The sequence below is a fragment of the Burkholderia sp. MR1-5-21 genome, from assembly GCF_053427715.1.
Genome location: NZ_JBSAXD010000021.1, coordinates 1 through 113,115, shown reverse-complemented (window position 1 = coordinate 113,115; position 113,115 = coordinate 1). Strand labels below are relative to the sequence as shown.

At 66.9% G+C, this 113,115-nt stretch carries 104 protein-coding genes (1 of these 104 only partly in view); 38 read left to right on the top strand and 66 right to left on the bottom strand.

Annotated elements, in window-relative coordinates; all coding sequences use genetic code 11:
* From waaA to ACV229_RS26120, 4 genes are all read right to left on the bottom strand, one after another.
* A protein-coding gene (gene waaA, locus ACV229_RS26135) for a lipid IV(A) 3-deoxy-D-manno-octulosonic acid transferase (protein ID WP_448085998.1) crosses the window boundary here: on the bottom strand, window positions 1-584 show its beginning. It extends 745 nt beyond the left edge of the window; 584 of the gene's 1,329 nt are visible here — the first part of the coding sequence; the start codon lies at window positions 582-584; its stop codon lies beyond the left edge, outside the window.
* 37 nt (window positions 585-621) lie between these two features.
* Window positions 622-1,506, bottom strand: a complete 885-nt coding sequence (locus ACV229_RS26130; protein WP_448085997.1) for a Kdo hydroxylase family protein — start codon at window positions 1,504-1,506, stop codon at window positions 622-624.
* A 21-nt stretch (window positions 1,507-1,527) separates the two neighbouring features.
* The gene (gene waaC, locus ACV229_RS26125; protein ID WP_448085996.1) at window positions 1,528-2,523 is read right to left on the bottom strand and encodes a lipopolysaccharide heptosyltransferase I; all 996 of its coding nucleotides are present in this window, start codon (window positions 2,521-2,523) and stop codon (window positions 1,528-1,530) included.
* 204 nt (window positions 2,524-2,727) lie between these two features.
* Window positions 2,728-4,122, bottom strand: coding sequence for a phosphomannomutase/phosphoglucomutase (locus tag ACV229_RS26120; protein ID WP_448085995.1), 1,395 nt, complete (start codon window positions 4,120-4,122; stop codon window positions 2,728-2,730).
* 241 nt (window positions 4,123-4,363) lie between these two features.
* Between ACV229_RS26120 and ACV229_RS26115 the strand changes: the two genes are divergently transcribed.
* From ACV229_RS26115 to ACV229_RS26095, 5 genes are read left to right on the top strand one after another with little or no spacing between them, the layout of a single operon-like run.
* On the top strand, window positions 4,364-5,620 hold the full coding sequence (locus tag ACV229_RS26115) for an oligosaccharide flippase family protein (RefSeq protein WP_448085994.1): 1,257 nt from the start codon (window positions 4,364-4,366) through the stop codon (window positions 5,618-5,620).
* Window positions 5,617-6,453: a glycosyltransferase gene (locus tag ACV229_RS26110; RefSeq protein WP_448085993.1), complete on the top strand. Its 837-nt coding sequence runs from the start codon at window positions 5,617-5,619 to the stop codon at window positions 6,451-6,453. Before ACV229_RS26115 ends, ACV229_RS26110 begins: the two co-directional genes overlap by 4 nt.
* Window positions 6,454-6,513: 60 nt before the next feature.
* Window positions 6,514-7,650, top strand: a complete 1,137-nt coding sequence (locus ACV229_RS26105) for a glycosyltransferase family 4 protein (protein WP_448085992.1) — start codon at window positions 6,514-6,516, stop codon at window positions 7,648-7,650.
* A gap of 13 nt (window positions 7,651-7,663) precedes the next feature.
* On the top strand, window positions 7,664-8,686 hold the full coding sequence (gene galE / locus ACV229_RS26100) for a UDP-glucose 4-epimerase GalE (RefSeq protein ID WP_448085991.1): 1,023 nt from the start codon (window positions 7,664-7,666) through the stop codon (window positions 8,684-8,686).
* A 41-nt stretch (window positions 8,687-8,727) separates the two neighbouring features.
* A complete protein-coding gene (locus tag ACV229_RS26095; RefSeq protein WP_448085990.1) occupies window positions 8,728-9,834 on the top strand; it encodes an MraY family glycosyltransferase in 1,107 nt (368 codons plus the stop codon).
* Window positions 9,835-9,943: 109 nt separating this feature from the next.
* On the opposite strand, the gene ACV229_RS26090 is transcribed toward ACV229_RS26095, so the two are convergent.
* Genes ACV229_RS26090 through ACV229_RS26075 form a run of 4 tightly spaced genes read right to left on the bottom strand, consistent with a single transcriptional unit; the run spans window position 9,944 to window position 14,666 of the window.
* On the bottom strand, window positions 9,944-11,824 hold the full coding sequence (locus tag ACV229_RS26090; protein WP_448085989.1) for a polysaccharide biosynthesis protein: 1,881 nt from the start codon (window positions 11,822-11,824) through the stop codon (window positions 9,944-9,946).
* Between the two features lie 12 nt (window positions 11,825-11,836).
* The gene (locus ACV229_RS26085; protein WP_448085988.1) at window positions 11,837-12,853 is read right to left on the bottom strand and encodes an MraY family glycosyltransferase; all 1,017 of its coding nucleotides are present in this window, start codon (window positions 12,851-12,853) and stop codon (window positions 11,837-11,839) included.
* Complete coding sequence (locus ACV229_RS26080) at window positions 12,844-13,824, bottom strand: UDP-glucose 4-epimerase family protein (protein ID WP_448085987.1); 981 nt, start codon at window positions 13,822-13,824, stop codon at window positions 12,844-12,846. Before ACV229_RS26080 ends, ACV229_RS26085 begins: the two co-directional genes overlap by 10 nt.
* Entirely contained in the window at window positions 13,821-14,666 is an 846-nt protein-coding gene (locus tag ACV229_RS26075) for a glycosyltransferase family 2 protein (RefSeq protein WP_448086044.1), read from the bottom strand. The genes ACV229_RS26080 and ACV229_RS26075 overlap by 4 nt, the downstream gene beginning before the upstream one ends.
* A 704-nt stretch (window positions 14,667-15,370) precedes the next feature.
* Between ACV229_RS26075 and ACV229_RS26070 the strand changes: the two genes are divergently transcribed.
* On the top strand, window positions 15,371-16,189 hold the full coding sequence (locus tag ACV229_RS26070; RefSeq protein WP_448085986.1) for a sulfotransferase family protein: 819 nt from the start codon (window positions 15,371-15,373) through the stop codon (window positions 16,187-16,189).
* Window positions 16,190-16,283: 94 nt separating this feature from the next.
* Here ACV229_RS26070 and ACV229_RS26065 read toward each other — a convergent pair whose 3' ends face one another.
* The 5 genes from ACV229_RS26065 to ACV229_RS26045 all read right to left on the bottom strand — a co-directional run bounded on the left by ACV229_RS26065 (window position 16,284) and on the right by ACV229_RS26045 (window position 24,044).
* Window positions 16,284-17,255, bottom strand: a complete 972-nt coding sequence (locus ACV229_RS26065) for a glycosyltransferase family 2 protein (RefSeq protein WP_448085985.1) — start codon at window positions 17,253-17,255, stop codon at window positions 16,284-16,286.
* Between the two features lie 47 nt (window positions 17,256-17,302).
* On the bottom strand, window positions 17,303-17,881 hold the full coding sequence (locus ACV229_RS26060) for an acyltransferase (protein WP_448085984.1): 579 nt from the start codon (window positions 17,879-17,881) through the stop codon (window positions 17,303-17,305).
* Between the two features lie 14 nt (window positions 17,882-17,895).
* Entirely contained in the window at window positions 17,896-19,056 is a 1,161-nt protein-coding gene (locus ACV229_RS26055; RefSeq protein ID WP_448085983.1) for a glycosyltransferase family 4 protein, read from the bottom strand.
* A 104-nt stretch (window positions 19,057-19,160) separates the two neighbouring features.
* A complete protein-coding gene (locus tag ACV229_RS26050) occupies window positions 19,161-22,580 on the bottom strand; it encodes a methyltransferase domain-containing protein (RefSeq protein WP_448085982.1) in 3,420 nt (1,139 codons plus the stop codon).
* A gap of 93 nt (window positions 22,581-22,673) precedes the next feature.
* On the bottom strand, window positions 22,674-24,044 hold the full coding sequence (locus ACV229_RS26045) for an ABC transporter ATP-binding protein (protein ID WP_448086043.1): 1,371 nt from the start codon (window positions 24,042-24,044) through the stop codon (window positions 22,674-22,676).
* Between the two features lie 507 nt (window positions 24,045-24,551).
* On the opposite strand from ACV229_RS26045, the gene ACV229_RS26040 reads away from it, so the two are divergent.
* The 3 genes from ACV229_RS26040 (at window position 24,552) to ACV229_RS26030 (ending at window position 28,988) form a co-directional block, all read left to right on the top strand.
* Complete coding sequence (locus ACV229_RS26040) at window positions 24,552-25,376, top strand: ABC transporter permease (protein WP_448085981.1); 825 nt, start codon at window positions 24,552-24,554, stop codon at window positions 25,374-25,376.
* Window positions 25,366-26,766, top strand: coding sequence for an ABC transporter ATP-binding protein (locus ACV229_RS26035; protein WP_448085980.1), 1,401 nt, complete (start codon window positions 25,366-25,368; stop codon window positions 26,764-26,766). The genes ACV229_RS26040 and ACV229_RS26035 overlap by 11 nt, the downstream gene beginning before the upstream one ends.
* Before the next feature lie 296 nt (window positions 26,767-27,062).
* Complete coding sequence (locus ACV229_RS26030) at window positions 27,063-28,988, top strand: glycosyltransferase family 2 protein (RefSeq protein WP_448086042.1); 1,926 nt, start codon at window positions 27,063-27,065, stop codon at window positions 28,986-28,988.
* Window positions 28,989-29,069: 81 nt separating this feature from the next.
* On the opposite strand, the gene ACV229_RS26025 is transcribed toward ACV229_RS26030, so the two are convergent.
* The 6 genes from ACV229_RS26025 to rfbB all read right to left on the bottom strand — a co-directional run bounded on the left by ACV229_RS26025 (window position 29,070) and on the right by rfbB (window position 35,103).
* Window positions 29,070-29,993, bottom strand: coding sequence for a glycosyltransferase family 2 protein (locus ACV229_RS26025; protein ID WP_448086041.1), 924 nt, complete (start codon window positions 29,991-29,993; stop codon window positions 29,070-29,072).
* A 152-nt stretch (window positions 29,994-30,145) separates the two neighbouring features.
* Entirely contained in the window at window positions 30,146-31,564 is a 1,419-nt protein-coding gene (locus ACV229_RS26020; protein ID WP_448085979.1) for a mannose-1-phosphate guanylyltransferase/mannose-6-phosphate isomerase, read from the bottom strand.
* Between the two features lie 129 nt (window positions 31,565-31,693).
* On the bottom strand, window positions 31,694-32,608 hold the full coding sequence (gene rfbD, locus ACV229_RS26015) for a dTDP-4-dehydrorhamnose reductase (protein WP_448085978.1): 915 nt from the start codon (window positions 32,606-32,608) through the stop codon (window positions 31,694-31,696).
* Window positions 32,601-33,152: a dTDP-4-dehydrorhamnose 3,5-epimerase gene (gene rfbC, locus ACV229_RS26010; protein WP_448085977.1), complete on the bottom strand. Its 552-nt coding sequence runs from the start codon at window positions 33,150-33,152 to the stop codon at window positions 32,601-32,603. The genes rfbD and rfbC overlap by 8 nt, the downstream gene beginning before the upstream one ends.
* Window positions 33,137-34,030: a glucose-1-phosphate thymidylyltransferase RfbA gene (gene rfbA, locus ACV229_RS26005; protein ID WP_448085976.1), complete on the bottom strand. Its 894-nt coding sequence runs from the start codon at window positions 34,028-34,030 to the stop codon at window positions 33,137-33,139. Before rfbA ends, rfbC begins: the two co-directional genes overlap by 16 nt.
* Before the next feature lie 11 nt (window positions 34,031-34,041).
* The gene (gene rfbB / locus ACV229_RS26000) at window positions 34,042-35,103 is read right to left on the bottom strand and encodes a dTDP-glucose 4,6-dehydratase (RefSeq protein ID WP_448085975.1); all 1,062 of its coding nucleotides are present in this window, start codon (window positions 35,101-35,103) and stop codon (window positions 34,042-34,044) included.
* A gap of 321 nt (window positions 35,104-35,424) precedes the next feature.
* Here rfbB and ACV229_RS25995 point away from each other — a divergent pair, with 321 nt between their 5' ends.
* Window positions 35,425-36,261: a symmetrical bis(5'-nucleosyl)-tetraphosphatase gene (locus tag ACV229_RS25995; RefSeq protein ID WP_448085974.1), complete on the top strand. Its 837-nt coding sequence runs from the start codon at window positions 35,425-35,427 to the stop codon at window positions 36,259-36,261.
* Window positions 36,262-36,306: 45 nt separating this feature from the next.
* On the opposite strand, the gene ACV229_RS25990 is transcribed toward ACV229_RS25995, so the two are convergent.
* The 8 genes from ACV229_RS25990 to ACV229_RS25955 form a co-directional block, all read right to left on the bottom strand.
* Window positions 36,307-37,158, bottom strand: coding sequence for a lysophospholipid acyltransferase family protein (locus tag ACV229_RS25990; RefSeq protein WP_448085973.1), 852 nt, complete (start codon window positions 37,156-37,158; stop codon window positions 36,307-36,309).
* 18 nt (window positions 37,159-37,176) lie between these two features.
* Window positions 37,177-38,454: a dihydroorotase gene (locus tag ACV229_RS25985; protein WP_448085972.1), complete on the bottom strand. Its 1,278-nt coding sequence runs from the start codon at window positions 38,452-38,454 to the stop codon at window positions 37,177-37,179.
* Between the two features lie 59 nt (window positions 38,455-38,513).
* Window positions 38,514-39,545, bottom strand: coding sequence for an aspartate carbamoyltransferase catalytic subunit (locus ACV229_RS25980; protein ID WP_448078070.1), 1,032 nt, complete (start codon window positions 39,543-39,545; stop codon window positions 38,514-38,516).
* A gap of 73 nt (window positions 39,546-39,618) precedes the next feature.
* On the bottom strand, window positions 39,619-40,134 hold the full coding sequence (pyrR, locus tag ACV229_RS25975; protein ID WP_448085971.1) for a bifunctional pyr operon transcriptional regulator/uracil phosphoribosyltransferase PyrR: 516 nt from the start codon (window positions 40,132-40,134) through the stop codon (window positions 39,619-39,621).
* Window positions 40,121-40,570, bottom strand: coding sequence for a Holliday junction resolvase RuvX (gene ruvX / locus ACV229_RS25970; protein WP_448085970.1), 450 nt, complete (start codon window positions 40,568-40,570; stop codon window positions 40,121-40,123). Before ruvX ends, pyrR begins: the two co-directional genes overlap by 14 nt.
* A complete protein-coding gene (locus tag ACV229_RS25965; protein ID WP_448085969.1) occupies window positions 40,567-41,145 on the bottom strand; it encodes a YqgE/AlgH family protein in 579 nt (192 codons plus the stop codon). Before ACV229_RS25965 ends, ruvX begins: the two co-directional genes overlap by 4 nt.
* Before the next feature lie 174 nt (window positions 41,146-41,319).
* A complete protein-coding gene (locus tag ACV229_RS25960; RefSeq protein ID WP_448085968.1) occupies window positions 41,320-42,630 on the bottom strand; it encodes a hypothetical protein in 1,311 nt (436 codons plus the stop codon).
* 104 nt (window positions 42,631-42,734) lie between these two features.
* Window positions 42,735-42,905, bottom strand: coding sequence for a rubredoxin (locus tag ACV229_RS25955; RefSeq protein ID WP_004186709.1), 171 nt, complete (start codon window positions 42,903-42,905; stop codon window positions 42,735-42,737).
* 218 nt (window positions 42,906-43,123) lie between these two features.
* Here ACV229_RS25955 and ACV229_RS25950 point away from each other — a divergent pair, with 218 nt between their 5' ends.
* Window positions 43,124-43,987 carry a hydroxymethylpyrimidine/phosphomethylpyrimidine kinase gene (locus ACV229_RS25950; RefSeq protein ID WP_448085967.1) on the top strand — a complete coding sequence of 288 codons (864 nt, stop codon included), beginning with the start codon at window positions 43,124-43,126 and terminating at the stop codon, window positions 43,985-43,987.
* A gap of 221 nt (window positions 43,988-44,208) precedes the next feature.
* Here ACV229_RS25950 and groL read toward each other — a convergent pair whose 3' ends face one another.
* Together groL and groES are read right to left on the bottom strand one after the other, a co-directional pair.
* The gene (gene groL / locus ACV229_RS25945; RefSeq protein WP_448085966.1) at window positions 44,209-45,849 is read right to left on the bottom strand and encodes a chaperonin GroEL; all 1,641 of its coding nucleotides are present in this window, start codon (window positions 45,847-45,849) and stop codon (window positions 44,209-44,211) included.
* A 47-nt stretch (window positions 45,850-45,896) separates the two neighbouring features.
* The gene (gene groES / locus ACV229_RS25940) at window positions 45,897-46,190 is read right to left on the bottom strand and encodes a co-chaperone GroES (RefSeq protein ID WP_448085965.1); all 294 of its coding nucleotides are present in this window, start codon (window positions 46,188-46,190) and stop codon (window positions 45,897-45,899) included.
* 751 nt (window positions 46,191-46,941) lie between these two features.
* On the opposite strand from groES, the gene ACV229_RS25935 reads away from it, so the two are divergent.
* From ACV229_RS25935 to ACV229_RS25910, 6 genes are all read left to right on the top strand, one after another.
* Complete coding sequence (locus tag ACV229_RS25935; protein WP_448086040.1) at window positions 46,942-48,375, top strand: carbohydrate porin; 1,434 nt, start codon at window positions 46,942-46,944, stop codon at window positions 48,373-48,375.
* Window positions 48,376-48,451: 76 nt separating this feature from the next.
* Window positions 48,452-49,585 carry a hypothetical protein gene (locus ACV229_RS25930; protein WP_448085964.1) on the top strand — a complete coding sequence of 378 codons (1,134 nt, stop codon included), beginning with the start codon at window positions 48,452-48,454 and terminating at the stop codon, window positions 49,583-49,585.
* An 11-nt stretch (window positions 49,586-49,596) separates the two neighbouring features.
* Entirely contained in the window at window positions 49,597-50,895 is a 1,299-nt protein-coding gene (gene efeB / locus ACV229_RS25925; RefSeq protein ID WP_448085963.1) for an iron uptake transporter deferrochelatase/peroxidase subunit, read from the top strand.
* 35 nt (window positions 50,896-50,930) lie between these two features.
* Window positions 50,931-51,965 (top strand): iron ABC transporter substrate-binding protein, encoded by a 1,035-nt coding sequence (locus tag ACV229_RS25920; RefSeq protein WP_448085962.1) that lies wholly within the window; start codon window positions 50,931-50,933, stop codon window positions 51,963-51,965.
* 2 nt (window positions 51,966-51,967) lie between these two features.
* Window positions 51,968-53,566 carry an ABC transporter permease gene (locus ACV229_RS25915; protein WP_448085961.1) on the top strand — a complete coding sequence of 533 codons (1,599 nt, stop codon included), beginning with the start codon at window positions 51,968-51,970 and terminating at the stop codon, window positions 53,564-53,566.
* Window positions 53,567-53,624: 58 nt separating this feature from the next.
* Window positions 53,625-54,674 carry an ABC transporter ATP-binding protein gene (locus ACV229_RS25910; protein ID WP_448085960.1) on the top strand — a complete coding sequence of 350 codons (1,050 nt, stop codon included), beginning with the start codon at window positions 53,625-53,627 and terminating at the stop codon, window positions 54,672-54,674.
* Window positions 54,675-54,685: 11 nt separating this feature from the next.
* Here the strand turns inward: ACV229_RS25910 and flhC are convergent, their stop codons facing one another.
* The 12 genes from flhC to ACV229_RS25850 form a co-directional block, all read right to left on the bottom strand.
* On the bottom strand, window positions 54,686-55,213 hold the full coding sequence (gene flhC / locus ACV229_RS25905; protein WP_448085959.1) for a flagellar transcriptional regulator FlhC: 528 nt from the start codon (window positions 55,211-55,213) through the stop codon (window positions 54,686-54,688).
* Between the two features lie 11 nt (window positions 55,214-55,224).
* A complete protein-coding gene (gene flhD, locus ACV229_RS25900) occupies window positions 55,225-55,542 on the bottom strand; it encodes a flagellar transcriptional regulator FlhD (RefSeq protein WP_448085958.1) in 318 nt (105 codons plus the stop codon).
* Between the two features lie 101 nt (window positions 55,543-55,643).
* Window positions 55,644-55,784: a hypothetical protein gene (locus tag ACV229_RS25895; protein ID WP_448085957.1), complete on the bottom strand. Its 141-nt coding sequence runs from the start codon at window positions 55,782-55,784 to the stop codon at window positions 55,644-55,646.
* 446 nt (window positions 55,785-56,230) lie between these two features.
* Complete coding sequence (locus ACV229_RS25890; RefSeq protein ID WP_448085956.1) at window positions 56,231-56,755, bottom strand: SRPBCC family protein; 525 nt, start codon at window positions 56,753-56,755, stop codon at window positions 56,231-56,233.
* A gap of 15 nt (window positions 56,756-56,770) precedes the next feature.
* On the bottom strand, window positions 56,771-57,403 hold the full coding sequence (locus tag ACV229_RS25885; protein ID WP_448085955.1) for a LolA family protein: 633 nt from the start codon (window positions 57,401-57,403) through the stop codon (window positions 56,771-56,773).
* On the bottom strand, window positions 57,400-57,810 hold the full coding sequence (locus tag ACV229_RS25880; RefSeq protein WP_448085954.1) for a quinol oxidase: 411 nt from the start codon (window positions 57,808-57,810) through the stop codon (window positions 57,400-57,402). Before ACV229_RS25880 ends, ACV229_RS25885 begins: the two co-directional genes overlap by 4 nt.
* 33 nt (window positions 57,811-57,843) lie before the next feature.
* The gene (locus tag ACV229_RS25875; protein WP_448085953.1) at window positions 57,844-58,623 is read right to left on the bottom strand and encodes an anti-sigma factor family protein; all 780 of its coding nucleotides are present in this window, start codon (window positions 58,621-58,623) and stop codon (window positions 57,844-57,846) included.
* Window positions 58,623-59,138, bottom strand: coding sequence for a sigma-70 family RNA polymerase sigma factor (locus tag ACV229_RS25870; RefSeq protein WP_448085952.1), 516 nt, complete (start codon window positions 59,136-59,138; stop codon window positions 58,623-58,625). The genes ACV229_RS25875 and ACV229_RS25870 overlap by 1 nt, the downstream gene beginning before the upstream one ends.
* Window positions 59,139-59,165: 27 nt before the next feature.
* A complete protein-coding gene (locus tag ACV229_RS25865) occupies window positions 59,166-59,525 on the bottom strand; it encodes a COG4315 family predicted lipoprotein (RefSeq protein ID WP_448085951.1) in 360 nt (119 codons plus the stop codon).
* 335 nt (window positions 59,526-59,860) lie between these two features.
* Window positions 59,861-61,651 carry a beta strand repeat-containing protein gene (locus tag ACV229_RS25860; protein ID WP_448085950.1) on the bottom strand — a complete coding sequence of 597 codons (1,791 nt, stop codon included), beginning with the start codon at window positions 61,649-61,651 and terminating at the stop codon, window positions 59,861-59,863.
* 521 nt (window positions 61,652-62,172) lie between these two features.
* The gene (locus ACV229_RS25855) at window positions 62,173-63,417 is read right to left on the bottom strand and encodes an NAD(P)/FAD-dependent oxidoreductase (protein ID WP_448085949.1); all 1,245 of its coding nucleotides are present in this window, start codon (window positions 63,415-63,417) and stop codon (window positions 62,173-62,175) included.
* Between the two features lie 66 nt (window positions 63,418-63,483).
* Window positions 63,484-64,269: an ABC transporter substrate-binding protein gene (locus tag ACV229_RS25850; protein WP_448085948.1), complete on the bottom strand. Its 786-nt coding sequence runs from the start codon at window positions 64,267-64,269 to the stop codon at window positions 63,484-63,486.
* A 375-nt stretch (window positions 64,270-64,644) separates the two neighbouring features.
* Here ACV229_RS25850 and ACV229_RS25845 point away from each other — a divergent pair, with 375 nt between their 5' ends.
* The 5 genes from ACV229_RS25845 (at window position 64,645) to ACV229_RS25825 (ending at window position 69,938) form a co-directional block, all read left to right on the top strand.
* Window positions 64,645-65,607, top strand: a complete 963-nt coding sequence (locus tag ACV229_RS25845; RefSeq protein ID WP_448085947.1) for an ornithine cyclodeaminase family protein — start codon at window positions 64,645-64,647, stop codon at window positions 65,605-65,607.
* A gap of 7 nt (window positions 65,608-65,614) precedes the next feature.
* The gene (locus ACV229_RS25840) at window positions 65,615-66,370 is read left to right on the top strand and encodes a helix-turn-helix transcriptional regulator (RefSeq protein WP_448085946.1); all 756 of its coding nucleotides are present in this window, start codon (window positions 65,615-65,617) and stop codon (window positions 66,368-66,370) included.
* A gap of 126 nt (window positions 66,371-66,496) precedes the next feature.
* Window positions 66,497-67,228, top strand: coding sequence for a DsbA family oxidoreductase (locus ACV229_RS25835; protein ID WP_448085945.1), 732 nt, complete (start codon window positions 66,497-66,499; stop codon window positions 67,226-67,228).
* A gap of 139 nt (window positions 67,229-67,367) precedes the next feature.
* A complete protein-coding gene (locus ACV229_RS25830; RefSeq protein WP_448085944.1) occupies window positions 67,368-68,810 on the top strand; it encodes a DHA2 family efflux MFS transporter permease subunit in 1,443 nt (480 codons plus the stop codon).
* Between the two features lie 339 nt (window positions 68,811-69,149).
* Complete coding sequence (locus ACV229_RS25825) at window positions 69,150-69,938, top strand: sulfite exporter TauE/SafE family protein (protein WP_448085943.1); 789 nt, start codon at window positions 69,150-69,152, stop codon at window positions 69,936-69,938.
* A 234-nt stretch (window positions 69,939-70,172) separates the two neighbouring features.
* Here the strand turns inward: ACV229_RS25825 and ACV229_RS25820 are convergent, their stop codons facing one another.
* The 3 genes from ACV229_RS25820 to ACV229_RS25810 all read right to left on the bottom strand — a co-directional run bounded on the left by ACV229_RS25820 (window position 70,173) and on the right by ACV229_RS25810 (window position 73,303).
* The gene (locus tag ACV229_RS25820) at window positions 70,173-70,616 is read right to left on the bottom strand and encodes a hypothetical protein (RefSeq protein WP_448085942.1); all 444 of its coding nucleotides are present in this window, start codon (window positions 70,614-70,616) and stop codon (window positions 70,173-70,175) included.
* Window positions 70,616-71,173, bottom strand: a complete 558-nt coding sequence (locus tag ACV229_RS25815) for a nucleotidyltransferase domain-containing protein (protein WP_448085941.1) — start codon at window positions 71,171-71,173, stop codon at window positions 70,616-70,618. Before ACV229_RS25815 ends, ACV229_RS25820 begins: the two co-directional genes overlap by 1 nt.
* 279 nt (window positions 71,174-71,452) lie before the next feature.
* A complete protein-coding gene (locus ACV229_RS25810; RefSeq protein ID WP_448085940.1) occupies window positions 71,453-73,303 on the bottom strand; it encodes a S10 family peptidase in 1,851 nt (616 codons plus the stop codon).
* A gap of 44 nt (window positions 73,304-73,347) precedes the next feature.
* On the opposite strand from ACV229_RS25810, the gene ACV229_RS25805 reads away from it, so the two are divergent.
* Window positions 73,348-73,668, top strand: a complete 321-nt coding sequence (locus ACV229_RS25805) for a hypothetical protein (protein ID WP_448085939.1) — start codon at window positions 73,348-73,350, stop codon at window positions 73,666-73,668.
* Window positions 73,669-73,921: 253 nt separating this feature from the next.
* On the opposite strand, the gene ACV229_RS25800 is transcribed toward ACV229_RS25805, so the two are convergent.
* The gene (locus tag ACV229_RS25800; protein WP_448085938.1) at window positions 73,922-76,021 is read right to left on the bottom strand and encodes a D-(-)-3-hydroxybutyrate oligomer hydrolase; all 2,100 of its coding nucleotides are present in this window, start codon (window positions 76,019-76,021) and stop codon (window positions 73,922-73,924) included.
* 112 nt (window positions 76,022-76,133) lie between these two features.
* The gene (locus ACV229_RS25795) at window positions 76,134-76,499 is read right to left on the bottom strand and encodes a BON domain-containing protein (RefSeq protein WP_448085937.1); all 366 of its coding nucleotides are present in this window, start codon (window positions 76,497-76,499) and stop codon (window positions 76,134-76,136) included.
* Window positions 76,500-76,945: 446 nt separating this feature from the next.
* On the opposite strand from ACV229_RS25795, the gene ACV229_RS25790 reads away from it, so the two are divergent.
* From ACV229_RS25790 to ACV229_RS25780, 3 genes are all read left to right on the top strand, one after another.
* A complete protein-coding gene (locus tag ACV229_RS25790; RefSeq protein WP_448085936.1) occupies window positions 76,946-78,373 on the top strand; it encodes a TAXI family TRAP transporter solute-binding subunit in 1,428 nt (475 codons plus the stop codon).
* A gap of 193 nt (window positions 78,374-78,566) precedes the next feature.
* The gene (locus ACV229_RS25785; RefSeq protein ID WP_448085935.1) at window positions 78,567-79,205 is read left to right on the top strand and encodes a 2-hydroxychromene-2-carboxylate isomerase; all 639 of its coding nucleotides are present in this window, start codon (window positions 78,567-78,569) and stop codon (window positions 79,203-79,205) included.
* Window positions 79,206-79,281: 76 nt separating this feature from the next.
* Window positions 79,282-80,232 (top strand): LysR family transcriptional regulator, encoded by a 951-nt coding sequence (locus ACV229_RS25780; protein ID WP_448085934.1) that lies wholly within the window; start codon window positions 79,282-79,284, stop codon window positions 80,230-80,232.
* Window positions 80,233-80,371: 139 nt separating this feature from the next.
* Here the strand turns inward: ACV229_RS25780 and ACV229_RS25775 are convergent, their stop codons facing one another.
* The 4 genes from ACV229_RS25775 to xdhA all read right to left on the bottom strand — a co-directional run bounded on the left by ACV229_RS25775 (window position 80,372) and on the right by xdhA (window position 85,424).
* Window positions 80,372-80,773, bottom strand: coding sequence for a nuclear transport factor 2 family protein (locus ACV229_RS25775; protein WP_448085933.1), 402 nt, complete (start codon window positions 80,771-80,773; stop codon window positions 80,372-80,374).
* Window positions 80,774-80,871: 98 nt separating this feature from the next.
* On the bottom strand, window positions 80,872-81,507 hold the full coding sequence (xdhC, locus tag ACV229_RS25770; protein ID WP_448085932.1) for a xanthine dehydrogenase accessory protein XdhC: 636 nt from the start codon (window positions 81,505-81,507) through the stop codon (window positions 80,872-80,874).
* 1 nt (window position 81,508) lies between these two features.
* The gene (gene xdhB / locus ACV229_RS25765) at window positions 81,509-83,863 is read right to left on the bottom strand and encodes a xanthine dehydrogenase molybdopterin binding subunit (RefSeq protein WP_448085931.1); all 2,355 of its coding nucleotides are present in this window, start codon (window positions 83,861-83,863) and stop codon (window positions 81,509-81,511) included.
* A 13-nt stretch (window positions 83,864-83,876) separates the two neighbouring features.
* Window positions 83,877-85,424, bottom strand: coding sequence for a xanthine dehydrogenase small subunit (gene xdhA / locus ACV229_RS25760; RefSeq protein ID WP_448085930.1), 1,548 nt, complete (start codon window positions 85,422-85,424; stop codon window positions 83,877-83,879).
* Between the two features lie 339 nt (window positions 85,425-85,763).
* Here xdhA and ACV229_RS25755 point away from each other — a divergent pair, with 339 nt between their 5' ends.
* Window positions 85,764-86,978, top strand: a complete 1,215-nt coding sequence (locus tag ACV229_RS25755) for an MFS transporter (protein WP_448085929.1) — start codon at window positions 85,764-85,766, stop codon at window positions 86,976-86,978.
* A 163-nt stretch (window positions 86,979-87,141) separates the two neighbouring features.
* On the opposite strand, the gene ACV229_RS25750 is transcribed toward ACV229_RS25755, so the two are convergent.
* A complete protein-coding gene (locus ACV229_RS25750; RefSeq protein WP_448085928.1) occupies window positions 87,142-88,032 on the bottom strand; it encodes a DMT family transporter in 891 nt (296 codons plus the stop codon).
* Between the two features lie 263 nt (window positions 88,033-88,295).
* On the opposite strand from ACV229_RS25750, the gene ACV229_RS25745 reads away from it, so the two are divergent.
* Window positions 88,296-89,171: a helix-turn-helix domain-containing protein gene (locus ACV229_RS25745; protein WP_448086039.1), complete on the top strand. Its 876-nt coding sequence runs from the start codon at window positions 88,296-88,298 to the stop codon at window positions 89,169-89,171.
* A 171-nt stretch (window positions 89,172-89,342) separates the two neighbouring features.
* On the opposite strand, the gene ACV229_RS25740 is transcribed toward ACV229_RS25745, so the two are convergent.
* Window positions 89,343-90,554: a pyridoxal-phosphate-dependent aminotransferase family protein gene (locus tag ACV229_RS25740; protein ID WP_448085927.1), complete on the bottom strand. Its 1,212-nt coding sequence runs from the start codon at window positions 90,552-90,554 to the stop codon at window positions 89,343-89,345.
* Between the two features lie 733 nt (window positions 90,555-91,287).
* On the opposite strand from ACV229_RS25740, the gene ACV229_RS25735 reads away from it, so the two are divergent.
* The 5 genes from ACV229_RS25735 to ACV229_RS25715 all read left to right on the top strand — a co-directional run bounded on the left by ACV229_RS25735 (window position 91,288) and on the right by ACV229_RS25715 (window position 96,926).
* Entirely contained in the window at window positions 91,288-92,271 is a 984-nt protein-coding gene (locus ACV229_RS25735) for a LysR family transcriptional regulator (protein ID WP_448085926.1), read from the top strand.
* Between the two features lie 30 nt (window positions 92,272-92,301).
* Window positions 92,302-93,300 (top strand): 2-hydroxyacid dehydrogenase, encoded by a 999-nt coding sequence (locus ACV229_RS25730; protein ID WP_448085925.1) that lies wholly within the window; start codon window positions 92,302-92,304, stop codon window positions 93,298-93,300.
* Between the two features lie 145 nt (window positions 93,301-93,445).
* Window positions 93,446-94,201: a 5,6-dimethylbenzimidazole synthase gene (bluB, locus tag ACV229_RS25725; protein ID WP_448085924.1), complete on the top strand. Its 756-nt coding sequence runs from the start codon at window positions 93,446-93,448 to the stop codon at window positions 94,199-94,201.
* A 229-nt stretch (window positions 94,202-94,430) separates the two neighbouring features.
* A complete protein-coding gene (locus tag ACV229_RS25720; protein ID WP_448085923.1) occupies window positions 94,431-95,600 on the top strand; it encodes an MFS transporter in 1,170 nt (389 codons plus the stop codon).
* A 165-nt stretch (window positions 95,601-95,765) separates the two neighbouring features.
* Window positions 95,766-96,926, top strand: a complete 1,161-nt coding sequence (locus tag ACV229_RS25715) for an MFS transporter (protein WP_448085922.1) — start codon at window positions 95,766-95,768, stop codon at window positions 96,924-96,926.
* A 213-nt stretch (window positions 96,927-97,139) separates the two neighbouring features.
* On the opposite strand, the gene fahA is transcribed toward ACV229_RS25715, so the two are convergent.
* The 5 genes from fahA to ACV229_RS25690 are packed head-to-tail and all read right to left on the bottom strand — an operon-like array spanning window position 97,140 to window position 103,099.
* On the bottom strand, window positions 97,140-98,447 hold the full coding sequence (gene fahA / locus ACV229_RS25710; protein WP_448085921.1) for a fumarylacetoacetase: 1,308 nt from the start codon (window positions 98,445-98,447) through the stop codon (window positions 97,140-97,142).
* On the bottom strand, window positions 98,444-99,778 hold the full coding sequence (gene hmgA, locus ACV229_RS25705) for a homogentisate 1,2-dioxygenase (protein ID WP_448085920.1): 1,335 nt from the start codon (window positions 99,776-99,778) through the stop codon (window positions 98,444-98,446). Before hmgA ends, fahA begins: the two co-directional genes overlap by 4 nt.
* A 23-nt stretch (window positions 99,779-99,801) precedes the next feature.
* A complete protein-coding gene (locus ACV229_RS25700) occupies window positions 99,802-101,157 on the bottom strand; it encodes an MFS transporter (RefSeq protein WP_448085919.1) in 1,356 nt (451 codons plus the stop codon).
* Window positions 101,154-101,384 (bottom strand): DUF2783 domain-containing protein, encoded by a 231-nt coding sequence (locus tag ACV229_RS25695; RefSeq protein WP_448085918.1) that lies wholly within the window; start codon window positions 101,382-101,384, stop codon window positions 101,154-101,156. The genes ACV229_RS25700 and ACV229_RS25695 overlap by 4 nt, the downstream gene beginning before the upstream one ends.
* Before the next feature lie 29 nt (window positions 101,385-101,413).
* Window positions 101,414-103,099: an FAD-dependent oxidoreductase gene (locus tag ACV229_RS25690; RefSeq protein WP_448085917.1), complete on the bottom strand. Its 1,686-nt coding sequence runs from the start codon at window positions 103,097-103,099 to the stop codon at window positions 101,414-101,416.
* A 392-nt stretch (window positions 103,100-103,491) separates the two neighbouring features.
* Here ACV229_RS25690 and ACV229_RS25685 point away from each other — a divergent pair, with 392 nt between their 5' ends.
* Window positions 103,492-104,295, top strand: a complete 804-nt coding sequence (locus ACV229_RS25685) for an EAL domain-containing protein (RefSeq protein ID WP_448085916.1) — start codon at window positions 103,492-103,494, stop codon at window positions 104,293-104,295.
* A 255-nt stretch (window positions 104,296-104,550) separates the two neighbouring features.
* On the opposite strand, the gene ACV229_RS25680 is transcribed toward ACV229_RS25685, so the two are convergent.
* Window positions 104,551-104,997 carry a GFA family protein gene (locus ACV229_RS25680; RefSeq protein ID WP_448085915.1) on the bottom strand — a complete coding sequence of 149 codons (447 nt, stop codon included), beginning with the start codon at window positions 104,995-104,997 and terminating at the stop codon, window positions 104,551-104,553.
* A 122-nt stretch (window positions 104,998-105,119) separates the two neighbouring features.
* A complete protein-coding gene (locus tag ACV229_RS25675) occupies window positions 105,120-105,911 on the bottom strand; it encodes an IclR family transcriptional regulator (protein ID WP_448085914.1) in 792 nt (263 codons plus the stop codon).
* A 76-nt stretch (window positions 105,912-105,987) separates the two neighbouring features.
* Between ACV229_RS25675 and ACV229_RS25670 the strand changes: the two genes are divergently transcribed.
* Entirely contained in the window at window positions 105,988-107,175 is a 1,188-nt protein-coding gene (locus ACV229_RS25670) for an acyl-CoA dehydrogenase (protein WP_448085913.1), read from the top strand.
* 194 nt (window positions 107,176-107,369) lie between these two features.
* Here the strand turns inward: ACV229_RS25670 and ACV229_RS25665 are convergent, their stop codons facing one another.
* Window positions 107,370-108,008, bottom strand: a complete 639-nt coding sequence (locus tag ACV229_RS25665; RefSeq protein WP_448085912.1) for a peroxiredoxin — start codon at window positions 108,006-108,008, stop codon at window positions 107,370-107,372.
* Window positions 108,009-108,311: 303 nt separating this feature from the next.
* Between ACV229_RS25665 and ACV229_RS25660 the strand changes: the two genes are divergently transcribed.
* The 3 genes from ACV229_RS25660 to ACV229_RS25650 all read left to right on the top strand — a co-directional run bounded on the left by ACV229_RS25660 (window position 108,312) and on the right by ACV229_RS25650 (window position 109,628).
* Window positions 108,312-108,614, top strand: a complete 303-nt coding sequence (locus tag ACV229_RS25660) for a DUF883 family protein (RefSeq protein WP_010091502.1) — start codon at window positions 108,312-108,314, stop codon at window positions 108,612-108,614.
* Window positions 108,615-108,739: 125 nt separating this feature from the next.
* Window positions 108,740-109,129 carry a phage holin family protein gene (locus ACV229_RS25655; RefSeq protein ID WP_448085911.1) on the top strand — a complete coding sequence of 130 codons (390 nt, stop codon included), beginning with the start codon at window positions 108,740-108,742 and terminating at the stop codon, window positions 109,127-109,129.
* A gap of 43 nt (window positions 109,130-109,172) precedes the next feature.
* Window positions 109,173-109,628 carry a DUF3318 domain-containing protein gene (locus tag ACV229_RS25650; protein ID WP_448085910.1) on the top strand — a complete coding sequence of 152 codons (456 nt, stop codon included), beginning with the start codon at window positions 109,173-109,175 and terminating at the stop codon, window positions 109,626-109,628.
* A 50-nt stretch (window positions 109,629-109,678) separates the two neighbouring features.
* Here the strand turns inward: ACV229_RS25650 and ACV229_RS25645 are convergent, their stop codons facing one another.
* The 6 genes from ACV229_RS25645 to nrdR all read right to left on the bottom strand — a co-directional run bounded on the left by ACV229_RS25645 (window position 109,679) and on the right by nrdR (window position 113,086).
* On the bottom strand, window positions 109,679-110,122 hold the full coding sequence (locus ACV229_RS25645; RefSeq protein WP_448085909.1) for a type IV pilin protein: 444 nt from the start codon (window positions 110,120-110,122) through the stop codon (window positions 109,679-109,681).
* Window positions 110,119-110,625, bottom strand: a complete 507-nt coding sequence (locus tag ACV229_RS25640) for a pilus assembly PilX family protein (protein ID WP_448085908.1) — start codon at window positions 110,623-110,625, stop codon at window positions 110,119-110,121. Before ACV229_RS25640 ends, ACV229_RS25645 begins: the two co-directional genes overlap by 4 nt.
* A 38-nt stretch (window positions 110,626-110,663) precedes the next feature.
* Window positions 110,664-111,497 (bottom strand): PilW family protein, encoded by an 834-nt coding sequence (locus ACV229_RS25635; protein WP_448085907.1) that lies wholly within the window; start codon window positions 111,495-111,497, stop codon window positions 110,664-110,666.
* Window positions 111,487-111,879, bottom strand: coding sequence for a type IV pilus modification PilV family protein (locus ACV229_RS25630; protein ID WP_448086038.1), 393 nt, complete (start codon window positions 111,877-111,879; stop codon window positions 111,487-111,489). Before ACV229_RS25630 ends, ACV229_RS25635 begins: the two co-directional genes overlap by 11 nt.
* Window positions 111,880-111,890: 11 nt before the next feature.
* The gene (locus ACV229_RS25625) at window positions 111,891-112,454 is read right to left on the bottom strand and encodes a GspH/FimT family pseudopilin (RefSeq protein WP_448085906.1); all 564 of its coding nucleotides are present in this window, start codon (window positions 112,452-112,454) and stop codon (window positions 111,891-111,893) included.
* 152 nt (window positions 112,455-112,606) lie between these two features.
* The gene (nrdR, locus tag ACV229_RS25620) at window positions 112,607-113,086 is read right to left on the bottom strand and encodes a transcriptional regulator NrdR (RefSeq protein WP_448085905.1); all 480 of its coding nucleotides are present in this window, start codon (window positions 113,084-113,086) and stop codon (window positions 112,607-112,609) included.
* Window positions 113,087-113,115 lie beyond the last annotated feature (29 nt).

Here is a 113,115-nt window from a genome sequence, read left to right as displayed (position 1 = left end):
GTCAGGCGCTCCGCGTCGGCAGGACTCTGCGCGAGCACGCGCGAGAAGCCGCCGAACACGTCGCGCGCGGCCGCGCCGAACCTGGCTGCGCGCCGGTACGAGCGCGCCGACATCCGCGCGTTGGTCAGCACGAGCGGCACGTCCGCGCGACGGCACTCGTCGATCAGCGTCGGCCACACTTCCGTTTCCATCACGAGGCCGAGCGTCGGCCGCCATGCGCGCAGGAAACGCCGCACCGCGCCCGGCATGTCGTACGGCAGGTAGCTGCGCAGCACGCGGTCGCCGAAGATCTGCTCGCCGGTCGCGCGGCCGCTCGGCGTCATGTGCGTGAGCAGGATGCGTGCGTCGGGGCGGGCCTTCATCAGCGCATCGATCAGCGGCTGCGCGGCGCGCGTCTCGCCGACCGACACCGCATGCACCCAGATCAGCGGCGTGCGCTCGTCCGGCGCGCGGCCCGGCCGGTAGCCGAAGCGCTCGCCGATGTGCTCGCGATAGCCGCGCTCCTTGCGCGAGCGCACGTAGAGACGCACGACGGCGATCGGCGCGATGAGCCACCACAGTGCGCGATAGATCGCCCTCAGCATGAAGCGGCCACTCCGTGTCGTTGACTGCGGCGCGCGCTCAAACCAGCGCCCTGCCCGTCAGGCGCTCGAGAATGCCGAGCGGCGCGCATTCGCGGCGGACCATCGCGTCGACCGGCAGGAAGAAGGTCTGCTCGAGCATGAACTGGCCGGACATCACCGCGTGCGACGTCTGGTCCGAGTAGCAGATCCATACGCTGCCCGGCGGGAACGGCATCGTTTCCTGCGAGCACGTCTTCTGGTAGTCGAGATCCGCCTTCATCCCGTCGTGCAGGTTCAGCATCAGGTGGTCGTACGCGCTGCGCGGCGTCTTCGTCACGTGCAGCAGGTTGAGCAGCCACGCCGAGCCCGGCAGCTGCGGGCGGATGCGCGGCAGGAAGCGCTTCGCGACGGTCTCGAACGGCTCGCCGACCCGCCAGACGCGCGGCGCACCTGCCGGATTGACGTTCGTGAACACGCGCAGGATCCGCTCGCCGTAGTTCGGGCGCGACGGGAACGCGTCGACGTGCAGGCGGCTGTCGTCCTTGCGCCACGACGTCTCGCGCGTCTCGACCTGCATCAGCCGCAGGCTCGTCGGCGCGACGCGCAGCTTGCCGCGATATTCGGGAAAGAGGCCGTCGACGAGCGTGCCGGCCTGCTGCTGGAAGCGCGCGACGAGCGCGCGCACCGCCGATTGCGTGACGCTGTCGCCGAGCACGCCGGCGAGCGCGCCGCCGTTCGGCGCGAGGCTGATGTTCTTGCGTTTCGGATCGGCGAGCGCCGGATCGAGCAGCGCTTCCTCGCCGCCTTCGATCGCGAAGCGCAGGTGCGGGAAATACAGCACCTTGCCTTCCTCGACCGCGGCCAGCAGCTGCTCGCGCGGCACCGACAGGTTGTGACCGCGCCAGTCGGCGGACGAGACTTCGATGATCTGGGATTCGCTCATGATCGCTTCGGAATGCATGCGTTACAGGAGGCCGAAGCCCGCGAGCGCCGACTTCACCTGCGCGATCGACGGGGGCTGCCCCGCCGTGCCGAGGTTGACGACGTTCGGCGACCAGTAGCCGCCCGTGCGCCAGGCCGTCGCGAAATTGTACAGTTCGACCGTCGGACGCTTCAGCGCGGCCGCAATGTGAACCAGACCTGTATCGACCCCGACGGTCGCCGCCGCGCCGTCGATCAGCCCGACGACCGCCGGCAGCGACAGCTTCGGCGGCACGATCGCCGCCGCGCCGAACTCCTTCGCGAGCCGCTCGCTCGTCACGCGCTCCGCGTCGTTGCCCCACGGCAGCACGAGCGACGCGCCGCGCCGCACGAGCGACTGGCCGAGCTCGATCCACGCGGCGTCCGGCCATTGCTTGTCGGCGCGCGACGTCGCATGGACGAACACGACATACGGCACCGGCAGGTTCAGGCCCAGCGCGGCGACCGCACGCGACGCCGCGGCCGTGTCGAGACCGAAGTCGACCGGATCGGCGGGCGTCGGCGCCGGATCGCCGAGCGCGGCCGCGACGAGCTGCCGCGACCGCTCGATCACGTGCGTGCGCGGCTCGATCGGCACGCGCTTGCGGTAGAAGAAGCGCACGGGCCATTCGTAGCCAGCGCCGTCGGTGCGGTTGCCGAGGCCGACGAGCGGTCCGCGCGCCCAGCTCGCGACCCATGCGGTCTTGATGAGCCCCTGGCAGTCGATCACGAGATCGTAGCGCTCGGCCTCGAGCCGCTTGCGGAACGCGCGGATCTCGCGCCAGGTCGCGCCGGAGAACGGTTTCTTGCGCCAGCGGCGCAGCGAGAACGGCAGCACGTCGCGCACGCCGTCGACGAGCTTCACGAGGTCGACGAAGCTCTCCTCGACGAGCCAGTCGATCTGCGCATCGGGATGGCGCCGCCGGATGTCGGCGATCACCGGCATGTTGTGCACGACGTCGCCCAGCGACGATACGCGCACGATCAGGATCTTTTGCACGCTGAAAAAACGCCGGCGCGCAGCCGGCGACAAGCATAAAGACGCGATTTTATCGCGCCCGGTGGGTCAGGGCCTGTTCGCAAGCCCGTTATTGGCGTGAACAGGCCCTCGACAGGCAAAAAAGCGGCGCACGCATGACGCGTGCGCCGCTTTTCGGGGCCGGTGCTGCATACAAGCCGGCGGCGGCCATGCCGCCGCCCGGGCTCAGAACGGCAGCTTCACGTCCGGCTTCGCCGCCGTCAGCACGCGGCGGAAGTCTTCCTGGATGCGCTTCAGGCCATCCTGCGTCTCGGCTTCGAAACGCATCACGACGACGGGCGTCGTGTTCGACGAACGCGCGAGGCCAAAGCCGTCCGGGTATTCGACGCGCAGGCCGTCGATCGTCACGACCTCGTCGGCGCCGTCGAACTTCGCGTCCTTCTGCAGCTTCTCGATCAGACGGACGTTCTCGCCCTCTTCGAGCCAGAGCTGCAGCTCCGGCGTGGACATCGCGTCCGGCAGCGCGTTCAGCAGCGCGCTCGGATCGGCCGTCTTCGCGAGGATCTCGAGCAGGCGCGCGCCCGTATAGAGGCCGTCGTCGAAGCCGTACCAGCGGTCCTTGAAGAACACGTGGCCGCTCATCTCGCCCGCGAGCGGCGCGCCCGTCTCCCGCAGCTTCGCCTTCACGAGCGAATGGCCCGTCTTCCACATCAGCGGCTGGCCGCCCTTCTCCTTCACCCACTGCGCGAGATGGCGCGTGCACTTCACGTCGTAGATGATCTGCGCGCCCGGGTTGCGCGACAGCACTTCCTCGGCGAACAGCATCAGCTGGCGATCCGGGAAGATGATCTGGCCGTCCTTCGTGACGACGCCGAGGCGGTCGCCGTCGCCATCGAACGCGAAGCCGATCTCGGCGTCGGTTTCCTTCAGCGCGCGGATCACGTCCTGCAGGTTTTCCGGGTGCGCGGGATCGGGATGGTGGTTCGGGAAGTTGCCGTCGATGTCGGTGAACAGTTCGACGAGTTCGCAGCCGAGCGCCTTGAACAGGCGCGTCGCGAGCGGCCCGGCCACGCCGTTGCCGGCGTCGACGACGATCTTCAGCGGCCGCGCGGGCTTGATGTCGCCGACGATGCGCTCGACGTACTGGTCCGCGACGTCGAACTGCTCGTACGTGCCGCTGCCCGACTCGAAGCGCGCATCGACGATGCGGCGGTACAGTGCCTGGATCTGCTCGCCGTAGATCGCCGCGCCGCGCAGCACCATCTTGAAGCCGTTGTAGTCCGGCGGGTTGTGGCTGCCCGTGACGACGATGCACGAGTCGATGCGGCGCTCGCCACCCTTCAGCGGGAGCGGCACGCTCGCCGCGAAATACCCGACCGGGGTCGGCACCACGCCGACGTCGACGACATCGACGCCGGCCGCACGCAGGCCGTCGGCAAGCGCGCCGACGAGCTCGGGCCCGGACAGGCGGCCGTCGCGCGCGACGACGACCGCGTCGCCGCCCTGCGCGCGCACTTCGCTGCCGAACGCACGGCCGATCGCACGTGCCGTGTCGGTGTCGAGCGTCTTGCCGACCACGCCGCGAATGTCATATGCCTTGAAAATGGATTGGGAAATCATCGATTCACTCTCGGTTGCATGCTTGGAAAAATTCTGACCGCCTCATCGCCGGTACCGGACACGACGCCCGGGCCCTCGGGAGCGGGTCGAGATGGCGGTTGCGATCCCGATACAACTTATAATCGCTGGTTTTGATTACGCGAATATCGCCCATTTTAATGCCTAGCCGTTCCGCCGCCACAAAGCGTGCGCCTGCCGGCGCCTTCATCGCCGTTTCGAGCGCGCGCCACCGCGTCGCGCCGTGCTGAAGCGCTTCTCCAACCCGGACGTCGCGAAAGCCGTCGCGAATCTCGTCTGGCTGGGGCTCGAACGGCTCACGCAGATCGGCGTGGCGATCGCGATCAGCGGCCTTCTGGCCCGTTATTTCGGGCCGGATGTGTTCGGCAAATGGCAGTATGCGAATACGCTGCTCCTCGTGCTGGCGCCGCTCACCTGGGTGTGCGGCGCGGAAATCCTCGTTCCGACCATCGTGCAGCGGCCGGCCGGCCAGCTCGGCGCCGTGCTCGGCAGCGCGTTCGTGCTGCGCATCGCCGTGTCGGCCGCCGCGCTCGCCGCGACCTGGATCGCGATCGCCGCCGGCGCATTCGATCCGCTCGTCGGCGCGATGCTCGCCGGCCTCGCGGTGACGATGATCTTCCGCGAACCGTTCGTCGGCGTCGTCAACGCGTGGCTGCAAAGCCTGACCTACAGCAAGCCGCAACTGATGGCCAGCATGGCCGCCGCGCTCGTCAAGGCCGTGCTCGTCTGGCTGCTGGTGCGCGCCGCCGCCGGCCCGGCGCGCTTCTCGTGGCTGTGGGCGCTCGAGGCCGCCGCGATCGGCATCGTCCTGCTGCTGTACTACCGGCATCGTAATGGCGGCACCCTCGGCTGGACATTCGACAGGCCGCTGTTCAAGCATTTCGCGACGGCCGGCACGGTGTTCTGGCTCGGCCTCATCTGCATGTACCTGTTCCTCAAGCTCGACCGCCTGATGCTCGAGCGCCACGTGTCGTTCGCCGATCTCGGCCGCTACTCGGCCGCGCAGCAGCTCAACGAGAACTGGATCACGCTCGCGCTGATGCTCGCGCAGACCATCGCGCCCGCATTCGTCTACCGCGTGCAGGACGTCGCGCAGCTGCGCCGCAACATCGTCCGGCTGATCGCGATGACGGCGGCGCTGATGACGGCCGGCGCGCTCGTGCTCGACGCGCTCGCCCCGCTCATCGTCGGCAAGGTGTTCGGGCGCGGCTACGAAGCGTCCGTCGACATCTTCCGCTGGGCCGTCTGGCTGTCCGTGCCGGCCGGCATCGAGGCGATAGGCAATCTTATCGTTCTCAAATATCAAGCAAAATTCGTGTTGTTGACGAAATGGGTGCTCGCGCTGGCGATCGCCGCGCTCGTCAACCTGGTCGCGATCCCGCGCCTCGGCCTGTACGGCGCGCTCGTCGGGCTCGCGGGCGGCTACCTGGCCGCCGCCGCCGTCAATTTTTATTACATCCGTTTCAAGCTGCGCTCATGACGTCCCCCATTTCCGCATCGCGCAATGCCGGCCCGCTCGACGACGTGGCCGTGCTGATGCCGGCGTACAACGCGCACGACGACGTCGTCCGCTCCCTCGCGTCGTTTCGCGAGGACGCGCCCGTGCACGTGCTCGTCGTCGACGACGGCAGCACGCCGCCGATCGTCGTGCCGGACCTGCCCGGCCTCATGGTCGAGGTGCTGCGCATGCCGCAGAACGGCGGGATCGAGCGCGCGCTCGAGGCCGGCATCGACGCGCTCGCCGCACGCGGCTTCCGCTACGCGGCCCGCATCGACGCGGGCGATCTCGCCGCGCCGCAGCGCCTCGCCAGGCAGCGCGTGTATCTCGACGCGCACCCGCGCGTCGCCTGCGTCGGCATGTGGACGCAGGTCGTGTCGCGTGCCGGCGAGCCGCGCTTCATGCTGACACCGCCCGCCGATCCGCGCATGCTGCGCCGCACGCGCTTCCTGCGCTCGCCGCTCGTGCATCCGTCGGTGATGCTGCGCGTCGACGCCGTGCGCGAGGTCGGCAACTATCGCGCGAAATACCCTGCGGCCGAGGATCTCGATCTTTTTTTGCGCTTAATGCAACGCTACGATTGCGCGAATTTGCCTGAGCTCGGCCTCTACTACGAACTCAACGAAGGCGGGATCAGCGCGACCAAACGGCGCCGCCAGCTGATGTCGACGCTCGCGCTGCTGCTGAGCCATTTCAATGCGCTGAACCCGTACGACTGGGCAGGCCTCGCGAAGAACCTGCTGCATTTCGTGACACCGTACCGGACGCTGCAGCGGATCAAGCAGACCCTGTTCGCGGCGCGGCCGTCCGCTTGAAGCACGTTCGGCAAATTCGACAGATTCGGTAATTTCGACGCTTTATTTTTCTTTTTTTTCATGACCGACTCCTCCCCGCTGCGCATCGTGCTCGTCTGCAACACGGCCTGGGCGATCCATACGTATCGCCACGGGCTGATCCGGATGCTCGTCGCGCGCGGCGCCGAGGTGATCGTCGCGGCGCCGCACGACCGCACGGTGCCGCTGCTCGAGCAGATGGGCTGCCGCTACGTGCCGCTCACGGTCGCGTCGAAGGGCACGAGCCCGCGCGAGGACCTCGGCACGCTCGCCGCGCTGTATCGCCATTACCGTGCGCTCAAGCCGCACCTCGTGTTCCATTACACGATCAAACCGAACATCTACGGCTCGGTTGCAGCGTGGCTCGCACGCGTGCCGTCGATCGCGGTGACGACCGGGCTCGGCTACGTGTTCATCCAGAAGAGCCGCGCGGCGAGCATCGCGAAGCGGCTCTACCGGTTCGCGTTCCGCTTCCCGCGTGAAGTCTGGTTCCTCAACCGCGACGATCTCGCGACCTTCTCCGACGAACACCTGCTCGCGCATCCCGACCGCGCGCGCCTGCTGCACGGCGAAGGCGTCGATCTCGAGCAGTTCGCGCCGGTGCCGCTGCCCGCGGGCGACGCGCCCGTCTTCATCCTGATCGGCCGGCTGCTGTGGGACAAGGGCGTGCGCGAGTACGTCGACGCCGCGCGCGCGGTGCGCGCGCGCCATCCGCACGCGCGCTTCCAGCTGCTCGGCCCGCTCGGCGTCGACAACCCGAGCGCGATCGGCCGCGCCGACGTCGACGCGTGGGTGCGCGAAGGCGTCGTCGAATACCTCGGCGAAGCGCACGACGTGCGGCCGCACATCGCCGCGGCCGACTGCGTCGTGCTGCCGTCGTACCGCGAAGGCGTGCCGCGCACGCTGATGGAGGCGTCCGCGATGGGCCGCCCGATCGTGGCAACCGACGTGCCGGGCTGCCGCGACGTCGTCGCCGACGGCGAGACCGGCCTCCTGTGCACGGTGCGCGACAGCGCGAGCCTCGCCGCGCGCATCACGCAGATGATCGAACTCGGTCCGCACGGGCGCGCGGCGATGGGCGCGCGCGGCCGGCAGAAGGTGGTCGCCGAATTCGACGAGCAGAAGGTCGTCGAACGCTACACAATCACCATACGCGCCTTGACGGGCGTCACTCTCTGAAGGAGCAGGAACCATGACCACGAAAGGAACGATTCTCGTGACGGGCGGCGCCGGCTACATCGGTTCGCACACCGCCGTCGAGCTGCTCGATCACGGCTATGACGTCGTCATCGTCGACAACCTCGTCAACAGCAAGGCCGAGTCGGTCCGGCGCATCGCGCAGATCGCCGGCAAGACGCCCGCGTTCCACGAGGTCGACGTCTGCGACGAAGCCGCGCTCGCGAAGGTGTTCGACGCGCACCCGATCACCGGGGCGATCCATTTCGCGGCGCTCAAGGCGGTCGGCGAATCGGTCGCGAAGCCGCTCGAGTACTACCAGAACAACATCGGCGGCCTGCTCGCGGTGCTCAAGGTGATGCGCGAGCGCAACGTGCGGCAGTTCGTGTTCAGCTCGTCGGCGACCGTGTACGGCGTGCCGGAACGCTCGCCGATCGACGAATCGTTCCCGCTGTCAGCGACCAACCCGTACGGCCAGTCGAAACTGATCGCCGAGCAGATCCTGCGCGATCTCGAAGTGTCGGACCCGGCGTGGCGGATCGCGACGCTGCGCTACTTCAACCCGGTCGGCGCGCATGCGAGCGGGCTGATCGGCGAGGACCCGGCAGGCATCCCGAACAACCTGATGCCGTACGTCGCGCAGGTCGCGGTCGGCAAGCTCGAGAAGCTGCGCGTGTTCGGTTCCGACTACCCGACGCCGGACGGCACCGGCGTGCGCGACTACATTCACGTCGTCGATCTCGCGCAGGGGCACATTGCCGCGCTCGACGCGCTGGTGAAGCGCGACGCGAGCTTCGTCGTGAACCTCGGCACGGGCCGGGGCTACACCGTGCTGGAAGTGGTGCGTGCATTCGAGAAGGCGTCCGGCCGCCCGGTGCCGTACGAACTCGTCGCGCGCCGCCCGGGCGATGTCGCCGAGTGCTACGCGAACCCGCAGGCCGCCGCCGACGTGATCGGCTGGCGTGCGAAATTCGGCCTCGACGAGATGTGTGCGGACCACTGGCGCTGGCAGGAAAACAACCCGCGCGGTTTTGTATAATCCGCTGTCCCTAAAGCGCCGCCTCTTTTAACAGCGATCCCATGCTCAGCTTCGCGTCCGGCTTCATCGTGTCCCTGCTCGTCACACTCTTCATCGTGCGCTATGCGCATCTGCACGAGAAGTTTTCCATCGACAGCGATCTGGCCGGCGTGCAGAAATTCCACGTGCGGCCCGTGCCGCGCGTCGGCGGCATCGGGATCCTGGCCGGCGTCGTCGCATCGGCGCTGATCCTGCTGGAACGCTACCCGACGATCGCCGGCAGCATTCTCGGCATCGTCGGCTGCGGGCTGCCGGCGTTCCTGTCCGGCCTCGTCGAGGATCTGACCAAGCGCGTGTCGCCGCGCGCGCGGCTGCTGTGCACAATGGGCGCGGCAGCGCTCGCGTTCTTGCTTATGAACATCGCGGTCACGCGCATCAGCGTGCCGCCGCTCGACTTCCTGCTCGGCTACGTCGCGATCTCGTTCTTCGTGACCGTGCTCGCGGTCGCCGCGCTCGCGAACGCGGTCAACATCATCGACGGCTTCAACGGACTCGCGTCGATGGTCAGCTTCATGATGTTCGCATCGCTCGCGTACGTCGCGTTCCAGGTCGGCGACCCCGTGATCCTGTCCGCGTGCTTCATCATGATGGGCGCGGTGATCGGCTTCTTCGTATGGAACTTCCCGGCCGGGCTGATCTTCCTCGGCGACGGCGGCGCGTACTTCATCGGCTTCATGCTCGGCGAACTCGCGATCATGCTGGTGATGCGGCACCGCGAAGTGTCCGCGTGGTACCCGGTGCTGCTGTTCATGTATCCGATCTTCGAGACCTGCTTCTCGATCTACCGGAAGAAGTTCGTCCGCGGGATGTCGCCCGGGATTCCGGACGGCGTGCACCTGCACATGCTCGTCTACAAGCGCCTGATGCGCTGGGCCGTCGGCACGAAGCACGCGCACGACCTGACGCGGCGCAATTCGCTGACGTCGCCGTATCTGTGGCTGCTGTGCCTCGTGGCCGTGATTCCCGCGACGCTGTTCTGGCGTCACACGGTGCACCTGTTCGCGTTCGTCGTGCTGTTCGCGCTGACCTACGTGTGGCTGTACATCAGCATCGTGCGTTTCAAGACGCCGCGGTGGATGGTGGTGCGCAAGCACCGGCGCGTTCCCTGAGCCGCTCGCGCCGTCCTCGGCGGTTCAACGACGCAACGAAAAAGCGCCCCGCGGGGCGCTTTTTCGTTGCCGGCCCGCACCGTCAGGTAGCGGGCCGCGGGCTTCATTCTCATTCGTTCGACGCCGCGCGCTTCGGCACGCTCTGCAGCACCGGCGCGATCGCCGTCTGGTACTCGGGCACCCAGCGACGCAAGTCGCGCCGCACCTCGTCGTCGCCGAGCACGCGATGCTGCATCAGCCACGGCAGCAGTTCGTCGAGCAGGTTGTCGGGCACTTCGCGGGCCTGCGCGATCCGCAGCTTCGGATGCGGCGTGCGCGTCGTCGTCTCGTCGTCGGCGAGCAGCTCCTCGTAGAGCTTCTCGCCCGGCCGCAAGCCCGTGAACTCGATGCGGATCTGCCCTTCGGACAAGCCGTACAGGCGGATCAGGTCGCGCGCGAGATCGACGATCTTGACCGGCTCGCCCATCTCGAGAATGAAGATCTCGCCGCCCCGTCCCATGCTCGACGCCTGCAGCACGAGTTGCGACGCCTCCGGGATCGTCATGAAGAAGCGCGTGATCTCCGGGTGCGTGACCGTCACCGGGCCGCCCTTCGCGATCTGCTGCTGGAACTTCGGAATCACGCTGCCCGCGCTGCCGAGCACGTTGCCGAAGCGCACCGTCTCGAACTGCGTGCGCTCGCTCGTCTGCTGCAGCGCCTGGCAGGCCATCTCCGCGAGACGCTTGCTCGCGCCCATCACGTTGGTCGGGTTGACGGCCTTGTCGGTCGAGATCAGCACGAAATGGCGCACGTCGTGACGGATCGCCGCGCGGGCGACCCGGTACGTGCCGAGCACGTTGTTGCGCAGCGCCTGCCATGCGTTCAGCTCTTCCATCAGCGGCACGTGCTTGTAGGCCGCCGCATGGAACACGATATGCGGCGCGTGGCGCGCCATCACCTGGTCGAGCAGCAGCGAATCCTTCGCGTCGCCGATGATCGGTACGACCTGCTGGCCCGGGAAGCGCTCACGCAACTCTTCGGTCAGCCGGTACATCGCATATTCGGACAGGTCGAACGCGACCAGCTGCGCCGGCGCGAAGCGCAGGATCTGCCGGCACAGCTCGGAGCCGATCGAGCCGCCCGCGCCCGTAACCATCACGACGCGGCCGCGCAGCAGCGCCTCGACGTGCGGCGTGTCGATCGTCACCGCGTCGCGGCCGAGCAGATCCTCGAGGTCGATGTTCCGGACCTGCGACAGGAAGCCCTGCCCCGGCATCAGCGCGGTCAGCGACGGCAGCACCATCGCCTTCACGCCGGCCCGCACGCATAGTGTCGCGACGCGGCGCTGCGTCTCGACGGACGCCGACGGAATCGCGATGATCGCGTACTCGACCTTCATCGCGTCGGTCCAGTGCTTGAGATCGTTGAACGAGCCGAGCACCTTGTAACCGTAGATCTCGCGGCCCTGCTTCGTGACGTCGTCGTCGAGCAGGCCGACGAGCCGCCATTCGCCCGACCGCGACAGCTCGCGCGCGAGGCTCGCGCCGGCCGTGCCGGCGCCGAGCACGAGCACCGGCTTGCCCTGCCCGACGAGCCCGCCGTACAGGTAGAACTCCTTCGTCGCGCGATACAGCGCGCGTGCGCCGCCCATGATCAGGAACAGCATCAGCGGCGACACCAGCAGCACCGAACGCGGAATGATCGGCGACGGCTGGAACATCACGGCGCCGATCATCACGATCACGCCGCCGCAGGCCAGCGCCTTCGAGATGCGCATCAGGTCGGGCAGGCTCGCGAACACCCACAGCCCGCGATACAGGCCGAACAGGTGGAACATGAGTCCGTAGACGGGAAGCACCCATGTCAGCGCGATCAGCGAGCCATTCAGAAAATCAGTGGGAACGCTGCCGTTGAACCGGACGAGATAGGCAAACAACCACGCGGCGACAACCGCCAGCAGGTCGAACAGGAAAGCACTCAGTGACAGCCACGATGCTTTGGATCGCAACATCGGCGGGAGACCTCAAGAATTGTTTTCGGCGGCCTGCTGAATCCGGCGCCACCGCATGTCGATCGCAAGTCCGATGCATGCGAGGACACCATACCAAGCGACAAACAGCAACCACTGCTGCAGTTCCGGACGGCCCAGTGCCCACAGAGCAGCAACTATGCCTGCGAGCATGATGAGGTACCAATAAACGGCGGTGCGTCCATGATCGATGCCGGATCGCACCATCCTCTGATAATAGTGCTCCCGGTGTGCTTGCCAGAACTTTTTGCCTTGTAACAATCGTCTCGAGAGTGTTACAGATGCGTCGGCGATAAAGGGCGCGAACACCATCGCAGGAAACCAGATTGGCCAGGCTCCGCGCCGCCAGCCCCAGTAGCCGAGCGCGCCCGCCATGAAACCGAGCGGAATCGAGCCCGCATCACCGAGAAACAGCTTCGCCGGGTGGAAATTCAGCAGCAGAAACCCGAGCGCGGCGCCCGCGATCGCCGCGCCGCCGGCGACGAGATCCGCGGACGGCTGCGCGCCGGCCAGCGCCGCAGCCGCGTAAGCGCCGAAGCCGAACAGCGCCATGCCGCCCGCGAGGCCGTCCGCGCCATCCATGAAGTTGTACAGATTGGTCAGCCAGACCATCGCGAAACCGACGCCTGCGAGGAGCCACCAAGGCGCTGCGGCAGGATAGACGACGATCAGCGCGACGACGGCCGCCAGATGCGCGGCGAACCGTACGCGGGCGGGCAGCCCGCGCCGGTCGTCGAGCTGCGACAGCGCGGCGAGCCCCGCGGCCGCGACGGCGATCAGCCACATCTGCGGCGCGAGCCACAGCATCGCGGCGACACAGACCGGCACGATGCCCCAGCCGCCGACGCGCGGCGTTGGACGCGTATGCATCGAACGGTCGTTTGGAATGTCGGTTGCGAGCCGCCACGCCAACCCGGTGGCGAGCAGCGTGCGCAGGATCGTCGTCGACGCAACGGCGGTGGCCAGCGCCACCGCGATCGCGGTAAGCCACGTCGTAATCGTCAGATGCATGTTGCCTGTTTCTGGGTATCGCGGGAACGATACCATGCGGCGGTCGCTTCGAGGCCTTGCCGGGTCGTATAGGGCGGTTGCCAATCCAGCACCCGCCTGATGCGACCGGTATCGAGCTGCAAGCTTCCTGTCAGGCGGTCGATCGCGGCGCTGCGGCCGGTCACCCGGCCGAGCGCCCGTAGCGCGCCGGCGGGCACCGGGAACAGCCGCGCCGGCTTTCCGAGCGCGTCACCGACCATCCGCAGCAGTGCGGTGACCGAAGGCGCGTCGTCGTCGGCGACATGAAAGCATTCGCCGGCGGCACGCGGATCGGTCGCGCATCGCAGCAGCGCGTCCGCGAGATTGTCGACGTAGACGAGGCTGCGGCGGGCGGTGATGGCTGCGAGCGGCAGCGGCATTCCGCGCGCGACCGCGTCCATCATTCGCAGGAAGTTGGCGCGGACGTCCGGGCCGTAGACGAGCGGCGGACGGACGACGACGACGTCGAGTCCCGCTGACTTGCCGAACTGCGCGAGCTCCTGTTCGGCACGCAGTTTCGAGCGCCCATAGGCATCCTGAGGATCGGGCGCGGCGTTTTCCGCGAGCGGCGCACCTGCATCGCCCTCGCCGACGGCCTTCACGCTGCTCGCGAAGACGATCCGGCGCGCGCCGCGCGTGCGTGCTGCGTCAGCGACACGCAGCGTGCCCACCACGTTGGTCGCATCGAACGCAGCATCCGGATCGGGCGCTTCGTCGTGCATCACATGCACGCGCGCCGCCAGATGGATCACGCAGTCGGCGTCGAGGTCGTCGGGCCACGCGTCGGCCAGGCCGTCGAAATCGGGCGCGTCGTGCACCCATTCGCGCACGCCCGGCGTGCATCCGCCCGGCCGGCGCACCAGGCCGGTGACGTCATGCCCCGCCGCGAGCGCGAGCCGGCACACCGCGCGGCCGACGAAGCCGTTCGCGCCGGTCACGACGATGCGGCTCACCACCACCTCCAGCCGAAGCGGTTGTAGAACTTGAAGGCCGATGCCGCGAACATCCGGATGTGCGCGAAACCCTTGCGCGACGCGCCGCCGCCGTGGTGAACCACGCGAACCGACGGGACGTACGCGACGCGGGCGACGTCGTGCGTGCGCAGGCTCAGGTCGTAATCCTCGAAGTACAGGAAGTAGCGCGGATCGAAGCCGCGCAGCTTTTTCAGGACGTCCGTGCGGAACAGCATGAAGCAGCCGCTGACGATCGGGGGATCGAAGACGACGGACGTGCCGGCGATCGCATCGCGCATCTCGTAATGCGCGAGTCGCTTCGCAAAGGGCTGCCTCAGCCGTACCGGCATGAAGCCGCGCACGAGCAGGTCGAGAATCGACGGATAGCGGCGGCACAGATACTGCTGCCCGCCCTTTTCATCGCCGATCCATGGAGCAAGCGCACCTGCATCGGGATGCGCATCGAAGAACTCGCGTGCAACCACGAGCGCCTGGGCATCCATATCGATATCGGGATTCAGGATCAGATGGAATCGACGCGTTGACAGGGCGATCGCGAGATTGTGTCCTCGCCCGTAGCCGACATTGCCGTGCCCCGTCAGCACCCGACATGCGATGCCTTTCGCCCCGAGTTCGCGGGTCATGGCGCTGACGTCGCCAAGTCCGCCGTTATCGACCAGAAACAGATCGACGGGATAACCGGGCGAGGCTGCGCGCAAGCGTGCGCAGGCCGCGGTCAGGCTGGTCAGCGTCTGCTCGAGCTGGGCGGCATCGGGACGGTAAACGACAATGGAAACCGACAAGCCGTCGGCATCGCGGGACGGCACGCTTATTACATTCATCCGTGGTTCGGCTACGCGCTTGCATGATGAAGCGCCGGTTGGACACACTGGCGAAGTGTGACAAAGTGTAAGTGTGGCGCACAGCCGCCGGGCCGCGCAAGCGTGCTTTCCGTTTGTTACGCAAGGCCAGCGACACAATTCTAACGTCCGCCGGGGCGACGGCAGCAAGAAAAAACCGCCCCCATTTTCCTGCGTGAGATTGATTGCGTCAGCAACACCTGCGCACCTGCCGGTTGCTCCGCACGGCGTTTCAGTACGTCGTCCCGCGCGTGCCGTCGACCTGCTTGCCGCCGCCGCCGTTGCATCGACGCCCAGCGCGATCGCAAACCAATTGACCATCGATAACGCCGGCACCGCACGTCATCGATCCAATCGTTGCGAGCGCAGCCGCCACGTCGCGATATGCACGAAGGCCTCATTCCACGCCCCGAAACCGATTCGAGCAACGCGGCATGCGACGGCGCTCGATCCGCCACCGGGTAACACGTCGTAACAGTTAGCGCACGAATGGACTCACTCGCGTCGCCGTCACTTTCCTAGACTGCTTACAATGCGTCGTTAATTCTTCATCCACCGCGTGATCCGCGTCCCGCCCGGCAACAAGCGTGCCCGGGTCGCACAGCGTCGGCGTCGGGTTGCTGCCTCGCAGCACCAAGCTAGTGACACCGATGCCGCATCATCCAACACAGTCCGTACCTACCAGCATGTTCATCCTGTTCGGCTCGCCACGATCCGGCACGACTTTGTTCAAAGAGTCCCTCAATCTTCATAGCGGCATCTTCATTCCCAATCAGACCACGTTCATCAGCCCGATCGCTCATGTCATCGGCTGCATCAGCGAATGGTCGATTGCACGTCCGCTGATTTGCAGAATCATCACGTCCACCGACGACTTTGCCGAAGTGCTTGAGCCCTACATATCCGCGGACGAAATCGAGGCGGCACTGCTCCAGGCAGAGCCGACCCTTGCCGGCGTGCTCACGGCGATCTATCGCCGCATCGCCTCCAACACGGGAAAACGAATCAGCGGCGACAAGACCCCCGACGATCTCCTGTCGATTCGAAAGCTCGAAGAAATCGGGCTCCTGAATGCCGATACCGTCCAGTTTCTTCACATCGTCCGCGACGTGCGTGGCACGGTGCTCTCCCTCAAGAACGTGCCGTGGGCGCCGCCGGGCATTGAGGAATATTTTCCCCGCTTGTGGAATTACACGAATCTCCACCTGCACAAGGCGATGCGCGGACGCTCGAATTATCTGCTCGTGCGCTACGAGGATCTCGTGTCGAAACCGCGGGATGTACTAACGCGCGCCACGACATTCCTCGGCCTGCCTTTCGAAGAGTCCATGCTGGATAGCGCGACGCGGGCTCCGGTGCTGCGCAACGATCAAAGTCATCTCAATCTGTCCCGGCCGTTCCTGCACGAGCGTGCAACCGCATGGCAGACGGAACTGTCGCGCGAAATCAACGCCCATTGCTGCGCCACCGCCGCAGAAGCGCTCAGCGAGTTCGGCTACGTTTGAGCCGACACGACTCACGTCAGCGCGTCGGCAGGGCAGCATGCGCCAACGGAAAACGCACACTGCCCTGCCGGCTGCCGTCGAGCTTCGTCGCAGGTCAACCCATCACGGTCGCGCGAAACGCGTCGGCGTTGCGTGAATCCGCTGCATATTCATAGAAAGCCGCACGAGTCGGAAATGCCGGGAGTACGGCCTGGAGAAAGCACAACATCTCCGTCATCCCCTTGTTCCGCAAGAATCGCTGGAATGCACCCAGATCGCTTCCGTCCAATCGGGCCGAAAACAGTCGCGGCCCTGACATCGCGAGCGCCTGCGCGATGACGGCGGCAATCTCGACGCGCACTTTGCTCAAGTCTTCCTTGATCGTGTTCTTTTCGTGCACGCGATACACGATGTGCTGCACATCCCGATCGATGTACACACTGCTGTGGGCAAACGCGTACATCAGGAAATCGAGGTCGTGGCAGTAGCGAAGCGGTTGGAACCCGCCTGCAGCTTGCCAGAGCGCACGGCTGAAAACCATGTTCGACGTCGTCGCGACGAAATTCTCGTTAAGCAGCGCGAGCTGCGGCAAACCGGTGTCGCCCAGGAAACCATACGCGCGCGCCAGCCAGTCGATGGCAACGCCGGTACGTTGCTCGATACCGTTGTCGTCCATGATGCCGACGCGTCCTGCGATCAGCCCCACGCCAGGCCGCTCCTGGATCAGTTCCCTGCAGCGTCCAAGCTTGTCGGCGGTAAAGACGTCATCCGAATTCAGGACCGCGACATAGTCGCCGCGTGCGAGTCCGATTGCGCGATTGATCGTATTGTGGGCCCCGGCATTTTCCTGGCGGTATGCCTTGGCATTCGGGACCTTTTCAAGCAAGCGCGCTGCGATGCCAAACCCGTTATCGGTCGAACCGTCGTCGATCAGTATGATTTCGTCAGCAGGGGACGTCTGCGACAATACACTCTGCAGCGTGCCCTCGACATACCGAGCATGGTTATACAACGGAATGACCACGGAAACAGTGACGTCAGCACGCGAAGCAGGCGCAGGGGATTTGCGGAGTTTGAAAATCGACATATTCACGACCGGACAATGACTCTACCTGTAACAACCCGAACACATTGCTATTGGATATCGGTATCGAAAAACGGAAAGTACCGTGACCGATAGCGCAAATCCCGTGTCCGCTCCTTGATGAAACGCGCCGGATTTCCGGCGACGATCGTATAGGGCGCTACGTCGCGGGTCACGACCGAACCCGCCCCGACGACGGCCCCTTCGCCGATTCGAACCCCGGGGCTGATGATTGCACGCGCACCGATCCACACGTGATCCTCGATGACGACCGGCTTGCACAGGCACACGAAATCCGGATTCTGCGGATCATGCGTCAACGTCTGAATCAACGTGTAGTGCGAAATATTCACGTTATTTCCGATCGTCAACGGAACACGGCCATCCAGATAGGTATACCGATTCACGACCGTGTTGTTACCGATCGAAATGTTGTAACCAGTCACGAAGCATCCCATTGCGATGCTCGAATCCCGGCCGATTCGCACCTGACAGAATCTCCTCAGGAACCAGTGCCTTATGCCGTAAGGCATATAGTTCATGAACAGATGATTGCCCAGATAGAAGCAGACAGCAGGCTTGAAACGCCATCTGACGAAGCGGTAGAACGACTTCAGTGTTTTCAGCATATCCGCTCCTTCCATCAACGGCTGCGCGTCCTGACCACATCCTCGATGATCGCTTCGTAGCGCGTCACGATATTGGCAAAGTCGTAGTTCGCATAGATCTTGTCGCGCCCCAGTGCCCCCCGCTCCCGCCACGTCGCCGCGTTCGATGCCATCTGATCCATCGCATCCGCGAGGATCGGTGCAATCTCGTATTGCCGCGGCGCATACGCAAGCTCGTCCAGCAACTTCGAGTTGAGATTCGGCGTATCTCCGTACTCGTTCGGAATCAGGATGCCGATGTCGTCGCCATCGATGACTTCGGCAGACGCACCGGTGTCGGTAAGGATCATCGGCTTTCGGTAGAACATTGCCTCGTTCATCGCAATGCTCCACCCCTCGATGAACGACGGCAGGATGAACGCGTCTGCGACACGATGCACGTCCTCGACATCCGGGAAGTATCCGGGCATGAGAATGTGCTGATCCAGTTCGTGCTCGGCCAGGTAATGGCGAAGCGCATCGACATGCGGCGGAAAGATCACGTTGCCGACGCACAGGATCTTGACGTCACGCCTGCGCGCCAGCAAATGACGCATCGCATCCGCCATCACGTAGTGCCCCTTGTGCAGGTTGTAGGAGGCAACGTTCGCGAACACGTAATCGGAATCGGCCAGACCAAGCTGGGCCCGCGTCAGCTTCGGCGCACGCTTCTCCCGCGCCTCGTGCTCGGACAGGATGAGACCGTTCGGCACGGTAATGACCTTGTCCTCCGATACACCAAGATTGCTTACCGCGTAACGCGTTGCGTTCCTGGAAACCGATACGTAACGATCCACATAGCGATCATTGTCTGCAAACGCACGAGACTGTGCGTCTGAAAAGAACGCATAGACGTTATGGATAAACGTGATGTTAGGAATCCCGAAACGGGCGAACAACGGATAACCCGTATCTGAAAAGTGGGACATCGAAATATCGATGCTGAGCTCCGTCAGCAATTTCTCGTACGCGGTCAACGCGTTCGTTGCAGGCAATCCGACCACACGGAGCCCGGCGTCGCGAGCGACGGTGCCGAGGTGCCCCACTTTTCCCGGGGTCACGATGGTGACGTCGAAGCGGGCGCGATCGAATGCGATCGCGGAATCGAGCACGACCTTCTCGAGTCCGCCCTTGTCGAACGAAGCCAGTTCGATCAAGACACCGAGCTTCCCGTCGGTGCGGGGACGGCGTTGCGGTGGCGCTTTGCGAAACAATGAGAACAGGGAACGCAACATGGCGAAAATCAATATGAATGAAACGGTCAGTGAATGTCGAATGCGCCGGTACGCAAAACACGATCGCCATCGTGGACGTCGATTGAATCGAGAAGCGCAGACAGTCTGTCCGCCACGGTTTCCACGGAATACTCGGCCACCGCGGCCGCGAAACCGGCGTCGGCAACGCGCTGCCACAATTGCGGGTCTTCCAGCAGCCTGACGATCGCGGCGGCAATTTCTTCCGCGCCTTCGCCTTCGAGCACCTGTTCGTCCGCAACGAGCCCCATTCCTTCGCTCGCGATCTTGCTCAATACGCAAGGCAATCCGTGCAACAGACTCGAAACGACTTTGCCCTTGATACCTGCCCCGAAACGCAGCGGCGCGACGGATACGCGAGCCACGTCCAACACGTCGCCCAGATTCTCGACGAATCCGACGATCTTCACCCCCATCGCAGGATTGTCGAGCGACCGGACATAATCGGTCACGCTGCTTCCGACAATGCGCAGCTCCGCCGTCGGCTGGCTCCGTCTGACGATCGGCCAGATATCCTCGACCAGGAATTTCACTGCATCGATGTTCGGACGATGCGCGAATCCACCGACGAACACGACGCCGGAGCGCTCAGAAAATGTGCGTGCCGAGCGCGTCGGTAGCCGCGGGATCGGGATCCGATGAACATTCGCGCGAGGCACCAGTTCGTTCAGCAGATCATGCTCGAGACGACTCACTACGATGGTCGCATCGGCCTCGCGTACCGTCTGAACTTCGGTACGGCGCAGCATCAGCGCCTCTTCCAGCGCTTCGGCGGAGCGATCGTGAATCGCGGCCCGCTCTTCACGGAGATAGTGAAGATCCACGGTGCCGAACACCAGCTTCACATCCGGCGCGCCCTGGCGCAGCGGCTCGACCAGATGACGGGCGACGATGATGCGCTGGACGATGACAACGCGCGCATCCGCGACCTCCTCCATGAACAGCCGATTGAGCGACGACAGATCGCTCGCACACTGCACTCGCACGCCCCAGCGTCGCAGTGCATCCATATAGGCGGCGGGAGGCGACTGCTCGAATGCCGCAATGAAGCTCACATCGAAGCCGAACTCGCGGAAAATTCGCATGTACCAGTAAACGTCCACCGAACCGGAGTCGTGATCGGGCTTCGGCACGAACGCGTCGACGATCACGACTTTCGGCCTTTTCGGCGCGGCGAGCACGTCGCCGAACGGCCGCTCCACGCGGAACAGCGCGTCATGGCGGTGCCGCAGCACCCAACGCTGGTAGGCGTCATCCCATTCGTCATCGCCCGCCGGTTGACTCGTGGGCTCCGTACCCGACAGCACGAAACTGGCAAACGGTTGCAGGTAAGTCTTCTCGCACCGTGAATACAGATCGAGTGCCATCGCGGCGAACCCAGTCGTCAGAACAGGCACGTCGTCCATGGAGCTCGCCATGCGCGTCCAGACATCCCGCCGAACGGCAATGAATCCGGGACTTGCGGCCTTGATCTCGGTCACGTTCCCGATCCGGGCGTCATCGCTGGCGGCACCGGCATGAGCGGGCAGAAGGCGCGCGCCGGCATCGATCACGCCACCGGCCGCGTGCACCGCTCCATTCTTCTCCAGGATGACTGCGGAGACCGCAGACGCGTCAGCAAAGCGTTCGAACGCCTCATCGATTGCCGCGAGCCAACCCGGGCGCGCCAGCAATGCGTCCGACATCACGACGACGAATTCACTCCCGGTTACGTCGCCGACCTGCGCCGCCAATTCAGACATCGACTGCGTCACGGGCCCGTTGCCGATGACGCGCACCCGGCTCTGCGCAGCGAGCTCCGCATCGACTTCACCTGCTGCGAAGATCCGATACGGAACGGAAGTCGTGTGCTGGCTCAATGCCGCTAGACATGCCCGGAAGGTGGCGCCGCCCTCGGATTGAATGACGATGATGGTCGCTCGCGGCAACGCCGCCTCGTCGAATGGCCGAAGCACCGGAAGCGACGAGCCGGCCGCGACATCCGCTTGCAACGGTTCCTGTACCGCCGGATTCGGGCTCGATGCCGGTTGCGCAGCAGCCTGCCGGTTTGCGCGAATGCGCCGGGCCGCGTAGCGAAGCGGTTTCGTCACGCGCCAGGATGACGAATGCAGGATCAGGTTCAACTGACGCCGGAGGTCCTCGTTTTCGGTCAGCAATGCAACTGTCGACGGATCGGTTCCGCGCTCGCTGCCACCGGATTCTTTGCGCGCACCCTCGGGCGCGCTTCCCGCCTGTTTCAGCTGCTCGGCCAGCACGTCGACTCGAGCAGCCAGGGCCCTTGATGTATCGTTCTGCGCATCGAGACGCGCAATCATCCTGCGCGCGGTCGCCATCGCTTCCTCATGGCGCTCACGGTCGCCCGAAAACTCCGAAACCTGTCGAGCCAATCGATCGACTTCAGCAGTCAGGCGCTCGATGTCCGCGTTCTTGGCGCCTATGACCTCGTTGAGCCGCACAGCTTCGGCCGTCAATTTGCCGAGCTCGTCGTCGCGCTTGAGCACCGCCTCCGTCAACCTTACGGTTTCCGAAGTGAGACGGCCGATTTCATCCGCGCGCCCCATCGTTTCCGTCGTCAGGCGAACGATTTCGGTTGCCTGCGCACCAATATGGGCGTTACGCGCCTGGTCGTAGCGCGTGAAGGATACGCCGCCATCCAGCAGATCGTCGTCCATTTCCGGCAACGGCCCATTGGACGCAATCGCGATAAAGTACACAGGATCCACAACACCCGGCGTCGCGCGATATTCACCGATATCCCGTTCCGACCAGTAATTGATCGGGCGCGCGCCGTCACGCCCCTCCTTCTGAAGCAGCGATCCCGCGAGCGGCTTCTGCTCGTAGAGGACGAAATTCTGAAACCCGCTCTTGAGCCATTGCACGAACTCCTCGCGATCGAGCTCGCGCACGTGGTATTCGTTGGGCGGCGCGCCCGGCGGCGAATAGATCGGCCGGTTCGGCGTCGAAATGATCATGATGCCACCAGGCTTCAGCACGCGACGCGCCTCGCTCATGAACGCTTCGTGCCCGTAAAAATGCTCGAGCGTCTCAAAAGAATTGAGAACGTCGACCGTCGCATCGCCCAGTGGTATCTGCGTCGCACTACCGCATTCGAACCGAAGATTGGACACGTCGCCATAGCGGCCCTTGGCATTCTCGACCGCTTGCGCATCGACGTCGACACCGACCACGGAGCGCGCAGCCTGGGCAAGCAGGGCCGAGCCGTAGCCTTCCCCAGACGCGATATCGAGCACGTCCTTGCCTGCACAGATCGCCGTCGAGAAAAGGTACCGATGGTAGTGCTCGTACTGAATCGGCCCCCCAACGCCCGGCAGATATCGCTCGCCCGTAAACGAGTGGTCATCTTTCGCGCTCTTGAATCGAAAAGTCCGTTCTTGCGTTGTCATTTCAGAATCCTGCTCAGCAAACATGCAAAATCTCTTGGGTAGTCGTCGTCTCCACACACGACGGCAAGCTCGCATCTCGAGATTGCATTCGAGATGGCGGATCAGGCCGGTTCCGCGCTATGCCTGCTCGGACAATCCGACGTGCACCATCGGAACGCCCATGAGCGCATGACATACGCGGGATGCATGCACCTGGAGTGGCAATGCGTCGTGAATCCAGTGGTGCTGAACATGGTCATACTGCGTCCCCTCCGCGATCGCGACGTTGACGGAGAAGGAACCAATCGGAAGTACCGGCATGATGAACGAGAATTCGGCACATAGCGCGTCGCCGGCGTCGCACGACACGGGGCGATCGGCAAATGTGGCATACGTATTCTCTCCGATCAACTCCTGCCCTCGTTCATTCTTGAGGTAGAAGCCGACGATCGGGGAAACAAGCGGTTCGTCGACAGCGATCGTCACGCGCAACGTGACCGTCTCGCCACCGACGATCCAGTCGAGCCTGCGCGCTTCATCGTCGAAGAACGCAACGTCGACGATCCGTGCGCCGCCCTCGCCAAACGCCTGCGACTGGTGATTGAAAGCCAGCACTTGAATGTCATTGCGCAGCGCAGTCGCATTGATGCGCTCCCGACGATAATCCTGCGAAGCCTCGTCAAGAACGGGCTCCACGGGCACCGCCGGCACGCCGTTCCCTGCCGGGCTGTAGCGCGCCTCCAGATAGGCCGCACAGACATCCGCCGGCTTGCCTTGCGCCACGATCCGCCCGCTGTCGATCCAGATCGCTCGCGAACAAAGCTTCCGGATCGTCGACGTGTCGTGACTGACGAACAGGATGGTCCCATGCCGCTTGAAGTCGTGCAGGAACCGAAAGCACTTCTGATTGAAAAAGGCGTCACCGACCGCAAGCGCCTCGTCGATCACGAGGATATCCGCATCGACATGCGCGATCACCGCGAACGCCAGACGCACGAACATGCCGCTCGAATAAGTCTTGACCGGCTGATCGATGAATTCGCCAATGTCGGCAAAAGCAACGATGGAGTCGTATCGCTCGTCGATCTGCTGACGAGATAGTCCGTACAACTGTGCATTCAGATAAATGTTTTCACGACCCGTATACTCGACGTCGAAGCCCGAGCCGAGTTCAAGCAGCGCAGCCACTTTGCCGCGCACGACGATATCGCCCTGGGTCGGGGCCAAAGTTCCGCATACGATCTGCAGCAACGTGCTTTTGCCTGATCCGTTTCGTCCCACGATGCCGACGGTCTCACCTGCGGCAACCGAGAAGCTCACGTCATGAAGTGCCCAGAAGACGTTGGACAGCGCTTCGCCACGCCGATGCACCGCATCCCGCATCGACACGCCTGGCGCGATCCGGGCGATGGCGCCCAGCATTCCTCTCTTGAGCCGGTCGCCGGGCCGCTCATAGGACTCAAAGCCCTTGCTGATGCCGTGAGATTCGATCGCTATATTGTCAGACATATTGATTCGTTGTTCGCAGCCCGCCCAGGCGCGATTCCAGTCCATGGAGGCAACCTGGCCGATCGGTCCATCGACGCGCGACAAGGCGCCGATGGTAAAACGACGAATGCTATCATGGCGAATCGTTTCACAATACGGGAACCCCGCCGAGCCAAGGCGTCGGCCAAGTGCACACAAGGTATTGATTTTCCGCCAGTTTCAGTACTCTGCCCAGCCGTGTCTGTTGATCTGACCTTCTGCGCCCACGCCCACGCCTACCGGGAATTCTTGCGACATTTACACTTCGACACACATCGCTACCGATTCGGGGCCGGTCGCCGGCAGGTCGCTATGCGATAATTCACCAATACGAGAATGAATGATGGCCCCGGGCCAAGCAATGCACTGGACCGCAGGTGCCGCATGAGACTCGGCGCCTGCCTGCAACCACCAAATCTCGGCTGCACGGACCTGCCCTCCTGGCGGCTCCATGCGCCGTGTCATCCCGCTGTTTCTGTCGTCTAACTTATGCAAAGTTTTAGCCTTTCGCCGCGAAATCTCGCCGCGTCGCTGGTGAGAAACCGCCACCTGATGCTCGACCTCGCGCGTCGCGACGCCGTGGGACGATACAAAGGGTCCTTTCTTGGCATCTTCTGGTCGCTGCTTACGCCACTGATGATGCTGAGCGTGTATACATTCGTTTTCAGCGAAGTGTTCAAGTCGCGCTGGAACGACACCTCGCACGCAGCATCCAAGGGTGAATTCGCCGTAGTACTGTTTGCCGGCATGATCGTGTTCAACCTGTTTTCGGAATGCATCAACAGGGCGCCAGGACAGATTCTTTCGCACTCCAATTTCGTCAAGAAGATCGTCTTCCCGCTTGAGATCCTGCCTTGCGTGACGCTCCTTTCAGCCCTGTTTCACCTCAGCGTGAGCGTAGGCATCCTGCTGGTTGCCGAGTGGATCATCGTGGGAAGCGTACCGGTCAGTGCCTTGCTGTTCCCTATCGTGCTCGCACCGCTTTGCGTATTCATCATGGGGGTAAGCTGGATCCTGGCTGCGACGGGCGTCTATCTGCGCGACATCGGGCAGACCGTCGGGATTGTGATCACTGCACTGATGTTCCTCTCCCCTGTGTTCTTCCCTGTGTCGTCGTTGCCGGAACAGTTTCGCAGCTTCGTCTATCTGAACCCGATGACCTACCCGATCGAGCAAGGTCGGGACGTTCTCATCTGGGGGCGCATGATCGACTGGAATCGCTGGTGCATCTATTCGCTGATGGCCACTGCAGTCGCATGGATCGGCTTCGCGTGGTTTCAGAAAACGCGTCGGGGTTTTGCCGATGTCATCTGATGTCGTCATCCGTGCCGCGTCACTCGGCAAGGGATTCGAGTCGTACCGCAATCCATCGGACCGCTTGAAGCGAAGCGCTTTCGGCTTGCTGGGCAGGCTTGCTCCCATTCCGGCATTGCGTGAATCGTTACGCCACCGCGCGCAAGCATGTGCCCGGACGTTCTGGGCGCTCAAGGACGTGAGCTTCGAGATCGCACGCGGCGAAACGATCGGCATCATCGGAAGAAACGGGTCGGGCAAGAGCACGCTGCTCCAGATCATCTGCGGCACGCTTGCGCCCACGAACGGCGTCGTCGAAACCAGCGGCCGCATTGCCGCGCTTCTCGAGCTTGGCTCCGGCTTCGACGCGGAATATTCCGGCCGGGAGAACATTTACATCAACGGCCAGTTGCATGGCCTGAGCCGCGAACAGATCGACGCCCGCGTCGACGAGATCATTGCGTTCGCCGATATCGGTCACTTCATCGATCAGCCGGTCAAGACCTATTCGAGCGGCATGTTCGTCCGCCTCGCGTTCGCGGTGATCGCGCACGTCGACGCCGACATCCTCGTCATCGATGAGGCGCTGGCCGTGGGCGACGCATTCTTTACGCAAAAGTGCATGCGGTTCCTGCGTCGCTTCCAGCAGACCGGAACGGTCCTGTTCGTGAGCCACGACTCTTCCGCGATCCGCAGCCTTTGCGATCGCGTGATATGGCTGGATCGCGGAGTCATGCGCGAGACAGGCAGCGCGAAGACCGTGTGCATGAACTACTTCGAGGCCTTCTACGGAGAACGCGATGACGATGGCGTGTCGCGCAAAGAGGGCGACACGAGAGCGTCCGGCCTGCCCACCGCTGGCGACGAGCAGCGCGCAGATCAGCGCGACGGCTTCCCTCGCAATGCGCTCGAGAGGCAGCCATACTTGCCGAGCATCGACCTGGATCCGCACGAGCTGCCGGCGCAACGTGACGCGGCAATCATCGAGTCCACGACCCTGACCAACACCAAAGGCTCCGCCGTCACGTGGGTAACGGGAAGCGAACGCGTATCGCTCCGGATCCGCATACGCTGGCCGGAGCACAATCTTCCGCACATTGCCTTCTTTGTCAAAGACAGGCTCGGACAGCCGCTATTTGGCGACGACAGCACGTTCGCGGTGCAGGAAGCCGAACCGACGGCCCATCACGAGCGCCGCATCATTGCCGAGTTCCGCTTTGACATGCCGATTCTCCCGCCTGGCGACTATGCATTCACCGTCGTGGTGACCGCCCCCTCGGGCGACCGCGCTCGTGTGCTCGACTGCATTCATGACGCCATCATCGTGAAGTCGGAATCGTCCCGCGTCGCATCGGGCCTCATCGGGGTTCCCATGAGCCGCATCGAGCTGTTCGTTCGCGAAACCGCTTGAAGCACGTCTGGTCGACCGAGGACTTTTCCACCCCACACTGATTGGCACCCTGTTTCACCGATATGACTCCAGGTACACATCGCGATCCGCGCGATTCAACCGAGCTTGGCGATCTCAAGCGCGACGACGACGCGGGATGCGACCCAATCGCGCAACGCATCATCGAACTGGAAACCGAACTCGCCGACCTGCGCAAGGAGATCGTACTGCGCGCAAATGTGGAGGCAGAACGGATCCGGCTCGAGGATGAATTGCGAAGCATCCGCACCTCGTTCTCGTGGCGACTCACGGCGCCGATGCGGCGCCTTGCGGCTGCGGTCCGCGTGGCCGGTATGGCTGTCGCGACGATCCGGCGTCAGGCCGTCGTGCGCGGCAGCTACCTGAGCGCACTCGGGCACTACGCGAAAATGCTCAGGCGCGAGGGCCTGCCCGGCATCATCGCCAGATCCCGGCGCCTTCGGGACGGCGGCGGATTCGCCGACGCTCCGCCGCCGGACGCGATCTATCGTGACTGGATCGAGCGATTCGATCGCCTTGGCGAAACCGAACGGGCCGCCGCACTTGACGCGCTGCAAGCATTCGAGCGTCAGCCACTGATCTCGATCGTCGTTCCGACTTACAACAGCAATCCCTCGCACCTCGAATCAATGATTCGTTCGGTGCAGGAGCAGATCTATCCGTGCTGGGAACTTTGCATTGCGGATGATGCGTCATCCGACGAGAACACACGCGATGTCCTGAAGCGCTACCAATCGCAAGACACCCGGATCAAAGTCGTATTTCGTACGGAGAACGGTCATATTTCCGAGGCGAGCAATAGTGCGCTCGCGTTGGCGACAGGCGAGTTCATCGCGCTGCTGGATCACGACGACATACTCCCTGCCCATGCGCTGCTTGTCGTCGCGCAGTATGTCAATCGGCATCCGGACGCACGCATGTTCTACAGTGACGAGGACAAGCTGAACGAGCGCGGGGAACGGACTGCACCGTACTTCAAATGCGACTGGAACCCTGCATTGTTCCGCACGCAGAACATGTTTTCGCACCTGGGTGTCATCGAAACCGCGCTTGCCCGAGAGGCCGGCGGCTTTCGCCGCGGGTTCGAAGGAAGCCAGGATTACGATCTCGCGCTTCGCTGCATCGAGATTGCCGGCCATGCCAGCGTGGTTCACATCCCCCACGTGCTTTACCATTGGCGCATCACGTCCGAAAGCACGGCCGGCACGAATCGCGCCAAGCCGTATGCGTCGAAGGCGGCACAGCGCAGCATCGAAGAGCACCTTGCGCGCTCCGGCATCGCGGCGACCGTGGAACAGCCCTTTGGCGAACTGCCGGTGTTTCGGGTGCGCTATGCGATTCCGCGGCCGGCCCCCAGGGTATCGATCATCATCCCGACTCGAGACGGTGTTGCATTGCTCCGTCAATGCGTCGAGAGTATCGTCGCCCGGACGGTCTATCCGAATTACGAAATCATCATTGTCGACAACGGCAGCATCGAGAAAGCGACGCTCGCATATTTCCAGGAGATTGCCGCTCGTCCGAATGTGCGGATTCTCCGCGACGACTCGCCGTTCAATTTCTCTGCCCTGAACAACAAGGCTGCCGCCGTCGCGACAGGCACGTTCCTGTGCCTGCTGAACAACGATACGGAAATCCTCTCGCCCGATTGGCTCGACGAGATGGTCGGCATCGCATCGCAGCCCGACGCCGGCGCGGTCGGCGCGGCGCTGTGGTATCCGGACGACACGCTTCAACATGGTGGCGTACTGCTGGGATTGGGCGGCGTCGCGGGCCATATGCACCACATGCTCAAGCGCGGGAATTTCGGTTACTTCAACCGTGCCGTCGCCGTACAGAACATGTCCGCGGTGACCGCCGCCTGCCTGGTCGTGCGCAAAAGCATCTATGACGAAGTCGGCGGCCTCGATGAATCCTTCGCAGTGGCCTTCAACGACGTCGATTTCTGTTTGCGTGTTCGTGACGCCGGCTACCGGAACGCATGGTCGCCATTCGCCGAGCTTTACCACTACGAATCGGCGACACGCGGCTCGGATATGGCTGCGGACAAATACAAGCGCTTCGTTGGCGAGGTACGCCGGATGGAGGAGCGGTGGGGATCTGCACTGAGTTGCGACCCGGCGTACAACCCGAATCTGTCGCTTGGGGTGGACGTTTTGCCGTTCACGCTTGCCGATCCGCCACGCATCGGCAAGCTCGACTAATTGGCGGACATGCGCCGTGCGCGGCACGGCGCATGCGCGAACGAGGCGGCACGCGGACTCGGCCACCTCGTCCGACACGGGCTACGGCTGTCGCTTGACGCTGCCCGAATAGGGTCCGAGCTGCCCACGCATGCCATGCCGAATCCCGCGCCAGACCATCGCGAGATGCTCTCCCCGTCGCTCCGGGAAAAAGCAATAGATCAGGATCCGAAACGGCAACTTGACGATCTCGGTCGATTTCCACTTCAGCGGCATCGACGCACGCTTCATCAGTGCGATTGCATTTCGAAACTGATAGTAGTGGCGGATCGGTCCATGCATCGGATAGCGCCGCCCCAGCACTTGAACGGGTTCCCCGCCCAGTTCGTGGCTCATCCGCAGCCAGGGGATACCCCAGACCCGGTAACCGTGCTGCTTCGCGCGGATGCACCATTCAAGGTCGACGAAGTCGATGAAGAGCGCTTCGTCCATCGCACCGACCTCGTTCCAGCAATCGAGGTTGATGCAGGAACCCGACGAGATCAGGAAATCGACATCGATCGGCACATCGCCGGTCGGCGGGATGCGACGCAGCTTTCCCCATCCGAACCTGACGAACGGCGCGACACCGCGCAAGCGGCGATCCTCGTACGCAGGCCCGACAAGCGCGACGCGTTCGCCCGACGCGCGCGCCCGCGCAATCACCTCCGGCAACTCCGTCAGCAGCAGCGGCGGCGGCTCGCTATCCTGATCGAACAGTATTGCGGTATCGCAACCCGCGTCGATCAATGCGCGGACCCCCTGATTGAGGGCCATCGCAATCCCGGCGTTCCATCCGTTCGGCAGATATTCGATCGAGTCCGCCAGGCCGATGTGATCGCGATCGAGCATCGCCGGCGTATTGTCGACAACCACGCAGCGCATCGACTCGGCGAGCCGGTTGGCGCGGGCAACGCACGCTTCGTCAGGATAAAAGAAAACGACGACTGCTCCGGTGCTGGACGACCGGGTTCGGGTGTGGCTCATAGCGTTGCCCAACCTGCAAAGCGAGCGTAGTGCAAATCGAACACGTTCCCTTTCCAACGATTGCACTGCGTGCAGACATGCATGAACCCGCAGGCATCGATACCGTACCGAACCGACACGTCAGGGTTGCCCGTCGTCAACATGCAGTCGCATCATGCTCGCCCGTAATTGTCTTCGAAGCGGACGATATCGTCCTCGCCCAGATACTCACCGCTCTGAACTTCGATCATCACGAGATCGACTACACCGGGATTCTCCAGCCGATGCTTATGGCCGGCCGGAATGTACGTCGACTCGTTGGTCGACACGAAGAATTCCTGATCCCCGTTCACGACCTTGGCCATCCCCGACACGACGATCCAATGCTCGCTGCGGTGATGATGCATCTGAAGACTGAGGCTCGCGCCAGGCTTCACGAAAATGCGCTTGATCTTGAATCGGGGGCCCTCTTCGAGCACCGTATAGGTTCCCCACGGGCGATGCACCGTTCGATGCATCTTGTACGTCTCGTGACCGATCGCCTTGAGTTCCGCATAGATCTGCTTCACATCCTGCGCGCGACTGCGCGCCGCGATCAATAACGCGTCCGGCGTATCGATCACGATCAGGTCCTCGACGCCCACCGCACCAATCAGGCGCTCGGCACTTTGCAGATAGCTGTTCTTGACGTCGACCAGCAGCGCTTCACCCTCGACACGATTGCCATGCTCATCGGGCGTCGCGAGGTCACCCAATGCCGTCCACGAACCGACGTCACTCCAGCCTATCGAACATGGCACCACCGATCCATGCCGGCATTTCTCCATCACCGCGTAATCCACGGAAATGTCGGGTACTGCGCCAAAGCTGTTCGGTTCCAGACGGATCTGTGCACCGCCGCCCGCGCTCATTGACGAAGGCGATGCGTCGATACACGCGTTGACGGTGGCCAGCACATCCGGACAATGCTCGGCCAGCTCGCGCAGCATCGTGCCGGCGGTAAAGCAGAACATTCCCGAATTCCACAGAAACCGGCCCGATGCAAGATACTGTCGCGCGTGCTCGAGATCGGGTTTTTCGACAAAGCGCACGATGTCGTTTCCGTCGGCCTCAATATATCCGTACGCGGTTTCAGGACTGTCAGGCGTCACGCCGAACGTGACCACGCGCCCGCTCCTGGCCAGTCGGGAAGCCTGCTCCACGGCGTCGCGGAATGCCGGCTGGTCATTGATCAGATGATCCGCCGCGAGCACGAGCAACACGATCTCCTCCCCGTGTACCCGAGCCGCATGCAACGTCGCCGCCGCAATCGCAGCGGCCGTGTTTCTGCCGAAGGGTTCGAGGACGAACGAAGTCGCCAGGTTGGTCGCATTGACCTCGCGATACTCGTCCTCGGTCTTGAAGAAAAGTTCGCGATTGGTCACCGTGAGTATTTCACTGACGTCCGGCAATCCCGCCGCGCGCAGGAATGCCTTTTGCAGCAGGCTTTCGCCGTCTGCAAGGCGAATAAACGGCTTGGGATGCGATTCGCGTGACACGGGCCAGAGCCTGGACCCGGCACCGCCGCAAAGAATGATCGGCAATACGCTCACATGTTCCTCATTCTGCTTTGACGATCGACACTTGCCGCTCCACTCATGGCGAGGCGGATGTCGAATCGTCCTGACTACCTGCTACCTGACACTCCCGATTGGCGGATCGGACGTCCCCATCAACAACGATCACGCCTTCTGCATACCCGCCAGGCAAAGGCCGAGCGATTCACGCCAATTCGGCGCAGTCACTCCGAACACCTCCGCCAGCTTGCTGTTGGACATTCTCGAATTCGAAGGTCGCTTGGCCGGTGTCGGATAGTCCGATGCCGGAATCGGCAAGACGGTTGGCCGGTTCGGCAGGTCGGCCAGATCGAAAATCGCGGACGCAAATCCGTGCCACGAGGTCTCGCCACCAGAAGTCAAATGGTAGATGCCGGTACGCGCTGCCCACCAATCGGTCGCATTCGCGGCGCCGCGAGCCTGGGCGACCAGGTGCGATGTCACTGCTGCAATCGTGTTGCTCCAGGTCGGCGCGCCGATCTGGTCGGCAACGACCTTCAGTTCAGGGCGCTCGGCTCCGAGACGCAACATTGTCAGCAGGAAATTCCGGCCTCGGGCGCCATATACCCAGCTCGTCCGCAAAATGACGTGCGGGCATCCCGTCGCCGCGATCGCGGCTTCACCCTCGAGCTTGGTCAGGCCGTAGACGTTTTGCGGATCGGGTGTGTCGGTTTCGCTGTACTCGCCGTCTTTCGTGCCATCAAACACGTAATCCGTCGAGTAGTGGATCAGCATCGCACCGCTACGCGCCGCTTCCTCTGCAAGCACGCGCGGCACGTCGGCATTCAGGCGCCGTGCGGCATCGACATCCGTCTCGGCCTTGTCGACAGCCGTATACGCGGCCGGGTTCACGATCAGCGCCGGTTTCACTTCGCGCACCACCTCACGCACCCGATCGAGATCAGACAGATCGAGCATCGCGCGATCGCACGGCACCACGCGCCCCAGCCCCTGCAACGTGCGCAGCAGCTCGAACCCGACCTGCCCATTCACGCCCGTCACGAGGATCGTCGGTTCAGGATTCACGCCCGCCTCACGCATAGACTTCGGCTTCGCTCAAACGCTTGCCAGCCGCATCCTTCGCAGCCAGCAGCGGCTCGAAATCAATCGGCCACTCGATGCCGATCTCCGGATCGTTCCAGACGATGCTGCGCTCGTGCTCCGGGAACCAGTAGTCGGTCGTCTTGTACAGGAACTGCGCGGCGTCCGACAGCACGACGAATCCGTGCGCGAAGCCGGGCGGCACCCACAGTTGCCGATGATTGTCGTTCGACAGGACGACGCCCACCCACGTCCCGAAGTTCGGCGAGCGCTTCCGGATGTCGACTGCAACGTCGAACACTTCGCCTTCGACGACACGGACGAGCTTGCCCTGCGCGTGCTGGACCTGGTAGTGCAGCCCGCGCAGTACGCCCTTGGACGACCGCGAGTGGTTGTCCTGCACGAATTCGATGCCCGGTTCGACCTGCTCCGCGAACTCACGCGCATTGAAGCTCTCGTAAAAGAACCCGCGTGCATCGCCGAACACCTTCGGCTCGACGATCTTGACTTCGGGCAACGCCGTTGCCGTTACTTGGATGGCCATGCAACTTGATCCGTGAGAAGGTTCTTGAGGTACTGTCCGTACGCGTTCTTCGCGAGCGGTTGCGCGAGCTTCAGCACCTGTTCGGCATCGATCCAGCGCCGGCGATACGCGATTTCCTCGGGACACGCGACCACGAGCCCCTGCCGCTTCTGCAGCGTCGCGATGAAGCTTGCCGCCTCGATCAGCGAATCATGGGTACCGGTATCGAGCCACGCATAGCCGCGCCCCATGATCTCGACATTGAGCGCGCCGTCGGCCAGATACCGTGAGTTGACGTCGGTGATTTCCAGCTCGCCACGCGGCGACGGCTTGATGTCAGCCGCGATGTCGCACACGCGGTTGTCATAGAAATAGAGGCCCGTGACCGCGTAGTTCGAACGCGGCTTCGCGGGCTTCTCCTCGATCGACAACGCGCGGAACGACTGGTCGAACTCGACGACGCCATAACGCTCGGGATCGTGCACGTGGTACGCAAACACGGTCGCGCCGGTTTCCTGCGCATGCGCACGCTCGAGTTGCTTCGCGAGATCGTGCCCGTAGAAGATGTTGTCGCCGAGGATCAGCGCGGACGGATCGTTGCCGACAAACTCGCGGCCGATGATGAACGCCTGCGCGAGCCCGTCAGGCGACGGCTGCACCGCATACTGGATGTTCATCCCCCACTGGCTGCCGTCGCCGAGCATCGCCTCGAAGCGCGGCGTATCCTGCGGCGTCGAAATGATCAGCACGTCGCGAATGCCCGCCACCATCAGCGTGGACAGCGGGTAGTAGATCATCGGCTTGTCGTACACGGGCAGCAGTTGCTTCGATACGACGTGAGTGATCGGATACAGACGCGTGCCGGAACCGCCGGCCAGAATGATACCTTTACGTGCCATCGATGGAGCCCTCAAGTGCGTTCCGCGTAGTTCGTCTCGACCCACTTGCGATATTCACCCGACGCGACTTCGTCGACCCACGCCTGATTGTCGAGAAACCAGGCGACCGTCTTCGCAAGCCCCGTCTCGAACGTCTCGGCGGGCTTCCAGCCAAGCTCGCGCTCGAGCTTGCGCGCGTCGATCGCGTAGCGGCGATCGTGGCCCGGACGGTCCGTCACGTAGGTGATCTGGTCGCGGTACGACCCCGCCGCCTTCGGCCGCGCGCTGTCCAGCAGGTCGCACAGCGTATGGACGACATCGAGGTTCTTCTTCTCGTTCCAGCCGCCGACGTTGTACGTCTCGCCCGGCACGCCGCGCGCGAGCACTTCGCGGATCGCGCTGCAGTGATCGCCAACGTATAGCCAGTCGCGCACGTTCTGGCCGTCGCCGTAGACCGGCAGCGGCTTGCCGGCGAGCGCATTCGCGATCATCAGTGGAATCAGCTTCTCGGGGAACTGGTACGGGCCGTAATTGTTCGAGCAGTTCGTCGTCAGCGTCGGCAGCCCATACGTATGATGATAGGCGCGCACCAGATGGTCGGAGCCAGCCTTCGTCGCCGAGTACGGGCTGTTCGGCGCATAAGGCGTGGTTTCGGAGAACTGCGGATCGGTCGCGGACAGCGAGCCGAACACTTCGTCGGTCGACACGTGCAGGAAGCGAAACGCCGCCTTGTCGGCGTCGTTCAGGCCGTTCCAGTGCGCGCGCGCCGCCTCGAGCAGCGTGAACGTGCCGACGACGTTGGTCTGCACGAAATCGGCCGGGCCATGGATCGAGCGGTCGACGTGGCTTTCTGCGGCGAAGTGCAGGACCGCGCGCGGCTTGTGTTCGGCGAACAGCGCATCGAGCGCCGCGCGATCGCAGATGTCGACGCGCGCGAACACATGTTTCGGATTCCCTTCCAGCGACTGCAGCGTGCGGAGGTTGCCTGCGTAGGTCAGCTTGTCGACGTTGAGCACGGCTTCGTCGGACTGGCTCAGCCAGTCGAGTACAAAATTGGCACCGATAAAACCCGCGCCGCCCGTAACCAGGATCATGAGGCTCCCTCTAGTAATGCGCGGCAAGCACCGTCAGGCGCTTGCCGCATCGAATATCCACGTGGCAATGTCGAGCCACGTCAGGCCCGGGATTTTAACCGGCCACCATGACTGTCAAAGTCATGAAATGCTAATTTTGCGGGGGAATACGGGATTATAGGAAGCCGTCATGCGCAAAAGCCATGCCGCTAACAACTTGAAACAGCAATCCGAACCCGCCAGAACGGACAAAATACCCGTCAAATCAACGACTAAGCCGGGACAAGCATTGCTACGACCCTCTGTCCGCACTCCATCAAGACTTGTAACATCTCGACTCTCATGACGCACCCCCCCATCGCCATCGGCGACATCCAAGGCTGTCATTCCGCGTTCCAGTCCCTTACCGACAGGCTTGCAACACCGCCCGACACCCCGCTCTGGATCGCCGGCGACGTCGTCAACCGCGGCCCCGCGTCGCTTGCCGCGTTGCGCGCGCTCGTCGAACTCGGCCCGCGCGCGACCGTCGTGCTCGGCAACCACGATCTCCATCTGCTCTCCGTCTCGGCCGGCATCCGCACCGAGCGTCCCGGCGACACGATCGGCGAAATCCTCGACGCGCCGGACGCCGACGCGCTGCTCGACTGGGTGCGCCACCGTCCGTTCGCGCACTTCGAGCACGGGATGCTGCTCGTCCATGCCGGCGTGCTGCCGCAATGGGACGTGACGCTCGCGCTGGAACTCGCCGACGAACTGCAGCGCGCGCTGCGCGCGCCCGACTGGCGCGACACCCTTTCGCACCTGTACGGCAACGAGCCGAACCAGTGGCATCCGAACCTGAAGAAGCGCGACCGGATGCGCGTCGCGTTCAATGCGTTCACGCGCATCCGCTTCTGCACGCCGGACGGCGCGATGGATTTCCGCACGAACGGCGGCCCCGACAACGCGCCGCGCGGCTACCTGCCGTGGTTCGACGTGCCCGGCCGCCGCACCGCGGACGTGACGGTCGTGTTCGGGCACTGGGCCGCGCTCGGCCTGATGCTGCGCGACAACGTCGTCGCGCTCGATTCGGGATGTGTGTGGGGGAACCAGTTGTCGGCCGTACGACTGACGGCCGATCCGGCCAGGCGCACGGTCACGCAGGTGCAGTGCGAAGCATGCCGCACGCCGGGAGAGTAAGAGAGCAAGCGCGCGGTTTCGCCGGCCGCACGGCCCGCGCGCGTTCTAGCCTTCGCGGCCAGGCACCGGGTGGTCGGCCGCGCCATCTGCCGGCGTGCCGACTTCCGTCGCCGGATACGCATCCTTCGCGAGTTGCGCGAGCGCGTCGGCCGGCGGCCGGCCGACGCTCGCCTGCATCGTCGCGAGCGCCCCCACGATCGCGTCGCGTGCGGCCGCCGACGTCGCGCGCCGGTCGCCGCCCGGCTGGATCGGATCGCACACGTACAGGTGCGCGACGAACGGCCCGCCGCTCAGCACCATCTCGAGCGACTTGCCGAGCGACAGTTCGCCGATGTAAGCGGGCGCGACCGACTGCCGGCCCTGCGCATCCTCGTACATCAGGCAGACCGGCTGCACCGCGCATCCGGCGGACACCGCGGCCTGGAACAGGTTCGCGTGGAACGGCAGCAGTTCCTGGCCGTCGGACGTCGTCCCTTCCGGAAACACGCACATCAGCCCGCCGTTGCGCAGGCGGTCGGCCATCTCGTGCATGATCCGCATCGCCTCGGTGCGTTTCTCGCGCTGCAGGAACACGGTGTCGAGCCGCTCGGCGAGCCAGCCGACGATCGGCCACTGGCGCACTTCCGCCTTCGACACGAACGGCGTCGGCCGCCACGCGTTGATCGTGTAGATGTCGAGCCACGACACGTGGTTGCCGACGACGAGCGCGCTCGTGTCGAGCCGCGCGCCGTCGTTATGCACGACGAGTCGCATCCCGCAGATCCGCAGCAGCTTGACCGACCAGCGCCGCGTGAGCTCCGCGCGGCGGGCCGGCGGCACACGCGGAAAGCGCAGCGCGACGACCGCCATGCCGCGCAGCAGGTGGAAGACGAGACGCAGCTTGCGAAGGGCTGTCATGGCGCGGGTCCGGCGTCGTCAGTTGCGCTCGAACGCGACCTGCCCGGCGACGAGCGTCGCCCGCACCGAGGCCGGCAGTTCGTAGCCGAGGAACGGCGAGTTGTGGCCCTGGCTCTTCAGCGCGCGCGGCTCGACGCGCCAGTGCGCACGCGGGTCGAACACGCACAGGTCGGCCGTGCCGCCTTCCGTCACGCGCCCTGCCGGCAGCTTCAGCACATCGGCGGGCGCCGACGTGATGCGCTTCATCGCCTGCGCGAGCGGCGTGCGAGTCTCGTCGGCCCACTTCACCGTCAGCGACAGCAGCAGCTCGAGCCCGGTCGCGCCGGGCGTCGCCTCGGCGAACGGCAACAGCTTCTCGTCGTCGTCGACAGGCGTATGGTCGGAACAGATCGCGTCGATCGTGCCGTCGGCGAGCGCCGCGCGGATCGCCTCGCGATCGCGTTCGCTGCGCAGCGGCGGATCGAGGCGGAACTGCGAGTCGAAGTAGCCGATATCGACGTCGATCAGGTGCAGGTGGTTCGCGCTGACGTCGCAGGTCACGGGCAGTCCTTCGGCCTTCGCCTCGCGCACGAGCGCGAGACCGGCCGCCGACGACAGCCGCGCGAGGTGCACGCGCGCGCCCGTCACGCGCATCAGCTCGAAGATCGTATGCAGCGCGATCGTCTCGGCCGCGACCGGCACGCCGGACAGCCCGAGCCGCGACGCGAGCGCGCCGCTTGCCGCGACACCGCCCCGGCCGATGAATGCGTCGAGCGGACGCAGCCACGTCGTGAAGCCGTAGGTGCTCGCGTACTGCAGCGCGCGCAGCAGCACCTGCGTGTCGCGCACCGGCACGTTCGCGTGCGTGAAGCCGACGCAGCCCGATTCGGTCAGCGCAACCATCTCGGTGATCACTTCGCCCTTGAGGCCGACCGTCAGCGCGCCGAGCGGATAGACGTTCGCCTGGCGCAGGTTGCTCGCGCGGAACCTGAGCATCTCGACGAGACCGGGTTCGTCGAGCACGGGGTCGGTATCCGGCGGACACACGAGGCTCGTCACGCCGCCGGCGACGGCCGCGGCCATCTCCGAGGCGAGCGTCGCCTTGTGCTCGTAGCCGGGCTCGCGCAGCCGCGCGCACAGGTCGACGAGACCCGGCGCGACGATCATGCCCGTGGCGTCGATCGTCTTCGCGGCGTTGAAATCGGCCGGCGCCGTGCCGATCGCAGCGATCTTGCCCGCCGCGACGAAAACGTCGGCCTGACGCTCGGTGCCGGCGACCGGGTCGATCAGCGTGCCGCCTTTGATATGAATCTTCATGCGCTGTCTGTTGAATGCGTTGATTGCGTTGAATGCGTGAACGGGGATGGCGCGCAGGCTCAGTCGTTGTTGCCCGCGACGATGCCCATCACCGCCATCCGCACCGCGATGCCGAACGTGACCTGGTTGAGGATCACCGACTGCGGGCCGTCCGCGACCTGCGAATCGATCTCGACGCCGCGGTTCATCGGGCCCGGGTGCATCACGATCGCGTCCGGCGCGGCGAGCGCGAGGCGCTCGGGCGTCAGGCCCCAGGTCTTGAAGTACTCCTGCGCGGACGGCAGCAGCGCGCCGCTCATCCGCTCGTTCTGCAGGCGCAGCATGATGATCACGTCGACGCCCTTCAGGCCTTCGTCGAGGTTGTGGTACACCTTCACGCCCATCTGCTCGAGGCCGCCCGGCAGCAGCGTGCGCGGGCCGATCGCGCGCACTTCCGGCACGCCGAGGGTCGTCAGCGCGTGGATGTCCGAACGTGCGACGCGCGAGTGCAGGATGTCGCCGACGATCGCCACGCGCAGCTTCGTGAAGTCGCGCTTGTAGTGGCGGATCGTGTACATGTCGAGCAGGCCCTGCGTCGGGTGCGCGTGACGGCCGTCACCGGCGTTGATCACGTGCACGTGCGGCGCGCAGTGCTCTGCGATCAGGTACGGCGCGCCGCTCGACGCGTGGCGCACGACGAACAGGTCCGCATGCATCGCCGACAGGTTGTTGATCGTGTCGAGCAGCGACTCGCCCTTGCTCGTCGACGACGCGTTGATGTTCAGGTTCAGCACGTCCGCCGACAGGCGCGTCGCGGCGATCTCGAACGTCGTGCGGGTGCGCGTCGAGTTCTCGAAGAACAGGTTGAAGACGGACTTGCCGCGCAACAGCGGCACCTTCTTCACTTCGCGGTCCGTCACGCTGACGAACTGCTCGGCCGTATCGAGGATATGCGTGACGATCGAGCGCGGCAGGCCCTCGATCGACAGCAGATGCTTCAGCTCGCCGTTTTTCGTGAGCTGCGGGTTGCCCTTCAGGAAACCGTAGCGGAATCGCTCGGGGCTCGCGGCCGCAGCGGGATTGCCGGTGCGGCCAGTCGTGTCGGTGGTCATGATGTGCGTGATTCCAGCTTGTGCAAACGGGCCGCGGCACGAACCGGCAGCCCGGGATCCTGATTCGGCGCGCTCAACCGCCGCGCGCCTCGACGCGCAGCGTGAACTGCGCCGCGTCGTCGCGTGCGAGCACGAGCGTTGCGTCGGCCGGCACGTCGAGCGCGCCGCCGGCGAACCGTGCGGCGACCGGCAGCTCGCGCCCGCCGCGGTCGGCCAGCACCGCCAGCTCGACCGCGGCCGGACGGCCGTAGTCGAAGAGTTCGTTGAGCGCCGCGCGGACGGTGCGCCCCGTGTACAGCACGTCGTCGACGAGCACGATGCGCGCGCCGTCGACGTCGAACGGCAGCGACGTCGGGCTCGCCTGGCTGTGCAGCCCCTTCTTCGCGTAGTCGTCGCGATGCAGCGCGACGTTCACGACGCCGAAGCCGGGCGCGCCGAGATCGCGCGCGAGCCGCTCGGCGAGCCATGCGCCGCCGCTGTGAATGCCTGCGAGCCGCGGGCCGCCCGCGTCGGCGAAGGTCGCGCCGTACGCGTCGCGGATCTGGTCGAGCAGGACGCGGTATAGCGCCTCGGCATCAATGGTGCTCATGGTCGGACAATTGATCGAGATACTGTTGAAGGATGACGCGCGCGGCTTCGGCATCGAGCATGTCGGCCAGCGCGCGGCCGCGGACGTCGCGCGCGCGCAGCTCGGCCTCGGCTTCGACCGACGAATAGCGCTCGTCGACCCAGGTCACCGGCAGGCCGAAGCGGCCGTTCAGCTGGTTGCCGAAGCGCTTCGCCTGCTGCGTCATGTCGTGCGGCGTGCCGTCCGGATGCATCGGCAGGCCGACGACGAGCGCGTCGGGCCGCCATTCGGCCAGCAGTTCGCCGACCGCCTTGAAGCGGTGTTCGCGGTTCAGGTTGGGAATCACGACGAGCGCGCGGGCCGAGCGCGTCAGCGCATTGCCGATCGCGACGCCGATGCGTTTCTCGCCGTAGTCGAACGCCAGGAGCGTCGCGTCGCGCGCGCTCGTGCCGCTCATGCGTGCCCTGCTTCGCCGGACAGCATCGACGAGCTGACGCCGAGCAGGCCGAGCGCCGCTTCGAAGCGCTCCTCGGCCGGGGTATCGAACACGATCCGCGGATCGGCGGCGACGGTCAGCCAGCCGTTGCGGGAGATTTCTTCCTCGAGCTGCCCCGCCCCCCAGCCCGCATGGCCGAGCGTCAGCAGGAAGCGCTTCGGGCCGTTGCCGGTCGCGACTGCCTCGAGCACGTCCTTCGACGTGGTCATCTCGAGCCCGCCCTCGACGGACATCGACGAGTTGTAGTTCGCGCCCTCCACCGGCTCGTGCAGCACGAAGCCGCGCTCGGTCTGCACCGGGCCGCCGAAATACACGGGGATGTGCAGCAGCGGCTCGATGTCGAGCTTCAGGTCGATGCGGTTGAACAGCGATTCGAGGTCGATGTCGGTGGGACGGTTGATGACGAGGCCGAGCGCCCCGCGCTCGCTGTGATCGCAAAGGTAGACCACCGTTCCCGAGAACGTCGGATCGGCCATGTTCGGCATGGCGATCAGGAACTGGTTGGTAAGGTTGATGCGATCGGAAGGCTTTGGCATGGTTTGAATTTTAGCAAAGACGCCGCGGCCTGATCGAGGCCGCGATCAACAAGCAACGCCGCATCGCGCTGGCATCGGCGCGGACGGATCACATGGCACTCTAACACGCGCGCGGGCGCTGTCGGCAGCGGGCTGCCGGCGCGCGCGGCACGGGCGCGCGCAGCCTGCCTGGCATCATCCGTGCCCGGTCCGGCCGAGCGCCGCGCCGAGCGCTTCGCACGCGGCGGTCAGGTCCGGCGGCGGCACGCCTGCCGCGATCTTGAGCAGTGCCGCACGCAGCATGTCGGACGCGTGACGGTGCGCGGCGAGCCCGCCTCCGGCGGGCGGCATGCCATGCGCGGCGCAGCGCCACGCGAGGCCGAGCGTATCGGCCAGCAGCGCTGCGTGGCCGAGACCGAGCGCACAGGCAGCCGCACCGACGCGGTATGCGGCTTCGGCAGCCCGCCACGCGGCACTGGCCTCGGCTGTCGCGGGATCGGCCGCCAGGTCGGCCATCGATGCGTCGGCGGTCTGCAGGAAATCCTCATACGCATGCGCGTTGACGGTCACGACACCGAGCTCGCGGGTCGGCGCGGCCGCGACCGCGTCATGCTCGGCGCGCGCGGCATCGGCTTCCCACAGCGCCTCGGACGCCGGCGTGCCGGCCACGTGCCAGTCGACCGTCAGCCCGTAGTCGTGCAGCACGTCGACGAGCGCGACGTCTTCGGCCGCCGCGCCGAACAGCGCGAAGTCGCGCCACAGCAGCGCCGCCGTCTCGCGCACGAGGTCGGGCGGCGCGACGCGCCGGCCCTGCGCATGCTCGCCGAGCAGCAGGTTGGCGCGCGCGAGGAAGCGCTTCAGCTCGGCCGCGCCGGTCGCGCGCAGCGCGCGCAGGCACGCGGTCGCGAGGCGCCAGTAATCGTACGGGGTGTCGTCGGCCAGCTCGGCCATGCAGGCGTCGAGCCCGGCGAGCGCCGCTTCGGGCGGCATCGGCCGGGCACGCAGCACGGCGAGGAGCGCCTGTTCGAAGCGCGCGCGCACCCGGACGGCGACGGCCGCGGGCAGCACGCGCAGCGACGCGGCCGGCACCGCGCGGCCGACGAGTGCCAGCGTATCGTGCGGCACCGGCGCGCGCAGGTCGGCCGCGCACTGGGCACGCAATACGCAGAAATGGTCGAACAGGATCGGCGAGCACGCGAGTTCGCGCAGGTTGTGCCGCGCGACCGCGGCGCGGAAATCGCGCAGTGCGGCCCGGCATCCGCCGGAAGACGGCTCGGTCGCGACGAGCGACGCGGCCTGCGCGAGCTGGCCCGCGAAGCGGGCGGCCGGCAGCCAGCCGGCTTCGGCGAGCACGGCCGCCGCCGCGGACAGCGGCGCGGCCGCGTCGGCGCGCCGGTCAAGCGCTTCAGCGGCCGCCGCGAGCTGCGCGTCGGCCGCTCGCACCGCCCCGCCGCGCGGGTTGGGCAGTGCATCGAGGACGGAGATTGCCGCCGTATCGGACATCATGGACACTCGCGCCGGTCATGACGAAACGGCTCGCGTGGGCCGCAGCGCGCAGGCGCGGGCGGAACGCGAGGCCGGAGCGGAATGCCCTGAATGCGTCGGTCCGGTCAGATCTGGACCATCTCGAAGTCTTCCTTGCGCGCGCCGCATTCCGGACAGGTCCAGTTGATCGGGACGTCTTCCCAGCGCGTGCCCGGGGCGATGCCCTCTTCCGGCAGCCCGGCTTCTTCGTCGTAAATCCAGCCACAAATCAGGCACATCCAGCTCTTGTATTCCATCTTAAGCCGCGTAGGGAAAGTCGGTAAATTCGGGAGCCATGATGGTACCGTGTCGGGGCCGGACTGCCTAGCAATCGCGCTCTAGTCGGGCGCCTTCGTTGCGGCGCGCTAAAAAATCCGTTCTGCGTGCCGGTTTTACGCCGCATAATGGCTGCAAAGGGCGCACTTCGCTGGTGCAGCCCGCCCCGCTTGACCGTTCCTTCTTGCCCCATTTGTCCATGTCCAGCAACGCCCCTCCGATCGTCCTTACCTTCGGCCTGTCCGATCCCACCGGCGGCTCCGGCCTCCAAGCCGATCTGATGACCCTGGCGAGCATGGGCTGTCACGGCGTGTCCGTCCTGACGGGCTACACCGTGCGCGACTCGGCCGCCTGCGACGAGGTGACGGGCCTCGATCCCGACATCGTCGCCGCCCAGGCGCGCATGCTGCTCGAGGACATGCCGGTCGCCGCGTTCAAGATCGGCGCGGCCACGCGCGCGGAAGTCGTCAGCGCGATCGCCGAGGTGGTCGCCGACTATGACGGCGTGCCGCTCGTGCTCGCGCCCGATTTCACGCTCGACGACGAGCATGTGCTTGCCGCCGACGACCTGCGCGAATCGATCGCCGACCTGCTCGCGCCGCAGACGACGCTGCTCGTCGCCGATCACGCGACGCTGATCGCGCTCGCGCAGCCGGACGGCGATGCGGAAGCGCCGAACCTCGACGCGGCGGTGTCGCATCTGCTGTCGCAGGGGTGCGAATACATCCTCGCGTCCGAAGCCGGCTCGCACCGCCTCGTCAATACGCTGTACGGCGAGGAGGGCCAGATCCGCGAAGACATGTGGGACCGCACGCCGCACCGGCTGATGGGCCTCACCGATACGCTCGGCGCGGCAATCGCGGCGTTGCTCGCGAACGGGCAGGAACCGGCCGAAGCGGTGCGCGAGGCGCAGGAATACCTGTACCAGGCCGTGCGCGACGCATTCCGGCCGGGCATGGGCGCGTACCTGCCGGACCGCTTCTTCTGGGCGCGCAGCAACGACGACGCGTCGCCGCCCGCCGCGACGCCGGACCTGCTGCCGAGGACATCGCACCGGCATTGAGCCGTCGCGTCGCACGGCGTTGACGATGACCGCGCGCGGTCCGGCCTGGATCGCGCGTGGGCAGCCCCGCCCGCTCCTTCGCGTCGCCCGGCTCGCGCCGCACCGTGACGCCTGCATCGAACGCCCGCCGCAAATAAAAAAAGACCCGCATCGCTGCGGGTCTTTTCTTTTGGCTGGAACGCGCGTCGCCGCGCGTTCCGGACACCATCGACCGAAGTCGATTACATGTCCATGCCCATGCCGCCCATGCCGCCCGGCATGCCGCCCGGCATCGGAGCGTCTTCCTTCGGCAGTTCTGCGACAGCAGCGTCCGTCGTCAGCAGCAGGCCAGCGACCGATGCGGCGTTCTGCAGTGCGGTGCGCGTGACCTTGGTCGGGTCGACGACGCCGGCTTCGACCATGTCGACGTACTCGCCCGTCGCTGCGTTGTAGCCGTAGTTGCCGTTGCCTGCAGCAACTGCCGCCACCACGACGCTCGCTTCTTCGCCGCCGTTCGTGACGATCTGGCGCAGCGGCTCTTCCATTGCGCGCAGCACGATCTTGATGCCGGCGTTCTGGTCGGCGTTCGCGCCGGTCAGGCCTGCGATCGCGGAACGAGCGCGGATCAGCGCAACGCCGCCGCCTGCCACGATGCCTTCTTCCACAGCTGCGCGCGTGGCGTGCAGTGCGTCTTCGACACGTGCCTTCTTTTCCTTCATTTCGACTTCGGTCGCAGCGCCGACCTTGATCACTGCCACGCCGCCGGCCAGCTTGGCCACGCGCTCTTGCAGCTTTTCACGGTCGTAGTCCGACGTCGCTTCTTCGATTTGCGTGCGCACTTGCTTCACGCGCGCTTCGATGTTCACGGCTTCGCCTGCGCCGTCGATGATCGTCGTGTTTTCCTTGCCCACTTCGATGCGCTTCGCCTGGCCCAGTTCTGCCAGCGTTGCCTTCTCGAGCGTCAGGCCGGTTTCTTCCGCGACGACCTGACCGCCGGTCAGGATCGCGATGTCTTCCAGCATCGCCTTGCGACGGTCGCCGAAGCCCGGCGCCTTGACCGCAACGGTCTTCAGGATGCCGCGGATGTTGTTCACGACCAGCGTCGCGAGCGCTTCGCCTTCGACGTCTTCAGCGATGATCAGCAGCGGACGGCCAGCCTTCGCGACTTGTTCGAGCACCGGCAGCAGATCGCGGATGTTCGACACCTTCTTGTCGTGCAGCAGCACGAACGGGTTGTCGAGGACGGCGACTTGCTTGTCCGGGTTGTTGATGAAGTACGGCGACAGGTAGCCGCGGTCGAATTGCATGCCTTCGACGACGTCCAGTTCGTCGGCGAGCGACTTGCCGTCTTCGACGGTGATCACGCCTTCCTTGCCGACCTTGTCCATCGCTTCAGCGATGCGATCGCCGATCGACGAGTCGCTGTTCGCCGAGATCGAGCCGACCTGCGCGATTTCCTTGTTCGTCGTGCACGGCTTGCTGATCTTCTTCAGCTCTTCGACTGCCGCTGCAACGGCCTTGTCGATGCCGCGCTTCAGGTCCATCGGGTTCATGCCCGATGCGACGTACTTCATGCCTTCGCGGACAATCGATTGCGCGAGGACGGTTGCCGTCGTCGTGCCGTCGCCTGCGTTGTCGCTGGTCTTGGAAGCCACTTCCTTGACCATTTGCGCGCCCATGTTCTGGAGCTTGTCCTTCAGCTCGATTTCCTTCGCGACCGACACACCGTCCTTGGTGACCGTCGGGCCGCCGAAGCTGCGCTCGAGCACCACGTTGCGGCCCTTCGGACCCAGCGTGACCTTCACTGCGTTGGCGAGAATGTTCACGCCTTCGACCATCTTCGAGCGGGCGGAATCGCCGAATACGACGTCTTTAGCTGCCATGTTCTAACTCCTTGAATTCTCTGAGAATGTGAACCGTAAGTGGACGCTTACTGGGCGTTGACCACGGCCATGATGTCTTCTTCGCGCATCACGAGCAGTTCCTGGCCCTCAACCTTGACGGTCTGGCCAGCGTACTTGCCGAACAGAACGCGATCGCCGACCTTCACGTCGAGGGCGATCAGTGCGCCCTTGTCGTCGCGCTTGCCCGGGCCGACTGCCAGGATTTCACCTTGATCCGGCTTTTCTGCTGCGGCTTCGGGGATCACGATGCCCGAGGCGGTCTTGGTTTCCTGATCCAGGCGCTTGACGATCACGCGATCGTGCAAAGGACGAAGGTTCATATTCACTCCTCTCTTGAATGAGATTGAAGAACGCTTAGGGAATCTGCCCGGCGGGATGCCCGGCAGAGAATTGTTAGCACTCTCGTGCAGCGAGTGCTAATTATATGGACGGGTTTTGACAAATTCAAGAAGTGGCAAAGCAGGTTTTTTCAGCGCGCCGACAGGCGTTCAAACCCGCGCTCGAATTCCAGCAATACTGTTTGAAAACATCCACTTGGGATTCGCAACCGGGCCCGCCGGCTCCCCCTTCGACCGCCCTGGCCGGCAATCATTCCCCGATAAAACACAGGGTAAGCACGAGGTCGCGGATCGGTTGGCACTCGTCCGAGGGGGTGCGCAATCATGCCGATTCCATCCGCCGATTGCCAGCCAGCGCTGACGAGGTCGCCACTCATCCGCCCCCCCACTCAACGCGCCGTCTCCGGCCGCCCCGCCCGGATGCATCGGCCCGCATCGAATCATACATTTGTATTACACCGATATTTACGTTTTCAATTCACGAAAACGCGTGTCAGGCCCTATCCGTAAGGACGGCCATTACATCCAGTAATTTGGATGCGAATCATTCTCGTTTACATTGACTTTATTATTCAACGCTCCTACGATGCGCCGCGTTGCGTTCATCTTCATGCCCTGGCCACCCGTCGCCGAGCGTTCGGAGAGCGCCGGAAAAGCAGGACTCCAGATCAAATAGCACCAGGGGAATGACATGAAGTTTGCATCGCCCGATCGGGACCGCGTTCGCTCGCGGATGCGGCCCGCCGCCCTCGCTGCCCGTGCGGCCGCTTTCGCGTGCGCGTCGCTCGTCAGCGTCGCCGCGTTTGCCGACACGCCCGTCGACGCGCAGCCGGAAGCGCCGGAAGCCGATCTCGCGATCCAGGCGAAGCCCACCAACATGTGGACGGGCATCTGGACCCGCCAGACCCTGCTCGGCGACATGGGCGGCATCCGGCCGTGGCTCGGCAAGTACGGCGCGACGCTGCTGATCACCGAGACCAGCGAATACCTCGCGAACCTGCGCGGCGGCCTGAACCGCGGCGGCACGTACGATGGCCTGACGACCGCCACGCTGTCGGTCGATACGCAGAAGGCGATCGGCCTGCCGGGCGGCACGTTCAACGTCAGCGCGCTGCAGATCCACGGCCGCAACCTGAGCCAGACCAACCTCGGCACGCTGAACACCGCGAGCGGCATCGAGGCGCAGGACACGACGCGCCTCTGGGAGCTGTGGTACCAGCAGTCGTTCCTCGACAAGCGCGTCGACGTGAAGATCGGCCAGCAGAGCCTCGACCAGGAGTTCATGGTCAGCACCTATGCGAACACGTTCGTCAATACGATGTTCGGCTGGCCCGCGCTGCCGTCGTACGACCTGCCGAATGGCGGCCCCGCCTACCCGCTCGCGGCGCTCGGCGTGCGCGTGCGCGCGCAGCTCACGCCGAAGCTCACCGCGCTCGCAGGCGTGTTCGACGGCGATCCGCTCGGCAACAACCCGAACAACCTGAGCGGCACGAACTTCAACCTGCACAACGGCGCGCTCTACATCGGCGAGCTGCAGTACGCGCTGAACCAGCCGTCCGACGGCGAGATGGACACCGGCCACTCGAACGGCCTGCCCGGCACCTACAAGATCGGCGTCTGGTATCACAACGGCCGCTTCGCCGACCAGAACGACGGGATCGACGGCCTGTCGCTCGCGGACCCTGCATCGTCCGGCATCGCGCAGCAGCGCCACGGCAACTACAGCTTCTACGCGGTGGCCGACCAGATGATCTGGCGGCCGGACCCGACCGGCGCGAAGAGCCTCGGCGTGTTCGCGCGCGTGATGGGCGCGCCCGGCGACCGCAACCTCGTGAGCTTCGCGGCCAACGCCGGCGTCGTGCTGAAGGGGCCGTTCGAAGGCCGCGACAACGACAGCGTCGGCCTCGCCGTCACCTACATCAGGATCGGCAACCACACGACCGATCTCGACCAGACCGCGCGGATGTTCGCGAACGGCCCGTACGGCGTGCGCACGCAAGAAACGACGGTCGAGGCGACCTACCAGTACCAGGTCAACCCGTGGTGGACGATCGCGGCGGATGCGCAGTACACGTTCAACGCCGGCGCCGGCCAGAACCCGAACGACGCGACGCAGCCGCTGCGCAACACGTTCGTGCTCGGCGCGCGCACGGTCATCACGTTCTGAGCATCCGCGCCCACGTAATCCGCCACGTACCCGTTTTCGCGCGCCGGCAGCCGGCGCGCTACCCAGGAGACCCCGAATGATCGAACCCGCCCCGCTTCGCCGCCTCGCGACGGGCGCGCTCGCAGCGGCCGCGCTCGTCGCCGCCGTGGCCGCGCGCGCCGAGCCGCAAGGCTTCCTCGAGACGCTGCATCGCCACACCACGCTCGTCAACACGGTTCCCGACAACGGCGACCAGAACCCGTACGCGATCGCGGTCGCGCCGGTGTCGGCCGGCACGATCCAGCAAGGCGACGTGCTCGTCGACAACTTCAACAACGCAGCGAACCTGCAGGGCACCGGCAGCACGATCGTCGACTATCGGCCGTCGACGAAACAGATGAGCCTGTTCGCGTCGATCCCGCGCGACCTGAAGGCGTGCCCGGGCGGCGTCGGCCTGTCGACCGCGATGACGATGCTGAAATCCGGCTGGGTGATCGTCGGCAGCACGCCGAGCAACGACGGCACGACGAACACCAAGGGCGCCGGCTGCCTGGTCGTGCTCGATCCGCACGGCAACATCGCGTCGACGTGGTCGAGCCCGAACATCAACGACCCGTGGGGCAACATGGCCGTCGTCGACCGCGGCGACAGCGCGACGCTGTTCGTCAGCATGGCCGGCTTCGGCGTCGGCGGCGCCGACGGCAACCCGCCCGTCTACAAGCAGGCGACCGTGCTGCGTCTCGATCTCGACGTGCCGGCGGGCAAGCCGCCCGTGATCAAGCAGGAAACGGTGATCGCGAGCGGCCTCGGCGCGCAGGCGGACAAGAGCGTGTTTCTCGTCGGCCCGACCGGGCTCGCGTTGTCGGGAGACCAGAAGAAGCTGTACGTGTCCGACGCGATCGGCAACCGGATCGTCGAGATCGAGGATCCGCTGACGCGCGACACGAGCGCGGGCGTCGGCCGACAGGTCAGCGCCGACGGCTTCCTGCACCGCCCGCTTGCGCTCGCGAGCGCGCCGAACGGCCATCTGCTCGCGACCAACGCGCTGAACGGCCAGGTGGTCGAAATCGACCCGGTCGCCGGCAAGCAGCTGTATGCGCGCTGGATCAACACCGACAAGGCGCAAACGCCGCCCGGCAGCGGCGACCTGTTCGGCATCGCGATGACACCGGAAGGCGACGGCTTCTACTTCGTCGCCGACGATGTCAACACGCTGATGCTCGCGAAGTGACGGAGCGGACCATGGCAGACGATCTCAACCAGCCGCCGCGCCCCGCGCGACGCGGCTTCCTCAAGGCAGGCGGCGCGGCGGTGGCCGCGGGCCTCGCCGCGTCGACGATGTCCGCGGCGAAGGCAGCGGATGCGCCCGCGCCCACGACGGCTGCCGCGCACGACGGCATCGAGCCGTTCCACGGCAAGCACCAGGGCGGCATCGCGACGCCGCAGCAGCGCCACGCGTATTTCGCGGCGCTCGACCTGACGACGACCAAGCGCGCGGACGTGATCGCGCTGTTGAAGACGTGGACCGACGCCGCCGCGCGGATGACGCGCGGCGAGACCGCGCAGCCGCTCGTGACATCGGGCGGCGACGACGCGGCGCCCGTCGATGGCGGCGACGCGCTCGGCCTCGGCCCCGCACGGCTGACGATCACGTTTGGCTTCGGCCCCGGCATGTTCGCGCTCGCCGGCAAGGACCGCTACGGCCTCGCGAAGCACCGCCCCGCCGCGCTCGTCGACCTGCCGCGCTTCAACGGCGACCAGCTGCTGCCGGAGAAGACGGGCGGCGACCTGTTCATCCAGGCCTGCGCGGACGACGCGCAGGTCGCGTTCCACGCGGTGCGCCAGCTCGTGCGCCTCGGCGCGACGGCCGCGCAGATGCGCTGGGGCCAGGCCGGCTTCACGTCCGGCAAGCCCGGCGAGACGCCGCGCAACCTGATGGGCTTCAAGGACGGCACGATGAACCCGCCGATGTCCGACCCGGCCGCGATGAACGAATTCGTGTGGGCCGGCAGCGAAGGCCCCGCGTGGATGAATGGCGGCACCTATACGGTCGTGCGCCGGATCCGCATCACGCTCGAGCACTGGGACAACACGGAGCTCGGCTTCCAGGAGCAGGTGGTCGGCCGCCACAAGTACAGCGGCGCGCCGCTCGGCCAGAAGAACGAGTTCGAGCCGCTCGATCTCGACGCGGTCGACAAGGATGGCAATTCCGTCATCCCCGACAACTCGCACGCGCGCCTCGCGTCGCCGCAATTGAACAACGGCGCGCAGATCCTGCGTCGCGCGTACTCGTACAACGACAGCGCGAACTTCTACATCGAGCGCTGGCCGCCGTGGCGCCAGCAGACCGAGTACGACGCGGGGCTGATGTTCGTCGCGCACCAGCGCGACCCGCGCAAGGGCTTCATTCCGATCAACGAGAAGCTCTCGAAGCTGGACATCATGAACCAGTTCACGACGCACGTCGGCAGCGCGATCTTCGCGTGCCCGCCGGGCGCGCAGCCTGGTTCGTACATCGGCGCCGCGCTGTTCGAAGCGTAAGCCGGCCTTTCAGGATCCGATTCAGAGTGACCGACATGAAACTCTCACCCGTCAGCCGCCCGATGCGGCACCTCGTCTCCGCGGCGGCCGCCGCACTCATGCTCACGGGCGCGCTGCACGTGATGCCCGCGCACGCGGCCACGCTCACGCTGTACAACGCACAGCACGAACAAGTCGTCACACGTCTCGTGAAGGACTTCGAAATGCAGAGCGGCATCAGCGTGAAGGTGCGTCAAGGCGAAGGCCCGGCGCTCGCCGCGCAGCTCGTCGCCGAAGGCGACCGCACGCCGGCCGATGTCTACTTCACCGAGAACTCGCCCGAACTCGTGCTGCTCGACCGCAAGAGCCTGCTCACGAAAGTCGACGCCGATACGCTGAAGTCCGTGCCCGCGCGCTTCAGCGCGACCAACGGCAACTGGCAGGGCGTGCTCGCGCGCGAAAACGTGCTGATCTACAACACCGGCAAGATCCAGCCGCAACAACTGCCCGCATCGCTGCTCGATCTGGCGAAGCCGGAATGGAAGGGCAAGGTCGGCATCGCGCCGAGCGACGCCGACTTCCTGCCGCTCGTGAGCGCGGTGCTCGCGCTGCACGGCGAAGCCGCGACGCTGAACTGGCTCAAGGGCCTGAAGACGAATGCGCAGATCTTCGACGACGAGGAAGGCGTGACGGCTGCGGTCAACCGCGGCGGCGTCGTCACCGGCATCGTCAACAACTACTACTGGGATCGTCTGCATGCCGAACTGGGCGACAAGTCGACGAAGAGCGCCGTGTACCACTTCGCGCACGGCGATGTCGGCGGCGTCGTCAACGTGTCGGGCGCCGCGGTGCTGAAAGCATCGAAGCATCAGGCGGAAGCGCAGAAGTTCGTCGCGTATCTCGTCAGCGAGCGCGCGCAGAAGCTGATGGCGACGAGCCACGTCAGCTTCGAGTATCCGCTGCATCCGGGGGTCGCGCCCGATCCGATCCTCAAGCCGTTCAACGAGCTGAACCCGCCGTCGCTGTCGTTCGAACAGCTCGGCGACGACAGCCAGGCCGGCAAGCTGCTGCGCCAGGCCGGCCTGCTCTGACCATGAGCGAAGCCGTGCCCGCCGACGCGCCGGCCGTACCCGATGCCACGCGTGGCGCGGGGCGCCAGCGCGCGCCGCGCGCGCTGATCGCGGCGGCACTCTGCGGGCCGCTCGCGATCCTGCTGCCCGTCGGCTTCACGCTCTATCGCGCGGCGACGTTCGGCGCGCAGGATGCGCTCGATCTGCTGTGGCGGCCGCTCGTCGGCGAGCTGCTCGTCAATACGCTGCTGATCACGCTCGCGGCGACGCTCGCGTGCGCGGTGCTCGGCACGGCCGTCGCGTGGTGCGTCGAACGCACGACGCTGCCGCTGCGGCCACTGTGGGCCGCGCTCGCCGCCGCGCCGCTCGCGGTGCCGCCGTTCGTCACCAGCTATGCGTGGGTGTCGATCAGCCTCGATCTGCAGGATTTCCTCGGCGCACTGATCGTGCTGACGTCCTCGTACTTTCCGCTCGTCTACCTGCCGGTCGCCGCCGCGCTGCGCGAGCTCGATCCCACGCTCGAGGAAAGCGCGCGCACGCTCGGCTGCTCGCCGCGGCAGATCTTCATCCGCGTCGTGCTGCCGCAGCTGCGCCCGGCGCTCTACGGCGGCATGCTGCTCGTCGCGCTCGGCGTGCTGTCCGAATTCGGCGCATTCATGCTGCTGCGCTTTCGCACGTTCACGACCGAGATCTACGCCGAATACCGCACGTCGTTCGACGGCGGCGGCGCATCGCTGCTCGGCTGCGTGCTGATCGCGCTGTGCCTCGTCTGCGTAGCCGTCGAAGCGCGCATGCGCGGGCGCGCGCGCTACGGACTCACGCACCGCTCGGCACGCCGCGCCGCGCTGCGCTACGAGCTCGGCGCATGGCGCGGCGTCTTGGTCGCGGGCTTCGTCGCGCTCACGGCCGCGACGCTCGGCGTGCCGCTCGCAATGATCGGCTACTGGCTCACGCAGCAAGGCGCCGCCGCGGTGACACCGGCCGACGTGTCGCCCGCGCTGCTGTGGCAGGCATCGCTCGCGTCCGCCGGCTACGGGCTCGCCGCCGCGATGCTGACGACACTCGTCGCGCTGCCGCTCGCGTTCCTGCTGGTTCGGTTCCCCGGCCGCGTCTCGACCGCGCTCGAACGCGTCGTGATGACCGCGCAAGGCGTGCCGAGCATCGTGATCGCGCTCGCGCTGGTCTCGCTGACGGTGCGGCTGCTCGAACCGCTGTACCAGAGCACGCCGCTGCTGATCGGCGCATACGCGATCCTGTTCCTGCCGTTCGCGCTTGTCAGCGTGCGCGCGGCGTTTGCGCACGTGCAGCAGCAGCTCGAGGAAACTGCGCGCTCCCTCGGCCTCGGCTGGCGGCAGACGCTCACGCGCGTCGTACTGCCGCTCGTCGCACCGGGTCTGGGCGCGGCTGCGACGATGGTGTTCCTGTCCGTCGTCAACGAGCTGAACGCGACGCTGCTGCTGTCGCCGACCGGCACGCGCACGCTCGCGACGCAGGTGTGGAGCGACACGTCGCAGCTCGCGTTCGCGGCCGCGGCGCCGTACGCGGCGCTGCTCGTCGCACTGTCGCTGGGCGCGTCGGCGCTGCTGTTCCTGCTGCTCGGGCGGGCCTCGGTGCGCCGCTGAACCGCGCCACCCCGCGCCACCGTCACGCCACGCTCGCCCCCTCTTCTTCGATACCTCCATGAGCGAACTTCGCATCCACGGCCTGAGCAAATCCTTCGGCGAGCACGCCGTGCTGCACGACATCGACCTGACGGTGACGCGCGGCTCGCGGCTCGCGCTGCTCGGCCCGTCCGGCAGCGGCAAGACCACGCTGCTGCGCATCCTGTGCGGGTTCGAACGCGCGGAGCGCGGGATCGTCGAGATCGACGGGCGCCGGGTTGCCGCGCCCGACCTGCACCTGCCGCCCGAACAACGACGGATCGGCTACGTGCCGCAGGAAGGCGCGCTGTTTCCGCATCTGTCGGTCGCGGACAACATCGCGTTCGGCCTGCCGCGCGCCGCGCGGCGGCAGCATCACCGCGTCGGCGAACTGCTCGAGATGGTCGGCCTGCCCGCGTCGTACGCCGGCCGTGCGCCGCAGCAGCTGTCCGGCGGGCAGCAGCAGCGTGTCGCGCTGGCGCGCGCGCTCGCGCCCGAGCCGTCGCTCGTGATCCTCGACGAGCCGTTCTCGTCGCTCGACACGTCATTGCGGCACGAGACGCGCAGCGCGGTCGCCGCAGCCCTCACCGCGGCGGGCGCGACGTCGGTGCTCGTCACGCATGACCAGCCCGAAGCGATGACGCTCGGCGACGAAGTCGCGGTGCTATGGGAAGGCCGCATCGTGCAGACCGCCGCGCCGCAGACGCTCTATCGGCAGCCGGTGACGCGCGACGTCGCGTCGTTCGTCGGTCAGGCGGTGCTGCTCGCGGGACAGGTGCGCGACGGGCGCATCGGCTGCGCGCTCGGCGAGCTGCCGCTCGTCGCGCCGCTGCCCGACGGTCCCGCGGATGCAATGCTGCGGCCCGAGCAGATTCACGTCGTCCCGGCCGCTCGGGCGCAAGCGTCGCGCGGACATGCGGCGCACATCGAATCGGCGCAGTTCGGCGGTCAGGACGCGGACGTGTTCGCGCGCCTCGTCGATGCGCCCGATACCGTCGTGCGCGCACGGGTGCCCGGGCATCGCTGCCCGGCCGTCGGCGAACGCGTCGTGCTCGCGGTCGACGGCGCGGTGATGGCGTACGCGCGCTGACGCGCAGCCGGTCAATGCATTGCCTGCTTCGCCGTCTTGCCGGCGCGCGCGGGCGGCTGGCAGATCGCGCACGCCTTGCGTCCGTGAAGTTCGTACTTGTGCCCGACGAACTTGCCGCGGCAGCGGTGGCATTCCGTGATCTGCAGGATCCCGCCGTTGAAGAAGCGCACGAGCGTCCACGCGCGCGTCAGATCGAGCTGCACGTCCATGCCCGAATGCTCGCAGTGCTCGCGATACAGCCGGTATCCCTTCGTCAGCGCGTCGAGGTGCGAGCAGCGCGCCTCGTCCTTCAGGAATGCGTAGGTGTTGTAGAACAGCGATGCGTGGATGTTCGCCTGCCACGTCATGTACCAGTCGGCCGACGACGGCAGCATGCCCTTCGGCGGCGACGCACCCTTCACTTCGCGGTACAGGCGGATCAGCCGATCGCGCGACAGCGTGAGCTCGGTTTCGAGCAGCTGCATGCGCGCGCCGAGCTCGATCAGGTCGACCGCGCGCGACACTTCCCGTGCGTATTCGATGAGACTCGTCTTCGACATCGCGGCCTCCGTCACGCGAACTGCGCGGCCGGCTGGCCCGCGAGCAGGATCGCCGCGTGCGTGTGCGACACGTCCGCATGCTTCGGCGAGCCGGCGAGCGCGGACAGCATCGCGTGATCGCCGAACCGGAACGCGCACAGCAGCTGGTCGCAGGCCGCGAGCCGCGTCGTCTGCGCGAGCGTCAGCGACGACAGCAGTTCGGCGAGCGGCGCCGACAACCCGAGCCGGAACATGCCGGCCTCGCGGTCGTCGCGCAGCAGGCGCTGCGCGAGCATCAGGTACGTCAGGTTGATGTCCCGGACCGCTTCCAGCGAGTCGTTCTGGTTCACGTCTTTTCTCCGTTCAGGCAGGGGCCGGCGCGCTTGCCGGCCTGCGGCTCGTCATCGGTGGTTTGCTTGCCGTTCGCGTAATGTCTGCGTACGCGATGCGTTCAACTTCCGCCGCGCGCGTCGGAGACGCCCGCGGCGATCAGGCTCTTCGCCAGTTCCCGCAGAAGATGCTGGGTCAATGCGCCTGCGCCGTTCCGGGCAAGGCGTTGCAGTTCGATCAGGTCTCGTGCCGCGCGGCTCATGATGGCCTCCGTTCGCGTGTGTGACGCCGGTGTGAAGTTGCTGGTTCGACAAGGGAGCATCCAGCCACTCAAGCCTCATGCGACGTTCGTTCACGGAACCGGGCACGAAGGCGTCCGCTGTGTGGGTTTCGATGCCCGCCTCGGAACGGGTTCGATCACGTCGGACGAAAAACGGAAAACGTTTGTTGTGACGAAAGTATCGGCGACGGCAGGCGGGATTCAAATCGTCGGACGCTGATCTTCACGTCATATTTTTGCGGTCCGTCGTGTAGGGATTCGCCGACAGGGTTGGTACGCATAGGGCAGCGGCTAATGCGGCGCGGCGCGAGCGGCGGGATGCCGGCATGCGGCGGTATCGGGCTGAATTGGCGACCAGGGCCACCGGGTCGACGTTGAAGGTGTCAGTGGCTTGGGCATCCATCGCCGGACGCCCAAGCCGCCCCATTTCACCCGCGCTCCGCCGGCCCGCCCAGCGTGCCGGCGACCGGCGCGAACGACCGGCCGTCCGATTCGACGCCGGCGCCGAGCAGCTGCGCAAGCCCGCGCGCGCCCTCGCGCATCACGACGTCGTGGTTCCACTTGAACAGCGGCCGCGCGAGCGGCGCGAGCCAGTTCATCCAGCGCACGTGCGTCTGGATATGCCACGCGTAACGAACGATCGTGCGTTCGCCGTCGTCGGCGAACGTCCAGCGACCGTGGCCCTCGACCGCGCCGCTCGCGCAGCCCTCGAGCGCGCGCATCGGCTCGACGCGCACGATGCGCATGTCGAAGGTCAGCCGGTACGGCAACGCGCCCTTCCACGTATACCGGTGCAGCGCGCCGACGCCGTGCACGTCGCCGCGCTCGAGCTCGACGGTCCGCTCGGCGCCCTTCCACCAGTCCGGCCACATGTCGGCCTGGTAGATCGCATTCCACACCGCGGCGAGCGGCGCGTCCACCCGCCACGTCGTCGCAAACCGGTACTCAGCCATGCGGCCTCCCGCGCGTCAGGGATCGAAGAAATGATCGGGGAATGCGACATCGATCTCGACGTCGTCCAGCGTCACGGTTTCGAGCGGCTGGTCGTCGCCGTCCGCGAAGCTGACGACCTTCAGCGGAAAGCCGTCGTCCGTATCGAGCCAGAGCTGGTAGCGATGCACGCCCGCGACGACGTGCGCGGGCGCGCCCGTCACGGTGACGCGCAGCGCGGTCCGGCCGCCGACCGTCTCCTCGCCCTGCGTCACGGTCAAGCCGCCCTCCTGCAGCGCATGGACGTTGCGCAGCAGCTCGCCGATGTCGGACTGGTCGACCCGGTGCCCGCTCGGGTCGCGCACGAGCGGATTGGTCGGCGACAGCGACAGCGCAGGCGGCATGTGCGCGCCGAACGGCCGCACCCGCACCTTGCGGCTGACCGGATCGTAGACGAGCACCGCGCCCCGATGGGGCGCGACGAAATCCATCCGGATGTAGCCGGGCTTCCGGTACGCGTAATGAATCTCGGTCGGCACGCCGTGCCGCGGCGACGAGCGGATCGTCGCGCGGTACGAGCTCGCGTGGTCGAATTGTTCCTGCGCGACGGTCACGGGATCTGCGGTCATGCTCGCTCCAATCAGCGCGGCGGCCAGCCAGGCGGCAATCACGGCGCCTCCTCGACCTCCAGCACGCCCTCCATGCCGCGCTCGCGGTGGGTCTTGAAGAACAGCAGCCGATGCGTGCAATAGTAGGCGAAGCGGCCCGGCTGCGTCGGCGTGAACCGGAAGGTCTTCGGCGCCGTGCTCAGCTCGGTGCGCACCGCGATGCCGGCCTGCGGCGCATCGATCACGAAGCTGTGCGGGACCAGGCCGTGCTCGGCCGACACGGTCAGCTCGACCGGCACGCGCGCCTTCACGATCACATGATTCGGGCGAAAGAAATAGCTGCCGCCGACGATCGCGACCCGCTGCACGCCGTCCGCATCGACCGGCACGCGCACCGGCGTGTCTTCGGCGGCGCGCGCGGTGCCGGCCACCAGTGTCAGCATCAGCAGTATCCGGGCCAGCAGCCTCATCGCATCCTCCGTTCCCGCGCGCGGCGCGGTGCGTCAGCCCTTCCACGCATCCTTCGAGCCGCCAAGCGCCTCGCAGGCCTCCATCGCGATCTCGCGCAGGCGAGGCTCGTCGCCGCGGCCGGACAGCGCATAGCCCATCCCGCGATCCGACCAGAAATACGTGCGGCGGTCATCGCCGGACATCGCGCGCGGCGTCACGCTGCGTTCGGCATACGCTGTCATGTACAGCGTCACGCGCTGACCGTCCGCGCGCTGGTACATGAACTGCGCGGCCGGCCCCGACACGCCGGGCAGCAGCCGTCCGCCGATCAGCGCATAGCCGTATTCGGCGAGCGACGGCGCGCGCACCGGCCGGCCGACGCGGGCCGACAGCCAGGCCGCGAGACGATCGGGCTCGCTCGCGTCGACCTCGACCGGATGCTGGCGATCGGACGCATACACCGCATACGCGACGTCCGCGCGCGCGGCAAACGCGGGGGCGGCGCCGAACGCGGTCCATCCCGCATGCAGCGCGACGCCGAGCACGAGCCCGGCCGCCAGCGCGCCCAGGCCGAGCGCGACGTTGCGCCGCCACGACGTGCGGCGCTGCACGAACAGCGCCGGCGCGGCGCCGGGCAGCGGAAACAGCGCCTGCAGCGCGGCACGCTGCGCACGGTAATGCGCGAGTCGTTCGGCATCCTCCGGATTCGCCTGCAGGCGTTCGAGCACCTCGCGACGCTCCGGCCCGGACAGCTCGCCGTCCAGCAGCGCGGACAGCAGCTGCGCCGCCGCGTCGGCGTCGTACTCGTTCGAGGGCTTGCGCGATTCGTCCATCATGTCTTCCTGATCACCCGTAGCGATGCGCCGCGGCCGGCAGACTGCTCGTCCGACAGCAGCGCGCGCATGTGCTCGCGCGCCCGCGCGAGCCGCGACATCACCGTGCCCACCGGCACCGCCAGCACCTGCGCGGCTTCCTGGTAGCTCAATTCCTCGAGCGCCACCAGCAGCAGCACTTCGCGCTGCTCGACGGGCAGCCGGTACAGCGCGCGCTGCACGTCGCGCAGCAGCAGCCCGCTGATCTCGCCCGCCGGGGCGGCCATCGTCTGCCACGGCGCGGTCGCGTCATCGACCGCGATCTCGCGCCGTGCGCGGAGCTGGTCGATGAAGCGATGCCGCAGCAGCGTCAGCAGCCACGCGCACAGATTGCCGTCGATGCGTGGCGGCTTGTTCAGCGCGCGCTCGAGCGTGTCCTGCACGAGGTCGTCGGCCCACGCCGGGTCGCCCGTCAGCGCACGCGCATACCGCGTGAGGCGCGGCAGCCACACCAGCAGGTCGGATTCGTAGCTCATCCGGATGTCCCGCGCGCCGCCGCGCCGTCACGGCCGCGCGACGTGCCACATGCCGCCCATTCCGTCGCCGCCCGCGTCGCCCGCCTTGTGGTCCATCTTCCAGCGGTACAGCGGGTGTCCCTTGTATGCCCATTGCGTCTTGCCGTCGTCGCGCTTCACGATGCTCCACGCGCCCGACGCTTTATCGTATGCATCGGCGAGCGCCGGCGGCCAGTTCGCCGTGCACGCGCTGTCGCACATGCTCTTGCCGAGCGCGTCGTGATCGAACGTGTACAGCGTCATGTGGTCCTCGTCGACCAGCTTCCCGCCGCTGACCTGCGGCGGCTCCGCGACCGCGGGCAGCGACGCCCCGGCCGTCAGCGCGGCGACGAGCAGCATCCGTTTCATTTCCGTTCTCCTTCGCGTGGCATCGCGGCGCGCACGGCGTCGCCGCGAAACGGGCGGGACGATGAACCGGGACGATCGACTTCATCGTGGAAATTATCCCGCTGCCCGGCCGCGCCGTGTCTCGGTAGATAAACGGACAAACCCGCCCGGTTATTCCGATGCGAGCAGGTGCGCCGCGTGCAGCGGCCGCTCGTCACCGCGCTATCAGCGCACGCGGGAATAACGGGGTCGCATGAAAAAGGCGGCATGACATCCGTGTCATGCCGCCTTCCCTGCCCGCTGGCGGACGGCGGGCCTGCTACAGCAGTGCGTCCGCCGCCCGCCGTCAGGCTGCCTTACTTCGGCAGTGCGCCCGTCAGCGTCGTGATCAGCGACGACACCGGTGCGAGCGGGTTGTTAGGCGAACCGCCACTCGAGTGCGGCGTGACCGACAGGCCCGGCGCCGAGCCGAGTGCCGTGCCGACGGCCGTACCGACCGAGTTGACGACCGTGCCCGACGCGTTCGCGCCGTTCGTCAGCAGCGAACCGGCCGCACCCGCCGTGCTGCCCGCCGCGCTCGCGCCCGAGCCCATCAGGCTGCCGCCCGCCGCTGCCGTCGAACCGGCGGCGCCCGCAAGCGCGCCGCCAGCCTGCGACAGGGCCGCCGGACCGTTCGCCAGCGCGCCCGTCAGTGCGCCGGCCGCTTGCGACAGCGGCGCGCCGGCGTTGCCCAACGCGCCGGTGACCGAACCCAGCGCACCCGTCAGTGCGCCGGCCGGGTTGCTGCCGCCGGGCAGGCCGTCCGTCAGGCCGTTCACGAGATTCGTGATCGGCGCGATCGGGCTGCTGCCGGCTGCACCCGACAGCGTGTTGACCACCTGCGTCACCGCACCCTGCACCGGCGCCAGCGGGTTCGAGCCGCCGCCGAGGTTGCCCAGTGCGCTCGTCACCGAGTTCACCGCGCCCGTCAGCGCGCCAGCCGGGTTGCCGCCGCCGAGCGCGCCGACGACCTGGTTCAGCGCGCCCTGCACCGGCGCGAGCGGGTTCGAGCCGCCGCTGAGGTTACCGAGTGCGCCCGTCACCGAATTCACCGCGTTGCCCAGTGCGCCCGTCGCCGTGCTGACCGCGTTGCTCAGCGCACCAGCCGGGTTGCCGGCGCTCAGCGTGTTGACCACCTGGTTCACCGCGCCCTGTACCGGCGCCAGCGCGTTCGAGCCGCCAAGGTTGCCGAGTGCGCCGGTAACCGAGCCCAGTGCACCCGTCAGCGCGCCGGCCGGATTGCTGCCACCGGGCAGGCCGTTCACGAGGTTCGTGATCGGCGCGATCGGGCTGCTGCCTGCGGCACCGGACAGCGTGTTGACCACCTGCGTCACCGCGCCTTGCACCGGTGCCAGCGGGTTCGAGCCGCCGAGGTTGCCGAGCGCGCCCGTCAGCGAACTCACGGCATTGCCGAGCGCGACGCCCGGATTGTCGCCAAGCGTGCCCGCGAGTCGGGTCACCGCGCCTTGCACCGGCGCGAGCGGATTCGCGCCGCCGCCGATGTTGCCGAGTGCACCCGTGATCGGGTTGACCGCGTTGCCGAGCGCGCCGGCCGGATTGCCGCTACCGAGCGTACCGACGACCTGGTTCACCGCACCCTGCACCGGTGCGAGCGGGCTCGAGCCGCTGCCGACCTGGCCCGCGATCGCGTTCACGGCGTTGACGAGCGCGTCGGCCGGATTGCCGCCGCCAAGCGTGCCGACGACCTGGTTCACTGCGCCTTGAACCGGCGCGAGCGGGTTCGCGCCGCCGCCGAGGTTGCCGAGTGCGCCCGTCACCTGGCCGACAGTGCCGGTCAGCGCACCGGCCGGATTGCCGCTGCCCAGCGTGCCTACCACCTGATTCACCGCGCCGTTCATCACGCTGGCGGGATCGCCGAGCGACGTCTGAATCGCGCCCGAGCCGGATGCAGTCACGGCAATCGAACCCAGCGGCGTTGTCCCCGTCGCGACGATGCTTGCCGACGCACCGTTCGTCGGCGGATTGACGATCACCTGCGGAATCGACAGCACATCGAGCGGTCCTGCGGCCGCGGAACCCGAAGCCAGCACCCCGAACACCGTCACAACCGACAGCGCCCCACCCGTCAATTTAAAATTTTTTCCCATCGTGACCTCATCTCCGGTTGGCACTACGTTGATAAAGCACGGGGACAGATTGCACGAAGCGTGCCACGGGGAAATTCAGGTCTATTTTCTTGATTTATTGCAACGCAATATCACCTCCATACCTGATTTCATTACAAAAAAATTCAGGCCCACGACATAAATCGTATGAGGAAAATCGGGCGTCCGGCATGGATGTAACGTAACGTTTGCGAGCCCTGAGTAACGTGTACCGGTACATGGGGAACGATGCGAGAGCGCCGTTTTTAGTCGGCCGTCGATGTCAATCCGATTGACTGGAATCGTCACATTTCATGAATATGAAAATGCATTGAAAAATCGCGCATTCATCGGTTTTCTCATTTCGCGATTGCTTTCCGGCCAATTACGCAGATCATTGCGCATCCGGATAATGCCGGGCTGATCGACAGCCCGCTGAAAAACTGTGTCGCACCGGCGCACGCCCGGGCGAACGCCGGTCTGCGGCACCGGCGCACCCAACCGTGCGCGCCGGTCAGCCCGACTCAGCCGAAGCGAGCGGCCCGGTAAGGATGCGGATCGATGTAGGTCGGCGCGCCCGTCATCATCTCGGCAAGCAGGCGTCCGGTCGCGGGGCCGAGCGTCAGCCCGTGATGGCAGTGGCCGAACGCGAACCACAGGTGCCGGTGGCGCGGTGCGGGCCCGATCACCGGACGCATGTCCGGCGTGCACGGCCGCATCCCGAGCCACGGCGCCGGGTCGAGCCGCTCGCCGATGCCGAACGCGTCGCGCGCGAGCGGTTCCGCGCGCGCGAGCTGCACGCCGGTCGGCGGCGCGCCGCGCAGCGCGATCTCGACGCCGGTCGTGAGCCGCAGGCGGCCGCCGTCCATCGGCGCAACGACGAAGCCCTCCTCGGTATCGCACACGGGCACGTTCAACGGCGCGCGCGTCGGGCGGTAATGCATGTGATAGCCGCGCTTCGCGCGCAGCGGAATCCGGTAGCCGAGCGGCGCGAACACGTGGTCGGACCAGGGCCCGAGCGCCACCACCACCGAGCGCGCCGCGATGCGTCCGTGCGCGGTATCCACGCTCCAGCCGTCGCGTTCCTGCTCGAGCGTCATCGCGTCGCCGATCGCGAACGTACCGCCCTCGCGCTCGAAGAGACGCGCATAGGCTTTGGTCAGGCCGCCCGGATTCGACACGCTCTTCGGATCCTGCCAGTGGAACCCGCCGCAAAACGCCTCGCCGAGGCCGGGCTCGCGCTCGCGCAGCGCACGCGCATCGAGCACGGTCATGCGCAGCCCGTGCTCGCCCGCGATGCGCTGCTGCGCGCGGGCTTCCGCGTCGAACAGCGCGGGCGAGCGAAACGCCTCGATCCACCCGCCGTCATGCACGAGCGGCTGCGCATCGGTGCGCGCGAGCAGCGCGTCGTGCTCGTCGACGCTTGCCGCGATCAGCGGCAGCAGGTCGCGCGCGGCGGCCGCGAGCCGCTGCGGCGACGATTCCCGCCAGAAACGCGCGAGCCAGCCCGCGTACGCGGGCATCGCCTTGTAGTCCCAATAGAGATCGACCGAGCGGTTGCGCGCATAGCGCAGCAGCGTGCCGAGCTTGCGCGGGAACGCATACGGCACGACCGACGAGCGCTCGATGAGCCCCGCGTTGCCGTGGCTCGTTTCCTCGCCCGGCCCGCGCCGGTCGACGAGCGCGACGCGCAGGCCGCGATCCTGCAGATGCAGCGCGGACGACACGCCGACGATGCCGGCCCCCAGGACGATGACGTCGAAATCCATGCTTCCTCGTACTGCGTCGAGATTCGATGCGATGCGCGCCGGACGCTGCGTCCGGCGCGCCCCGGCTTACTTCGCGATGATGTCGCGCTTGAAGTACTTCTGCGACAGCCCGCTCAGCGTACCGTCCTTCTTCAGCGCGTCGAGCGCGCCGACGATCTTCGCCTGCAGCGCCTTGTCGCCCTTGCGCATCCCGAAGCCCGTGCCCTCGCCGAGCGTCGCCGGATCCTTCAGCGGCTCGCCGACGATCTGGTAGTCGCGGCCGGCCGGCTTGTCGAGGAAGCCGTCCTGCGCGGTCTGCGCTTCCTGCACCGCCGCATCGAGACGGCCCGCAACGAGATCCGCGTAGATCTGGTCCTGATCCTGGTACGACACGACCGCCACGCCCGCGTTGGCCCAGTGCGCCTTCAGGAAATCCTCTTGCGACGACCCTTGCAGCACGCCGACGCGCTTGCCGTGCAGGCTCGCCGTGTCGGGCAGCAGCGGCGCGCCGCGCTTCGCGACCATCACGATCGGCACGACGTAGATCGCCGGCGTGAAATCGATGCTCTGGCGGCGCTTCGCGGTGATGTTCATCGCCGAGTTGATCGCGTCGAACTTGCGCGCCTGCAGCGCGGGAATCAGCCCGTCGAACGCATTCTCGACCCATACGCACTTCATCTTCAGCTTCGCGCAAACCGCATTGCCGACATCGACGTCGAAGCCCTGCAGTTGCCCGGACGGCGTCTTGCTCTCGAACGGGGGATAGGCGGCTTCGATCCCGAAGCGCAACGTGTTGGCGGTCTGTTCCGCGTGTGCCGTGACGGCTGCGCTCGCGAAAGCCGCGGCGACGCACAGAGAGAGCTTCCAGTTCATGACGGGTCCTGTCTGGGTTGAGGCAATGGGGGACGGCTGCACGGCGCCATCGACAGCGCGCCGGATCGGCACGATGCACGGCCGGCCGGCGATGCGGCAGCGCACGTCCATGCACGCAAAATATAGACTGTTAGTCTACTATAGACTATAGGGGATACGATAATCGTGCCCGCGCTGCGACGAGCCGGCATCGTCGGCATCTGGCACAAGCCATTGATTTTTCGTGAATTTTCAAAACATTGCCGTCACGCGCACCGCCGAAAAATAAAATTTCGCCAGACCTGGAGAGTCTATATTAGACTTTTCGTCCATCATAAACATCGCCGGACACTCCGTCGCGAGACAGTCCGTCCGGCCCCGACTGGAGACGTATCCATGACGCAAGCCGCCCCGACCCTGCCGCTGACCGTCGACGAAGCGACGGTGCGTGCCGCGCTGCCATCGCTCGACGTGCTCGGCACGCTGCGCCGCATGTTCGCGTCGCTCGGCGAAGCCCGCGCCGTGCAGCCGCCGCAGACGCTCACGCTGTTTCCCGGCCAGGCCGGCGACTTCATCACCTACCTCGGCGCGCTCGCCGACGAGCAGGTGTTCGGCGCGAAGCTGTCGCCGTACATCGTGACGGGCGGTAAACCGATCGTCACTGCATGGACCGCACTGATGTCGATGCGCACGGGCCACCCGCTGATGTGGTGTGACGCGGGCCTGCTGACGGTCGAGCGCACCGCCGGCACGACCGCGCTCGCGGTCGACTGCCTCGCGCCCGGCGATGCGAAGCACCTTGCGGTGATCGGCACGGGCGCGGTCGGCTTCGCGCACCTGCGGCACACGGCGGCGTTGCGCGACTGGGAGACGATCCGCGTCCATTCGCCGGCACTGGCGGGAAACGCGGCGCTCCAGGCCGAGCTCGCGCAGCTCGACCCGCGCGCGCGGCCGGCCGACAGCGTCGCCGCGTGCGTGCGCGACGCGGACGTCGTGATGCTGTGCACGTCGTCGGGCACGCCGGTGCTCGGCGACGGGATGCTCACGCGCCCCGCGCTCGTCACGTCGATCAGCACCAACGTCGCGCAGGCGCACGAGATTCCGCCCGCATGGCTGCCCGACATGGACGTGTACTGCGACTACCGGCGCACGACGCCCGCGAGCGCGGGCGAGATGCAGCGCGCGGCGGCCGAGCACGGCTGGACGCCCGAACGCATTGTCGGCGACCTGCCCGCGCTCGTGCGCAACGCGTGCCCGGCGCCGTCGCGCACGCGCCATGCGTTCTTCCGCTCGATCGGCCTCGGCCTCGAGGACGTCGCGATCGCGCACGCGCTGCATGCGCATCTGACGCGCGCATGAGCCGCACATGAGCATCACGCGCGCGCGAGCCCGATACAATGGCGCCACCGCCGCGGCGGCGGTGCGCCGGCGTCGGCCGGAGGCGCCGGCTGGCCGCAGCTCACCCGAGAATCCGATGCGCAAAAAGCCGTCCCCCGTCAAAGACCTGCTGCTGTCCCGCTATGCGCCGATCGCCGACGGCATCGCGACGCTGTTCTTCCCGTACGCGGAAGTCGTGATCCACGACCTGCACGACCAGACCGTGCTGTACCTCGCGAACAACCTGTCGAAACGCGAGGTCGGCGACGATTCGGCGCTCGAGGAAACCGATCACTCGGCGCGCGAGCGCGTGATCGGCCCGTACGAGAAGCTCAACTGGGACGGCCGGCGGATGCGCTGCGTCAGCAACGTGCTGTTCGACGACGAAGGGCATCCGGCCGGGATGATGTGCATCAACTTCAACATCGCGGTGTTCGACGAAGTGCGCGCGACGCTCGACCTGTTCATCAAGGGCGCGGGTGTCGTCGCGCAGCCGGACGAGCTGTTCCGCGACGACTGGCAGGAGCGCATCAACACGTTCCTGCACGGCTGGCTGCGCGAGCGGCAGATCGGCCTGAACGGGCTCACGCGCGAGCATCGGCGCGAACTCGTCGAGGCACTCTACGCGGAAGGCGCGTTCCGCGGCAAGAGCGCGGCGAACTACGTCGCGAACGTGCTCGGGATGGGGCGCGCGACGGTCTACAAGCACCTCAAGCATCTGAAGGAAACCCAGGGCGACGTGTAAGCGGCTGCGCGGCGCGGGTCGCGCGTTCTCGCGTGGGCATGTCGCCGCGCTTCCCCTCGGCCGAGGCGTCGAAGCAAAAAATGATATAGTCACAGTTACATTTATTTGCCCGAGCCTGATACGCCCATGCCGACCGCTCCCTCCCGCGCGCTTCGCCCGACGCTGACCGTCGAAATCTGGTCCGACCTGATCTGCCCGTGGTGCTGGATCGGCAAGCGCCGCTTCGACGACGCGCTCGCCGCGTTCGCGCATGCGGACCGCGTCGACGTCGTGCTGCGCGCGTATCGGCTGATGCCCGGGCAGCCGGTCGAGCCGGTCGAAGCGATGCTCGGCAGCAAGTACCGGCTGGCGGCCGCCCAGGTCGACCAGATGCTGCGCCAGGTGACCGACGCCGCCGCCAGCGTCGGGTTGCATTACGACCTGCCCGGCACGCTCGTCGGCGACACGCTCGACGGCCACCGGCTCGTAAAGTTCGCGGAGACCACCGGCCGCGCGCACGCGCTGACCGAACGGCTGTATCGCGCGTACTTCAGCGAGCATGGGTCGCTGTTCGATCACGGCGCACTCGCCGACTTCGCGGTCGACGCAGGGCTCGATCGCGCGGCGGCCGAAGCCGTGCTGCGCAGCGACGCGTACCGCGACGACGTCGAGGCCGACATCGAGCGCGCCGCACAGATCGGCGGCCGCGGCGTGCCGTTGTTCGTGTTCGGCGGCCGCTACGCGGTGTCCGGTGCGCAACCGGCCGACGTGTTCGCGCAGGCGCTCGAGCAGGCGTGGCAGGATGGTGTCGTCGCGATCGGCGACGGCGACGCGGCGGCATGCGGCCCCGACGGCTGCGCGCTGCCGCCGCACGCATAACGCATCGGACAGGCATCGCACCGGCATCGCGCCACCCATCACGCTACGCACCGCTGCTGCCAGAAACCGGCAAGAAGCCGCGCCGTGCGGCGTCTACAATGTGGCCTCTCAAATAACAAATCAACGAGAGGCCTGCCCCATGACCCACGGCATTCACGGAGAGAAGCGCTGGTACGCGCTGATCGTCCTCTGTCTCGGCGTGCTGATGATCGTGCTCGACAGCACGATCGTGAACGTCGCCCTTCCGTCGATCCGCGCGGACCTGCACTTCAGCGAGACGGCGCTCGTCTGGGTCGTGAACGCGTACATGCTGACCTTCGGCGGCTGCCTCCTGCTCGGCGGCCGGCTCGGCGACCTGTACGGGCACCGGCGCATGTTCCTCGCGGGCCTCACCGTGTTCACGCTCGCGTCGCTCGGCTGCGGCGTCGCGCAGTCGCAGACGATGCTGATCGCCGCGCGCGCGGTGCAGGGGTTCGGTGGTGCGATCGTGTCCGCGGTGTCGCTGTCGCTGATCATGAATCTGTTCACGGAAACCGGCGAGCGGGCGCGCGCGATGGGCGTCTACGGCTTCGTCTGCGCGGGCGGCGGCAGCATCGGCGTGCTGCTCGGCGGGCTGCTGACGAGCGCGCTGTCGTGGCACTGGATCTTCCTCGTCAACCTGCCGATCGGCATCGCGGTCTACGCGCTGTGCGTCGCGCTGCTGCCGCGCACGCGCGCGCCGGCCGCCGACGCGCGGCTCGACGTCGCCGGCGCGCTCACCGTGACCGCGTCGCTGATGCTCGCCGTCTACGGAATCGTCAACGGCAACGAGGCCGGCTGGCTGTCGACGCAGACGGTCGCGCTGGTCGGCGCCGCCGTCGCACTGCTCGCGTTGTTCATCGCGATCGAGGCGCGCGTCGCGCATCCGCTGATGCCGCTCACGCTGTTCGCCGCGCGCAACGTCGCGCTCGCGAACGTGATCGGCGTGCTGTGGGCGGCCGCGATGTTCGCGTGGTTCTTCCTGTCCGCGCTGTACATGCAGCGTGTGCTCGGCTATGGCCCGCTGCAGGTCGGCCTCGCGTTCCTGCCCGCGAACCTGATCATGGCCGCGTTCTCGCTCGGACTGTCCGCGCGGATCGTGATGCGCTTCGGGATCCGCGGCCCGATCGCCGCCGGCCTGCTGATCGCCGCGTGCGGCCTCGCGCTGTTCTCGTGCGCGCCGGCCGACGGCGGGTTCGCGTGGCATGTGCTGCCCGGGATGACGCTGCTCGGCATCGGCGCGGGCGTCGCGTTCAACCCGGTGCTGCTCGCCGCGATGAGCGACGTCGATCCCGCCGATTCGGGGCTCGCATCGGGAATCGTCAACACCTCTTTCATGATGGGCGGGGCACTCGGGCTCGCGGTGCTCGCGAGCCTTGCGGCGGCCCGCTCCGACGCGCTCGCGGCAGCCCAGGCCGCGCCGCTCGACGCGCTGAACGGCGGCTATCACGTCGCGTTCGCATTCGGCGCGGCGTTCGCAGCGGCGGCCGGGCTGATCGGCCTTGCGCTGCGGATCCGGCGGCAGGATGCGGTCGAAGGCGGCATGGGCAGCGCGATGCACTGATCCGGTGCAACTGCATGGCAGCGGCGTTCAAGCACACGTTTGAACGCCGCCCGCCGGGCGCGCGGAATCCCGGCCGCGGATTCCGCTCGGCGCCTGTCCGGCACCGTACCCGATGACGGCGCGTCCGGCTTCCCGGCCTCCGCGAGCGTGCCGCGCGAGCGCACGACAACCCCGCCGGAGCCCCGCCCGACAAGGCTGTCCGGCCACCGCACACGGGTCGTCCCACCGCAGCGGCCGGCCGATTTTTAACGCAGTCGTACACCGACCCGCGAGTTTTGCGACAATGTCGGACTTTGACCCGCGCGCCGCCGCCGAACGCCGCATAACCGCCCGCTTCCGATGTCGCTTCCCCATATCGATCTGCTGTACTCCCTGTCCGGCCTGTTCGTCGGCATTCTCGTCGGCCTGACAGGCGTTGGCGGCGGTTCGCTGATGACGCCGATCCTCGTGCTGCTGTTCGGCGTCCACCCGGCGACGGCAGTCGGCACCGACCTGCTGTACGCGGCGGCGACCAAGGCGACCGGCACCCTCGTGCACGGGCTCAAGGGCTCGGTCGACTGGCGCATCACGGGCCGGCTCGCGGCCGGCAGCGTGCCCGCGTCGGCGCTCACGCTGTGGGTGCTGCATACATACGGGATGCAGTCGCCCGGCGCCGGCCACCTGATCCAGCTCGTGCTCGGCTGCGCACTGCTCCTCACGTCGCTCGCCCTGATCTTCCGGCCGCAGCTCGCCGCGCTGGCCGCGCGCAATCCGCTGAAGCCGAACCCCGCGCGCACGCTGTGGTCCACCGTGCTGACGGGCGCCGTGCTCGGCGTGCTGGTGTCGATGACGTCAGTCGGCGCCGGCGCGATCGGCGTCACCGTGCTCCTGCTGCTGTACCCGGCGCTCGCGACGACCCGCATCGTCGGCTCGGACATCGCGCATGCGGTGCCGCTCACGCTGATCGCCGGAATGGGTCACTGGCTGCTCGGCTCGGTCGACGTGTCGATGCTGCTGTCGCTGCTGCTCGGCTCGCTGCCCGGCATCGTGATCGGCAGCGTGCTGTCGGCGCGCGCGCCCGAGCGCCTGCTGCGCAACCTGCTCGCGTCGACGCTCGTCGCGGTCGGCGTACGGCTCGTGCTCGCGTAAGCGGAACGGTGCGGCGCTCCGCGGCGTTGGGCACCGACGGCCCCCACTCGCCCTCCAGCGAAAAACGCCGCCCGGCTCGCGACCGAGCCACTCACTTCGTGTGTTGATGAACTTCCAGGCGGGACAAGGCTGATTGAACGACGAGGGCAGAATCTTCGCTTTCTTGTATGTTCCTGGCTCCGGAACACACTGACCGTGGGTAGGCCTTGCAGGAGAGCGAAGGGCCTGTGTGCTTCAGAATTTAGGCGTACCGGTTAGCGTATGCGCAACGGGCAGGTACTTGGCCAGGATGCTCAGCATGGTGGCGGCCTCGGCCTTCGACACCGGAGGAAACGGTGAAACGTAAGACGTGCCGTTGCGACGCTCGTGGGCCTTCGTGATGAAGGCAAATTCCTGGGCATTTACGCCCAGCGAGGTGGACACACGCTGGATCGCCAGGTTACGGCCGGCATCTTTGGTACGTACCTCGTAGAACTCCAGGATGGCCTGAACCACCTGGAAGTAGCCTTCGTAAGCCAAGGTAAATACCTGCAGATGTCGGGCGGGGTCCAGCCCGTCAGCGGTGGCCTTATAGTCCGCTGCATTACGCAGGAAGCCCGCGATTGCCCCGGGCGTCGGAGCGACCGCGTCAAAGGCTTTCGTCTTGATGAGATTTTCGTATTCAGTTGGGCGCGGCATCACAGTATCCTCAGCGTGGGACCTTGGGCAATCTGGGCCATAACGGGGTCAGCGGTTACCAGAGCTGCCCATTCGGCAGGCTCGTACAAAGAGAAGTTGACGGGGCGCAGCAGACCTTGCTCGGCCATGTGCAGGGCTTCAGATAGCTCGAGGAGAGGGGCGTTCCCGACGACAATCAGGTCGATGTCGCTACGGCCGCTATCGGTGCCCTTGGCCACCGATCCAAACACGAACGCTGAGGTGATGTGGTCCGCAAAAGGCGCCAGGGCTTCCTTCAGCGGCTCCACAACGGCAAATGACTTGCGCGCGATGCTCACCAATTCCGGATAGAGGATGAATTCCGTATTCGCCCGGATGCTCCGTTGCCGGCCTCGTCGTGCGTCTTCCTTAAGTACACCGGCCTCGACCAGCCGGTCCACCTGCTTTTGCGCGCTTCCGCGCCCACTGTTCGCCAGGCGCAGCAGTTCCTGGAGCGTAAAACTGCGGTCAGGCTGCAGCAGCGTGGCGCCAAGCACGCGCTGCAAGCCCGGCGTGAAGAGAAAGTCGGCGAGACTCATCGCGAATCCTCGATATGGGGATAATCGTCCTCATTATGGGGATTTCCTGACAAATCCTCAATAGAGGGCTATTTATCCCTGTTTTGAGGATTTTGCGATGCCGTCACCGGAGGCTTCCGGGGCCGACGAGTCGGTCCATGGCAGAAAGACCTTCGGACAAGACGATGCCCCGGAAGTCCATGACTCACGGGGCACCTTGCAGAACTACAGCACCGCCATCAATACGCCCAGTGCGGCGCCTTGTTACGTCACGTCAGGCGGCGCACGCGCCGCCCGCGCTTACTGCCCCTGCTGTTGCAGCTTCTGCTGACGGAGCTGCTGCGCGCGCATCTGCAGCTTCAGCACGCGCTGCAGTGCCGAGCGGTTCGCGAGGATGCCGTCGTAGAAGTTGCCGAGGTCACCCTTCAACGCGGTCCGCGACGGGTCGTTCAGGTAAATCATGTGGCCCGACGGGTAGAACTTCATCGTCAGGTTCTGCGCCTTGAGCGTCGGATCGAGCGGCATCTGCTGCAGCGTCAGCTCGGTCTGGTGGAACGGCGTCACCGCGTCGAAATAGCCGTTCGCGGACAGCACCTTCAGATCCGGGTTCAGGCTCATCGTCGACGCGAGGTCGCCGGCCGTGTACAGCGTATTGCCGCCGCCCTTGTTCGCACCGGTCGGGTCGGTATGGCTGAAGTCCCAGTTGTTGAACACCTGGTCGTTCAGGTCGACGAACGACGACAGCGACGTGTACTTCAGGTCGGTGTTCAAGTAGCTGTTCCACAGCACCGTGTACGCGCCGCCGATGTTGTTGATCGACGGATCGTTGCCGCCCGAGTTCGGCAGGATGAACGGCGCGATGCCCTGGCCCGTGTAGTTCGCACGGCCGTCATACTGGCCGATCTGGATGCCAGGTACGAGCGTCAGGAAGAACGTGTACGGCGGGTTGTTGTTCGACGACGGCACGTTGCCGAGCGCGGCCGGGTTGCCGAAGGTCTGGATCAGCGAGACCGGATCGGTGCCGAGGTACGAACCCATCTGCTGCGCGGTCTGCAGGTTCAGGTTCAGCCGCACGTTGACGAAGCCGCCGTCCTGCGGGTTCGGCGCCTGCGCGAGCGGCGCGAGCACGTTGTCCGCGTAGTTGCGCGCCTGGACCATGTAGCTGTCGAGGTCGGCCGGCGTCGGGTTGACCGTCGTCTTCTTCCAGTAGAACGCGTCGGCCGCGAGCGTCGGGAACGTGCCGATCGCGGACAGTGCGTTCGAGTAGTCGAGGATCGACGACTGCAGCGTGATCCCGTTCAGCTCGACGCCGTCCTCATGCAGCACCCACGACACCACCGCGCTGCGCGCCGTGCCGTACGACTCGCCGAACAGGAACTTCGGCGAGTTCCAGCGCGAGTACTTGGTCAGGTAGCGCTGGATGAAGCGGTCGATCGAGCGCGCGTCCTGGTCGACGCCCCAGAAGTCCTTGTTCTTCGCCGGGGCGATCGCCGCCGAATAGCCGGTGCCGACCGGGTTGATGAAGACGAGGTCGGAGCGGTCGAGCAGGCTGTCCGGGTTGTCGAGCAGCTTGTACGGCGCGGGCGGCGTGAAGTTCGGGAACGACGACTGCAGCCGCTTCGGCCCGAACGAGCCGAGCAGCAGGTAGACCGATGACGAGCCGGGGCCGCCGTTGTAGAAGAACGTGACCGGGCGCGGCTTCGACGGATCGGGATTGTCCTGTGTGTACGCGACGTAGAACATCTTCGCGTTCGGCTGCGACGTCACCGGATCGATCGTCGTCAGGTGGCCGGCGGTCGCCGTGTAGTTGACGACCTTGCCGCCGATCGTGACCTGCCGGTGCACGACCGCGGCGCCTTCGGTGGCGTCCGTGACCGCGTCGTTGGGGCCGGTGCCGTACACGTCGGTATCGACGAACGGCTGGTCCGGCTGCGTGGCAGTCGACGCGTTGCTGGCCGATCCGCCGGCGGAGGCCGTCGCGTTTGCGTTCGCGGCCGTGGCGGCGGCAGCCGACGCCGCCGGGCTCGAGCCGTCGTCGCCGCCGCAGCCCGTGACGAGCAGCGCGGTGACGGCCGTCGCCGCGACGAGCGGCCCGCTCAGTGTCGTTCCGAATAGCGCGAAACCGTCTTTCAAGGACTTCAGTGTCGTCATTATTGCCTCTCAAACAGAACGATAAATGTCGCCGGACGCAAAGGATGATTGCATCCGGCGTTCCGCACCGGGAGCGCATTCGTTATGCGACGCGCTCCGAGTTTTTTACCGGCTCAGCATTGACCGACCGGCATGATTTACCCCACCCGATATTCAGAAACTGCACAATGGAATCAATTCCATTGAAAACGGCAATTCAAAAATCAAATACGATTCCGGGCCATCCGCGATCGCATGCAAATCGACGGCAAAAGCATTCCCCGCAAAGCCAGCCCTGGCAAGGCTGCTTCGCATCGAGACGACGAACCTCCCCCTTCGGCATGGCGCTGATTAATCGCCGAACGGCGATCAATTCCAGCCTTTAGCCGAATTAATAAAATCGAAAGGATTGGTTAACAGAACGGAAAGAAATATTCTCTCTATGTAATTTATTAAATTAAGTGAAAATACCGGCGCATAATAAGTTCCGGGTTATCGGCCGTAAAGTAATAATTTGTTACGGAGCTGGCCATTCGACACTAACGGAATCTGGGACCGATTCCGGACGGGCCACGGCAAATAAAAAAGCCGGACGCTGGCGTCCGGCTTTTCGGCGTGCAATGCGTTGCGATGCCGCGCTTATTGCGGCACGTCGATCGCCCCGGCGTTCACGGTGATCGCATTGCCGCCCGGCGCAGCCGAGATCGCCGGCAGGTTCGCGCCCGTCAGCGCCGGCGCCGCACCCGGCGTGCCGCCACGCGGCACCGTGCGGATCACCTGCGACGGCGGCAGCGGCGTGCCGTTCTTCAGGTGCCGCCACATCAGGTTCAGCGCCTGCAGGTCGTAGTAGTGGACCGGCACGAAGCGCGTATCGAATCCGGCGACCGGCAGGAACGCATCGAAGTGCTGGCCGTTCGTCACCTCGTAGAACGCGAGCTGGCTGCGGCTGCCTTCGCTGATGCTGTTCTGCGCGACGTACGCGCGCGACGCGTGGTTGACCGGCACGAGCGCATCGCTGCGGCCTTGCACGATGATCGCGGGCTTGCCCTGCAGGTTCGCGTTCACGCGCACCGCCTCGACGTTCGCGGGCATGCCCAGCATCCCGTTCGTCCACAGCTGGCGCAGGCACACCGCGCCCGCGAAGCTCGCGTCGGGCGTCGCAAGGCGGTGATCGACGCCGGTCGCGGCGCCCGTGTTGAACACGAGATTGATGCCGTCGGTCGGCGGCACGCCGTTGCCCGCGCCGAACACGTTCGGCATCGGCGACGTGGCCGGCGGCGCGACCGCGCCGGTGGCCGCGTTCGTCGTCGCGAAACTGAAGTTGCACAGGTTGTCGACGACGCGCGAGCGCGTGTACGCGTTCGCATAGGTCACCGCGATCGCCGGGATCGCCTGCGAATCCCACATCGGCGCCTGCAGCAGGTCGGAGTCGGCCAGATAGCCGGCTGTGTGCAGTTGCGCGAGCGCGTCGGCGGCCTGGCTCTGCAGGTCGGCGCCCGCGACGAGCCCGGCCGCGGCGAGCGTCGCACAGCGCTGCGCGCGGATCGACTGCGTGACGGCCGGCGGCAGCGCGCTCAGGTACGGCGCGCCCGCCAGCGCGGCCGACGCCGCCGCGCACGGCTGCAGCAGGTTCGCGAGCGTCGCGTAATCGGCGAGCGGCCGCCCGAACGACGGCACCGGCGCGCCGCCCTGCCGCACGACGGCGTTCGGCGCGAGCCGCACGTTGATCTGCGGCTCGCCGACGACGACCGCGGTAATCCAGTTGCGTGTGTCCTGCTCGGCCGCCGCGAGCGACGCGCCGCCGCCGTTGCTGACCGACGCGGCGATCGTCGTGATGTCGCCGGGCCGGTAGCGCACGCCGTGACGCGTGCCGTCGATCAGCGGTCCGAACTGCTCGTTGAGCGCCCAGTACGCGAACTCGACCGCCTGCAGCGTCACGTGCCCCCAGTCCTGCTCGGGATTCTGCTGCGAATGCGCATGCTTGAACCCATAGCGGTTCGGGAATTGCGCGTTGAACGCGGTCAGCTCGCTGCTCGTCGCGTTCGCGGTGAAGAGGCTCGCGTTGCCGGCGAGCACCGCGTTCGCGAGCGTGCCGTCGATCAGCGTGACGGTATCCGAGCCGAGCTCGTGTGCGCCGTTGCCGCCGCCCTTGTCATTGTAGGCGACCGCGCAGCCGCGCTTGAGGCCCCATTCGCCGGCGGCCGAGATCGCACCGTACACGCCGCGCGAGCCGGACGACGTCGCGGTGACGATGCATGGCTGCGCGGGATCGAAGCTGGCCGGCACCTGCACGAGCAGCGTGACGTTCTTGCGGCCGCTGCCGTCGTCCGAGTAAGCAAGGTATTCGGTGCCGGCGATCTTGCCTTCGCCGAGCGTGTCGTTGCCGTCGAGGTCGACGTTCGGCCCCCAGAAGCGGCCGTAGCCGCCGCCTGCGGACATGTCGACGAGCGCGCGGTAGTTCGACCAGATCGCCAAACGGCGCAGCTCGGCCGACGTCGGCCGCGCCGGATTCGCGAAGCCGGGCGGCGTCGCGCCCGCGAGGCCCGTCTTGCCGAGGCCGGCCGTCAGCAGGTCGTCACTCGCGCCGTCATAGGCCGTCGTCCGCACGCTGCCCGCGACGAACCCGGGCAACTGGTTGCTTTCCGCCGTGTCGTCGCCGTTGCAGGCGCCGAGCACCGCCACCGCGGCAGCCAGCGCCGCACCCCACAGAACCCGCCTGCCCCACCTGAGCCTCGTCATCGCCGCCCTCTCTCTCGTTATGTGTGTCGGACTTTCAAAGCGAGCACGGGCCCCGGCATGCCGAGGCCCGCGCGGATGCGAGCGCGGGCGGCGCGCCTGCGCCGCCCGGACGTCATTGCTGCTGGACTTTCAGCTTGTTGCTGACGGAAGTCACGCCCGGAACGGTCTTCGCAGCCGCTTCGGCCTTGTCGATCTGGGCCTGGTCCGGCACCGTGCCCTCGAGCGTGATCGCGCCGCCCTTCGAGCGCACGACGACTTTCGACACGTCGACGCCGTTTTCCTTCGAGATCGCCTTGCGCACCGCATAGCCAAGCTTGCGGTTCGCCTTCTTCGCCGTCTTGGCGGCGGCCTTCGATGCGCTCGTCGCGGCGGCCGGCGCTTCGGACGCCGCCGGCTCGCTCGACTGCGCGTACACGCTGCCGGACAGACACACCGCCACCGCGGCCACGCCCAACGCTCTCAACACGATCGACTTCATGCTATCTCCTTATGATTCGCAACGGCCGCGCACAGTGCGGCCGGATACCCCCAAAGGCAGCCGGACTGCGCGCGCGAACGCGGCAGGACAGCCGGTGATTTCCACGGCGATGCGAGAGAGGCGAGACGGACAGGCAGCCGGCGCACGCGCAATGCGGGCCGGCCCGGCCGGGCAGCCGCCGGCCGAACGCGCCCGGTCTGATGGCGTGCCGGGTCGCGCGAATCGGGCGCAGCTGCGTCGCACAATGTAATCCAGCGCCCGCGGAAGCGCAAAGTTTTTGATGCGGCGCACCGCCCCGCCGCCGCGGCGATGGCGCCGAGCCGGGAACCCAACGGGAACCCGGTTTCGCGCACGCACCGCGAAACCGGTTACCATCGCCGCGAATGCGCATCGTCCGTGCCCCGGGGCCGCCGATGCGCGATACCTGCATCATCCGTCGACCGCTTATGAAGCCCATCCTGCGCCCCCGCCGGCCGCCCCGCATCCTCGCCCGCTTCGTCGCGGTGTCGTGGCGCGACCTCGCGCTGTCGGTCGGCCCGACCGTGCTGCTCGCGGTCGCTGCCGTCTGGCTCGCGATCAAGATGATCCAGCCCGCGCCGCCGTCCACGCTCGTGATCTCGGCCGGGCCGCCCGGCAGCACCTACTGGAACGCCGCGGAAAAGTACAAGGCGATCCTCGCGAAGAACGGCGTCACGCTCGACGTCGAGTCGTCCGAGGGCTCGGCGCAGAACCTCGAGCGGCTGTCCAACCCGAACGCGCCGGTCGACGTCGGCTTCGTGCAGAGCGGCATCGGCCCGAAGGGGCGCGACGAGCACCTCGTCGCGCTCGGCAGCATCGGCTACGTGCCGCTCGCGATCATGTACCGCGGCCCGATCGTCGCGCGCCTGTCGGACTTCAAGGGCAAGCGGCTCGCGCTCGGCGCGGAAGGCAGCGGCGCGCGCGAACTGAGCCTCGCGCTGCTGAAGATGAACGGCATCGAGCCCGGCGGGACGACCGAACTGCTGCCGACGTCCGGCGAGGAGGCCGGGGCCGCGCTGCTCGACGGCAAGATCGACGCGGCGTTCCTGTCCGGCGACTCGACGCAGATCCCGGTGATGTCGAAGCTGTTCCGCGCGCCGGGCGTGCACTTGTACTCGTTCACGCAGGCCGAGGCGTACGCGCGCCGCTTCCCGTACCTGACCGCGATCACGCTGCCCGAGGGCGTCTACGACCTCGGCCGGAACCTGCCGCCCGCGGACATCCATACGGTCGCGCCGACGATCGAGCTGGTCGCGCGCGACACGCTGCATCCGGCGCTGTCGGACCTGCTGATCGAGGCCGCGCGCGAAGTGCACGGCCATGCGACGATCCTGCAGCACGCGGGCGAATTCCCGTCGCCGATCACGCGCAGCTTCCCGCTGTCCGACGATGCGGCGCGCTACTACAAGTCGGGCAAGACCTTCCTGTACAGGCGGCTGCCGTTCTGGGTCGCAAGCCTCGTCGACCGGATGCTCGTGATCGTCGTGCCGCTGATCGTCGTGCTGATTCCCGGGCTGCGGGTCGTGCCGGCGCTGTACGGCTGGCGCGTACGCTCGCGGATCTACCGCTGGTACGGCGCGCTGATCGCGCTCGAGCGCAGCGCGCTCGGCGAGCATACGGCCGAGGAACGCGTCGAGCTGCTCGACCGGCTCGACGACATCGAGGAAGCGGTGAACCGGATGAAGATGCCGCTCGCGTACGCGGGGCAGTTCTACGTGCTACGCGAGCACATCGGCTTCGTGCGCGAACGACTGACTGCGCACGATCACGACGCGCTGCACGGCGCCGCACACGAGCCCGTGCCGTCGGCCGGCGGCGACGGGGCGCCCCCCCGGGCGACCCCCGGTTCCGCCTGAGCGGACGATCCGCGATCATTGCTGCATCGGTGCGCCGCCGCGTAACATGGAGGCCGCCGTTCGGGCGCCCGCGCCGGATGGCCGGCCGCCGGATCGCTGGCCGTGCAGGACCGCGTGCCGCCGGATGACCGGCCCCCGGATCGCCGGCTCCAGGTTCGCCGGATGGCCGGCCCCCTATACCCAGGAGAACCCCATGACCACCGGCCTCGACACCACCCAGCCCGCCTGGTTCTTCGATTTCGTCTCGCCGTTCTCCTATCTGCTGCTCGAACAGGTCGAACGCTGGCCGGACGTGCCGTTCGAGCCGGTCCCGGTGTCGCTCGCCGACCTGCAGCGCTACTGGGGCCAGCGCCCGGGCTCGGAAGTGCCCGGCAAGCGCATCTTCACGTACCGCCATGCGCTGTTTCGCGCGGAGCAGCTCGGGATCCGCTTCAAGATGCCGCCCGCGCATCCGTTCGACTCCGACAAGGCGCTGCGGCTCGCGATCGCGCTGCGCGCCGACCTCACGACGGTGCGCGAGATCTTTCGCTTCATCTGGCGCGACGGCAACGATCCGTCGACGCCGGACGGCTTCGCCGCGCTGTGCGAACGGGTCGGCGTCGGGCACGGCGACCAGCTGATCGAGTTCGAGGAAACGGTCGCGCAGCTGCAACGCAATAACGCCGACGCGATTGCGCTCGACGTGTTCGGCGTGCCGACGTTCTGGATGAACAAGCAGCTGTTCTGGGGCGAGGACGCGCTGCCGATGGTGCTGTACTGCGCGCGCACGCCGACCTGGCTCGAATCGCGGGAGGTGAAGCGCATCAGCACGCTGCCGAAGGGCCGCGCCTGAGCGTCTGATACCGGCCATTACGCACGGGCAAGCGCGGCTGCGGTAAGGTTACGTTTCGCCCGAATCACCCCCCGCAATGGAAGAAGACGACCGTACCGCCTCGCTCGACATCTGGCTCGTGCGCGTGCTGCGCACGCTGCTGCTCGAGCGCAGCGTCACGCAGGCCGCGCTGCGCCTCAGCCAGACGCAGCCCGCGATCAGCACCGCGCTGCGCAAGCTGCGCGAGACGCTGAACGACCCGATCCTCGTGCGCGGCAAGTCGGGGATGGTGCCGACCGAATACGGCGCGTCGCTGCTCGACGCCGCGCAGCGCGCGCTGCGCGAGGTCGACTTCATCGCGACGCCGCATGGCGAGTTTGCGCCCGAGTCCGCGCGCCGCACGTTCCGCGTCGCCGCGCCGGACTACCTGAACGACTTCTTCATGCCGACGCTGATCGCGCGTTTTCGCGACGCGGCGCCGCACGCGCACCTCGAGATCGATTCGCTGAATCCGGCGCTCGATCACGCGGACGCGCTCGAATCCGGCGCGCTCGATCTCGTGATCGGCAACTGGCCGAAACCCGACCCGCGCTTCGCGCGCGACGACCTGTTCTCCGACACGATCGTCTGCCTGATGCGCGATTCGCATCCGCTCGCGCGCGCGCCGCTGACGCGCGACGCGTATGCGAACGCCGCGCATCTCGCGCCGACGCCGTACACGGGCGACAAGCGCAATGCGATCGAGATCGGCCTCGCGCGCGCGGGCCTCGCGCGGCGGATCGTCACGACGCTGCCGTATTTCGGCCTCGTGCCGCAGGTGCTGCTGCAGTCGGACCTGATCTTCACGACGACAAGGCGCTTCGCGATGCACTACGCGCAGATGCTGCCGCTCGTCGTCGTCGCGCCGCCGGTGCCGTTTCCGCGCATCCGCAGCTACCTGCTCACGCATCCGCAGCCCGATCGCCCCACCGACATCGCGTGGCTGCGCGCGCTGATGCAAAGCGTATCGGGCGAGCTGACCGCCGCGCGCGGCGCGCGCAAGCGCTGACGCGCGCCTGCGCCGCGCGATTCGCGATTCGCCATTCGCGCGCCCTGTTCCGTGTGCAGTTTCGATGAAAGTTGCGTGGCGTGGCGACTCAGCGCCACCCACGCCGTTCGTGCGCCCCGGGGCGCACGGGGGGTTCCGCTCAGGCGGTGCAGAACGTTTCCTGAAGATGCGTCCAGCGCACCTCGCCCGCCGTGTCGCGCTCGAACACCGCGGTCGCGCGCCGTGCGGGCAGTTCGCCGGTTGCCGCGTGCTGCGCTTCGAGATACGTGACCACCGCGTGCCGGTCGTCCGACGCGAGCACGCGGATCTCCGACAACGTGATGCGCAGCCCCGGCTTCGCGCCGGCGAGCTTCGTGAACAGTTCGCGCGTGCCGTCGCGGTCGAACGCGTGGCCGTTGGTTCCGATCATCGTGAAGCCGGGAGCGAACGGCGCGATCAGCGCGTCGAGCGCGGCAGGCGTGGTGTCGGCGCCGGACAGCCAACGCTCGATCGTGACGAGGCTCGCATCGAGTACGTCGATAAAGACCTGGGAATCGGACATGGTCACCAGACGGAAAAGCGCGGCCCCGTGCCGCGCGATCCGTCAGTGTAAGCAAAAGCGGAAGATGGCGTCGGGTCGCGCCACGACGCGACGCGCGCTCACCGCGCGCAGGACACGTCGTCCGGCAAGCGGCCCGACGCAGCGGCCTTCACCTCGGCAACGGGCACGCCCGCGCGCGACTGCAGCAGCTCCGCGCAGACCGCGACCGCGATCGATCCGGGCGCCTTGTCGACGATGCCCGCGACACCGATCGGGCACACCATGTCGCACATCCGCGCCGGGTCGACGCCGCGCGCGACGAGCCTGCGTTCGAACTTCACGCGCTTCGTGCGCGAGCCGATCATCCCGAAGTACGCGAAATCGCGCCGCCGCATGATCCGCTCCGCCAACGAGAAATCGAGCGCGTGGTTGTGCGTCATCACGAGGAAGTACGCGCCCGGCGGCGCTTCGTCGACGATCGCCTCCGGCGTGTCGGTCGGCTCCGGCTGCACGTTCGGCGGGCATTCGTCCGGGAACAGCTCGTCGCGCGTGTCGACCCACTGCACGACGCACGGCAGCGCGCCGAGCAGCGTGACGAGTGCATGGCCGACGTGCCCCGCGCCGAACAGCACGATGTGCATCGGCACGGGTGCACCGGTCGCGCGATTGCGCCGGCCGGTTCCGCGGGGAAGCGCCATGTCGGGACGCTGCCCGTCGACGGGCAGCGGACAAGCGGAGCGCGGTGCGCCGTTCATGTCAGCCTGCCCGCGCCGCGCGCACGGCCTGCACCGCGCGCAGGATCGCCTCGCCGGTCGCCGGCGCGTCGAGCGGCGGATTCACGCGATAGTCGCCGACCGCCGCGACCGCGTCGCGCACCGCGAAGAACACCGAGAACGGCAGCAACAGCGGCGGTTCGCCGACGGCCTTCGACCGGTGGATGCTGTCCTCGACGTTGCGGTTCTCGAACAGCCGCACGCTGAACTCGGGCGGCGTGTCGTTGACGGTCGGGATCTTGTACGTGGACGGCGCATGCGTCATCAGCTTGCCGCCCGCGTTCCACCACAGCTCCTCGGTCGTGAGCCAGCCCATCCCCTGGATGAACGCGCCCTCGACCTGGCCGATGTCGAGCGCCGGGTTCAGCGATGCGCCGACGTCGTGCAGCGCGTCGACGCGCAGCGTGCGCATCTCGCCCGTCAGCGTGTCGATCACGACTTCCGACACGGCCGCGCCGTACGAGTAGTAGAAGAACGGCCGCCCCTGCAGCTTCGACTGGTCCCAGTACAGCTTCGGCGTCGCGTAGAAGCCGTCGGACCACAGCTGCACGCGTGCGAGATACGCCTTCGCGATCACCTCGCCGAACGGCACGCCCTTGTCGCCGACCCACACGGTATCGTTGCCGAACCGCACGTCCGCCGCGTTGACCGTGTCGCCGCCGTACTGGCTCGCAGCGAACGCCGCGAGCCGTTCGCGCAGCTGCCGCGCGGCATCCTGCGCGGCCTTGCCGTTCAGGTCCGAGCCGGTCGACGCGGCCGTCGCCGACGTGTTCGCGACCTTGCTCGTGTCGGTCGCCGTCACGCGGATCCGCTCGAAGCGGATCCCGAGCTCGTGCGCGACCACCTGCGCGACCTTCGTGTTGAGCCCCTGCCCCATCTCCGTGCCGCCGTGGTTCACGAGCACCGAGCCGTCGGTATAGATGTGGACGAGCGCGCCCGCCTGGTTGAAGTGCGTGACGTTGAACGCGATGCCGAATTTCACCGGCGTCAGCGCAATGCCCTTCTTCAGCACCGCATTGCGCGCGTTGAACTCGCGCACGCCCGCGCGCCGCGCGCGATAGTCGCTCGTCGCCTCGAGTTCGGCGAGCAGCTCGGGCAGCACGTTGTCCTCGACCGTCTGGCCGTACGGCGTCACGTTGCGCTCGGTCTTGCCGTACAGGTTCGCGTAGCGGACGTCGAGCGGATCGCGGCCGAGCGTGCGCGCGATGTCGTCGACGATGTACTCGATCGCGAACGCGCCCTGCGGGCCGCCGAAGCCGCGGAACGCGGTGTTCGACTGCGTGTTGGTCTTCCCGCAGTAGCCGGCGATCGACACGTTCGGCAGCCAGTACGCGTTGTCGAAGTGGCAGACGGCGCGCGTCATCACCGGGCCCGACAGGTCGGCCGAGAAGCCGCAGCGCGACGTCATGTCGAGCGACACGCCGTCGATGCGGCCGTCGTCGTCGTAGCCGACGTCGAAGCGGTACGCGAAATCGTGCCGCTTGCCGGTGATCATCATGTCGTCGTCGCGGTCCGGACGCAGCTTCACCGGACACAGCAGCTTCCATGCGGCAAGCGCCGCGCAGCACGCGAACAGCCCCGACTGCGATTCCTTGCCGCCGAAGCCGCCACCCATCCGGCGGCATTCGACGAGCACGTTGTGCGACGCGACGCCGAGCACGTGCGCGACGAGGTGCTGCATCTCGCTCGGGTGCTGCGTCGAGCAGTACACGTGCATGCCGTCGTCGTCCTTCGGCACCGCGTACGCGATCTGGCCTTCGAGATAGAACTGCTCCTGGCCGCCGAGATTCATCTCGCTCTCGTGGCGGTGCGGTGCAGCGGCGAGGTGCGCGGCCGCGTCGCCGCGCGCGAGCTTCAGCGGCGGGATCACATAGGTTTCGGCCTTGCGCGCGTCCTTCGCGGTCAGGATCGCGGGCAGCTCCTCGTAGTCGACCTTCGCGCGGCGCGCGGCGAGGCGCGCGGTTTCGTGCGACGTCGCGACGACGATGAACATCGGCTGGCCGACGAACTGCACGATGCCGCTCGCGAGCACCGGGTCGTCGTGGATGATCGGGCCGCAGTCGTTGACGCCCGGGATGTCGTCGGCCGTGAACACCGCGACGACGCCAGGCGTCGCGCGCACCGCGTCGAAGTTCATCGACACGATCCTCGCATGCGGCTTCGTCGACAGGCCGAGCGCCGCATGCAGCGTGCCCGCGACGAGCGGGATGTCGTCGGTATAGGTCGCACGCCCGCTCACGTGCAGGTGCGCGGATTCGTGCGGACGCGAAATATGGACCTGCGCGGCGTCGGCCTGCGCGTCGAGGGTGTTCAGGAACGGTTCGGCTTGCTTGTTCATCGTGTGTTCTCCCTCAGGCGCGTGCCGATTCGGCGGCCACTTCGCGCACGCTCAATGCTTGCGGCGGCAGCGGATCGTTCGGACGCGTTTCCAGCCAGAAACGGTACATCAGGTTCTTCGCGGTCTCGAGACGATAGGCGCTCGTCGCGCGCATGTCGGTGAGCGGCTGGTAGTCGCGCTCGAGCGCCTGCATCGCAGCCTGCGCGGTGGCCTCGTGCCACGGCGCGCCGTCCAGCACGCTTTCCGTGTGCGTCGCGCGCTTCGGCGTCGCGGCCATCCCGCCGAACGCGATGCGCGGCTCGCGGATCGTGTCGCCGTCCGCGATGAACGCGAACGCCGCGCACACGGCCGAGATGTCCGAATCGAAGCGCTTCGACAGCTTGTACGTGCGGAACTGCAGCTTCGCGCGCACGCCGCTGCGGGTCGGCACCTTCACGCCGACGACGAATTCGTGCGGCGCCATGTCCTTCTGCTGGTAGCCCGTGTAGAGCGCCTCGAGCGGCAGCTCGCGGACGACGTCGCCGCCGCGCAGCACCACCCGCGCGCCGAGCGCGATGAGCCCCGGCATCGAGTCGCCGATCGGCGAGCCGTTCGCGACGTTGCCGCCGAGCGTGCCCGCGTTGCGGATCGGCAGCGACGCGAAGCGCTTCCACATCTCGGTCAGCTCCGGATAGGTGCCGGCGAGCGCCGCGTAGCCGTCCTCGACGGTCACGCCCGCGCCGATCTCGATCCAGTCTTCTCCGTGCACGATGCGCTGCAGCTCTGCGACCTGGCCGACGTAGATCAGGTCGTCGAGCCGGCGCATCTGCTTCGTGACCCACAGGCCGATGTCGGTGCTGCCCGCGAGGATCCGCGCGTCGGGGCGCTCGATCTTCAGCGCGGCAAGCGCGTCGAGCGTGCGCGGCGCCGCGAAGCGCGCGCCGCCGATCTCGTAGTCGAACGTGCCGTCGCGCTTCAGCGACGCGAGCGTGCGCGCGAGCGCGGCCGTGTCGACCGGCGCGGACGGCGGCGGCGCACCTTCGCCGGCCGCGTCAAACATCTGTACTGCAGCATCGACGATCGGGCGGTAGCCCGTGCAGCGGCACAGGTTGCCGGTCAGCGCGTCCGCGATCTCGGTGCGCGTCGGCACGTCCTTCGCGGCGCAGGCGACTGCGCCGGTGCAACCCTCATGGCCGTGCTTCTCGTACAGCGCCCACATCGACATCACGAAGCCGGGCGTGCAGAACCCGCACTGCGAGCCGTGGCAGTCGACCATCGCCTGCTGCACGGGGTGCAGCGAGCCGTCCGGCTGGCGCAGGTCCTCGACGGTCAGGAGCGCCTTGCCGTCGAGCGTCGGCAGGAACTGGATGCATGCGTTGACGGCCTTGAACGCGACCGTGCCCGCGTCGGTCAGCTCGCCGACGACGACCGTGCATGCGCCGCAGTCGCCTTCCGCGCAGCCTTCCTTGGTGCCGGTGCAATGCGCGTCCTCGCGCAGGTATTGCAGCACGGTGCGGGTGACGTCCGCGCCGCCGACTTCGCGGATCGCATGACGATGATAGAAACGGATCGGCTCACTCATGTCTCTTAACGCTCTTCAAGTTGGGCAACACGGTCCGCGCCGATGCGGCAGACCGTCGTCTTCTCTGACAGTTTGAACGCTATCACCGTCAAATTCCGCAACCCATAGCCCATCACGCATGCGGCCCATATAACTGCGGCGATATGGCGCCGGGACCCCGTTCGCGCCGGGAAAGCATGTCCCGCCGATCGTCCTGAACCTCTGCCGGGGCGGGATCGCCATCGGCGGAAACAGGTCCGGATTAACTAAATGGTACCTGCGGGAAAACCGGTTCCATGGGAAAATCCCGATTCCGTTTTCGGCCGCCTTCCGCCCTGTTCGCCCATTCGTTCCGACCCCATGTCTACCGATTCCGCCTCAACGCCGCGCAGCGGGTTTGCCGTCACGCTGCAGATCATCTCCGTCGTCTGCTTCACGTTCATCTGCTACCTGACGATCGGCCTGCCGCTCGCGGTGCTGCCGAGCTTCGTCCATGACGACCTCGGCTTCTCCGCGATCATCGCGGGCGCGGCGATCAGCGTGCAGTATTTCGCGACGCTCGCGTCGCGGCCGCTCGCCGGGCGCTTCGCCGATTCGCTCGGCCCGAAGCAGACCGTGGTGCGCGGGCTGATCGCCTGCGGCGTGTCGGGCGTGCTGCTGCTCGTCGCGCTGCTGCTCGCGCACTGGCCCGCCGCGAGCCTCGTGCTGCTGGTCGCGAGCCGGCTCGTGCTGGGTGTCGGCGAAAGCCTGTGCGGCACCGGCGCGATCCTGTGGGGAATCGGCCGCGTCGGCATCGCGCACAACGCGAAGGTGATCTCGTGGAACGGCATCGCGACCTACGGCGCGCTCGCGCTCGGCGCGCCGATCGGCGTCGCGATCGCGCATACGCTGAACCCCGCGCTGATCGGCGTGATCGTGATCGCGCTCGCGGCGCTCGGCTACTACCTCGCGCGCCTGATTTCGCCGGTGCCGGTCGTGCACGGCGAGCGGATGTCGTATGCGAGCGTGTTTACGCGCGTGCTGCCGCACGGCCTCGGCCTCGCACTCGGCTCGGCCGGCTTCGGCTCGATCGCGACGTTCGTCACGCTGTACTACGCCGCGCGCCACTGGCCGAACGCCGCGCTGTCGCTGACCGTGTTCGGCACGCTGTTCATCGGCGCGCGCCTGCTGTTCGCGAATACGATCAAGACCTACGGCGGCTTCCGCGTCGCGATCGTGTCGTTCGCGTTCGAATGCTCGGGGCTGCTGCTGCTGTGGCTCGCGCCGCTGCCGCACGTCGCGCTGGTCGGCGCGGCGCTGACCGGCTTCGGCTTCGCGCTGATCTTCCCCGCGCTCGGCGTCGAGGCGGTCGCGCTCGTGCCGCCCGCGAGCCGCGGCGCGGCGCTGTCCGCGTATTCGGTGTTCCTCGACCTGTCGCTCGGCATCACGGGGCCGCTCGCCGGCTACGTCGCCGGCGCATTCGGCTATCCGCAGGTGTTCCTGTTCGCGGCCGTTGCGTCGGCGGCCGGCGTCGCGCTGTCGGTGCTGCTTTACCAGCGGCAGACCCGCGTCGCCGGGAGCGGCGCGGCCGCCTGAGCGGGCGACTCCCGGCGCACATGCCGGCCGGCGAATGGCGGCCGGTCCGGCGGCTCCCGCAACAAAAAAACGCCCGCAGTGCGCGGGCGGCCCGGATGTCTGACGAACCCCACGTTTTTTCGGAACGTGGGGTTTTGTCTTTTCAGGCCTGAGCGGGAAACGGTCAGGCCGTCCGCAGGAACAGCCGCCGCGTCAGGTCGAACGCGACGAGATTGCCGGCCAGCACCAGCAGCAGTCCCACCACTGCGAGCGGCGACCACTGGTAGCCCTCGAACACCGTCGACACGGCCAGCGCGACGATCGGAAACAGCACCGTGCAATAAGCGGCGCGTTCCGGCCCGATGCGGCCGACGAGGGTCAGGTACGCGGTGAACCCGATCACCGAGCCGGGCACCGCGAGGTACACGAGCGCGCCGACATAGCGCGGACTCGGGTCGATCGCGAACGGCAGCCCCGCCGCGGCACTGCCGACGGTCAGGATCGTCGCGCCGATCAGCATCGCCCAGCCGTTGGTCGCGAGCGGATGAAGCCCCATCGACTGCATGCGGCTCGACAGCAGGTTGCCCGCCGAGAAGCACATCGTGCCGGCGAATGCGATCGCGAGGCCGACCCACGTCGCGTGGTCGTCGAGATGGCCCGCCATTTGCTGCCAGAACAGGCACGCGATGCCGGCCAGGCCGAGCAGCGCGCCCGCGACCGCGGACGGTCGTAGCGGGCGGCCCATGAACAAGCGGCCGTTGATCGAGTTGAGAAGTGGCGCGGTCGAGAAGATCACCGCGACGAGCCCGCTCGGCACGACCCGTTCCGCGTAGTAGAAGCACAGGAAATTCAGGCAGAACAGCGCGAAGCCCTGCGCGGCGAGGTAGCGCCACGCTTCGCGCGGTGGCCGGATCGGCCGGCGCATCGCGCGCAGCACGACGAACATGACGGCCGCCGCGAGCCAGAAACGCCACGCGATCGACACGGGCGGCGGCACGCTGCCGAGCTGCCACTTGATGGCGATCCAGGTGGTGCCCCAGATCAGGACGGTGACGATGTAGAGCGACAGGTTCATGAAACGTAGGCCGGAATGAAGGCGCGCAATGACAGCGCCGGAACGAATGTGCGTGCACGCACGCAGGACGTCCGACTATGCCGGCGCGCGGCGCGTGCCGATTGTCCGGAATTGCGGTCTTTTGCGGCGAGCGGCGCAGGCCGCGATCGGTGCGCTTATACTCGGCCATCATGCGCATCCTGCCTTCCGCCCTGCCCGCCGCGTCGCCAGCGTCAGCCGCCACTGCCGCTGCCGCCGACGCGATCGCCGTTGCCGGCGGCGAGATGCCGTTCGGCCTGCAGTCGGTATGCCGCACGCTGGCCGTGGCGAATGCGACGCTCGAGCGCTTCGCATGGCTCGGCGACCATCTCGCGATCGCCGAATGGACGCGGATCACCGAAGAAGCCGAGACGGTCTACGAGCAGCCCGGCCACCACACGCTGTCGTGCTACCTCGACGGCGGTTACCGGACCGAGCGGCAGAAGGTGCCGCGCTACGGCGCGCCGAGCCTGCTGTGCGCGCTGCCGGGCGATCACGAATCGCGCTGGTGGGTGCGCGGCGAGATGCACTTCGTCCACCTGTACTTCCTGCCCGAGCACTTCACGCAACGCGCGATTCGCGAGCTCGACCGCGAGCCGCGCGAGCTGAAGCTCGCCGACCGTACCTATTTCGAGGATGCGCAGGTCGCGTCGCTGCTCCGCTCGCTCGCGCTGGAGCGCTGGGACGATGCCGACGGCCGGCTGCGAACGAACGAGACCGCGCACGACGTGCTGAGCCTGCTGCTGCGCGGGCAGAGCACGATGCGCACCGACACGCCGTTCAAAGGCGGCCTCGCGCCCGCCGTGCGCCGCCGCGTGCGCGACTATATCGACGCCCACCTGACGCAGCCGCTGACGCTCGGCGAACTGGCCGACGTCGCCGCGCTGTCCGAATACCACTTCGCGCGGATGTTCCGCCTGTCGTTCGGCCGCGCGCCGCACGCGTGGATCGCCGAGCAGCGGCTGGCCCGCGCGCGCCTGCTGCTGCGCACGACGCCGCTGCCGCTCGCGCAGGTCGCCGCCGCATGCGGGTATGCGAACGCCGGCCATTTCAGCCATCGCTTCCGCGAAGCGCACGGCACGACGCCGAATACGTACCGGCGCGCGATGCAGGGCCGCTGAGGCCGGCGTCCCCGCAGACGCGGGCGTGTGCATGCCTTTTGTCCCAAGCGGGCCGCAGCATGACACGCGGTGGCCACCCCGCCGTTTGCCGCTTGCCGCTTGCCGCTTGCCGCTTGCCGCTTGCCGCTTGCCGCTTGCCGCTTGCCGCTTGCCGCTTAGCCGCTTAGCCGCTTACTCTCCGCGCCGCGACAGTTCCTGCTCGAGCGCGGCGACGCCGGCCGGCAGGTCCACCGGCACCTTCAGGTCGACCATCGTGCGGCCGAACGCGTGCAGCGTGCGGAACAGGTTGTGCTCGCGGCACTGCTCGCCCATCTGGCCGATCCGCACGATCGGCAGGCCGAACGAGCCTGAGATCTCGACCTGGTACTGCTTGGAGATATGGCCGCAGATCATGCCCGGCGTGAGGCCCTGCGGCGTCTCGATCCCGACTACCGAATTGAGCCGGCACGACTTCGGCGCATAGAGCTTGAGCCCCATCGCCTCGACGCCCGCCTGCAGCGCAAGCGAGCAGCGCAGGTGCCGCGCGAAGCGGCTTTCGAGCGTCTCCGCGCAGACGAGCCGCAGCGCCTCGTGCAGCGCGAGCACGCCCGACACGGGCGCCGTGTAGTGATAGCCGGCGTTGTGCCAGAAGTTCTCGGCGAGCGCCATGTCGAGACACCAGTGCGCGTTCGGCTCGGGGCGGTTCTTCATCCGTTCCCATGCGGCGTCGGAGAACGCGATCAGCGACACGCCCGGAATCGACGACAGGCCCTTCTGCCCGCCGGTGATCACCGCGTCGATCCCCCACGCGTCCATCTCGAGCGGCATCGTCGACAGCGTGCACACCGCGTCGACGACGACGAGCGCGCCCGCCGCCTTCGCGAGCGCGGCGATGTCGCGCAGGTCGCGGTTCCATACGGTGTTGGACGTCTCGCCATGCACGATCGTGACGATCTCGGGACGCTCGCGCGCGATCGCATCGGCAATCTCGTCGAGGCTCGCGACCGCGCGGTCGGGCACTTCCAGCACCGCGACGTCAGCGCCGACGCGCGTCGCCATCTCGGCCATCCGCGCGCTGAAGAAGCCGTTGCGGATCGACAGCACGCGCGTGCCGCGCCACGCAAGGTTCGACATCGCCATTTCCATCGCCGCCGAACCCGGGCCCGCCACGCCGAGCACCCACTTCGTGCGGGTCTGGAACACATAGCGCGCCATCTCCTTCACCTGCTCGATGACCTTCGACATCGTTGCGCCGAGGTGGTTGATCACGATCGTGTTCGCCTTCGCGACGGCGGCCGGGATCGGGACCGGACCGGCCCCCATCATCAGCAGCGGTTCTTCGGGCAGGATCGCGTCGAGCGGCACGACGACGGGACAGGGAATCGGCGAATAATCGATGGACATGGCAGAAATTCGGTGAAGGAAGGAAAACGCTCGCTCGCCGCGCATCGTGGCGAATTGATCGATCATTCCGCGTTCCGCTGCATTGCGCAAGAGGCACGCGCGACCCAATCGAACGCCACGCGCCGCCGCCGCGGCTGCGCGTGGGTGCCGCCCGATTCTCCCGCGCATTAGCGCGCCATATCCGAATCCGCTGCGAAACGGTTCCATGCCTGCGATTTTCTCCGCCACACGGACGCGATTCACGAACCGCTCCCATTGAACATCGGCTCCATGACGTCACGGAAAACCGCGCGCCCCGAAAATCGGCGCAGGCGAATTGACACGCGAATCCGCCAGTCATCCATAAAAATCCGCTAAAGCAGCCGGCATTGACACCGCATTCCGAAACTCGCCGACAACACGCGCCCCACCCACCATCAATTCATTGATTCATAAGCGCATTTTATTCATTCACTCTACATGCCTCGAAAAACGCGATACGCATTCCACTGTCACATCCGTCGTGATCTGTCACCACCGCGAATACGCCCACAATCGATTTTTCGCAACCCGCCCTTTTTCTGAGGTTGACGGATATCGCCGCCGTCATGAACAATCGCCAAGGTAATCGAAACCCCATTTTCGACACGATGGCGAAACGGGTGTGAAATGGGCGTGGCGCGTCGCTTATTGCGTCTTGCGCAACAGGAAATCACAACCATAATCAATCAACCGGGCCAAAAATACACAAGCCATGAACCAGATTCAGACCATGCGTGTATTCGTCTGCGTCGCCGAGCAGCAGAGCTTCCGGCGTGCAGCGCATCAACTCGGCGTGTCGAACGCGCTCGTCACACGCTCGATCGCGATGCTGGAGGGCCATCTGAATACGCGGCTGATCCACCGCACGACGCGCAACCTGTCGCTGACCGAGGCCGGGGTGCGCTATCTCGACGGATGCCGCGCGCTGCTCGAAGAATTCGACCACCTCGAAGCGTCGGTCACGCACGCGGTGCGCGAACCGGTCGGCACGCTGCGCGTCGTCGCGTCCGGCCTGCTGTCGCCGCTCGCGCTGACGCCGCTCGTCACCGGCTTCCAGCGCCGCTATCCGCAAGTGCGCGTGCAGCTCACGGTCGCCGAAGGCCCGCTCGACGTGCTCGAGTCGGGCTACGACGTCGGCATCGTTACCGGCAACCGGCTCGACGGCAACCCGGCGCTGATCGGCCACGCGCTTGCGCCGAACACGCTCGTCGCGTGCGCGGCGCCCGCGTATCTCGAACGCCGCGGCGAGCCGCGCGCGCCCGACGACCTGCCACGCCACGACTGGGTCGCGCTCGCGCAGCACCAGCACGCGCCCGCGTGGCGGCTGCTCGGGCCGGACGACGCGACGCATGCGGTCACGGTGCGCCCCGTCTGCACGGTCAACCAGCTGTCGCTCGTCCAGGCGGCGGCCGTCGCGGGCTCCGGCATCGCCGTGCTGCCGGAAGACCTCGCCGCCGGCGCGCTCGACAGCGGCGCGCTCGTGCGGCTCCTGCCCGGCTACCGGATCGACGACCCGGACGCGCAGCTGTCGCTCGTCTATCCGAACCGCCAGTTCGTGCCCGCGCGCACCCGCAGCTTCGTCGAGCACGCGCTCGACCATTTCGGCACGCAGGCGGCCCGCACGCGCGCCGGCTATGCGTTCCTGCACGAGTCGCGTGCGCCCGACCGCCCCGACATCGTCACCGGTCTGCAGTAAACTGCGCGCGTCACCCTCCGGAGGTCCAGCGTGCGCGTGATCCTGTTCAGCAGTCGCCAGTACGACGACGAGTCGTTTACCGCCGCGAACCGGCAGTTCGGCTACCGGCTGCACTTCCAGCCGTCGCACCTCGACGCCGAAACCGCGATCCTCGCGCACGGCTACGACGTCGTCTGCCCGTTCGTCAACGACACCGTCGATGCGGCGGTGCTCGAACGGCTCGCGGACGGCGGCACGCGGCTCATCGCGCTGCGCTCGGCGGGCTTCAACCACGTCGACCTCGCCGCCGCAGAACGGCTCGGCATCACGGTCGTGCGTGTGCCCGCGTATTCGCCGCATGCGGTCGCCGAGCACGCGGTCGCGCTGATCCTCGCGCTCAACCGGCGGCTGCCGCGCGCCGTCGCGCGCACCCGCGAAGGCGACTTCTCGCTGAACGGCCTGCTCGGCTTCGACCTGCACGGCAAGACCGTCGGCGTGATCGGCACGGGCATCATCGGCAGCGTGTTCGCGAAGATCATGATGGGCATTGGGATGCACGTGCTGACGCACTCGGTGCCGCCGTACAACGACGAGCTGATCGCGTTCGGCGCCCGCTACGTCGGGCTCGACGAGCTGCTGCGCCACGCCGACATCGTGAGCCTGCACTGTCCGCTGCTGCCGTCGACGCATCACCTGATCAACGCGCGCACGCTGGCGCAGATGAAGCACGGCGCGATGCTGATCAACACCGGCCGCGGCGCGCTCGTCGACGCGCCGGCGCTGATCGATGCGCTGAAGAGCGGCCAGCTCGGCCACCTCGGGCTCGACGTGTACGAAGAGGAAAGTGGCCTTTTCTTCGAGGATCACTCGGACCAGCCGCTGCAGGACGACGTGCTCGCGCGGCTCCTGACGTTCCCGAACGTGATCGTCACGTCGCATCAGGCGTTCTTCACGCGCGAGGCGCTCGCCGAGATCGCGCACACGACGCTCGTCAACATCGAGGCGTGGCACGCGGGGACACCGCAGAACGTCGTCGCGTCGAATCGCTGACGTCGCAGCGGCGCGGCGGCGAAAGCCGCGTGCCCGCGTTCGTTCCCCGATCGCAATCAATCCGCCCTTTCGTTTCGCCTGATGTAACGCCGGCGGCCCGCGGTCTGCTATCGTTGCGCCGACGCCATTCCTGCCGCTGCCGCCCATGCGTTTCGACGATCCCGCCCTTGCCGCTGTCTACCGCGCCATCTTCGAGCGGCGCGACATGCGCCATTTCACGCCGGCGCCCGTCGATCCCGAGGTGCTCGCCCGGCTGCTGCGCGCGGCCCACCATGCGCCGAGCGTCGGCTTCATGCAGCCTTGGCGCTTCATCCGCATCACCGATCCCGCGTTGCGCACGGACATCCATGCGCTCGTCGAGACCGAACGCCGCGCGACCGCCGACGCGCTCGGCGAGCGCCAGGACGAATTCATGCGGCTGAAGGTCGAAGGCGTGCGCGAATGCGGCGAACTGCTGGTCGTCGCGCTGACCGACGGCCGCGAGCGCCACGTGTTCGGCCGCCGCACGCTGCCGGAGATGGATCTCGCATCCGCCGCGTGCGCGATCCAGAACATGTGGCTCGCGGCGCGCGCCGAGGGGCTCGGGATGGGCTGGGTATCGCTGTTCGACGTCGACGCGCTGCGCACGCTGCTCGGGATGCCCGACGGCGCAAAGCCGATCGCGGTGCTCTGTCTCGGGCATGTCGATGCGTTCTACGCGAAGCCGATGCTCGAGGAAGAGCGCTGGGCCGCACGGATGCCGCTCGAAGCGTGCGTGTTCGAGAACGGCTGGAACGGTGCGGCGGGTGATGCCGGCGAATCCGTCGAATCCATCGAATCCATCGAATCCATCGAATCCATCGAATCCATCGAGTCCGGCGAGTCCGGCAAAACCGCCACGCCGGCACGAAACGCCGTCTGAGCATCAGGCCACAGCGCCGACACTGCTTTTGCGCCGCTGTTATCCACACCCCTACCGGCCCCGCGCGATCCCACACTGTGGGCACGCGCTTCGTGTGCCGTCGCATGCCGGCAACAGCCATTCCGGCCCCAAACATAAGGGTTTTCACTGAAGTAGAATCGCGGCTGACGTTCTCCGTCCGCCTGCGTTGCGCATCCCGCGCCCGGCGGCATTTTCCGGGCCCACCGCGATGCCTTTACCTCTCTTTGCCCTTGCTGTCGCCGCATTTGGAATCGGTACCACCGAATTCGTGATCATGGGGCTGCTGCCCAACGTCGCGCGCGACCTCGGCGTGTCGATCCCGGCCGCCGGGATGCTCGTGTCGGGCTATGCGCTCGGCGTGACGATCGGCGCGCCGATCCTCGCGGTCGTCACCGCGAAGATGCAACGCAAGCGCGCGCTGATGGGGCTGATCGGCCTGTTCATCGCGGGCAACCTGTTCTGCGCAATCGCGCCCGGCTATGAAGTGCTGATGGCCGCGCGCATCGTCACCGCGTTCTGCCACGGCGCATTCTTCGGAATCGGCTCGGTGGTCGCGAGCAACCTCGTCGCGCCGAACCGCCGCGCGCAGGCGATCGCGCTGATGTTCACGGGGCTCACGCTCGCGAACGTGCTCGGCGTGCCGCTCGGCACCGCGCTCGGTCAGGCGTACGGCTGGCGCGCGACGTTCTGGGCGGTGACGGGCATCGGCATCGCCGCGGCCGCCGCGCTCGCGGTCTGCCTGCCAAAGAACCTCGAGATGCCGGATACGAGCATCACGCGCGAATTCGGCGTGCTGAAGCACCCGCAGGTGCTGATGGTGCTCGGCATCAGCGTGCTCGCGTCCGCGAGCCTGTTCAGCGTGTTCACGTACATCACGCCGATCCTCGAGGACGTCACGGGCTTCTCGCCGCGCCAGGTCACCTACGTGCTGCTGCTGTTCGGCCTCGGGCTCACGGTCGGCGGCACGCTCGGCGGCAAGCTCGCCGACTGGCGCCGGATGCCGTCGCTGATCGTGTCGCTCGCGCTGATCGGCGTCGTGCTCGCATTGTTCGCGGGCACGATGCACGTGCCGTTCGCGGCGCTCGCGACGATCTTCGTGTGGGGGATGCTCGCGTTCGCGATCGTGCCGCCGCTGCAGATCCTGATCGTCGATCGCGCGAGCGACGCGCCGAACCTCGCCTCGACGCTGAACCAGGGCGCGTTCAATCTCGGCAACGCGACGGGCGCATGGCTCGGCGGGATGGCCATCGGTGCCGGCATCCCGCTCGTGAACCTGCCGTGGGTCGGCGTCGCGATGGCTGTCGCGGCGCTCGCGCTCACGCTGTGGTCGGCGTCGCTCGAACGCCGCCCGGTCGCCGCGCCGACCGAATACGTGTAACGGCGATCGGCGCCGCGATGCGGCCGTCAATGCACGTCTGCGCGATCACGAAGGCGATGCGCTTGCAGACCCGGCCGCGCGGCGCGCCACCGGTGCGCGCGAACACCACGCGCACCTGATGGCCTTCATGGACCGATGCAGCTCGCCGGTGTAGCATCCCGCCCGATGAAAGCCATTATTAATCGGGATTTCCTCGCGCTCATCATGAGCGTTGCGGTCGTCGGCCTGGGCACCGGCGCTACCCTCCCCCTCACCGCACTCGCACTGACCGAAGCCGGACACGGCACCAACGTCGTCGGCATGCTGACGGCCGCGCAGGCCGGCGGCGGCCTCGCGATCGTGCCGTTCGTCACCGTGCTCGCGCGCCGCATCGGCGCGCGCCGCGCGATCGTCGCGTCGGTGCTGCTGCTCGCCGCGGCGACCGCCGTGATGCAATTCACGTCGAACCTCGTCGTGTGGGGCGTGCTGCGCGTGCTGTGCGGCGCGGCGCTGATGCTGCTGTTCACGATCGGCGAGGCGTGGGTCAACCAGCTCGCCGACGACGCGACGCGCGGCCGCGTGGTCGCACTCTACGCGACCAACTTCACGCTGTTCCAGATGGCGGGCCCGGTACTCGTCAGCCAGATCGCGGGCTTCACCGGCATTCGCTTCGCGCTGTGCGGCGCGCTGTTCCTGCTCGCGCTGCCGTCGCTCGCGTCGATCCGCCGCGCGCCGCTCGGCGACGGCGACACGCATCACGCGGACCACGACCACTGGCGCAGCGTGCTGCCGCGCATGCCGGCGCTGATCATCGGCACCGGCTTCTTCGCGCTGTTCGATACGCTCGCGCTGTCGCTGCTGCCGCTCTACGCGATGGATCACGGCGTCGCAAGCGGGACCGCGGTGCTGCTCGCGTCGATCATGCTGTTCGGCGACACCGCGATGCAGTTCCCGATCGGCTGGCTCGCGGACAAGCTCGGCCGCGAGCGCGTGCACCTCGGCGCCGGCTGGGTCGTGCTCGCGGGCCTGCCGCTGCTGCCGTTCGCCGTCACGAATCCGTGGCTGTCGTGGCCGCTGCTGTTCGTGCTCGGCGCGGCCGCGGGCAGCATCTACACGCTGTCGCTCGTCGCATGCGGCGAGCGCTTCCGCGGCGCCGCGCTCGTCACCGCGAGCTCGCTCGTGTCGGCGTCATGGAGCGCCGCGAGCTTCGGCGGCCCGCTCGTCGCGGGCGCGTTGATGGAGCAATTGGGCAGCAACGCGCTCGTCGGCGTGCTGATCGTCTGCGTCGCGGCGTTCGTCGCCGCCGCGCTGTGGGAGCGCCGCGCCGCGTTGCAGCGCGCGGTCTAGCGCCCGTTCACGCCAATAGCGGGCTTGCGAACTACCTTGCCGGCTGGCCCCAAGGGGACTTTCTTCGGGCGCGCGCAACGAGCAAGGCGCGCCGTTTTGCCGAGCCAAACAAGCGACGCACGACGCCACAATGCGACCGACAAGGTACGCCCCCCCTGAATTAAAAAATCATTCGCGAGGCAGGCCGCCGCGTATCTGCGGGGTATCGACGTGTTACGCCTTCAACGCCGGCAGGATCTTCCCGACGCACGCGCCGAAGCCGACCCGATAACCATCGCCCTGGCACCAGCCGCTGAGCGTCAGTTCATCGCCGTCCTCGATGAACGCACGGCTGCCGCCGCCCGACAGCGCGATCGGCTCCTTGCCGTTCCACGTCAGCTCGAGCAGGCTGCCGAACGAATCCTTCGTCGGCCCGCTGATCGTGCCCGATCCCATCAGGTCGCCGACCCGCGTATTGCAGCCCGCGACCGTGTGATGCGCGAGCTGCTGCGCCATCGTCCAGTACATGTGCTTGAAGTTGGTGCGGCAGATCGATGTCGCTTCGGATGCGCCTTCCGCGCGCAGCGTCACTTCGAGCGCGATGTCGAACGCATGCTTGCCCGCATGCTGCAGATACGCGAGCGGCTGCGGCACCTGCTCCGGCTGCGCGGTACGGAACGGCTCGAGCGCGTCGAGCGTGACGATCCACGGCGAGATCGTCGTCGCGAACGTCTTCGCGTTGAACGGCCCGAGCGGCACGTATTCCCACTGCTGGATGTCGCGCGCGCTCCAGTCGTTCAGCAGCACCATCCCGAAGATGTGCGCTTCCGCGTCCTCGCACGCGATCGGCTCGCCGAGCGCGTTGCCCCGGCCGACGATGAAGCCCGTCTCCAGTTCGATGTCGAGCTTGCGGCACGCGCCGAACACCGGGCGCGCCTGGTCGGGCAGCTTCAGCTGGCCGTTCGGGCGCCGCACCGGCGTGCCGCTCACGACCACCGACGACGCGCGACCGTTGTAGCCGATCGGCATCTCCGACCAGTTCGGCAGCAGCGCATTCTTCGGATCGCGGAACATCGAGCCGACGTTGGTCGCATGCTCCTTCGACGAATAGAAATCGGTATAGCCGGGGATGTCGACCGGCAGATGCAGCGCCGCGTCGCGCTGCGGCACGAGCACTTGCGCGCGCAGCACTGCATCGTCGCGCAGCCGCGCGGTGTCGCGCGCGAACAGCTCGCTCAATTGCACGCGCACGCTGCGCCATGCATCGCGGCCGAGCGCGATGAACGCGTTCAGCGTCGGTTGCGCGAACACGTCGGCGGCGCCGGCCGGCAGCGTCACGAGGCCCGCGCGCGACAGCGCCGCGAGATCGACGATCTGGTCGCCGAGCGCGACGCCTGCGCGCCGCGCCGCCTGCTTCGCATCGCTGAAGATGCCGAACGGCAGGTTCTGGATCGGGAAGTCGCACGCGGGTTCGTTCGCCGCGTCGACCCAGCTCTTGCGGGCCGGGTCGAGCGTCGCGCGCAGTTCAGGGGTGTCGCTCATTTTTGCTCCGGATTGAAGTGTTTCTGGATGCCTTGCCAGCATTCGAAGTAATTCGCCTGCAGCTGCGCGGTGTCGAGCGCGAAGCGCGTCGGCCGGATCAGCGTGCGGGTCTCGAACATGAATGCCATCGTGTCGTCGACCTTGTGCGGCTTCGTCGTATCGCTCGCGGACGCCTTCTCGAACGTGTCCGCGTCCGGGCCGTGGCCCGACATGCAGTTGTGCAGGCTCCCGCCGCCCGGCACGAAGCCCTCGGCCTTCGCGTCGTACGCGCCATGCACGAGGCCCATGAATTCGCTCGCGACGTTGCGGTGGAACCAGGGCGGGCGGAACGTATCCTCGGCCGCGAGCCAGCGCGGCGGGAAGATCACGAAGTCGATCGCGTCGACGCCCGGCGTGTCGCTCGTCGAATGCAGCACGAGGAAGATCGACGGATCGGGATGGTCGTAGCTGATCGAGCCGATCGTGTTGAACAGGCGCAGGTCGTACTTGTACGGCGCGTAGTTGCCGTGCCACGCGACGACATCGAGCGGCGAATGGCCGATATCCGCGCGCCACAGGCGACCGTTCAGCTTCGCGACCAGTTCGAACGCGCCTTCGCGGTCCTCGTAGGCGGCCTGCGGCGTCAGGAAATCGCGCGGGTTCGCGAGGCCGTTCGAGCCGATCGGGCCGAGGTCCGGCAGCCGCAGCAGCGCGCCGAAGTTCTCGCAGATGTAGCCGCGCGCGTGACCGTCCGGCAGCGCGACCGTGAAGCGCACGCCGCGCGGGATCACCGCGATCTCGAACGGCTCGACGTCGAGCCGGCCGAGTTCCGTCGCGATATGCAGGCGCCCCTGCTGCGGGACGATCAGCAGCTCGCCATCGGCGCTGTAGAAGAAGCGGTCCTGCATCGAACGGTTCGCCGCGTACAGGTGGATCGCGCAGCCGTTCATCGCGGCAGCCGAGCCGTTGCCGGCCATCGTCACCCAGCCTTCGACGAAATCGGTCGGCTCGGCCGGCATCGGCAGCGGATCCCAGCGCAGCTGGTTCGGCGGCGTCGGCGGCACGTCGGGCGAATCGCCGAACTCCGACACGAGCCGCTGCGGGCCGCCGAACGGCTCGAACGGCCGGTGCACGGCCGCCGGGCGGATCCGGTACAGCCACGACCGGCGGTTATGGCTGCGCGGCGCGGTAAACGCGGTGCCGGACAGCTGCTCCGCGTAAAGCCCGTACGGCGCGCGCTGCGGCGAGTTGCGGCCGTGCGGCAATGCACCGGGCAATGCCTCGGTCGCGAATTCGTTCGCGAATCCGCTCAGGTAGCCGGCACTCGCCGGTTTCGACAGGTCAAGCGTCATCGTTTCCTTTCTCCATCAATCGTTCAGACGGCGCGCGGCGCTTCAGCACCGCGCCGCCGCGTCACATTTGCAAGACCAAGCACGAACAGCGCCGAACACAGCACCGGCAGTGCCGCCGCGTGAAACAGCGCACCGTTCGACCAGTTGAGCGCAATCAGTTGTCCGCCGACGAGCGGCCCGAGCACGGAGCCGATCCGGCCGATGCCGAGACTCCAGCCGATGCCCGTCGAGCGCAGCGACGTCGGGTAGTACTGGCCCGCGAGCGCGTTGACGGCCGGCTGCCCGCCGACCACGCAGAAGCCGCCCGCGAACACGACGATCAAGAGCCACGGCAGCGCATGCGCGACCGAGCCGATCAGCCCGACCGACACCGCCGCGCACGCGAAGCACGCGAACAGCACGCGCACGAAGCCGTAGCGCTCGATGAACCAGCCGAGCGACAGCGTGCCGATCACGCCGCCCGTCTGCAGCACGGTGCCGACGATCACCGCGGTGCCCGGCGAATAGCCCGCGTCGCGCATCACGGTCGGCAGCCAGTTCGACAGGAAATACAGGTCGATCAGGTTCATGAAGCTGATCGACCACAGCAGCAGCGTGACCGGCAGCCGGCCGTCGCGGAACAGCTCGGCGACGGGCGCGCCGCTCGTGGCCTTTTCGCGCACGACGATGCGCGTGCCGGCATCGATGCCGGCTTCGGGCGCGAAGCGCGCGAGCCAGTCGCGCGCCTGCGCGTCACGCCCTTTCAGCACGAGGAACTGCAGCGATTCGGGCAGGCGTGCGGCCATCGCGAACGCGAGCACGAACGGCACCGCGCCGCCGACGAAGAACACCGCGCGCCAGCCGAGTGCCGGGATCAGCGCGGCGCTGACGAAGCCGCCGAGCGCCGCGCCAAGCGTGAAGCCGCACGACACGATCATCATCCGCTTCACGCGATGCGCGCTCGGGCTGAACTCGCCGACGAGCGCCATCGCGTTCGGCATGATGCAGCCGAGGCCGAGGCCCGTGACGAAGCGCAGCGCCATCAGCACCGGGATCGAGCCCGCGAACGGCGTCGCGAGCATCGTCAGCGCGAAGAACAGCGTCGCGCCGATCAGCACCGGCCGGCGCCCGATCCGGTCGGCGAGCACCGACAGGCCGAGCGCGCCGAGCAGCATTCCGAACAGGCTCGCGCTGAACACCGGGCCGAGCGCCTGCTTCGGCACGCCCCACTCGGCGATCACGCTCGGCGCGACGTAGCCCATCGCCTGCGCATCGAAGCCGTCGATCACGAGACAGAGCCCGCACAGCGCGAGCAGCATCCAGTGAAACGCGGGGCGATGGGTCTCGTCGATCACGCGCTCGACTTCGAGCGTGCGTGCCGCGCCCGGCGCGGCGCTCATTGCGCAGCCTCCGCGGCCGGATGCGCGGGCGGCGTCACGCCCTGGCGCGCGAGCGCCATCGCTTCGCGCAGCAAACCGAGATCGCCGATCTGGTTCGCGAGCAGCAGGATCAGCTTCGCGTTGACGAGCTGGCTGTCGCTGTCGGTCAGGTCGCGATGCATGTCGATCAGCGCCTCGTAGAACGCGTCCGGATCGGACAGGCGCAAGCGGGTGTCGAGGTGGTGCATGACGGGTGTCTCCGATGTCGGGTTGGCATTCAGGCCGCGCAGATCGCGCGCGCCAGCGCGTCGCCGACCGCCTGCCGATCGAGCGCACGCATCCGCGCGCACACGTGCTGGTCGGGACGCAGCAGATAGAACGTGCCGGGTTTCGCGTCGTAGCGTTGCGCGGCGAGGCCGTCGACGTCCTCCACGACGTCGATGCCGGGCACCGCCTGCGCGTGCCCCGAATGCCCCTTCGGCACGACGAGCACCGGCTTCACCGGCAGCGCGAGGCCGGCCACCGCCTGCGCGAGCGCGGCCGCATCGCCGGGCAGGCCGAACAGCACGCCGGCGAAGCCGCCGCGCAGGTGCTGCAGCAGCCAGCCGGCCGCGCCGTGCGTGCCGGGGGTGCGGATCGGCGCATCGGCCGCCGCCGCGCCCGCGCGCATCGCGCACGCGAACGTGTCGCCCTTGCGGTCCCGCGTGTTGAGCGGCGAATCGGCGAGCACGGCCGGTACCGACAGCCGCCCGCTGTTGACGAGCTTGCGGGCGAATTCGCAGTCGCGCGCGAGCTTCAGCGTCGCATCGCGGAACACGCGCGACACGGGGCTCTTCGGCGTGATGAAGTCGGTCGAGCGCGTCGAATTGCGGATGTTCTCGTCGGCCGCGAACTCGCGTTCGCTCGCATACGTATCGAGCAGGCGATCGGGTGCGTTGCCGTCGAGCACGAGCTTCAGCTTCCACGCGAGGTTGTCGGCATCCTGCACGCCGCTGTTCGCGCCACGCGCGCCGAACGGCGACACGCCGTGCGCGGAGTCGCCCGCGAACAGCACGCGGCCGTGACGGAACGTATCCATCCGTTGGCAGCGGAACGTGTAGACGCTCACCCATTCGAGCTCGAACTCGACGTCCGGGCCGAGCAGCGCGCGCACGCGCGGGATCACGCGCTCGGGCTGCTTTTCGGCGACCGGGTCCGCATCCCAGCCGAGCTGGAAGTCGATGCGCCACACATTGTCCGGCTGGCGGTGCAGCAGCACCGACTGGTTGCGGTGGAACGGCGGATCGAACCAGAACCAGCGCTCGGTCGGGAATTCCGCCTTCATCTTCACGTCGGCGATCAGGAAGCGGTCCTTGAACGTGCGGCCGTGGCTCTCGAGGCCCATCAGCGTACGCATCGGGCTGCGCGAGCCGTCGGCCGCGATCACGTACTGCGCGCGCAACGTCTCGACGCCTTCCGGCGTCTCGACCGTCACCGTCGCGTGATCGGCGGACTGCTCGATGCCCGTCACCTTGTGCTTCCAGCGGATGTCGATGTTCGGCAGCTCGAACGCGCGCTCGGCCAGGTAGCCTTCGACGTAGTACTGCTGCAGGTTGATGAACGCCGGACGCGCATGCCCCTCTTCCGGCAGCAGGTCGAACGCGTACAGCTGCTCGTCCTGCAGGAACACCTTGCCGACGTGCCAGCTCACGCCCTTGTCGACGAAGCGCTCGCCGCAGCCGAGTCGGTCGAAGATCTCGAGCGTGCGCTTCGCGAAGCAGATCGCGCGCGAGCCGGTGGACAGCGTGTCGTCGTCGTCGAGCAGCACGACGGGCACGCCCTGCTGCGCGAGATCGATCGCGGCGGACAAGCCGACCGGGCCGGCGCCGACGACGATCACCGGATGGGTCGCCGCGTCGCTTTCCACACCGCGCTCCGCGCGCGGCCGGTATGCAAATTTCAGGGTCTGGTAATCGATGCTCATGGTCGCCATCCGTCCGCTCAGCCCTGCCGCGGGCGCGACACCGCACCCGCCTGCCCGGACAGTTGCCCGCCTGCGGCCTGCCGATCTGCCGGGCCCGCGTGCGCTGCCCATTTCCTTTCACCCGCCACGTCTCGCTCCTTGCTTCCTGTTGAATCGGGGACAGGGCATCGCACGGCGACGCCCGAAAGCTGCTCGTTCTTGATCGACGACAAACTCAGGATTTACGAATAGTAAAACCAATTACGAATAGTGAAATCAACGTAAACCCTAGGCATCGACTGGAAGCCGGGATAACGATATGAGCGAATCGCCAAGCCGAGCGCGGCGTGCGCTGCTACTATCGAGTCATGAGGCGGCCCGTTCGGCCGCCGTTTTTCCATGTCCGATCCCCGATGATTCCGCCCACCATTCCCGAGCTGGTCGCCCGCGCCGGGCAACTGCCGTATCTGCGGGATCACCTCGCGCTCGCCGACAGCGGCAGCGCCTATGCGCGCCTGCCCGAGCGGACCATCAACAGCGCGTATGAACCGATCTACGACGTGACGATGCCGGGCGCGCCGCAATCGACGTCGTTTGCCGACACGATCGAGCGCTATGGCGACGAGCTGGGCTTCCAGGCCGTCACGCTGGTGACGGGCGCCGTGTGCGACTTGTTCGATCCGGCCGCCGACGACCAGGCGCTCGTCGCGGTCGACCGGCTCGCGCGCGCATTGCATTCGATCAATTTCTTCGGCGCGCAGCGCCACGGGCTGCTGTTCCTGCGCGTGCACGAGCGGCTGCTGAAGAGCGTGAAATACGATCACGGCAAGCACTTTTCATCGGTGCTGCAGCGCTTCGGCCTGCCGACCGAGCGGATCGTGATCGAGTTGCCGGCCGCCGCGGTCGCGCACAAGACGTTCCTCGGCTACCTGACGCGCAGCTACCAGAATCACGGCTTCAAGGTCGCGGACAAGCTGCCCGATCCCGGCCGGATCCTCGCGGTGGAATCGGACATGGCGCGGCCGGACTACATCAAGATGGATGCGGCAATCGCGTTGCGCGACGGCATGGTCAAGGCGCTCGTCGCATATGCGCAGCGCGTGCGGATCCCGCTGATCTTCGACGGCGTCGCCGACGAGACGCAGTGCGAGCTGCTGCGCCAGCACGACGTGCGGTTCATGCAGGGGCCGGTGTTCGCGAAGGTGGTGCCGGTCTGACAGGGAAGTGAGCGCGGGCTTCGGGCTTCGGGCTTCGGGCTTCGGGCTTCGGGCGTCAGGCGTCAGGCGTCAGGCGTCAGGCGTCAGGCTTCGGGCTTCGGGCTTCGGGCTTCGGGCTTCGGGCTTCGGGCTTCGGGCTTCGGGCTTCGGGCTTCGGGCTTCGGGCTTCGGGCTTCAGGCGTCGAATTTCCGGCTATTGAAGTCACGAAGTCACCCGGCAGTCGCGGCAAAGCGCGCGCCGGTTTTCAGCCCTCGTCAGCCCTCGCCGCCGTCGTCGTGCTTCGGCAGATCGTCACCGATCTCGATGCCGGGAAACCGGTTCGCGTACCAGATGTGCCACGTCGGCCGAATCCTCGACGGATCGTCGAGCGTCGCGTAATTGATCTCCACCTTCTTCGGCGCATCGATCAGCCGGTATTCGAGCTGCGTGCCGCAGCGGCCGCAGAAACGCCGCTCGCCCCATGCGCTCGATGCGTAGACGACCGGCTCGCCGCGCAGATATTCGAACGCGTCGATCGGCAGCGACGCCGATGCGAGCACCGCGGCCCCGGTCGTCTTCTGGCAGAGCCGGCAGTGGCAGAAGCCGGCGTCAGTCGGGATTTGCGTGATGCGGTAGCGGATCGCGCCGCAGGCGCAGCCGCCTTCCAGCGTGTCCAGGGGCGTTTCCGGCTGGGTTTCCGGCGGGGTTTCCAGTCGTGACATCGCGAACCTCGTCGTATTCGGGCGTCAGGCGAACGATGATGAGCGCCGTTCGCCGTGTCTGCAACCAGCGGCTGTCGGATGCATCCGTCTCGAGATTGCCGGCCACCCGCGAAACCGCGTAATCAGGCAAGCTGCCCGAGCCGCTGCGCCAGCGCCTTCAGGCGCGGCCCCACCTGCGACCGGAACACGTCCTCCCCCATCGACGACGCCGGCCCGCTGCAGCTCAGGATCAGCCAGCGCCCTTCGCGCGGCTCGCGAAACGGCACGGCGGCCGCGTTGACGTCCGCGTGCCACGCGCGGAACGAATAGCAGCATCCGCCCGACGCGAACTCGGCCACCGCTTGCTGCGCGGCGGCGACGAGCGCATCGGCGTCCGGGCCCGCGCCGGCCGCGCGGTGCAGCTCGCCATAGAGCGCGCGCCGCGCGTCGTCGGGCTGCACCGCCAGATACGCGCGCCCCATTGAGCTCGTCAGCATCGACAGCCGCGAACCGGGCGCGAGCCCGAGCGTCAGCGCGGTCTCGCTGCGGATCGTCTCCAGGTAGATCATGTCGAGCCCGTCGCGGCAGCCGAGCGACACCGCCGCGCCGATCTCGCGCGCGAGCGCCTGCATGTGCGGCCGCGCCAGATCGAGCGTGCCCGCGCCGGACAGCAGCGCGAAGCCGAGCGACAGCACGCCCGCGTCGAGCGCGTATTTGCCGAGCATGTCGTCGTAGCGCAGGTAGCCGAGCACGGTCAGCGTGTACGCGAGCCGGTTGACCGTCGCCTTCGGCAGGCCCGTGCGCTCAGCGAAATCGCGGTTGCCGAGCATCGTCTCGCCGGGACGGAACGCACGCAGCAGGTCGAGGCCGCGTGCGAGCGCGACGACGAACTTGCGTTCGTCGATCGGTTGATCGTCGATGGTTGAAAGTGTCATCTGGTGCTACACTGGGTTCAATTTGCAAAACATTGTTCCGCATAGCGGAACTCCAGTCAAGTGAGGAGATGACACGATGAGCGATGCAACTTTTCATTGGGACGATCCGCTGCTGCTCGAGCAACAGCTCACCGAGGACGAGCGGATGGTGCGCGACGCCGCGCACGCGTACTCGCAGGACAAGCTCGCGCCGCGCGTGACCGAGGCGTTCCGCCACGAACGCATGGACGCCGAGATCTTCCGTGAAATGGGCGAACTCGGCCTGCTCGGCCCGACGATTCCCGAGCAGTACGGCGGCCCGGGGCTCAACTACGTGAGCTACGGCCTGATCGCGCGCGAAGTCGAACGCGTCGATTCGGGCTACCGGTCGATGATGTCGGTGCAGTCGTCGCTCGTGATGGTGCCGATTTACGAATTCGGCTCGGACGCGCAGAAGGAAAAGTACCTGCCGAAGCTCGCGACCGGCGAATGGATCGGCTGCTTCGGCCTCACCGAGCCGAACCACGGCTCCGACCCGGGCAGCATGGTCACGCGCGCGAAGAAAGTGCCCGGCGGCTATTCGCTGTCCGGCTCGAAGATGTGGATCACGAACTCGCCGATCGCCGACGTGTTCGTCGTCTGGGCGAAGCTCGAGGAAGACGGCAAGGACACGATCCGCGGCTTCATTCTCGAGAAAGGCTGGAAAGGGCTGTCCGCGCCGGCGATTCACGGCAAGGTCGGCCTGCGCGCGTCGATCACGGGCGAGATCGTGCTCGATGAGGTGTTCGTGCCCGAGGAGAACCGGCTGCCGAACGTCGGCGGCCTGCGCGGCCCGTTCACGTGCCTGAATTCGGCACGCTACGGCATCGCGTGGGGCGCGCTCGGCGCCGCCGAGGCCTGCTGGCATACCGCGCGCCAGTACGTGCTCGACCGCAAGCAGTTCGGCCGGCCGCTCGCCGCGAACCAGCTGATCCAGAAGAAGCTCGCGGACATGCAGACCGAAATCACGCTCGGCCTGCAAGGCGTGCTGCGGCTCGGCCGGATGAAGGACGAAGGCACGGCGGCCGTCGAGATCACGTCGATCATGAAGCGCAATTCGTGCGGCAAGGCGCTCGACATCGCGCGGCTCGCGCGCGACATGCTCGGCGGCAACGGCATCTCGGACGAGTTCTGCGTCGCGCGCCACCTCGTGAACCTCGAAGTGGTCAACACGTACGAAGGCACCCACGACATCCACGCGCTGATCCTCGGCCGCGCCCAGACGGGCATCCAGGCGTTCTTCTGATCGCGCGGCGCTGACGGCGCCCTGCCGCGCGCAACGGCTTGCGGCACAAACGACACGGCCCGCCCGGCATCGACATGCCGGGCGGGCCGTTTGCGCTGTGCGCCAGCGCATCGCCATTCACCGCGATTGATCGCGACGCGATGTGCGGCTGCCTGCAACCGGGAACACACGCCGCGTCACGCGGCGCGCGATGCTCACTTGTTCGGTTGCGGCGTGAGGCGCAGGTACGGACGCACCGCGTTGAAGCCCTTCGGGAAGCGCTTCTTCAGTTCTTCCGGATCCTGCAGCGACGGCACGATCACCACGTCGTCGCCATCCTTCCAGTTGCCCGGCGTCGCGACCTTGTAGTTGTCGGTCAGTTGCAGCGAGTCGATCACGCGCAGCACTTCGTCGAAGTTGCGCCCGGTGCTGGCCGGATACGTGATGATGAGCCGCACCTTCTTGTTCGGATCGATCACGAACAGCGAACGCACGGTGAGCGTCTCGTTCGCGTTCGGGTGGATCATGTCGTACAGCTGCGAGACCTTGCGATCGGCATCCGCGATGATCGGGAAGCCGACGATCGTCGACTGCGTATCGTTGATGTCGTTGATCCAGCCTTGATGCGATTCGACACTGTCGACCGACAGCGCGATCACCTTGACGTTGCGCTTCTCGAATTCGCCCTTCAGCTTCGAGGTCAGCCCGAGTTCCGTCGTGCACACCGGCGTGTAATCGGCCGGATGGGAAAACAGGACGCCCCAGCCGTCGCCGAGCCACTCGTGAAACTTGATGCGGCCGAGACTCGAATCCTGTTCGAAATCCGGCGCGATGTCGCCAAGACGCAGACTCATGTCGTTCCCTCCTTGAACGGTGCGTGAAATCCCCGCGCGAACCGCGGAGACAGTGGCGTAGCTTACGGGAAGCCGATGAACCTGCGAACGATTATTCCGTTCGATATTCATACATTTTTGTCATTTTTGGACCGCGCCCCCCCGTGCCGGGAAACTTTTCCGCCTGTTCACGGCTCTCTTCATGCATTACAAGTCGTTTACCATGCGGTGTTGCGCGTCCGCCATGCGTCATCCCGGCTCGCCAGCCGGCAAGCGTTTCGCTACGATGTGAACCTGCAGCATGACAGCATGAAGGGAGTTGCAATGTCGGAAATCAACAAGGAGAAACTGATGTCGGATATCAAAACCGTTCTCGCGGACGCCGAAGATCTGCTCAAGCAAGCTGCGAGCAGCACGGGTGACCGTGCGGCCGAGCTGCGCGAGAAAGCGATGTCGCGCCTGAAGCAGGCCAAGGAAAAGGCAACCGACGTCCAGGTCGTGGTGGTCGAGAAAGGCAAGAAGGCCGCGCGCGCGACCGACGACTACGTGCACGAGCATCCGTGGACGTCGATCGGCATCGCGGCCGGTGTCGGCGTGCTGATCGGCCTGCTGGTCAACCGCAAGTAACGCGCGAGCGCCGTTCCGCCTTGCGGGCCGCCCATGATGCGGCTCGCGGGCGCCGAAGCTGACTGGCGGCTGCCCGCCGGTCGGCTTTGCCTCAGCCGTTTTCCGCACGCGCAAGCACACCACTCATGACGACAGACACCACCTCGCAGTCATCCGGGCACGGGCCGCTGCGCCGCCTCGTCGGCTCCGCGATCGGGCTGCTGCAAACGCGCCTCGAACTGGTGGGCATCGAGCTCGCCGAGGAGAAGGAGCGCCTGATGGGCGTGCTGTTCCTCGGGCTCGCAGCGATGATGCTCGCGACGATGGCGCTCATCAGCCTGACCGTGCTCGTCACGATCGCATTCTGGGATACGTATCGCTGGCAATCGCTCACGGTGATCACCGCGCTGTATGCGGTCGCCGGCGCCGTGTGTGCGCTGAAAGCGCGCGCGGGGCTGCGCGATGCGCCGATCGTGTTCGACGCCACGCTCGCCGAACTCGAGAAAGACCGCGAACTGTTCCGCAGCAAATCGTGAACGCGCACGCGTTCGTCCTTTTCCTCCATCTCGCCGACGCGCCATGAGCCAGAATGCCACGGGCAACCCGGGCAACCGTTACCGCCCATCTTCATCGCAATCGCGTCTGAACGCCGCGCAGAACCGTGCAATCCGCAAGGAACTGCTGATCCTGCGCTCCGAAGTCGAGCGGCTGGAGCTCGCGGAAGCCGGCGCGGAAATGCGCCAGGCCGTCACCCGCTTCCGCTGGCTCAAGGTGCTCGTCCCCGGGCTCACCGGCGGTGCGTTCGGCCAGTCCGCGAAGAACCTCAACACGAGCCTCGGCAATCTCGTCAACCAGTATCCGATGCTGAGCTCGCTCGTGTCGATCGTGCTCGCGAAGCCAGTCCGCTCGCTGTTGCGCGCCGGCGCCGGGCCGGCGCTGAAGTGGGGATCGCTCGGTTTCGCCGCGTGGGAAATCTACCGGTTCATGAAGCAGTCCCGCGAGGAGCGCGAACGCGCGACGGCAAGCGAGGATTGACGCGCGGCTCGATGCGTCGCGCAGTGCGTTGCATCAGCTTGTTCGTCTTGTCATCGCACGCCCCAGCACGCCGGATCCGGCTCGCTCGCACCGCCCTGCCCGACGTTGCCTTTCGTTCCATCCGAGCGCAATGTGAACGCGCCGCACGCATCGTCATGCATCGCCCCGCCGTCGAGCGGAGTCGCTTCCAGCTCATACGCGACCGACGCACCGTCGTCCGGACGCCGGATCGTCAATCGATAGACTGCCCGCCCCTCCGCCGGCGCTTGCGCAAGCGCGTCCGGCAGTGTCGGCGGCGGTACGCCGTCGAGTGTCTCAAGATACTGCGCTGCACGGTAAAGCGCGGTTACGGCCGATGCGCGATGCGCGTGCGCGACGTGCTGACGGTATGGCGGCACCGCAAAGCCCGCGAGCACCGCGACGATCGCCAGCGCGATCATCAGCTCAAGCAACGTGAATGCGGCCGAGCGACGCACTCCGGTCCTCCCGCTCATCGATCCACCGCCGCGACGCGGCGCCAGCGCTGCGCGACGATTCGTCCGTCTCGAATCGCGACCTGCATCTGCAACCACACGGCGCTCGATGCCTGCGCGCCGACGCCACGCGCAGTCACGAGGTAAGCGCGCTCGCCTTCGACAAGCCCCGCGATGCGCCACGCCTCGATCAGGCAGCGCGGCGGCCGCGCGGCCATCGGCCACACGGCGAACGGTGCGAGCGCTTCGGGCATCGTCAGCGCGGGCGTGCGCCGCCATGCGTCGGGTTCCGTGCGCGAATCGCCTGCGCGCAAAAAAGGCGCCACGTCCTGTCGCAAACGCGCGACGCATTCAACGAGCGCTGCGTCGGCGGCATGAAATGCAATCAGGCGCTCGGACAGCGCACGCGTGCGACGCGCCTCCGTCAACGCAGATTCGAACCACGTGCCCGTCAGTGCGGCCATGGCCGCGCCGACCGCGATAACGGCCGGCAACGCGATGCCCGCGTCACGCCGCTGCCGCATGCCGGGCATTCGCCGACGCGTCGCGTGTCCGGTCCGAATCAACGCGACGCTCCCAATGCCCGCAGCCCGTCGCGCGGACGGTCGCCGGGACCGGCTGCTGCGTTCCTCAGCGCAACGATGCGATGCAAGGTCAGGCGCGCGCGACCGTCCTGCGCCACCGCATGGTTGCCATCGCAATCGACGTGGCGGGCACGCTCGCGCATCGGGTCGCCCCGCGCCCGAACACAGACGTGCACGGCCGTCACGTCGTGCCAGTCATCGGCACGCATTGCCCCGGCGTCAACGAATCGCGTGTCGCCGCGTCGCAGATAGCGAAAACGCAGCTGATCGATGCCCGCGACGACCGGTTGCGCAGTACCGATGCGACCACTCCCTTCGCAATACAGTTCGGGCTCGCCCGTCGACGGGCTGACGTGTGCATCGAAGCGGTTCGACACCAGCGGACGCTCACCCGGCACGCCGACGCCTTGCCCGAGGCAATCCGACACCTGCCCGTTCGCGGTCGGCCATGTCGATACCGTATCGCCGACATAGCGGATCAGCAGCGCATCGGTCGACGCGTGACCGGGCTCGCAGTGCGCATGCGCGTCGTCGCCTCGCACGCGCGCCGATGCACAGCCGAACACCGGCGGCCACGGCGACGGCGTCATGCTGTCGAGCGATCGAAATCCCGCCATCTGAATCTGCTGACCGATCAACACCAGCGCGGTACCTGCAGCGTCCCGCATGCGGAATCCGTCGTCGGCGCGGCGCTGTGCGACGCGCTGGGCGTGGTACAGCGCGCCGACGGCCGCGAGCACGAGCAGACCGACGGACATCGCGACCAGCACTTCGAGCAGCGTGTGGGCGCGAGCATGACGCTCACCGGTCATTGGCCGTCACCTCGCTGAACGGGATCTGCACGCATGACGGCGGACGCATCGATCGTTCCTCTGCACCACATCGCGCGGGAGCCTTTGCGTCGCCGTCGCGCCATCCGAGCGTCATACGCCTCACGCCGCCCACGCCCCCCTCGATCGCCATCGCGCCATCCGGCAACATCGCCGCAGCGAGTGCCGCCAGGCTTGCATCCGCGTCCGGCACCATGCGCATGCGCTCGATGCGTGCATCGGCGAGCCATAGCGCGCGTTCTCGCCAGATCGTCGTGCGTTGCGCGCGCGCCATCGCGAGCTGGCTGCCGGCGACGGTCAGCATCATGAAGGCAAGCAGTGCGACGGCGATCATTGCCTCGATCAGCGACGTGCCGTACACCATGCGTCGCGCGCTCACGACACGGCCTCGCAACGGCCGGTCGCCACGCGCGCGCGGCCGCCCGCCGCGATGCGCACGCACCGCGACGCATGTGCGTCGTCCGCGACGGGCGCGTCGCGCCGGGGACGCAATTCGAAGCGCCGGATGCCGCCGATCGCCTGCCCGGCCGGCGGTGCGAACCCCAGATCGTGCGCGACGCCGGCAACGGCGACGTTCGCGTCGCGCGGGTAGCGCCTCAGTACGCGCGTCTGTTCGTCGAAGTGTCCGCTCACGATCCATCCGCACGACCATTCGGCCTCGTCGCAGCGCTCGCCGGCGTTCAGACATGCGCCGTCGCTCCCCGCCCTGCACAGCGTGACACGCACGCCAAGGCGTACGGCCTCGCTCCGCGCAAACGACAACGCGCCGAGCAACGCGCGCGAACGGGCGTCGACGCGCTCGCGCATCCGCCATTGATCGAACGAAGGCGCCGCAAGCAAACCAAGCCCGGCCATCAGCGCGACCACGACCATCAGTTCGACGAGCGTGAACCCGCATGCATGCCCGAGCGGTTTCCACCGTGTTTCATTACGCCGCATCGCCACCCTCCGCCAACGTGATGCGACGACTGTAGCGGCGTGTGCGCACGCGCACCATATGCCGAACGGCCAGCTGGCGCGACGCCATCGCGCCGACCACAATCGACGCGAGATGAACAACCGGAGGGATAGGGATGAATCAGCGCAGCGCGTCAGCGCTTACGCGGGGCCTTGGCGGGAGAGGCGCGACGGAATTCTTCGATTACGTCGGCAAATTCGGAAACGTCCTCGAACCGGCGATACACCGACGCGAAACGGACATAGGCAATCGTATCGAGACCGCGCAACTCGTTCATCACGAGTTCGCCGAGCTTCTCGCTACGCACTTCGCGCTCGCCAGTCGCGAGCAGCTGATATTCGATGCGGGCGACCGCCGCGTCGATCGCGTCAGCCGCAACCGGCCGCTTGCGCAGCGCGAGTTGCATGCTGGCGACGATCTTGCGACGGTCGAACTCCGTGCGGCTGCCGTCCTTCTTCACGACGGCCGGCAACGCCAGCTCGACCCGCTCGTACGTCGTGAAACGCTTGTCGCAGGCCGAGCAGCGGCGGCGCCGGCGAATCGCGGCGCCGTCTTCGGACACGCGCGAATCCACCACTTGCGTGTCGTCATGCCGGCAGAACGGGCAACGCATGAGCGATCAGCGATAGACCGGGAAACGCT

Excerpts from the sequence above, each read along its gene's own strand:
- ACV229_RS25820 (WP_448085942.1), bottom strand. The coding sequence starts at position 70,616 with ATGCCGCGCCCAACTGAATACGAAAATCTCATCAAGACGAAAGCCTTT.
- ACV229_RS25740 (WP_448085927.1), bottom strand. The coding sequence starts at position 90,554 with ATGTCCATCGATTATTCGCCGATTCCCTGTCCCGTCGTCGTGCCGCTC.
- ACV229_RS25915 (WP_448085961.1), top strand. The coding sequence starts at position 51,968 with ATGAGCGAAGCCGTGCCCGCCGACGCGCCGGCCGTACCCGATGCCACG.
- ACV229_RS25690 (WP_448085917.1), bottom strand. The coding sequence starts at position 103,099 with ATGAGCATCGATTACCAGACCCTGAAATTTGCATACCGGCCGCGCGCG.
- ACV229_RS25850 (WP_448085948.1), bottom strand. The coding sequence starts at position 64,269 with ATGAACTGGAAGCTCTCTCTGTGCGTCGCCGCGGCTTTCGCGAGCGCA.
- ACV229_RS26065 (WP_448085985.1), bottom strand. The coding sequence starts at position 17,255 with ATGTCGATTTTCAAACTCCGCAAATCCCCTGCGCCTGCTTCGCGTGCT.
- xdhC (WP_448085932.1), bottom strand. The coding sequence starts at position 81,507 with ATGAACGGCGCACCGCGCTCCGCTTGTCCGCTGCCCGTCGACGGGCAG.
- ACV229_RS25880 (WP_448085954.1), bottom strand. The coding sequence starts at position 57,810 with ATGAGGCTGCTGGCCCGGATACTGCTGATGCTGACACTGGTGGCCGGC.
- rfbB (WP_448085975.1), bottom strand. The coding sequence starts at position 35,103 with ATGATCCTGGTTACGGGCGGCGCGGGTTTTATCGGTGCCAATTTTGTA.
- xdhA (WP_448085930.1), bottom strand. The coding sequence starts at position 85,424 with ATGAGTGAGCCGATCCGTTTCTATCATCGTCATGCGATCCGCGAAGTC.
- groL (WP_448085966.1), bottom strand. The coding sequence starts at position 45,849 with ATGGCAGCTAAAGACGTCGTATTCGGCGATTCCGCCCGCTCGAAGATG.
- ACV229_RS26095 (WP_448085990.1), top strand. The coding sequence starts at position 8,728 with ATGCTCAGCTTCGCGTCCGGCTTCATCGTGTCCCTGCTCGTCACACTC.
- ACV229_RS25990 (WP_448085973.1), bottom strand. The coding sequence starts at position 37,158 with ATGACAGCCCTTCGCAAGCTGCGTCTCGTCTTCCACCTGCTGCGCGGC.
- ACV229_RS25910 (WP_448085960.1), top strand. The coding sequence starts at position 53,625 with ATGAGCGAACTTCGCATCCACGGCCTGAGCAAATCCTTCGGCGAGCAC.
- ACV229_RS26030 (WP_448086042.1), top strand. The coding sequence starts at position 27,063 with ATGCGGCGCCTTGCGGCTGCGGTCCGCGTGGCCGGTATGGCTGTCGCG.
- ACV229_RS25635 (WP_448085907.1), bottom strand. The coding sequence starts at position 111,497 with ATGACCGGTGAGCGTCATGCTCGCGCCCACACGCTGCTCGAAGTGCTG.
- ACV229_RS25720 (WP_448085923.1), top strand. The coding sequence starts at position 94,431 with ATGCCTTTACCTCTCTTTGCCCTTGCTGTCGCCGCATTTGGAATCGGT.
- flhC (WP_448085959.1), bottom strand. The coding sequence starts at position 55,213 with ATGTCGAAGACGAGTCTCATCGAATACGCACGGGAAGTGTCGCGCGCG.
- ACV229_RS25800 (WP_448085938.1), bottom strand. The coding sequence starts at position 76,021 with ATGACGAGGCTCAGGTGGGGCAGGCGGGTTCTGTGGGGTGCGGCGCTG.
- ACV229_RS25695 (WP_448085918.1), bottom strand. The coding sequence starts at position 101,384 with ATGCACCACCTCGACACCCGCTTGCGCCTGTCCGATCCGGACGCGTTC.
- ACV229_RS25835 (WP_448085945.1), top strand. The coding sequence starts at position 66,497 with ATGCCGACCGCTCCCTCCCGCGCGCTTCGCCCGACGCTGACCGTCGAA.
- ACV229_RS25960 (WP_448085968.1), bottom strand. The coding sequence starts at position 42,630 with ATGATGTCCGATACGGCGGCAATCTCCGTCCTCGATGCACTGCCCAAC.
- nrdR (WP_448085905.1), bottom strand. The coding sequence starts at position 113,086 with ATGCGTTGCCCGTTCTGCCGGCATGACGACACGCAAGTGGTGGATTCG.
- ACV229_RS25700 (WP_448085919.1), bottom strand. The coding sequence starts at position 101,157 with ATGAGCGCCGCGCCGGGCGCGGCACGCACGCTCGAAGTCGAGCGCGTG.
- ACV229_RS25790 (WP_448085936.1), top strand. The coding sequence starts at position 76,946 with ATGAAGCCCATCCTGCGCCCCCGCCGGCCGCCCCGCATCCTCGCCCGC.
- ACV229_RS26070 (WP_448085986.1), top strand. The coding sequence starts at position 15,371 with ATGTTCATCCTGTTCGGCTCGCCACGATCCGGCACGACTTTGTTCAAA.
- ACV229_RS25930 (WP_448085964.1), top strand. The coding sequence starts at position 48,452 with ATGATCGAACCCGCCCCGCTTCGCCGCCTCGCGACGGGCGCGCTCGCA.
- ACV229_RS26035 (WP_448085980.1), top strand. The coding sequence starts at position 25,366 with ATGTCATCTGATGTCGTCATCCGTGCCGCGTCACTCGGCAAGGGATTC.
- ACV229_RS25950 (WP_448085967.1), top strand. The coding sequence starts at position 43,124 with ATGTCCAGCAACGCCCCTCCGATCGTCCTTACCTTCGGCCTGTCCGAT.
- ACV229_RS26090 (WP_448085989.1), bottom strand. The coding sequence starts at position 11,824 with ATGTTGCGATCCAAAGCATCGTGGCTGTCACTGAGTGCTTTCCTGTTC.
- rfbD (WP_448085978.1), bottom strand. The coding sequence starts at position 32,608 with ATGCGTGAGGCGGGCGTGAATCCTGAACCGACGATCCTCGTGACGGGC.
- ACV229_RS25830 (WP_448085944.1), top strand. The coding sequence starts at position 67,368 with ATGACCCACGGCATTCACGGAGAGAAGCGCTGGTACGCGCTGATCGTC.
- ACV229_RS25965 (WP_448085969.1), bottom strand. The coding sequence starts at position 41,145 with ATGCCAAAGCCTTCCGATCGCATCAACCTTACCAACCAGTTCCTGATC.
- bluB (WP_448085924.1), top strand. The coding sequence starts at position 93,446 with ATGCGTTTCGACGATCCCGCCCTTGCCGCTGTCTACCGCGCCATCTTC.
- ACV229_RS25680 (WP_448085915.1), bottom strand. The coding sequence starts at position 104,997 with ATGTCACGACTGGAAACCCCGCCGGAAACCCAGCCGGAAACGCCCCTG.
- ACV229_RS25785 (WP_448085935.1), top strand. The coding sequence starts at position 78,567 with ATGACCACCGGCCTCGACACCACCCAGCCCGCCTGGTTCTTCGATTTC.
- ACV229_RS25745 (WP_448086039.1), top strand. The coding sequence starts at position 88,296 with ATGCCGTTCGGCCTGCAGTCGGTATGCCGCACGCTGGCCGTGGCGAAT.
- ACV229_RS25795 (WP_448085937.1), bottom strand. The coding sequence starts at position 76,499 with ATGAAGTCGATCGTGTTGAGAGCGTTGGGCGTGGCCGCGGTGGCGGTG.
- groES (WP_448085965.1), bottom strand. The coding sequence starts at position 46,190 with ATGAACCTTCGTCCTTTGCACGATCGCGTGATCGTCAAGCGCCTGGAT.
- ACV229_RS25810 (WP_448085940.1), bottom strand. The coding sequence starts at position 73,303 with ATGACGACACTGAAGTCCTTGAAAGACGGTTTCGCGCTATTCGGAACG.
- ACV229_RS26040 (WP_448085981.1), top strand. The coding sequence starts at position 24,552 with ATGCAAAGTTTTAGCCTTTCGCCGCGAAATCTCGCCGCGTCGCTGGTG.
- ACV229_RS25855 (WP_448085949.1), bottom strand. The coding sequence starts at position 63,417 with ATGGATTTCGACGTCATCGTCCTGGGGGCCGGCATCGTCGGCGTGTCG.
- ACV229_RS25775 (WP_448085933.1), bottom strand. The coding sequence starts at position 80,773 with ATGTCCGATTCCCAGGTCTTTATCGACGTACTCGATGCGAGCCTCGTC.
- ACV229_RS25920 (WP_448085962.1), top strand. The coding sequence starts at position 50,931 with ATGAAACTCTCACCCGTCAGCCGCCCGATGCGGCACCTCGTCTCCGCG.
- ACV229_RS25980 (WP_448078070.1), bottom strand. The coding sequence starts at position 39,545 with ATGACCACCGACACGACTGGCCGCACCGGCAATCCCGCTGCGGCCGCG.
- ACV229_RS26130 (WP_448085997.1), bottom strand. The coding sequence starts at position 1,506 with ATGAGCGAATCCCAGATCATCGAAGTCTCGTCCGCCGACTGGCGCGGT.
- ACV229_RS25840 (WP_448085946.1), top strand. The coding sequence starts at position 65,615 with ATGAGCATCACGCGCGCGCGAGCCCGATACAATGGCGCCACCGCCGCG.
- ACV229_RS25625 (WP_448085906.1), bottom strand. The coding sequence starts at position 112,454 with ATGCGGCGTAATGAAACACGGTGGAAACCGCTCGGGCATGCATGCGGG.
- rfbC (WP_448085977.1), bottom strand. The coding sequence starts at position 33,152 with ATGGCCATCCAAGTAACGGCAACGGCGTTGCCCGAAGTCAAGATCGTC.
- ACV229_RS25995 (WP_448085974.1), top strand. The coding sequence starts at position 35,425 with ATGACGCACCCCCCCATCGCCATCGGCGACATCCAAGGCTGTCATTCC.
- ACV229_RS25935 (WP_448086040.1), top strand. The coding sequence starts at position 46,942 with ATGCGGCCCGCCGCCCTCGCTGCCCGTGCGGCCGCTTTCGCGTGCGCG.
- ACV229_RS25630 (WP_448086038.1), bottom strand. The coding sequence starts at position 111,879 with ATGGTGTACGGCACGTCGCTGATCGAGGCAATGATCGCCGTCGCACTG.
- ACV229_RS25675 (WP_448085914.1), bottom strand. The coding sequence starts at position 105,911 with ATGACACTTTCAACCATCGACGATCAACCGATCGACGAACGCAAGTTC.
- ACV229_RS25640 (WP_448085908.1), bottom strand. The coding sequence starts at position 110,625 with ATGCGGCAGCGGCGTGACGCGGGCATCGCGTTGCCGGCCGTTATCGCG.
- xdhB (WP_448085931.1), bottom strand. The coding sequence starts at position 83,863 with ATGAACAAGCAAGCCGAACCGTTCCTGAACACCCTCGACGCGCAGGCC.
- ACV229_RS26105 (WP_448085992.1), top strand. The coding sequence starts at position 6,514 with ATGACCGACTCCTCCCCGCTGCGCATCGTGCTCGTCTGCAACACGGCC.
- ACV229_RS25780 (WP_448085934.1), top strand. The coding sequence starts at position 79,282 with ATGGAAGAAGACGACCGTACCGCCTCGCTCGACATCTGGCTCGTGCGC.
- ACV229_RS26025 (WP_448086041.1), bottom strand. The coding sequence starts at position 29,993 with ATGAGCCACACCCGAACCCGGTCGTCCAGCACCGGAGCAGTCGTCGTT.
- ACV229_RS25875 (WP_448085953.1), bottom strand. The coding sequence starts at position 58,623 with ATGGACGAATCGCGCAAGCCCTCGAACGAGTACGACGCCGACGCGGCG.
- ACV229_RS25685 (WP_448085916.1), top strand. The coding sequence starts at position 103,492 with ATGATTCCGCCCACCATTCCCGAGCTGGTCGCCCGCGCCGGGCAACTG.
- ACV229_RS25660 (WP_010091502.1), top strand. The coding sequence starts at position 108,312 with ATGTCGGAAATCAACAAGGAGAAACTGATGTCGGATATCAAAACCGTT.
- ACV229_RS25870 (WP_448085952.1), bottom strand. The coding sequence starts at position 59,138 with ATGAGCTACGAATCCGACCTGCTGGTGTGGCTGCCGCGCCTCACGCGG.
- ACV229_RS25895 (WP_448085957.1), bottom strand. The coding sequence starts at position 55,784 with ATGAGCCGCGCGGCACGAGACCTGATCGAACTGCAACGCCTTGCCCGG.
- fahA (WP_448085921.1), bottom strand. The coding sequence starts at position 98,447 with ATGAGCGACACCCCTGAACTGCGCGCGACGCTCGACCCGGCCCGCAAG.
- ACV229_RS25665 (WP_448085912.1), bottom strand. The coding sequence starts at position 108,008 with ATGAGTCTGCGTCTTGGCGACATCGCGCCGGATTTCGAACAGGATTCG.
- ACV229_RS25670 (WP_448085913.1), top strand. The coding sequence starts at position 105,988 with ATGAGCGATGCAACTTTTCATTGGGACGATCCGCTGCTGCTCGAGCAA.
- ACV229_RS25865 (WP_448085951.1), bottom strand. The coding sequence starts at position 59,525 with ATGAAACGGATGCTGCTCGTCGCCGCGCTGACGGCCGGGGCGTCGCTG.
- hmgA (WP_448085920.1), bottom strand. The coding sequence starts at position 99,778 with ATGACGCTTGACCTGTCGAAACCGGCGAGTGCCGGCTACCTGAGCGGA.
- ACV229_RS25955 (WP_004186709.1), bottom strand. The coding sequence starts at position 42,905 with ATGGAATACAAGAGCTGGATGTGCCTGATTTGTGGCTGGATTTACGAC.
- galE (WP_448085991.1), top strand. The coding sequence starts at position 7,664 with ATGACCACGAAAGGAACGATTCTCGTGACGGGCGGCGCCGGCTACATC.
- ACV229_RS26050 (WP_448085982.1), bottom strand. The coding sequence starts at position 22,580 with ATGTTTGCTGAGCAGGATTCTGAAATGACAACGCAAGAACGGACTTTT.
- ACV229_RS26085 (WP_448085988.1), bottom strand. The coding sequence starts at position 12,853 with ATGCATCTGACGATTACGACGTGGCTTACCGCGATCGCGGTGGCGCTG.
- ACV229_RS25825 (WP_448085943.1), top strand. The coding sequence starts at position 69,150 with ATGTCGCTTCCCCATATCGATCTGCTGTACTCCCTGTCCGGCCTGTTC.
- ACV229_RS25750 (WP_448085928.1), bottom strand. The coding sequence starts at position 88,032 with ATGAACCTGTCGCTCTACATCGTCACCGTCCTGATCTGGGGCACCACC.
- ruvX (WP_448085970.1), bottom strand. The coding sequence starts at position 40,570 with ATGAGCGGCACGAGCGCGCGCGACGCGACGCTCCTGGCGTTCGACTAC.
- rfbA (WP_448085976.1), bottom strand. The coding sequence starts at position 34,030 with ATGGCACGTAAAGGTATCATTCTGGCCGGCGGTTCCGGCACGCGTCTG.
- ACV229_RS25815 (WP_448085941.1), bottom strand. The coding sequence starts at position 71,173 with ATGAGTCTCGCCGACTTTCTCTTCACGCCGGGCTTGCAGCGCGTGCTT.
- ACV229_RS26120 (WP_448085995.1), bottom strand. The coding sequence starts at position 4,122 with ATGATTTCCCAATCCATTTTCAAGGCATATGACATTCGCGGCGTGGTC.
- efeB (WP_448085963.1), top strand. The coding sequence starts at position 49,597 with ATGGCAGACGATCTCAACCAGCCGCCGCGCCCCGCGCGACGCGGCTTC.
- ACV229_RS25860 (WP_448085950.1), bottom strand. The coding sequence starts at position 61,651 with ATGGGAAAAAATTTTAAATTGACGGGTGGGGCGCTGTCGGTTGTGACG.
- ACV229_RS26060 (WP_448085984.1), bottom strand. The coding sequence starts at position 17,881 with ATGCTGAAAACACTGAAGTCGTTCTACCGCTTCGTCAGATGGCGTTTC.
- ACV229_RS25890 (WP_448085956.1), bottom strand. The coding sequence starts at position 56,755 with ATGGCTGAGTACCGGTTTGCGACGACGTGGCGGGTGGACGCGCCGCTC.
- pyrR (WP_448085971.1), bottom strand. The coding sequence starts at position 40,134 with ATGAGCACCATTGATGCCGAGGCGCTATACCGCGTCCTGCTCGACCAG.
- ACV229_RS25755 (WP_448085929.1), top strand. The coding sequence starts at position 85,764 with ATGTCTACCGATTCCGCCTCAACGCCGCGCAGCGGGTTTGCCGTCACG.
- ACV229_RS25845 (WP_448085947.1), top strand. The coding sequence starts at position 64,645 with ATGACGCAAGCCGCCCCGACCCTGCCGCTGACCGTCGACGAAGCGACG.
- ACV229_RS25645 (WP_448085909.1), bottom strand. The coding sequence starts at position 110,122 with ATGAGCGGGAGGACCGGAGTGCGTCGCTCGGCCGCATTCACGTTGCTT.
- ACV229_RS25805 (WP_448085939.1), top strand. The coding sequence starts at position 73,348 with ATGATTGCATCCGGCGTTCCGCACCGGGAGCGCATTCGTTATGCGACG.
- ACV229_RS25650 (WP_448085910.1), top strand. The coding sequence starts at position 109,173 with ATGAGCCAGAATGCCACGGGCAACCCGGGCAACCGTTACCGCCCATCT.
- ACV229_RS26075 (WP_448086044.1), bottom strand. The coding sequence starts at position 14,666 with ATGAATGTAATAAGCGTGCCGTCCCGCGATGCCGACGGCTTGTCGGTT.
- ACV229_RS25985 (WP_448085972.1), bottom strand. The coding sequence starts at position 38,454 with ATGAAGATTCATATCAAAGGCGGCACGCTGATCGACCCGGTCGCCGGC.
- ACV229_RS25715 (WP_448085922.1), top strand. The coding sequence starts at position 95,766 with ATGAAAGCCATTATTAATCGGGATTTCCTCGCGCTCATCATGAGCGTT.
- ACV229_RS25655 (WP_448085911.1), top strand. The coding sequence starts at position 108,740 with ATGACGACAGACACCACCTCGCAGTCATCCGGGCACGGGCCGCTGCGC.
- ACV229_RS26110 (WP_448085993.1), top strand. The coding sequence starts at position 5,617 with ATGACGTCCCCCATTTCCGCATCGCGCAATGCCGGCCCGCTCGACGAC.
- ACV229_RS26045 (WP_448086043.1), bottom strand. The coding sequence starts at position 24,044 with ATGTCTGACAATATAGCGATCGAATCTCACGGCATCAGCAAGGGCTTT.
- ACV229_RS25735 (WP_448085926.1), top strand. The coding sequence starts at position 91,288 with ATGAACCAGATTCAGACCATGCGTGTATTCGTCTGCGTCGCCGAGCAG.